Origin of the sequence: Paenibacillus chitinolyticus NBRC 15660, assembly GCF_000739915.1 — a bacterium.
Lineage (GTDB): Bacteria > Bacillota > Bacilli > Paenibacillales > NBRC-103111 > Paenibacillus_F > Paenibacillus_F chitinolyticus.
On the sequence record NZ_BBJT01000007.1, the window covers coordinates 1 to 115343 of the forward strand.

Genomic DNA, 115343 nt, shown 5'->3' on the forward strand with positions numbered 1-115343 from the left:
TGTATATGTTACTTGTTTGTATCGACCATTTTCTCTCGGCCGGAATTCCATAATAACATATCCATTTTTCGAAGTCAACCTTTTTTTAAAGATTAATTTCTCAGCTTCGCTTCCGGCCTTGTTTTTCAAGGGCTCGTCCGTGTCAGCTAAATTAATGTACCATGTCAGCAATAGCTTTGCAACAGGTTTTTTATTCCAGTTGTTTTGCATACACAAAACAATGCTATCAGCATATCCTTGCAGCGATTTTTCTATACGTATCTAAACCATTCTTTTCGAGAAGTATGGCGCATATTCTCCGGACGGCAAACCAAAGCTAACTTTATCTATCTAATGATGCAGAGAGGAGGCAACCCCATGGAAAATAGAACGCACAGCGGAAACTACAAGGGAACAACACACATGAATGCAGAGAATCAGGATATGGAGTTTGCGAATGACACCCTGGAGCTCGCTGAAGATAAACGCGCCATCCGAAATAAGGACAAGCTAAACACACAAGCACCGGATGCAAAAACGCAGGATTAAACGGTAAAACAAAAGGGCTCCTAGGGAGCCCTTTTTATAATCGAGCGGGAAGGCCTACTGCCTTCAAGCATAGATGTAAAAACGAAGTTCCGCATCTCTATACGCAAACTTCCGCCGCTGTGAAGGGAATTGTTTGATTTTATACCGCCGGTTGGGCTAGTTCCTGATTAAAGGTCATTTCATCCTCGTTTCCCGCTTACAGGGGAAGAAGCGCCGTACGTTCCGATTCACGGAGACGCGAGATCATTTCCTGCCACGTCGGCGGTTTATTTTCAAGCACGGAGTAGTATCGGGTCAGAAAATCGGCTATAAGGGAAGACGGTACGTATTCCGCATTCTCATCCGAAGGCATAAAGCACAGATCCAGTTCGCTTACGGCTTCTCCGTCGTTCTGCCAAGAAGGGTGAACGTAAGGAAAGTCCAGACGGCGGTAGCCTAAATGAGACAGAACCTCGCGGCGGACGAAAGGATCCATCGGCTTAACGCCGCCAAAAGAATGATCTTCTATCCGGTAGGGATCATAGATTTCGGCAAACATGCCGATCATAGGCTTCCCGCTTTGAGCAGCCAGATCCGCCAAGTCATGCTGACGTTTGCGGCTCAGGAATCTGCCGATGCCAAGGCCGGGTCGGCCGATAATGGTAAAGTCGGTCATCGCAATTCCCAGATCGGTGTAATAACGGTACTCGGTCGCTCCCACAACTTCCCCTTCGTGAACGGCGACGAACACACGGATGCCCGGATCTTCAAGCGGTTCTTTCCACAGGTCAAAATCAAGCACCTCTTCAGCGGGAAAAACGGTTTGCATGAGCTGGTGCATTTTCGCAAATAAAGGGTCGTTGATATCGGTAATATGTATGTATTCCATGGGCCTCATCCTCTCAAACTTGTTGTTGCTTAGACTGCCGGGCTATTCCCCGGAAAAAGGAACCGCCTTTTAGAGAAAGGGATTCCTCCACTCCATCAGCAGAGCGTGATTCAGGGACTCCTCGTCTTTCAGGTAATCCGGAAGCACGGCGACCGGCATTCGTCCGCACCGGAGCAGGAAATTCAGAACCGGATCGTGAAGCACTCCCGCTACAACCGCATCGACATATTGATCGGCGGTCATTTTGCCGGCCTGGGCCCCGTAACCGGGCATTCTCCCCCCGCCCAAAAGACGGCGAAGCCCCAGATGGACGACTGTCTCGTACATAGAGAACATGAGCCACTTGCCCAGCCCCAGCTTTCTGTACGCCGGCATCACGCAAACATCCACAACATAGAGGGAATCCCCCTCGGGATCGTGGTTGCGGATATACCCTCCGTCCGTGATTTCTTCCCAGGTATGCTCGGGATGAAGGGGATCGAACCGGATGCGGAGCGCCGTCATGGAGCCGACGATTTTGCCTCCGACCTCCACGCAGAGAGCCCCCTCGGGAAATAACCGGACATGGCTGCGGAGCTGCTCTTCGTTCCACCACAGTTCCTCGGGAAACGGAGGCGGGAAGCTTAGGCGCTGCACGTCGATCAGAGCTTCGAAATCCGCTTCCGTGTAGTTTCTGATCAGGGCGGGAACCGGTTTCTCCCCGTCGAAAACATACATTTTCTTCATATATTTGGGCGGTTCGGATTTTGGTGTCGCATTCATCTCGTTTCTGTCCCCGCTTCCGTCAAAATTGTAGGTACCGCTTCAACAATCCGCTGCCGGATTCAAACCATGCGTTTTTATTTCCAATCCGTGTACAAATCGGTTCTGCGGTCGCGCCACGTGGTAACGGAGCCCTTCTCCCGGACTTCTTCCAAAAGCGCCAAATCCAGATCGGCGGTAATGATCATATCGTCATTGATTTCTCCTTCGGCCAGTATGCCGCGCGGAGGAAAGGGCACGTCGTTAGGCGTAAGCACGGCGGCTTGTCCGAAATTTCCTCTCATAAAGTCAACGGTCGGAAGCGATCCTATCGTTCCGGTCACGACCACGTAGATCTGATTCTCGATGGTACGGGCATGGCAGGAGTAGCGAACGCGGTGGAAGCCGTGGCGATCGTCTGTGCAGGAAGGGCAGAAAATAACGTCTGCGCCGCGGGCTTTGGCCATACGGACGATTTCGGGAAACTCCATGTCGTAGCAGACGAGAATAGCAATGCGGCCCTTATCCGTATCGAATACTTGAAGAACGTCACCGGCTCCCATGTTCCACTCTTTCACTTCCGTCGGGGTGATGTGCAGCTTTCTCTGCTCCCCTACCCTGCCATCCGGGTAAAATAAAAACGCGGAGTTGTACAGGCGTCCGCCGTCTTCAATGATATGAGTGCCCCCGATGAGATGCATACCGGTCGACTTGGCGAGTCCCTTGAACAGCTCCATATATGAGTCGGTAAAGGAGGGCAGATCGTTGATCGTCAGCGCTCCCTCCCCAGGATTGCGAATGGACAACAGCTGGGTGGTAAAAAGCTCCGGAAAGAGCACGAAATCGGAATCGAATTCCTGCGCCGTTTTGACGTAATGCTCGACTTGATCCGCAAACTCCTGAAAGCTCGAAATGGTATGCAGATGATGCTGGACTGCGGAAACTCTGAATTTCAAAACGAACTCCTCCTTAGGCGGAAAAACTTGTCCGCAAACCCGTATGAACCGGATGGATTTGCCGATGATTTTATTATATGATGAATGATTGTGGAACAAAAGGAGGGAATCCCCCGTGCAAAAACAATTCAGCGAACACAATCAGACGGCCTGGAACCAGCACGCTTACGAGGCTTGGCTGAACCGGTTCGGAACCCCGGAGGAAGCAGCCGCACTTATTAGCCGGAACCCGGAGGGGACCGTGCGGTCTTTCAGCCGTTTTCTCGGGGACCTCAGCGGAATTAAAGCCGTTAATCTGCTCGGCTCCCACGGCAGTAAAGCCGCGGCTCTCGCCCTGCTGGGAGCGAGCGAAGTCACGGTTGTAGATATCGCGGCGGAAAACGCCAAATACGGAACGGAACTGGCAGAAGCCGCCGGAGCACACGTCCGTTACGTCGTCTCCGATGTACTGGAGCTTCCCGAAGAAGAGCTGACCGGCGACTATGGTCTGGCGCTTATGGAATTCGGCATTCTTCATTATTTCTTGGAGCTGAAGCCGCTATTCGACGTAGTGGTCAAACTGCTGGCTTCCGGCGGACGGCTGATCCTGCAGGACTTTCATCCCGTGACGACCAAATTGATCTCCTCACGAGGTTCAACCGCCAAGGTCCGGAAACACAAGGTAACCGGCGATTATTTCGATACTTCTATAGAAGAGACGGATGTCGCCTACTCCAAATTCCTGCCGGGACAGGATGAAGCGGCCTTAATCAAGGTCCGGCACCGCAAATGGACGCTCGGGGAAATCGTTACGGCCGCCGCTTCTTCGGGATTGTTCATCGAGGTTCTGGAGGAAGAGCCCAACAGGTCTTCGGATGTTTACGATAAAGGCATTCCTAAATCGTTCACTTTGGTGGCTAGAAAGCTCTAGCCGGTTTTAGTTCCCGCGGTGAAGACTGCATCCCTAGGTTCATAGCAGAATCGGATAGCGCACATTCGGATACCGCACCGCTATAAATCAGAACCGTCACAACAAAGGTTGTGGCGGTTTTTTAGCTGTTTCGCAAAGCCGCGCCGATTTGGTTAGAAGAGCCGGAAAACGATATACTTATAGAGAAAAGTTAATGGATATGAACCCCGGTTATTCAGAAACCGGGTTCAGAAAGTGCAACGAGCTTTCCAACTAAGGGGATAAAGTTAACGTTGACGTTAACGTTAATTAAGAGTAATCTTGATAATAGCGACTGGGAGTGGTAAACATGACACGGTTAAAAATTGATGATGTCGCCAAGGAGACGGGATTGACCAAACGTACGATCCGATATTATGAAGAGATCGGCCTTCTCGAGGCGCCTACGCGCAGCGAGGGAGGCGTCAGGCTGTACACCCAGGAAAACGTGGATCGCCTGAAGAAAGTACTGCTGGCTCGCGAAGTGCTCGGCTTTTCTTTGCAGGAGCTGCAGCATTTCCTGGCAATCGATACGCTGCTTGCTTCCTACCGCGAAGGTTCCGACGGCTACGCCGTCGAGCTGAAGAAGCAGGAGGAACTCAAGCGCGTAGCGGGCGGACTCGCCGAACAGGTGGATATGCTTGATCTCAAGATTCATAAAATGGAGGCGTTCCGAAAAGATATGGAGGAGCTGCTCTCCAAGGTACGTGAAGCGATCGGCCAGCCTCAAACGGCGGCGTCCTCCGGCAAGATCCCGTCTTCCGGACAATAGCCGTGCTCGCGATACCCATTTCCCGGCCAGACTTGTGCGAGGGGTGCATATTGGTATGGATCAGGGAATAAAAAAGCAAACACGCGCACGTTACGTCACGGTGTTTGCAACCTTTCTTGCTTTTATGGGAATCGGGGTCGTCGATCCGATTCTTCCGATTATAGCCGAGAAAATCGGCGCGAATCCGGCGCAGATCGAGCTGCTTTTTACCGCCTACATCCTCACTATGGCGATTATGATGATTCCGTCCGGGCTTGCGGCGACCCGCTTCGGCGACAAAAAAATGATGGTTGCCGGCCTCGCCGTCGTGACCGTCTTCGCCTTTCTGTGCGGCGCATCCGGCGGCATTACCGAGCTAGCCTTGTTCCGGGCGGGCTGGGGCTTCGGGAATTCGATGTTCTTCGCCACCGCCATGACCCTGCTTATTGCCTTGACGCCCTCGGCCAATACGGCCGTCGGCATGTATGAAGCGGCAATCGGCCTCGGAATGGCGGGCGGACCGCTTGTCGGCGGACTGCTCGGCGGCATTTCCTGGCGGCTGCCGTTTATCGCCACGGGCTGTTTTGTGCTTATCGCGTTCCTGCTGGTGCTGTTCATGATTCAGGAGCCGGAGAAAAAATCGGTCCGCAAAGCGGCCGGGCTCAAGGAGCTTCTGCACCTGGCGACCCACAAGCCGTTCCTGCGTGTCGCAGGTTCTTCGATGTTCTATTATTACGGCTTCTTCGTCGTGTTGGCTTATTCGCCGCTGATGCTTCATATGTCGGCCATCCAGCTCGGTCTTGTTTTCTTCGGCTGGGGCCTCATGCTGGCCTACGGTTCCGCGAAGCTGGCTCACAACCTGGAGGAGCGCTACAAACCTTCGCAAATCATTCCGTGGAGCTTGGGGGCGTTCTGCCTCATTCTGCTGCTGTTGTTCCTGGTTCACACCTTGTGGCTGCAGATTCTGCTGATCATCGTCATCGGCTTGTTCTGCGGATTGAACAATGCTTTGTTCACAAGCCACGTGATGGAGGTTTCTCCGTTCGAACGGAGCGTAACGTCCGGCGCCTACAATTTCGTGCGCTGGTTGGGTGCGGCCATCGCTCCGGTATTGTCGGGCTACATCGCCCACCATCTGTCGGCCCAGCTGCCTTTCGCCGTCGCAGCCGGCCTGGCGCTCATCGCGGTCATCGCGATGTCCGTCTGGCGCAGCCGTCCGGCCAAGGCGGGCGCAGCCGGGCCGCAGGCCGGATAGGCGCCCGCGGCGTATCGGCTCGGCCGGCGCATAAAAAAGCCTTTCGTTCTCCCCGCTGCGGGAGGACGAAAGGCTTTTTTGGCCTGCTACTCGGCATGTACGAAGCCGAGGCTGCCCAAGAAGCGGCCGAATGCCGTCTGACCGGCATCGGTCCGCTTGAATACGCCGGCATCTTCAAGCACCTGCTTGAATTTGCCGCCGATTTCCCGCTGCAGGAGTTCGTGCGCCTCCTGCAGCGAAAGGGCCGTGCCGCCGGCGGCGACAAGCTCGCCGATCCAGGCGGCATGCTTCTCCAGCGGATGGCCCGCTTCCAGGCCGTCCGCGCCGCTCCACGCGGAATCTCCGGTAAGGAACCCGGCGATTCCGCTGATCTCTTCTTGGAGACGGCCAGGAAGGACGGCCAGACCCATCACCTCGATCAAGCCGATGTTCTCCTTCTTGATGTGGTGAAGGTTGCGGTGCGGATGGAAGATGCCATCCGGGTGTTCTTCGCTCGCGCGGTTGTTGCGAAGCACGAGATCCAGTTCATACTGCCCGGACGCGTTGAACCGGGCGATCGGCGTGACGGTGTTATGGGGAACCCGTACACCGTCCGCTGTTTGCGTGAACGCCGCGATGTCCGCGGACGGATCGCTGTAGGCACGCCATGCGGCGAGCAGCATGTCCGCGGCGCGGAGGACGTCCTCGCGGCCGCTTCCCTCGAGCCGCAGGACCGACATCGGCCACCGGACGATACCGACCGTGACGCCAGGGTGCGTGTCGGAGGCGAACTTCCGCTCAACGGGAGCGAGTTCCATCGGGAATTTATGATTCCCGCCCTGAAAATGGTCGTGGCTCAGAATCGACCCTCCGACGATTGGCAGGTCCGCATTTGAGCCCACAAAATAATGCGGAATCTGTTCGATGAAATCAAACAGCCTGCGGAAAGTCCGCTCTGATATTTTCATCGGGACATGCTTTTCGTTCAAGACGATGCAGTGTTCGTTATAGTAGACGTAAGGGGAATATTGAAAAAACCAGGCTTCCCCGTCAATCGTAAGCGGAAGTACGCGCAGGTTCTGCCTGGCCGGATGATCCAGCCTGCCCGCATAGCCGACATTGTCCACACACAGGAGACACTGGGGATATCCGCTTTGTTTGAGCGTCCGAAGAAGAGCGATCTCCTTCGGATCTTTCTCCGGTTTAGACAGATTGACGGTAATTTCGAGATTCCCGTATTCCGTCGGGGCCAGCCAGTACCCGTTTTTGCGTATCCGGTCCATACGAATGTAATTGCTGTTTATGCAAAGCTCGTAAAACCAGTCCGCCGCCTTCCGCACTCCGTGTTCCCTTGTGATTTCCCCGAACTGCCGGGCGACCTCAGACGGTCTCGGCATCAGCAGCCCCATCAAACGGGCATCGAAAAGATCCCGGTAAGTGGTCGAATCCTCTTCAAGACGTCCGCGGAAATAAGCGAAGTCCAGTAAAACTTCGAGCATTTCTCCAGGCTCCGCGGCCACCGTTTCGTCTACAGCGTTTCCGTCCGCGCCTTGATACGGCTCAGGCAGACCCAGCGCGTCTAAAAGCGCGTTCCTCGCCGCACATACATCCAAGGACTCGATCATTCCCTTCGCAAGGGCAAACGACACCAGGCGTTCAACGGCAAGCGCCGCCTGATCAGCCTGATTCCGTGCTTTCTCCCGTTCCAAGTCCATACTCATCTCTTCACTCACTCCTTACGCCCGGCAGGCAGGTAATCTCCAGATGCTACTTCTTGTCCGCATATCCCTCCGGATGCGCTTGATGCCATGCCCAGGCACTGGCGATAATCGCCTGGAGATTGTCCCGCTTAGGCTTCCAGCCCAAATCTTGACGGGCGCGATCGGAAGAGGCGATAAGAACCGCGGGGTCTCCGGAACGGCGTGCTTCCAGAACGGCCGGAATCGGATGGCCCGTCACCTCGCGGGCGATATCGATCACTTCTTTTACGGAGAATCCGTTGCCGCTTCCGAGATTGTACACGCCGCTCTCCCCGCCTTGGCGGAGCTTCTCTACGGCAAGCACGTGAGCGTCGGCCAGGTCGCTGACATGGATGTAATCGCGGATACAGGTCCCGTCCGGTGTCGCATAGTCTTCTCCGAAGACGGAGATATGGCTTCGTTGTCCGAGCGCCACTTGAAGGATGAGCGGAACCAGATGCGTTTCGGGATGGTGGTCTTCGCCGATCCGGCCGCTTTCATGCGCGCCCGCCGCGTTGAAATAGCGCAGCGAAACGGATTTGATCCCGTGAGCGCGATCGAACCATTTGATCATTTTCTCCATGGACAATTTCGTTTCCCCGTAGGCGTTCGTCGGCTCGGTCCGGTCGGTTTCCAGAATCGGCGTGTTTTCGGGCTCGCCGTATGTTGCCGCCGTCGAAGAGAACACGATTCGTTTCACGTCGAATTTTTTCATTTTTTCCAGCAGGCAGAGAGTCCCGTAAACGTTATTGTGGTAATATTTCGCCGGGTCCGTCATACTTTCTCCGACTAGCGAGTTCGCTGCAAAATGGATAACCGCGTCGATCTCATTCTCCCGGAATACCGTGTCCAGAAACGCTTCGTCCCGCAGATCGCCTTCGTAAAACTTGCCGCCCAATACCGCATCGCGATGACCTTGCTGGAGATTGTCTACGATCACAACCTCTTCTCCTCTATCCAGCAGCTCCGCTACGGCGTGAGAACCGATGTATCCGGCCCCGCCTGTCACCATAATCGCCATTTTTTCCGCCTCCCGATGATTGTTTTTCCGTTTCTGTTTCTATATGAAGATTTTATTTACTGGACTCAAAGGCCCGACCACTGCCTAGTCTTGTACTCTGTTCACGCCGTCTCCGATGCTGCAAACGTAGAAATCTCCTGTGAGTCCCGTTTGTTCTTTGTAGATTGATCCGACCTTCTCACGGAATGCCTCAATGCTGTCCTCATGCACGAGAGAGACGGTGCAGCCGCCGAATCCGGCTCCCGTCATCCGTGATCCGAGGACGCCCGGCACGGACAGTGCGGCTTCTACCATCACATCGAGTTCCCGGCACGTAACTTCGTAAAGATCGCGCAAAGATTCGTGAGATCCGGTCATCAGCCGTCCGAAGGCTTCCAAGTCATTGGCTTTCAGCACATCTATGGATTTCAGCACGCGGTCGATTTCCTGCACGACATGCTGCGCTCTCCGCCGAACGATGTCGTCCTTGATGATATCTTTGTTCGCCTCGAACTGCTCCAGACTGATTTGGCCAAGAAGCGTCAAGTCCGGGAAGCGGGTCTGCAAGTCGCGAACAGCCTGCTCGCACTGGCTTCTGCGTTCGTTGTATGCCGAATCTACGAGTCCGCGGCGCTTGTTCGTATTGCCGATCACAAGCTTGTAGCTTCCGCTCTGAAAAGGTACGAGTTCGTATTCCAGAGTATCGCACATGAGCAGAATCGCGTGATCCTTGCGTCCGTTGGCAACGGCAAACTGGTCCATGATGCCGCAGTTTACGCCCATGAACTCGTTTTCCGCTTTTTGGGCAAGCAGCGCCAGCTCCACCCGGTCTGCCGGGTATCCTTCCGCTTCCAGCAATCCGTACCCCGTGACCACTTCAATAGAAGCCGAGGACGAAAGCCCCGCCCCGTTCGGGATTTCACCGTGATACAGCATATCGTAGCCGGACCGGGGGCCCTGGCCTTTCTGCTGAAGCTTGGCGACTACGCCCTTCGGGTAGTTCATCCAGTCGTCTTCTTCCCGGTAAACGATATCGTCCAGGGAACAAGACCCTTTATGGGCGAAATTGGTGGAAGCCATGCGAAGCAGGCCTTCATTATTTTTGCGCAAAAGAAGGGTAGTGCCGAAAGTCAGGGCAGCCGGAAAGACATAGCCCCCGTTGTAATCGGTATGTTCGCCAATCAGATTAACACGGCCGGGAGCATGGAAAACTGTGATATCCTTCTCAGCCCCTCCGTACAGTTCGATAAATTGTGTTTTAAGGAGATTAAGATCGGCCATCTCGGCACCGCCTTTAAGTAGATTCATATTGTACTTGAATTGTTAACGATTTCTTGTTTCGTTCTTCTACCTCCAGTATAAGCGCGAACCACTTGAAGTCCTATGGAATGATGTAAGGACCATATGGAAAAATGTGATGTCGGAAGCACGCAGGAGATGGTAGGATGAAGGAAGAGCGGAAACTGTGCAGATTCCGGCGCAGGCAAACTCCTTGTCAGAACGAGTACGGGAAAAGAACTGCTTGTCCGGCGCCGCTTTTTCTTAACTCATTATCGCAAACAGGAGGATGTGAAGTCCAATGAAGCGAGAACCCACTTACTATGTCGTGTCCAACCCGGAGCCGCCGGAAGATGCGGCTCTTCATGTACTCTTCTCCGGGGAAAGCCAGACCAAACCGCTCCACCGCCTGGGGCCTAAGGTGTACGATTATTTCCTCATCCATACGGTTATCTCCGGAAGAGGGCGGTTCACGGCAGCGGGCCGGGAGCTGCTTCTGGGCCCCGGTGACAGCTTCTGCATCGCGCCGGAGCAGCTCGTCGGCTATGAAGCCGACGAAGCCGATCCCTGGCGCTACTGCTGGCTCGCCGTCACCGGTGCGGAAGCGGCGGCCCACATGCGCAAGGCCGGCCTCACGCCGGAGCAGCCGGTTATTCACACGGCGCATGCGGGCCGCCGTGTTCCGGCGCTTTTCCGGCGCCTGCAGCGCGCGCTGAGGCATAAGAGCGGCACGGCTTCGCTTCGTGCGCTCGGCTATCTTCATCTGCTGCTGGCCGAATACGCCGACGCGGCACGGCCGCCCTTACCCGAGCCGGGTAAGGCGCATTCCCGTTCCCGGGCGGAGGTGACGGTGCAGCAGATGCTGCATTATTTGTCCACGCAGTATGCCGAGGACATCTCGATCGAGTCTATGGCGGAAGCGCTCGGCTACAACCGGGCTTACCTGTCCCGGCTGTTCAAGGAGCATACCGGCCAGACGTCGGTGTCTTTCTTGTCCAAGCTCCGGGTCGATAAAGCCCGGCAGCTTCTGCGGGAGCGGCTGGAGTTGACGATCGAGCAGATTGCTTTTTCGGTGGGATTCCGTGATCCGCTTTACTTCTCCAAGCAGTTCAGGAGATGGTACGGCCTATCCCCGACGGACTACCGCAGCGATATGAAACGTATGTAGCCGCGCGAAGTTGGTCTTCCCGCGGAAACCCGGATTGGCCCCCGCTAGGACCGGCTCCCCATCCGATCCCCTCTCTTAAATTACTTGTGGTATAATTTACCTTAACTTTATCGGGGAGGAATCCATGACTTTTCCAGTGTATATTGACCTCGGCTTTATCCGACTGCATCCTCATCTTGTTTTTGAAGCGCTTGCCTATTTTATCGGATTCCGTCTTTATCTCTATACCCGGAGCAAGGAAAAACTCCAGGCAAGTCAGGCTCTCTGGGTCCTCGTCGGTGCCACACTGGGGGCGGCTGCAGGATCGAAGGCGCTTTACTGGCTGGAAGACCCCGCCTTGACCCTGCAGCGCTGGAACGATATGACCTACCTAATGGAAGGTAAAACGATTGTCGGAGGGCTCCTCGGAGGACTAATCGGCGTGGAATGGACCAAAAAAAGAATCGGGCACACCCGTTCCACAGGCGATGATATGGCTCTGCCGCTTCTTACGGGGATGATGATCGGACGGATCGGCTGCTTTCTGACCGGTCTGGATGATCATACCTACGGAATCCCGACAGGCTGGGTAACAGGTGTCGACTTTGGCGATGGCATTCTCCGTCATCCGACTCAGCTTTACGAGATCGCTTTCCTGCTTCTTCTGGGCATCACGATCTTGGTGATGAAAAACCGTGCCAGGCACGGATCCGTTCACCTTCCGGACGGCATGTCGTTCATTATATTCATGGGAGGCTACCTTCTTTTCCGCCTGCTGGTCGACTTTATCAAACCGACTCCCCACCCGTATGCCGGACTGAACAACATTCAGCTCGCCTGCATAGCGGGCCTGATCTATTACACCCTGCTTCTGCGGCGTAAGCTTTCCGCGAAACCTACCTTAATCGGGAAAGGAACCTGACCTCCATGCCTACCAAAAACCGTCCTTATTTGTTCTACGAACTCACCAACAGCATATGTTCCCAATGTCTCCGTAAAGTGGAGGCGAAGGTCATTATCGAGGATGAGAACGTTTATCTGCTTAAATACTGCGGCCGGCACGGCCGGGAAAAGGTTCTGATCTCGGATGATGCGGAGTATTACAAACGGTGCCGCGAATTTTTGAAACCCGCTGAAATGCCCCAGCACTGGAATACGCCGATCAAGTACGGCTGTCCATACGATTGCGGGCTGTGCCCGGACCATGAGCAGCACAGCTGCCTGACGCTCCTGGAGATTACGGACAAATGCAACCTCCAGTGTCCGATCTGCTATGCCGAATCTTCTCCGAAACGGGAGACCTGGCGTTCTTTGGAGCAGATCGAAACCATGCTTAACGCTATCGTACGCAACGAAGAAGAACCGGATATCGTGCAGATCAGCGGCGGCGAGCCGACGATCCATCCCCAATTTTTCGAGATTCTCGATCTGGCCAAAACAAAACCCATTAAACACCTTATGGTGAACACCAACGGGTTGAGAATCGCCCAAGACCGGGAATTCGTGCGGAAGCTGTCCCGATATATGCCGGGATTCGAGCTGTACCTCCAGTTTGACAGTTTTGAAGAAGAGGCCCTCCGCGAACTGCGCGGGGCAGACTTGCGTGATGTGCGCCGGCGTGCGATCGAACATCTCAATGAATTTAATATCTCGACCACTCTCGTAGTCACTCTAAAAAAGGGACTCAACGACTCCGAGGTCGGCGATATTATCCGTTACGGGCTGCAGCAGCGCGCGGTCCGGGGCGTAACGTTCCAGCCGGTTCAAGTTGCCGGTCGTACCGAAGCGTTCGATCCGGCCAAAGACCGGCTGACACTCAGCGAAGTGCGCCGGATGATTATCGAACAATCCGGTATTTTTCAGCCGGAAGATATTATACCGGTTCCCTGTCATCCGGACTGCCTCGCCATGGGATATGCTTTGAAGCTGGGAGGACAGGCCTTACCGCTAACCGGGATGATCGACCCTCAAATTTTGCTGGAAGGCGGCCGCAATACGATCGTATTCGAGCAGGATCAGACGTTAAAGGATCAAGTCTTCGACCTATTCTCGACCGCTCATTCTCCCGAGTCGTCGGCGCTTTCGCTGAAAAATCTACTCTGTTGCCTGCCGTCCGTCGCCGTACCAGAGCATATCGGGTATGACAATGTGTTCCGCGTACTCATTATGCAGTTCCTGGACCCTTACAATTTCGATGTCCGTTCCGTAAAAAAATCATGTGTGCATATCGCTCATCCCGACGGAAGAATCATCCCCTTCGATACGTATAATTTATTTTACCGGGACGGCCGTGAAGCACTGTTGGAAGAGCTGCGCGCGGAGACGGGAGGGCTCGCATGAGTGATTATAAAAACGATCCGACTGAGAGCGGTACGCAGCCGGAGGCGGGAACTTCATCCGAATCCGGGAAGGAAAAAGGACCGGAACCAGCCTGGAATTCCGAACCTGGGGATCACGCAACGGAGACTGGCTCCGAACAAACTTCCTCTCCACCCTCTCATGAACATGGCGGGTCCGGCCGGACCCGTCGTCCGTGGAAAGGACTCGATGTCTCGAAAGGAATCGGCTGGGTGGCGCTTGGCCATCTCTTATGGCTCTTTGCCCTTCCGATGTACTTTGGGATCGGCATCGTACAGATGCTCTACGTATTGCCGCTTCTCCTTATTTTCAGCAAACGGACAGCCGTCGTTCAGGGAATTCTTATAGGAGCGGGAATAACGTTCCTTTTGAATGCTGCTTGTTTCGGCTATGTCATGTTTAGTTTTGGCTGATCCTCTGTCGGAAGCAAGGAATAGAGAAGCCGCCGGAATGGAGGCCGTTAGTTGAAAAATCCGTTGATTGCAGTTTTTCTTCTGGCTTTGGCCAGTTGGATCGGAAACCTATGGGTTTATGAAAAAAATCAGCTGCCGGAGCCTGTCTTTCTATCGCATTTTATTGATCTCCCTCTTGAAGAGGGAGCCAGCTTTAAACTCTCCTATCTGGAGAATCACCGAGGCCTTCACATTGTAGACGTAGAGGTTCCGGAGCTGCCCTATGCTTCCGTCAATTTTCTAAATAAAAACCGGTATGCCTATCAAAATTATCAATCGGTTCTGATCTCTCTGGAACAGCAGGGCCAGGAAACAGACCCGTCTGCAGCCCCTTTGCATATTAAGCAGGTTCGCGCCTGGCTCAGTGACGGAAGTTCCCGCATGCTGGATATCGGTGACGTTACCCTCACACCACAGGCTAAAAATACCGCCGATCGCTCCTTGTTCGAATTTTCAAGCGGCGGCACTTCCAATCAGAATGTCGGGTACACTCTTGTGACGACCAAAGAAGACCTGATATTGACAGGGGTTGAATCCCCCTACCCGGATGACAACTACCCCCGCATGAAATTGTATCTCGATGCGCTCTCTTTGGAACAGGAGCCCGGTTATCGGACCTCTCTTCAATCCGGAGATAAGGCGGAGGTGGAGGGTCTTCCCGTCGAAGAAATTTCATTTCCTGTAGCCGTAAAAAAGGGCAGCTACATGCGTTTATCTTACCGGCTCGAAGACACAGGTACAGATACACCCGAGCATAAAGCAGCCGAAAAATATAATCGAATCGAAGGAGCCGTTCGGGTCAAAGCCCAAGCTTCTGACGGCTTTAAAGACGACATGGCCGGATTTATAAGGTATGAGTCCGATCTGAGCGCTTCAGACATCCGAAAGATCGTTCAAACCAGAAGGGAGCTGCCTTAGTTGAGCCGCCTTTATTTTCGGATCTCGTGGGGATTGACCCTGGTTTTCCTCCATTTTCGTATTCAGTCCGTGGATCTGCTTCCCGATTTCATCGGATTTTGGATGGCCGCTTCCGCACTCGGCGAGCTTGGAAAGCAGGAGCAAGCATTCCGGGTTGCGCGCCGGTTTGCTACCGTGCTTATTTTTTTATCGCTGCCGAATGAAATCAACCTAGGAGGGGCCCTGGTCACAAATCAGGAATTTTCTTTCCTCTGGTTCTCGCTTGGACTGGTCAATTCGGCGCTTTTGCTGGCCTTCATCTATTATCTTTGTACCGGTGTTATTTCTGCCGCTGCCCGCAGCAGCCTTCCCGAGCTGGCACAAAGCGCCCATATCCGCAGATCCGTTTTTTTAGCGGTTACAGGCGCCACGCTTATACTAAGTCCTCTGGCATTAAATATGCCGGAAGCTTGGCAATTTCTTCTAATTGCTCTAGGTATAGTCGGATTTTTGTCGGGAATCTCCATTATTCTGCTGCTGCGCAGGGCAGGCCAACTTTTGGGACCGCTGAAGCCAGCCCCTGATAAACGAGAAAGTATAATTAGCGGCGAAGACGAAAATATGTAAACCGCGGACCTTCCCCATTAGCCCCGCCAAGTTAACTGAACACAACTGCTCCTGCTGCTCTTATCCCCCGGAAACTAAAAAAAGAGGCTGTCCCTAAGTCACTTTCGTGACTTTTGGGACAGCCTTTTTTGCTTCGTTGATTCCGTTCAGCTTAACGCTTGCCCGGATCGTAAGGCTCGCCGAGGGCGGCAGGCGGATAAGCACGGCCGACCGCACCTGCAAGAACCAGAATGGTCAAGACATACGGGAGCATAAAGATGAACTCCTGCGGGATGCTCTGAGACCATTCGAACAACTGCACGTAGTTCCGGATCGCTTGAGAAAGACCGAAGAAGACGGCGGCTCCAAGCGCTCCTACCGGATGCCATTTACCGAAGATCATCGCAGCCAGGGCGATATAACCCTGTCCGGAGATGGTGTTATGCGAGAAGTTGCTTGTCGTCGTCAGGGCGATCGTCGCTCCGCCCAGTCCGGCGAAAGCGCCGCTCAGCATAACGCCGATATACCGCATGCGGCGAACGTTGACACCGACGGTGTCAGCTGCGCTCGGGTGTTCCCCGACGGAACGGAGACGCAGACCGAACGGCGTTTTGAACAGCACATAATAGGATACGGCCACAAGAATCAGCGCGATATAGGTGGTCGGGTAGGCCGTAAAAATACCGTAACCGAGTACCGGGATTTGCGAGAGACCCGGAATCGCCCATTTGCTGAATACTTCCGTCAGCGTTTCCGTTTGTCCTGCACCCTCGAAGAGAAGCTTGACGAGGTAGACCGTTACGCCCGCCGCCAGGAAGTTGATGACCACACCGCTGATGACCTGGTCCGATTTGAACGTGATGGTCGCAACGGCATGGATAAGCGAGAACAAAACCCCGAATACGAGCGCCGCCAGAAGTCCGATCCAGGGGGACATGCTTCCCATGCCGGCTTCCTGTGCGTAAAACGTACTGACCGCCGCGGCGAACGCACCGGATACCATCAGGCCTTCCAGTCCGATGTTGGTAACCCCGGAACGCTCCGAGAAAATACCGCCAAGGGCTGCAAAAATGAGCGCCGTGGAAAATACCAGCGTTGTATTGATCAGCTGACCCAAAATATCCAAACTCATCTAGACCACCTTCTCTTTCTTACGCTTGAAATAGAGAGGGGCAATTACCCAGCGCACGATGCCTTGTGCGGCTACAAAGAAAATGATCGAACCGATAACGATCCGGATCAACTCCGGCGGCACGTCGGCGCCAAAGCTCATTCCCGCGGATCCGTAAGTCAAGATACCGAACAGAGAAGCGGCAAGAAGTACGCCGAACGGATTCGTCAGCCCCAGCAGGGCAACCGCGATTCCGTCGAAACCGTAACCCGGCGACGCCGGCATAACGGTCTGGTAGTGGAACACGCCCAGCACCTCAAACACGCCGGCCAGACCGGCAAACATTCCGCTGATAAACATGGCTTTGATGATGTTCTTGTTCACATTCATCCCCGCATATTCAGCGGCATTCGTGTTGTGGCCTACGGCACGGAGCTCATACCCCTGCTTCGTCTTCCACAGGAAGAAGTAGAAGAACACGGCGGCAAGGATGGCAAAAAGCGTTCCCCAGTGCAGACGGGCGTTATCAAACATAGCGGACAGCCAGCCTAAGCTGACCGAAGCCGTCGGCTCGATGTCAACGGAACGCTGCTGCCCTTTCAGGAGCAGGAAATGGTTGACCGTGTAGTTCGCCAAATAAAGAGCGATCCAGTTGAGCATGATCGTGGTAATAACTTCGTTTACGCCCCGCTTTGCTTTCAGATAGCCCGCAATAGCTGCCCAAAGGCCGCCGAGAAGGGCGCCTACGATAATGGCAAGCGGTGCATGAATGATCGCCGGCAGTCCGCCCAGCTTAATGCCGACGAAGGAAGCGCCTGTCATCCCGATGATAAACTGGCCCTCTCCGCCGATGTTAAACAGACCCGCGCGGAAAGCGAAAGCGACCGCAAGACCCGTCAAAATGAGCGGGGTAATCTCGCGGATTGTCTCGCCGAAATCGTACATATTCCCGAATACCCGCGAAAACAGCGAGGAGTATGCGGTTATGGGATTGTAGCCGCCCGCCAGCATAACGATGGCGCCGAATACAAACCCGAGCACGATGGCCGCGAGAGGAATGATAGCGGAATCCCGCATAAAAAACTTCATTACTTTATTCATGGGTCACACCTTCCCGCTTCATACTGCCGGCCATCATCAGGCCAAGTTCCTGATCGTTCGTTTCTTCCGGCAGAACTTCCCCGACTATTTCCCCTTCGTAAATGACCGCAATCCGGTCCGATACGTTCAAAATCTCATCCAGCTCGAAGGAGATAAGCAGTACCGCTTTACCCTGATCGCGCTGGGCGATAAGCTGTTTATGCACGAATTCGATAGCGCCTACATCGAGTCCGCGGGTCGGCTGCGCCGCGATAAGCAGATCCGGATTCCGGTCGATCTCCCGGGCAATGATCGCTTTCTGCTGATTCCCCCCGGAGAGAGAACGCGCTTTCGTGTGAATGCTCGGCGTACGGACGTCGAATGCTTCGATGAGCCGTTCCGCCTGCTTATCAATCGCTTCGTAGTTCAGGAAACCGCCGCGGTTAAAAGCGGGACGGTGGTACGTCTGGAGCACCATGTTCTCACTCATGGAAAAGTCCAGAACAAGCCCGTGTTTATGCCGATCTTCGGGAATATGGGACACGCCCGCTTCCGAAATATGACGCGGTGACCGGTTGACGATTTCTTTGTCCAGCAGCTTGATCGAACCGCTGTCCACTTTGCGCAGACCGGTCAGCGCTTCGATCAGCTCGCTCTGTCCGTTGCCGTCCACACCGGCGATTCCGAGGATTTCCCCGGCTTTCACGTCGAAGGACAATCCGTTCAGAACCGGCAGCCCGTCGTGCGACTTCGCCTTAATGTCGCGCACCTGCAGAACAGGGCCTTTCGGCTGCGCCGGCTTCTTGTCGACTTTGAAGGAGACGCTGCGCCCTACCATTTTCTCGGCCAGTTCGCGGGTCGTTGTCTCGGACGTTTTGACGGTATCGATCACTTTGCCTCTGCGGATGATCGTAACCGTATCGGAAATTTGCATAATTTCCTTAAGCTTATGCGTAATGAGGATGATGGACTTGCCTTCCGCAACGAGACGTTTCATGATATCCATCAGCTCAGTGATTTCCTGGGGAGTCAGAACCGCTGTCGGTTCATCGAAAATAAGGATGTCAGCACCACGATAAAGCGTCTTCACGATTTCGACACGCTGCTGCATGCCGACGGAAATATCCTGTATTTTAGCATGGGGATTTACTTGAAGGCCGTACTGCTCGGATAGCTTTTTGACCTGCTCGGCAGCGGATTTGTAATCAATGTTCATGCCTTTCTTCGGTTCCATCCCCAAGATGATGTTCTCGGTGACGGTAAACGGCTGAACCAGTTTAAAATGCTGATGGACCATCCCGATTCCAAGCTCGATCGCCTTATTGGGGCTGTCGATCAGAACCGGCTGGCCATTGACTTCGATACCGCCTTCATCCGGCTGGTACAAGCCGAAAACAATATTCATCAAGGTCGATTTACCCGCACCGTTCTCTCCAAGGAGGGCGTGAATCTCCCCTTTTTGCAGCTTAAGAGAGATGGAATCGTTTGCGACAATTCCGGGAAAACGCTTTGTGATTTGCTTCAACTCAACGACAGGGGTCGCTGCACTCATGAAATCACCCTTACTAAGGTTATTGGTAGAAGGTCTGGAAAGTAAGAACAAGGCCAGTTATGCAACCAGCCTTGTTGTATGCTCCATCATAAAAACGTACATAAACATGCGTCATGGTACATGGTGAAAAAGGTGCAGCCTAAACGAAATCTTATTGCTCAGGTACTTTGATTTCGCCTTTGATGATTTTCTCTTTATATTCGTCAGCAAGCTTCAGCACATCCGCAGGAACGTTCTTGCTCGAAGTGGAAGCGAGGCCTACGCCGTTGTCTTTCAGACCAAGCGTTACAGGAGCGCCCGGCTTGAAGTTGCCGTCAACAACCATTTTGGAGTACTTCGTTACCGCTTCTTCAACGCCCTTAACCATGGAAGTCAGAGTCACTTGATCGCCGAATTCCAGGGATTGGTCTTTGTCTACGCCGATAACCCATACTTTTTTGCCTTGCTTGATGCGGTCGTTCGCTTCGTTGAAAACACCGTTTCCTGTTGCTCCGGAGGAGTGGAAAATGATGTCCGCGCCGTCGTTGTACATAGTGGCTGCTGCCGCTTTGCCAAGGTCCGGCTTATCGAATGCGCCCGTGTAGTTGATCAGGACTTTAGCGTCTGGATTTACAGCCGCAACGCCCGCTTTGAATCCTGCTTCGAAACGTTTGATAACCGGAATGTCCATACCGCCGACAAAACCGATTTTGTTGGATTTCGTCATTTTCGCCGCTACTACGCCGACGAGGAAGGAACCTTCGTTTTCAGCAAAAGTGATGGATTGAACGTTCGGAGCTTCCACCACGTTATCGATGATAGCGAAGTTAGCCGTAGGGTTTTGCTGAGCTACGGTTTTCATAGCGTCCGCGATAACGAAGCCGATACCCCAAGTCAGGTTGTATTTACCTTGTACAAACTGGTTCAGGTTCGGAACATAGTCGGAATCCGCTTTACTTTGCAGATATTTCGTGGAGATGCCTGTATCTTTCTTCAGCTTCTCCAGCGCTTCCCAAGCGGATTGGTTAAAGGACTTGTCGTTTACGCCGCCAACGTCTGTTACCATGCCGATTTTCACATCGGACTTCTTCTCGCCGCCGGATGCATTGCCGCTAGGCGCTGCGCCGCCGTTGTCGGCTTTCTTGCCGCAGCCTGCGAGTACAAGCGTGAATGCCAGCATCATGACCAGCGACAGCTTGAAAAACTTCTTCATAAAAGTAAAACCCCCTGTTTGGTTTTTGTAAGCCTAATTCCTGCATCTAGTATTGGATACGAGTTGTAAAAATATGTCGAGAGGACTAGGTTAATTATACCGCGTAACCGATTATACATCTTGGGTAATCCAAAATCCACAACTAAATATACTACGGTTAATTAAATTTTTTTGTCACCGCGAAAACGCTGCCAAGCCAGGCGGCAAAAGAGTCCCGCACCCCATGGGGTGCGGCTCTTTTAGCGTTCAAATCAGTAAATTAAACAGGGTAGGATTGTTATTAATTTCGACATAATTAATATCTTTTTTGCATAATCTCGAGATGAGGCCTTCGTAATCGTCTTTGTTTTTCAGCTCGATGCCGACCAGGGCGGGAGCATTGTCCCGATTCGTTTTTTTCATATACTCAAAACGCGTGATGTCGTCGGTCGGTCCCAGCACTTCTTCCAGAAACTCGCGGAGTGCTCCCGCTCTCTGAGGAAAGTTGACCAGGAAGTAATGCTTGAGGCCTTCATAAATGAGAGACCGTTCCTTGATCTCCTGCATCCGGTCGATATCGTTGTTGCCTCCGCTGATCACACATACTACGTTTTTACCCACAATTTGACTGCGGTAAGCATCCAGCGCCGCTACGGGGAGGGCTCCGGCCGGTTCGATGACAATGGCATTATTGTTGTACAGATCCAGAATCGTCGTGCATTCCTTGCCCTCCGGCACCAGCACGATGTCATCCAGCACGCGCCGGCAGATTTCGAACGTCATTTCGCCGACCTGCTTGACCGCCGCTCCGTCGACGAACTTATCCACCGTCTCCAGAGTCACGACCCGGCCCGCCTCCATAGAGCGCTGCATGCCTGCGGCTCCTTCCGGCTCCACGCCGATCACGGCGGTCTCCGGGGACACGGCCTTGACGTAAGCGCCGACTCCTGCCGCAAGTCCTCCGCCTCCGATGGAGGTGAAGATAAAATCAGGCGACACCGGCATCTGATTCAGCACTTCAAGGCCGACTGTCCCCTGACCGGCAATCGTCCGCACATCGTCGAACGGATGAATGAAGACTTTATTCTCACGCTCGCAATAAATACGGGCTTGAGTGGACGAATCGTCGAAAGTATCGCCGATCAAGACCACTTCGACGTAAGGGCCTCCGAACATTTTGACCTGAGAGATTTTCTGGCGCGGGGTAGTGGTCGGCATAAAGATCTTACCCTCGATCCCCAGGTGGTTGCAGGAATAGGCGACTCCCTGGGCATGATTGCCTGCGCTGGCGCATACGACGCCCCGGCTCCGTTCCTCCTCCGTCAAACTTTGAATGACGTTGTAGGCACCCCGTATTTTAAAAGAACGGACGACCTGAAGGTCCTCCCTTTTCAAATAAATATTGCAGTCGTACTGCCTGGACAGAAGCTCGCTGCGCTGAAGCGGCGAAGGCTCAATAACCCGGCTTAGCGCATGGTTGGCGCGTATGATTTCTTCAACTGTGACAGTGCTCGGATTGCTCACGACAGGACTTCCTTTCCGATGTGGTAATGGTATTCCGATTATTGTAGCACAAGTCGGGCTTTTAGCGCTTGTCTCGGCCGAAAAATAAAGAAACCCGTTCCCCCGCTTAACAGGCCGGGAACAGGGTTTCTTTTGGCGGAAGGTGATGGTTGACTGCCTGCGGAAGCGTAAGTCTGGGCGTTCGAGCAGCGTTAGTCCTCCAGTTCGGAAGCCGGGCGTCTGCGCCGGAATTTAACCAGAAATTCGTACACGACAGGTACGATGATGAGCGTCAGCAGCGTCGAAGAGATCAGACCGCCGATCACGGTAACGGCCAGTCCCTTGGAGATCAGACCGCCGCTTTCGAATCCGAAAGCCAGCGGCAGAAGCGCGCCGACGGTAGCGAGAGCCGTCATCAGAATAGGCCGCAGCCGGGTAGCGGCCGCCTCGAGGAGCGCCTCGCGCGTTCTCATGCCGGCCTTTTCGTTATGAATCACTCTGTCCAGCAGGACGATGGCATTCGTGACGACAATGCCGATCAGCATGAGCGCCCCCATCATGGCCGACACGCTCAAGGTCTCCCCTGTCACAAGAAGGGCCACGATGGCGCCGATGATCGTGAAAGGCAGCGAAAACAGGATCGCAAACGGAGTCAGCGCTCCTCCGAAGAACATAACGAGCACCAGATACACAATCGCGATGGCTGCGATCATGGCGAGACCGAGCTGAGAGAAGGTCTCATTGATCTGCTCCGTTACACCTCCGAAATCGACGCGTACGGACGACGGGAGACCCAGCTTGTCAATCTCGCTCTTCAGTCCTGTGGAGGCCGCGCCCACATCCTTGGAAGTAATATCTGCCGACACTTCGGCGTACAGCTTCGTATCCCGGTGGGTAACCGCATTGGGCGACAGGCCCTCCTCTACTTTGGCCACGTCCTTAAGAGGAACCTCCACACCAAGCGGGGACGTGATCGTGCTGTTTTCGATCGCGGAAAGATCCGCGTACGTTTTTTTGTCGGCTTGTACGTAAACCTCGACCTCTTTGCCCTCGACGCCAACTTTGGCCAGAACGGGTCGCTCGCGATCCCGGCTGAAAGCCGTCGCGATCTGACCGGCCGTTAGGCCGAGCTTGCTGAGTTTGGCCGGGTCCGCGACAATCGTGTACTGGCCGTACGATTCAGACAGGCTGGAGGCTACCTTATCGAATTCCGGCCGATTCTTCATCAGAGCCTGAATTTTATCCGCAGCGGTTCGGATCTCGTCGAGCTTCTCTCCGTATACGTAGAGACTCAGCTTGCTGCCCCCTACGCCGCCGCCCATATCCATCGGTTTCCAGCTTCCATGAACGGTGTCCGTCAACCCTTGGACCAGCCTCTTTTTCTCAGCCGTGAAATCGGCGAATTCGGGATCGTATTCCACATAAAAAAGCGCGGACTTGGACGGCCCGGGCGACATCGGATTCTGACCGCCTACCGAGTATTGCAAATTACGGACACCGCTGCGCCCAAGCACATATTTCTCCGCTTCCAGCGCCTTACTCTTCACATCGTCCAGCGTCTCGCCCGGGGAAGGCGTGTAGGTCACCATGGCGTATTTCTGCTCTTCCTCCGGAAGAAAACTGACGCCGACCCGTGTAGCCAGCAGCAAGCTTCCCGCCAGCAGGAGAATAGCCGTGCCGAAAGCGATAAGTTTATGATTCAACGTCTTGTCCAGGACCCGCCTGTAAAAACGCCCCAGACGGCCGGTTTCGTCATGGCCGCGCCGGTTTTGGCCTTTGTCCCGGACGCGGCGTAACCGGACCGATTCGGCCGGGTCCATGCCAAGCGGAAGGGCAGCGGACGCGCCGCCTTCCGCAAAGGCGGGAACCGGAGCCGGGCCCATACGTTCCAGCCTGCGGCGGAACATGGAATGCCCCAGCATCGGCACGATGGTGATCGCGACGAGCAGCGAAGCAAGCAGCGCGAATACCATCGTCAGGGCGAAGGGCAGGAACAGCTGCCCGACGGGACCGCTCACGAAGCCGAGCGGGAGAAAGACCGCAATCGTCACGAGGGTCGACGAGAAGATGGGCATAAACATCTCCCGCGTCGCTTCGCGGATAAGGGCTTTGCCCCGCAGAGGCTCGGACGGACTGGACATCCGCCGGTAGATGTTCTCGATGACGACAATCGAGTCGTCCACCACGCGGCCGATGGCGACTGTCATCGCTCCCAGCGTCATGATGTTCAGCGTGATGTCCATCTGCTGCAGCAGCAGGATGCCGATGAGCAGCGACAGCGGAATCGAAACGATGGAAATCAGTGTCGTCCGCCAGTTGCGCAGGAACAGCATGATGACCAATACGGCGAATAAAGCGCCGAATACGGCTTTGCTCAGCATCGTGTTGACCGAATCCTCGATTGGCTTGCCCTGGTCAAGCATGATCACGGTCTCCACACCGCTGTTCGCCTGCCGGAATTTGTCGGCCTCCTCCTTGACGGCGTTCACGACATCAACCGTGTTTGCGTCCGGCGCCTTCACGACCTGGATGCCGATGGACTCCTTGCCGTTCGTGCGGGAGATCGAGTCGGCCCGGTCGGCCAGCTCGATTGCCGCCAGCTCGGCAAGCTTCACGGTCGGCAGACCGGCCGCCCCCGCAGGCGCCGATGCTGCGCCGCCCGTCCTGCCGGCGCCTGCGGCACTGCCCGGGGCCGCTGCCGCGCCCGCACCGGGCGCTCCGCCCGAAGCCGCTCCGCCGTGGGCACCTGGTGCTCCCCCTGCGCCCCCGGCTGCCGGACCTGCTGCACCCGCCGCACCGGCTCCGCCCGGAACGAGCGGAATCTCCAGATTCCGCAGGTCGTCCAGGCTCTTCACGTTGCCGTCGACGACGAGGGTTTTCTCGGTCCGTCCGACTTCGTAGAGGCCTAGGGGGACTTGGACAGCCGCCCCCTGAACGATCCCTTTGACCGTATCCTCGCTCAGCCCGTAAGTCTTAAGCTTGTCCCGCTCAAAGGTCAGACGGACTTCCTGCTGGTGCTGGCCCGAGATCTCCACGCTTGCCGCACCCGGAACCCCTTCGAGCGCAGGAAGCAGATCGCTTTCGATCTGCCGGGTCAGCTCGTCGAGCGACTGCTTGTCCCCCGCCACGCTCAGCGATACGACAGGAAATGCGTTTATATTGATTTTGGACACTTTCGTTTCCTGCGCCCCGCTGGGAAGCACAAAATCGGCGACGGCTTCTTTCACTTCGGAAACGGCCTTGTCCATGTCCTTCTTGTACGAATATTCCATCACGATGGAAGATACGTTTTCCATGGATGTCGAACTTACAACGTCTACACCGTCCAGGCTCCGGACCTTCTGCTCGAGAGGGCCCGTGATCCGGTCGGCCACTTCTTCCGGCGCGGCGCCGGGATATACCGTTGTAACGGTAAGAACAGGCACTTCCAGATTCGGAAGCGTCTCCTGCTTCATGCTGAGACCGGCGTAAATGCCCGCGGCCGTCACAAGAATCGTAAGCAACCAGATAACCAGCTTATTGTTCAGAGAATACCGGATAATCCCTCTCACTATTTTCACTCCTGTCTGTTCGTCAGAATGTATGCTGTAAAAACAGTGACTCCTCAAATAAGGGAATCTCCCTGAGCAACTGGCGCCCGATTCAATTCCGATCCGTTACGGAGGTCTCCTGCCTATTCTCCTTTTTTCCCAAAAAAAAGACTGCCGAACCCGGCAGTCTCTTAATTTTTTATGGAGTTGTGTGCAGCGGACTGGAAGTTAACGCTTCTGCAAATACCGATAGAAGGCTGTTGCCGCCTGGGCGCGCGTCACCTCAAGTTTCGGACTGAACTTGCCCCCGTCCGCGCTCATGATACCCATTCCGGTCACAATGGCTGCGTTTCCGATGTTTTTAAGTTCGGAAGCGTCCGTAAAATTACGGTTAAAGACGTTATCGAACTCCGTCAGCTTCTTGTAGTTCAGCGCACGGACGATCAGCGAAGCCATTTCCTCGCGGGTAATCGGCTGATCCGGATTGAACTCGTCGGACGTCCGGTCGATCCATTTGCGGTCCAGAGCCGTTTCCACGTAAGAGAAATACGCATTGCTTTTCTCCACGTCTTTGAACGAGTTTTTGCGGCCATCCATCGCTCCCGCCGGATAATATCCGCCTCCGCTGTCTGCGATGACGAGCATCTTGATAAGCTCTCCGCGCTTGATGGACTGATCCGGCTTGACCTTGCCGTCCTTCACTTCAAGGGCTTGATAATCGAGCATCAGTTGGAGCTCGTTTTGCGCCCAGTGGCCGGCGATATCGTCAACCTTCACCGGCTCCAGAGAGATCACCTCGCCGTTGTCTCGGCTGCGCCATTTGCCGCTCTCCGCATCAAGGAAATAAGCGACGTTTTCGTATTTGTTCTCCAGCGTGTAAACAAGCTGGGCTTTTTGATTTTGGTTGTCCGTCGGATATTTACCGGAAGCTGCGAGAACATTATAGCGCTCGACAGGAATTCCCGGAGGAATTTGACCTTCTAAGCCTACGCTCTGGTAAACCAGGCGAAGCTGGTATTGGGAAAGCAGCAGCTCTTTCGCTTTATCTTTATCCAGCACGGCCGGTTTCTTTGCCGGGAACGCCAGCTTGCTTATATTCACGTAGCTGTTCTGGACTTCGCCCGTACGTTTATCCACACCTACATGAATATTGTCGTTCTCTACCCGGACCCCGTCAATGAACCGGGAGAACAGGAAGGTATACGTGTAATCCTGGTCGATCCCGACAAGTTTGCTGTCCGTTTTGGGGGCTTCCGTCGTTTCCAGCACCAGCTGATGCGCATAGGAAGGGTTCGTTTTCTTTACGAAGTCAACCGCCTTCCCTTTCGCTTCCTCAAAGGAAACCTTAACTTCCTCCGGCTTGATCGTACGGTTAGAACTATAGTCATAATGGGAGAAGTTCGTCAGTTCACCGGTTTTGGCGTCGATAGCCAGAGACACGTACCCTCTGTTATCCTTCGCTCCGTCTTTACCCGGAAGCGCCCATTGGAAATTCCAGTTAGCGTCCGTCTGTTTCGTGGATTCGTTCTCGTATTCGCTGTAGTTCGCTTCTTCAAGCTTGGCATCCGCCGGGATTTTCACCAGCTGCTGGGCCCGTTTAAGCGCCGATTCCTTCGTAGTCACCGCCGTTCCCGTGCCGCTCTGAGGCTGTTCGGTCAATGTCTTGACAGCGGCGGGAGCTTTGCTCTCATACAGCGGCTTGCCTGTTTTGGCATCAAGCTGAAGAGCCGCCATACTGTATGAAATCGCCGGTTTGAGCTCCTTCGACTGGTAAGGAATGAGGTACTGAAGCACCGGTTCCGCTTGATTGCGGAATGCTTTGTCAGCCTGCTCCGGGGTGATGACGCCTTCCTTTTTATCGAAAGCCGCATCCTTATCCCAATACACGCGGTAATCGGAAAGACGGCCTTCGCTGTCTACGGCCACCGTGATATTGTTTTGAGGGAAAGGAACCCCGTCCACGACCCTATCAAAAGAAAACCGATAGTCCTCGTAAACATTCAGCGGGGTTTTGCGGGAAGATTCGCGCAGGTCGTTGTACTTCACCTGCTTTTGAAGCTCCGGACTTAATTTTGCTATGTAATCGGATGCGATGGTTTTAGCTTGATCCAAGCTGGTTTTCGGCGGGTAAACGGGCTTGCTGTCGGGATTTTTGCTGCTGAAATTGTACCCGAGCAAAGCACCGGAATCCGCGTCGAGACTATAAGACAAATAAGAATAGTAATCTTTCTTTTCTTTGTGGCTAAAATTCAGGTTCCACGTTTTTGCAGGCTTGCCCCCGAATCCCCGGGACATGCTTAAATTAGCCCCCTGCAAAGAGAAGCCTTCCGGCAGGGCAACGTATTTTTTAGCCAGCTCGACGGCCTGCTCTTTAGTTACCTTTACCTCTTCCTGGGAAATGTCGATCTGCTCTTTCCCTTGATCCGAAACCGGATTCGCAATAGTTGCGGACGCCCCCGTAACCGCCTTGCTCGCCATAACCGGCGTAACCGTGCCGAACAGCAGTGCGGAAGTAACCACTGCCGTACCTGCTTTCAGAATAATTTTCAAACGGACCTGCCTCCTTCGAATAGGTGGAATGGAACATACTGAATTCCATTTCTCACCATCTGAGACGGACAAATCCGGGCAAAGGTTGCGGAAAAATTCCCCATCTTTTAACCTGTTACTTTTTTGTCATTTCTATAAAGGTTTAGAGGCGTTTAAAAGGGCCTCTTCCACCCTCGTCACATGGACAATACGCCGCCGTCCAAGCGCCTGATTCCCCTTACGGAAGAAAGATCCTCGGCGAGCTTCAGGCAAGCGTAATCTTTCCGCTTGGCCTCCACCATCACATCCAGCCTGTCCAGCCCCTCCTCCTTGCATGCTTTCAGAAAAACAAGCAGCGGTCCCGCTTCCACATACTCGGCATGAGAGCGGAAGTCTTTGTCGTTCTTCGGCGAGGAAACATGAACTTTCATCGGACGGTCCTTCCATGTCTCCGCTATTTGCGGGAGCAGCTCGATACCCGGACGAGAAGAGGAGTTGCACCAGTCGTGGTGAAGATCGAACATCATGGGAACCCCGCTGCGCTGACATACGGACAGCGTTTCTTCGGCCGTGTAGGTTTTATCGTCATTTTCAAAAGTCAGCCTCTTCAAAATGGGTTCCGGCACCCGCGGCAGGTTCGAGAGGAGACGTTCGGCCGAAGCACGCTTGTTCCCGTAGGCTCCGCCCACATGGATATTAATGATGCCATCGCTGCCCATCCCCATGCCGCCGAGAATGTCCGCATGATAGTCCAGGTCGCGTATCGCGGCATCCACCACCGCATCCGAACCGTTGAGCAGCGTAAATTGGTTGGGATGCATCGACAGCCGGATATCGTGGCGGCGGGCAAAAGCACCCAGCTCGGCAAGCTCCTCCCTGTACACCTCTTTAACCCCGATATGGACATCGGGATGGGTGGCAAGCGGGATCAGCGAAGAACTGAGCCGGTACAGGCGGATTCCGTGCGCCGCATTATAATACAGAATTCTGCGCGTAGCTTCCAGATTGCGGCGGCCCACCTCGATCGCCTTTGCCAGCGATTCTTCATAGGGACCTTCTTTGAACCGTTTATACGTAAACGTGGAGCTCGGTGTGTTGTGATAAATAGCCAACGCCTGCGCTACATAGCCGATGCGAACTTCCAAGCTTCTCACCTCTTCTTCAGGTTTCCCGTGCCAAATTTTTTTACCCCGGCGCCTTCAGGTTGTATCTCTGAATGAAGAGGTTGTGCGAATTTGGCAGGCATACCCCTTCCGGCGGCGGCAGATATTATCCCCGTATGGTTGTCAGCCGGAATCTTTCCGGAACAGGACGCCTCAATAAACCATAAATCTACCGCACATTCTCAGGAGGGTTCCTTCATGTCCACGCTTCTCTATATTACGGCACATCCGCATGACGACCGGGCTTCTTACAGCATGGCCGTCGGCAAAGCGTTTCTCGATGCTTACCGCGAAAATTACCCCGGAGACCATATCGTGACACTGGACCTGTACAAAGCGTACATTCCGCAAATCGATACGGACGTCTTTGGCGGCTGGGGCAAGCTGCGCTCCGGCAGTTCGTTTGATCAGCTATCGGAAGAAGAAAAGAAAAAAGTGACCCGTTTCGGCGAACTGACGGATCAGTTTGTGGCGGGCGACAAATATGTTTTCGTCACTCCGATGTGGAACTTTTCCTTCCCTCCCGTTATGAAAGCCTATATCGATACGATCTGTACGGCGGGTAAAACGTTCAAGTACACGGAAAACGGCCCGGTCGGCCTGCTTACCGGCAAAAAAGCGCTGCACGTCTACGCATGCGGCGGCGTTTATTCGGAAGGCCCTGGAGCCGGGTCGGACTTCGGAAGCCCGTATCTGAAAACGATCATGTCCTTCTTCGGAATATCGTCCTTTGAAACTCTTTATGTGGAAGGAATGGCCCAGTTCCCCGACCGCGCCGAGCAGATTAAACAAGACGCCATTAAACACGCACAGGAAAAAGCGCGGACGTTTTAGCCCGAAACGACTTGAAAAAGCATGAGGGATAAACACTATCCCTTCACACAGAAAAACCCCGTAAATCCTAAGATTTACGGGGTTTCTTCCATTCGTAACGCCGCAGCGTCCGACAGGGAGCCAAGGCTTAGTATTGGTCGCGTCTGATCAGAGAAATGTTATACGCGGACACCAGCAGACCGACGATTCTCGTGACATAACCGACGAGCGGAATGTAGCTGAGGAAGGCCAGCACGATGTTGACGACAGCCGGAAGCAGCGTCCGGTTGCTGTTGATCAAGCCGATGACTGCACTCACGAATACGAGAGGCACTACCCAGCCGCCGGACCATAGGAATCCGAACGGGATAAGGCCGACTACGTAGCCGATGATAATTCCGATTTCCACAATAAGCTGAATCACATTCAAAACGCGTTTCGTTTCCGAACTCACGATAAATCCCTCTTTTCGCAAGGCGGCGCGTGTAAATGAAAACGCCCCGTCCTATTTAATTTTACACATCTCAGGGTGTAACGCTCGATCCGGACGACCTTGCATAGACGCGGGAGCAGTCCGCGAATCATACAAATCGTTTATCGGATTTTTATGCCCTTTGTTTAATTTACGTACCGAGGCGTCTTCGCGTTTCATGCGTCCGCCTTCTTTCTTCCTAATTATACCTGAAAATTTTTATAAAAAAAGACCCGGACTTCTCCGGGCTCAATAGAAAATATTAGAAAACGAAGGGAAACCATCTCCCAAAGGTCCACGGTAAGCCCCGTGGAGTCTCGAACAGTGCCGCGGCACCATTCATCCTGGTGAACCAGGACGGGCAGCAATAACAGACCGGGTTCCCTCCGAGACTTAGCGGCTTTTACGTAGAAGCTGCGACACCGGTTGTGACGCCGCCCGGCGCAGCGCCCGCAGCGGAGCCTCCCTGCTGCAGACGGTACATCTGAGAGTACCGGCCGCCCAGCTCCAGCAGCTCCTCGTGATTCCCCCGCTCCACAATTTCGCCGCGATGCAGGACCAGAATCAGATCCGCGCTGCGGATCGTAGACAGCCGGTGCGCGATGATGAAAGTGGTCCGGCCTTTCTTGACGACATCGAGCGCGGCCTGAATCACGGCTTCCGTCTCCGTATCGATGTTGGCGGTCGCTTCGTCCAGGATCAGAATCGCCGGATCGAAAGCAAGCGCACGCGCGAACGAGATCAGCTGCCGCTGGCCCGCGGAGAGCGTGCTTCCTTTTTCGAGCACGGGCTCGTCGAAGCCTCCCGGCAGGTTGGCGAATATGCGCTCGCCGCCGACATCCCGCAGCGCCGCATCCACCTTCTCCCGGGGAATCGTGCCGTCCCCAAGGCTGACGTTGCTGGCAATCGTGCCCGTGAAGAGGAACGGATCCTGCAGCACGATGCCCATATGTTGACGCAGAAGCTGCTTGGGCATGGCCGTAATATCCTGGCCGTCCACCCGGATCGTTCCTTTCTGCGGATCATAGAACCGGAACAATAGGTTCATAATGGAGCTTTTGCCTGAACCGGTATGGCCCACGAGCGCCACAGTCTGCCCCTGCTTCGCCTCGAAGGAAATGTTCTTGAGCACATAATCTTCCTTGTAAGCGAAGGACACCTGCTCGAAGCTGACATCGCCTTTGTAGCGGGGCAGCCGGCCTTCGGCAACGTCTTCGCCCCGTTCATCCATCAGCTCGAACACGCGTCCCGCCGAAATGATCGATTGATCGAGCGTCGCAAGCTGATTCACCATCCCGGTGATCGGCTGGAAGAGCCGGTTCAAGTAGTCGATGAAGGCGTACAGCACCCCGAAGGAGATCACGGATTCGGCTCCCGTTCCCATCGAGGCGCCTCCGAAATGCCAGAGCAGCAGTGCAAAAGATATGTTTCGCAGCACTCCGACCAGATTATGGGAAGTGAGGGCGTTCAAGCTTTGCAGCTTCTGCTGGTGCTTGAGGTAATCCTCGTTGAGCGTTTCGAACTCCTCCATCGTTTCTTTCTGACGGCGAAACGCACGGATGATCGTCATCCCCTGGATGGCTTCATTGATCATCCCGTTAATGTCGCTTAAGCGCGAACGGATGATTTTGTTATACCGCGAAGCGTACTTGCGGTAAATGATGACCCAGACGACCAGCAACGGGACGATCAGAAGACAGATCGCGCCGAGCTTCACGTCCAGAAGGAAAAGGGCGATAAAGATCCCCGTCATATACACGAAGCCGGTAAAAAAGTTCGCCAGCACCGTCACGAACAAGTCGCGGACGGCCTCGGTGTCATTGGTCACCCTGGATACGACCTTTCCGGCCGGAAGATTGTCGAAATAATGGATGGGCAGCCGCTGAATTTGCCTGTACACATCCAGCCGCAGCTTCTGAATAACACGGTTTGCGGAAACCTGGAGCATGTACCGCTCTCCGAAAGTGAAGACAGCCGCTACGGCCAGCAGCCCGAGATAAAGCAGGGCGAGCCGGATTAATTTGGCCAATTCCGGCCGATAGAACACATAGAGCTCGCCTTTGGTCAGCGACTTCGCTTCGTATGCGGCGCTCTGCCCGCCTCTCGTGACCGTCAGCTTGCCGTCCTGCCAGGACCGCTGGCCGTCAAAGGCGATCGGCCCGTTAACGAAGACGAATCGCGTGCCGACCTGAAGCAGCCTGGCTTCGTCACCGCGCGCTTCGCCTTCCGCGAAACGGTCTCCGCGTTTGTAAAGGTCGCCTCCGTAGGACACCGTGTCCCCGTTGTCCACAGTATTCCCGGTACTGCCGGTTTCCTGCGGGACTTTGTACCAGGGCTGCTCGATTCCGAGGATATGCGTATCGATCATCCGCTTGGCGATAAAGGGACCCGACAGCTCTGCCGCTACCGCGACCGTAAGCATAAGTAGTGCAAGAATAAACAATTTTTTATGATGAAGTGCGTACTGCACCAAACGTTTGCCTGTGTGCAAGGCCGATCACCCCGCTTCCGTCAAATTGGATTCGACCTGCTGGCGCTCGTACTGTTCTTTGTACCAGCCGCCCAGCGCCAGCAGCTCTTCATGGGTTCCCGCTTCGACAATCCGGCCCTCGTCGAGGACGAGAATCCGGTCCGCGTGCTCGATGGCGGACAGCCGATGCGTGGAGATGAGCGTCGTTTTGCCGGCACGCTCCCGCCGGATGTTCTCGATGATTCTCGCTTCGGTCCGCGCATCCACGGCCGACATCGCATCGTCGAGCAGCAGAATTTCCGGGTCGGCGATCAAGGCCCTCGCCAGCGAGACACGCTGCTTCTGCCCGCCGGACAAAGCTACGCCCTTCTCTCCGACAAGGGTGTCGAGCCCGTCTGCCAGCGTACCGATGTCCTGCGTGAAGGCGGCCCGTTCGATCGCCTGCAGCACATCGTCCTCGCTTGCGTCGGACTTGCCGAACTTAATGTTCTCCCTCACGGTCTTGGAGAACAGAATCTGCTCCTGCGGCACATAGCCGATCCACGACTGCAGCTGCTCCAGCGGAATCTGCTGGATAGGCACGCCGTCGATGGTGATCGAGCCGCTGCCCGTCGGATACTGCCGCAGCAGCTGCTTCAGCAGCGTGGATTTCCCGCTGCCGGTCCGGCCAACCACGCCGAGGGTCTCGCCCTGACGCAGCGTGAAGCCAATGTCCTCCAGATTGGGAGTCCCCGAGGAGGGGTACTTGAACGCGGCTTCCCGGAAGCCGATGGTACCCGGCTTCGCATCCGCCGCCGGCTGCGGGACGTCCTGCACATCGGGCCGGTACCCCAGCGTTTCGTTGACCCGGTCCAGAGAAGCGTTGCCCCGCTGCATGATGTTGATCAGCTCGCCGATCGCGAACATCGGCCAGATCAGCATCCCGAGATAGATGTTGAAGGACAGGAGCTGTCCCAGCGTAAGCTCGGTCTGAAACACGAGATATGCGCCGTAGCCCAGACCGATCAGATAACTCGCCCCGACAAGCAGCTTGATCGTCGGATCGAACAGGGCGTCGATTTTGGCAACCGCAATGTTCTTGTTGTACACATCCTCCGTCAGCTCCCGGAAGCGCTCCTGTTCGTTGGCTTCCTGAACGTACGCCCGCAGAACCCGGACGCCCGCCGTCGCTTCCAGCACCTGATCGTTCATCTGGCCGAACGCATCCTGGGCCGTCGTGTACCGTTCATGAATCGTTTTGCCGTAAAATTTCATGGCCAGCGCGATGAACGGAAGCGGCAGCAGGGCCGCAAACGTAAGCTTCCAGGAGATCGTGACGCCCATCGTAAAAAGAATCACGAGCATAAACGCGCTGGAATCCACCAGCGTCAAAATACCGAAGCCCGCCGTAGCGGAAACGGACCGAAGATCATTGGTGGCGCGGGCCATCAGATCGCCCGTGCGGTACTTTTCGAAAAAGGTCGGGGTCATCTTCAGCAGATGCCGCATAAATCTGGAACGCAGCACGCGTTCCACCAGAAAAGCGCCCCCGAACAACTGATACATCCAAACATAGGTCATCAAATAAATAATGACCGTAATCCCCAGCGTCCATGAGATCATGGAGATCAGCCGGCCCGCCGTAATCGAACCCATATGGATCTCGTCAACCGCGTAACCGAGAATCTTCGGAGGAATAATCTCCACGATACCGGCGACGATCAACAGCGTAATCGCTACCGTGTAGCGGATCCAGTGCTTTTTAAAAAACCAGCCGAGCTTCTGTAAAATACTGAACAAACAGGTCACCTTCTTTCTTTGTCCACGAAAAGCTTTTTTTCTTGTTTCCGTATTCGTGTCTCTCTAGAAAAATGAGGGCGGTCTCCATGCGGGACCATGAAAAAAGGACGCACCGTTCAACTAACAAACGGTACGTCCTCAAAAGCGCGGCAAAGCCTGCGCCCATTAAACCGGCTGCGGGCAGCCATGATTACGGAAATGCGGGCGTCTGAACGCCGCTATCCCGATGTGCGGTTTAACGGGTGTACCGAATATTCAGCTGTTCCCTTGTTCACTGCATACGGATGTATTCCATGGACAGGCAACATTCTAAACATCGATACCACCCTTTCTTCTCCGGTCATTTTTCTGCGCTTTCGCGTCAACTTGGTGTGATTGTATCACCCGTTGGAAAGGAATGTCAACCCGAACAAGCCGGAGAAAATAGTTATAACCAAAATGGAGCAGGGGCCCCCATAGGGTTCGAACGGGCATCGCGCAATGCTTCGATTCGTGCCCGGATTCGCTTGATTCGGAAGAGTCCCTCTGTTCTTTATTCCTTTTGCAGATAGCGCTTATCCTTGAGAAACAGCCTCCAAAACAAATAAAACACGGGAACCAGAATCGCCGAACTCACGATGTACCCGATGAAAAGCGAACGGAACATCGTCGGGTTCGTAATCCCTTCGTCGAACGTCAAATGAGGATAAACCATGTAAGGCATGTGCGCGGAAAAATACGCATAGCTCGCCAGTCCGTACTGGATGATGACCGTAATAATCGAAGCCCGCGGGTAACCGCGGCGGCCGTCCGGCCTTCTTTTTAGCAGCAAAATATAAGCGACGATGAAGGCCGCTACGGAAAGGCCGAACCAGAAGGCGTACCGCTTGAAACCCTCCACCATCCACGGCGCATGCTCGGAAAAGGTGCTGACGGTGAGCATGGCCATCAGCAGGTTGATGGGCCCCCAGATAATCGCGAGCCTGCGGTAATCGCGGTACGTCTCCTCGTCCCCCGCCTCGCGGGAGTAGTCCGCCAGGAAGAGCGCGGACATGAACAGCTCGGTCGACAGCCCGAAGCCGAGATGCGCGTACTCCGTCAAGCTGGTGAACAGTTCGCCGAGGTGAAGGACCGGCACTCCGTTTTCAACGGTGACGAAGCCTCCCAGCGTGATCGGCAGCACGCTGACCAGCAGTCCCGGGATAAGGAGACCCGTAATCCCGGAAACGACCCGCAGCAGGCGGCCGTGCTTCGACACGGAGTAAGCGTAGACCATGAATGTGCTGCGAACGAGCAGCAGCAGGAGAACGAGCGAGACCGGCACGAGCAGGGCCGCGCCGAGCATATGGGTCGCCTTCGGGAAGAAACCCGCAAGAGCCACGACGAACAGGACGAGAAACACGTTCGTCACTTCCCAGGTCGGCGACAAATACCGGTTCGCGAGGGCTCCCGCCTTCGTATGATGCTGGCCACTGAAGTACATCGACCAGAAACCGGCGCCGAAGTCGATGGAGCCGAGAATCGAGTACGTGAACAGGAATACCCAGAGTACGCTGACTGCCAAGGTTACGTCGCTCATGTACTCGCCCCCTCTGCTGCCCCGGTCTGGTCTCCGTTAGCGGCGGCAAGTCCGAGTGCTTCCGAGACGGGATGCCGCTTGAAGTAGACGTGCATGACGATCGACGTCACGACAAGAAGAAACACGTAGACGGACACGAACATAACGAACAGGGTCCCGATGCCCTGGGACTGCAGGGCCGCTTCGCTGGTCCGCTGCACGTGGTAAACCGTCCAGGGCTGCCGGCCCGTGCAGCTGAAGATCCAGCCGATCTCGATGCCCAGCATGGAGAGAGGACCCGAAGCGACAAGGATGGCCAGAAGCCAGCTCGGGTAAGGCTTTTTGAACCAGATACGGATGAGCAGGCTCAGGAAGGCCACGGCGAGCAGGAACATGCCGATGAACACCATCAGGTTAAAGAGGGTGTGAATGTACAGCGGCGGCCAGTTCTCCCGCGGGAATTCGTTCAGGCCCCGGACCACGGTGTCGAAACGGTTGCCTGCAAGCAAGCTGAGGAAGCCCGGCAGCTCGATCGCTCCCTTGATGGACTGCGTCGCTTCGTCGACTTTGCCGAAAATGGCAAGCGGGGCGTGAGACTGCGTCTCAAACAGCCCTTCGGCGGCGGCGAGCTTTTCGGGGATGTGATGATGCAGCATCTGGGCCGTCGCATGTCCGTTGACGGCCGTGAAGGCCGTCATGATGCCGCCGAAGATGAGCGCGAGAAACAGGCCCTTGCGGTGGTAATCCGCTTCGCGTGGGGCTTTGCGTGCCTTCAGCAGCTTGTAAGCCGCCACGGACGCGACGGCGAAGGCGCCTGTCATATAGGCGGTGGACAGGACGTGCAGCGCCGTCGACCAGAAGCTCGGGTTGAACACGGCCTCCCACGGGCGGATGTCGACGAAGTCTCCGTTCGCGTTGATGGAGAACCCTCTCGGCGTGTTCATAAACGCGTGTGCGTCCGTGATCATCACGGCCGAAGCGCTCGCCCCGATCGCGACGAAGATCACGCTGATGATCCGTACGACCGGAGGCAGCCGGTCGGCCGCATACAAGTAGATCGACATAAAGAGGGCCTCGAAAAAAAAGGCCCACATTTCGATCTGAAACGGCAGAGCGATCACCTGCCCGACGATCCGCATGAAGCCTGGCCAGAGCAAAGAGAGCATCACGCCGACGATCGTTCCCGACGGAATCGCGACGCCCAGCAGAATGCCGGAAGCTTTCGTCCACCTTCTGGCGAGCACCACGTAGTCGCGGTCTTTTTTGACATGATACATGATTTCCGCAAACACGATCATCATCGGAAGCCCAACCCCGAGCGTCGCAAAAATAATATGAAACGCCATTGACGTGCCGAACAAGGCCCGCGCCATCACGACGGTATCCATAGATCCACACTCCTTTTGTAGCCACCCGGCCCAATTCTTTCCTGTAATATGGGTCAAAAAGGAGGGAAGTATGCGTTTGGGTAAGGGGAGATGAAACTGCTTAAGAGAATTCATTGTCTGACAGGAGCAGACAACGATCCTCGTCCACGTCTTTTAATTCCCTAAAATAGGAAGGGCGTCCAGTGCTCATTTTGTATTCATACACCTCCCCGTTTTTTGCCCATTTTTCAATTGCTTAGGGGTATGTTTTGATACAAATCCAGGTCCGAATTGGCCTTTTGCTGTTCCTCTGACGGAACGGAAATAATCTACTGATTTTGTTTTCCTGACCAAGGCAGAATATTGTTTTCCCCTGCTAACGAGATCAGCAAACAGAAACAGCAAAAAGATTTCCAACAAAATGCTCCTTTAGAGGTTGTATAGAAAAGAATGAGGGAAAATTGATTTAGATTAGATTCAATATTTTCTATGTAAAATAAGATATATCTAAAAAAAGTCGCCCTGACCGGATGGCCAAGGCAACTGTTAAACTATAAGTGCATTATTTTCTTCTAATAACAGCTGCATTTTCGTTCACCGCTAGAACTTCAACTTTACCTGAATTAGTTATGGAATCTTTGTTTTTCAACCAGAATTGACTGGGAACAAACTCTATATTTTCAATAACGACTAGCCACTCACCATCACGCTTGACAACCGGTATTCCATAAACCGGAAGTTTGCCTAGATCACTATATGTCTTCGAAAGGTATGCTTTATACTCACCTACATTCAGCTTCTCTATCTTCTCAATTTTGAAATCAATTAATGTATTAGGATTAAGCCCTTTGTTCGCAAAAACATCTGCAGCCAACTTGTTAGCCACCGGCTGGCTGTATCTAACGTCAATCGTATGAGATAAAAAAGTATCTGCATCTTGGAAATGCTGCAGTGCTTCAAAAGTTTTAGTAACCACTTCTTTCACCCGGACATCTTCTGATTTCACCTCTTCCTCCGCTTTTGCACTAGTTAAAGATACAGCAGCTAGAAGAGCAAGAGCTAGCATCCCAACTAATGACCATTTATATGAAGCCCTTTTTTGGATAATCATTTGAATTCTCCTTTTTAAATATCTTTTATTGTCTAGCATGCTCACGGAGTGAACGGTTAAGGGGGGTTTTTGAAAATATTCCATCCATTTAATTAGCACAGCCGCATATTCTTGACTCTGTTGTTTGTTCATACTGGATACTGCTAAGTAATCACTTGCAATTTCCTGATCTTCACGCATTTTCCTAAGAGCTAGCCATAAAAGGGGATTAAACCAGTGAATAATAACCAATATATTAACTATCCAGTTTACTCCTATGTCTTTACGTTTAAGATGAGCAAGCTCATGCAGAAAAACATGCTTCCATTCCTCTGTCGAGAAACTTTCAACCCCCTTCGGTGGAATAAGAATTCTGGGCCTCCACAATCCATATAAAGACGGTACACAAACGGCACTCGTGGTCATCAGTGGAACTCTGCGATTAATGCCTATAATTTGTTTACATGTTTCTAATTGTTCCAGCAATGATGAATCCATACATGGTTTAGAATTTTTCTTCAAAGTAATAGCAAACTTTCTGTTTGCCCTATATATAGCGATACTTATCAAAAGTACTCCCGCAATCCAGATAAAAGATAACCAATTCAATAAATAGAAGTTACTCTTTCTTGAATGACTATCGAAGCTTTTTAAATAATTGACGTTTTCGCCATTAATATTTACATCCATGTTGTTATTGGAAATTGTCATTGTAGTGTTCGGCTGTAAGCTACTCGGTTGTAAGGTCACTGCCTCGTGTGGGTTTATATCCAGATAGTTAAAAATACTAAGTTGACTTCCCAAAGAGTCTGGAAGAAGCAGACGAAGTATAAGAAGGAGCCATAAGTAATAATTCCAAGAAGCTGGCAAGCGATCTTTGAAGAGGACTTTTATCGTAAGAATTAATACAACCATAACCCCGGCCTTAAAGGAAATGTTAAGAATAAATAAAAAAACAGGCTGAAAATTTAGAAGCATATTAGTCGCCGCTCCTTTTATCCAAAAGGGATTTTAGCTCTTCGATATCCTCTTTAGATAAAGACCGTTTGTTTAAAAACTCAACTATTACAGGTTTAAAAAGATTTCCTCTTACTTTGTGCAAAAACGATTGGGTTTCTGCCAATATGCAATCCTTCTCTTCATATAGGGCGTAATACTGATAAATGCGGCTGCTCATGTCCGCCTTGATTGCATTTTTTTGAACCAGTCGTGCAATTAAGGTTCTAACGGTTTTTGAACTCCACTCAGGATGACTCATCGATTCAATAATTTCACTTGCTGTGAGGGATTTTTTTGCAGACCAAAGCACCTTCATTATCTCCCACTCTGCATCGGAAATGCGTAGGTTTGGATTCATAGTTCAAATCCTTTCACTTTAATATCGACTACAAGTGTAGTCTATATACAGACTACACTTGTAGTCGATATTAGTCAACTTTTTTATGTGTTTTACCCCAAGAAAGATAAAAAACAAAGCAGGTACTTTATTAAAATAAGCGCCTGCTTTGTTTTTTAATTTAATTATATACGTTTCCTGCCAAATCTGTACTGTAACCAGTAAGGTTTTCTAAATCTAAAACAAGAGGTTTGCTAGTTGGAACGTTGTTAAAATTAACATTATACCAATCAGCAGTCTGTTTATAATCATTCCAAATAGTTATGTTGCTCACTGGGGTGTTCCCAGATGGGCTGTATTCTTTTAAATAATAACCAATCCATGCTTTAACGCTTGAGTCACGTGACAACTGCCAGCCCTTTACAAAAGTTCCACTATTATATGCAACCGAAAAAGTTGTAGTGCCGGGCTTATAACCACTTCCATTAATAGGTTTAGCCTCATAGTAAAGCACTCCGGAAGCCATCGGACTAATTACCGAATTATTACTGCTGTTTTTCACCACTTCACCTTTATGTTTTACTACTGTCACAAAATCATCTTTAGCAATAATTTCTTTTGCTGAACTATTAGCTGAAGGGGCATTTTTACTTTGTAAACCATCATTCTTAATGAAATCAATGGGTTCAATTATTACATACCATTTTCCATTTTCTTTGATAACTGGAACTTCATAAGCAGGGACTTGGCCAGTTGAACTAAATTTTTGAGAAACAAGGGCTCTATACTCACTCTCAGAAACCTTGCTTAACTTTTCAACATTATAATCAGTAAGGGTATTGGCATTTTTAGGATTCGAAAACGTGCTGCCAGCAATTTGCTTTCTTCCCTCTTCACTATAGCGCAAGTCTTTCGAAACCGCTAAATATGTATCATAATCACTGTAATTCTTTATTGATTTATAAAATTTATGAACAGTCGCCTCAACCTCTGTTAAACCATCATCTACCTTCGCTGAAGTTACAGATGAAAAAACTCCAAAAGCTAACGCTAATACTAAAACCATTGATCCGCTCTTTTTCAATTTAATCTCTCCCTTTATTTTTTTGACAAAGTTTAAATCTAATATAGATTCAATATAAACCCAAATTTTACTTTTCTTGTAATCACATATAAAATATAATTACCATTTGGAATTTACACCCATCTTTGTCTCTATATATAACGTTTTTCGAACCGTTAATGTGACATTTTTTTTAAAATATGTGGAGGAGGTTATTTTGAAAACATTAAACCATTCGATATTCCCCTTAGATTTCCGAAATCTAAATCCTGACTCTCAAAGATCAATAATTAATGCTTTTTATGAATTAGCATATCAAAATGCGATATTAATTTTAAAAGATAGATCTTTAGCGGAAGATGCCGCACATGATACGCTAATAAAAGTTCTTGAATGTGGTCCTAATTTAAAACACGATCATAATATTAAATCTTGGATCAGGCAGGTAGCCCGGAATGCAGCATACGACATAATAAGGAAAAATAAAAAATATGATTATTCACTGCGCCATGAAAAGGTGATAAATAACCTCCACAGCCAATCCACTGAAGAATTTGTGGAAATTTTATTAAGAAATGAATGCTTATTAAAGAATATAGATGAACTTCGAGACGATTATCGAGTTTTGATCAAAATGCGTTACATGGATGAAATGCCTTATAAAATAATAGCAGGAAAATTAAATATTTCAGAGTCAGTTCTGAGCAAACGTGTAGAAAGAGCAAAAAAACAACTTATTAGTTTATTTATTCATGACTGGGAGCCTCTCTAAACCTTAAATTTTATATTCATACTTCCAAAAGTCCCGCCTCGTCCGGATTGATTGATGTAGGACACATACGGAAGACTTACGATATAGATGTTAAACACCGGGCCTTCGCCATGTTCCTGGAAGCTGGACTTGGCTACAAAACGGTAGCCAAGAGATTAATGAAAGAATGGAAAGAAGATGGAGGGAACTGCAAAGGGGACAAGAGAAAAGCGGCGTCAAACATAGCCGCTGATGAATGAGCTGTGGATTGGAAGCCACAACAACCTGGAGCTTGCGCTGGAAACGGTACACGCAGCCGTACACAAACGCCGAGTAACAAATCTGTTGCTCCACAGTGACCAGGGCTTTCAATATCCCCATAAGCAGTACCATGCCTTATTGAAGCGCAAGAGGATGGAAGCAAGCATGTCACGTAATGGAGGATATTGGGATAGCGCCTGTATCGAGGTTTTTGGACACTTCAGTCGAATGTCTCCGACTCCACACTTTTTTGAACGAAGGCCAGCTGATAATTTACATCTCATTTAACGTCCGCTTGCTTCCAACTTATCCTGGCACAAAAGAACGGACGAACTAAAAATCTTACAAGAAAAACAGCCCCAAAGGTTCAACATACCCGTTTATCGCATAAAAAAAGCCCCCTTCCTCTCAGTCTGGACTGAAAGGAAAGGAGCCGCCTGAACCTGACGGGGCAGGAAAGCTTCAGGAACGCGTGCCGTTGTGCAGGTCTTCGATCTCCTGCCGCAGACCGTTTTCGACTTCCTCGAATGCGGGCTGGTTAAAGCTCAGCGAAGCGTTCTCCACAGCGCGCTCGGCACGCTGGATGGCCCGTTCCGCTTGCTCTTCAAGCTGGGCTGTCGGATGAGACAGCGCTTGGGAGACGGCGTTGTGGACCTTTTCCACCGAATTTTGCGCCTGAGAAATCGGGTTTTGCGACTGCAAACTGGAATCGCGCTCGGTCATGATGGAAGCCTCCTTCATCTCGATAGGAATTTCAGACTCCTATAGGATGGGGCAATCCGGCCGTGTTTATGCTACCAGGCTGTTTGCGGACTAAGAAATGATTCCAACCGAGTACAAGAAAATAAGGACGATCAGCGGCGGAATCACGATGCGGAGCAGGAACACCCACACCCGCAGCAGTGTGCCTTTGAGTCCGGCTTCTTCCATGGCGCGTTTCGAGGCGTACGCGATAAAGAGCGTAACGACCAGGCCGCCGATAGGAAGCAGAATGTTCGAGGTGACGAAGTCCAAGGAATCGAACACCGTTTTGCCGCCGATTTTGAAATTGCTCAGAACACCGCCGACCGACAAGGCCGAAGGCACACCGACGATAAAACAAACCGCGGTCGTCCAGGACGTCGCCTTAAGCCGCGACCATTTCCAGCGGTCCATCGCAAAGGCGACCGGCACTTCCAGCAGCGACAGAATCGACGTGAAAGCGGCGATGGCCAGCAGGATAAAGAACAGGCCGCCGAAGGCCGCGCCCAAAGGCATCGAAGAGAACGCCGCAGGCAGCACGACGAAGACAAGTCCGGGCCCTTGAGCCGGCTCCAGGCCGAACGAGAACGTAGTCGGGAATACGATGAGGCCCGCGATAAGGGCATACAGCAGATTGCCCCCCGTAACCGCAACGGTCGCTTTGCCCAGAGACTGCTCTTTCTTCACGTAGGAGCCGTACGTAATCATGACGCCCATCCCGACCGACATCGAGAAGAAAGCTTGCCCCAGGGCAACGAGCGCGGACTCGCCCGTCAGCTTGCTGAAATCCGGCTTCAGGAAAAATTCGATGCCCGCTCCGGCTCCCGGAAGCGTCAAGGCACGCGCCATCAGAATGAGCAGCACGACCGCAAGCGCGGGAATAAGCACCTTGTTGAATTTTTCGATACCACCGGATACTCCTCTCGCAATTACCCAGCCGGAAAGCCCCAGAATAAGGAACTGCCAGGCTATCGGGCTGTACCCGGAGGTAAAGGTTTGAAACTGAACGGCGTAATCCGTTCCTTTGTACAAAGCCCCCGTAAAGGAGCTAAGCGCATAATGCAGCGTCCAGCCCGCAATAACGGAATAAAAAGACGTGATCATAAAGGAACCGAACACTCCGAGAAAACCGAAGAAGCTCCAGCGTTTGGAACCTGACAAATTAAGAAAAGAGGTGGAGGCGTTCCCCCGTCCCGCGCGTCCTATGGCCATCTCGGCCAGTAAGACCGGCATGCCGACGATAATGAGACAGATAATGAACAGCAGCACAAAAGCCGCTCCGCCGTATATCCCCGTTATATAAGGAAATTTCCAAAGGTTGCCGAGGCCGATCGCACTCCCGATCGCCGACATGATGAAGCCGAGGGAAGAGAAACGTTCCCCGCTCTTTTCACCGGCTGCAGGGCCTGAAGCTCCCCCGTTTAAATCTTGTTTGCTCATGCTTTCACCTGCTTGTGTAGTCTAGGATGTTAACGGTCTGTCTAAACAGAGGTTTATTCTATCGGAAAGGCGAGTGTGTGTCCAGTTATTATTGACCTATGTTCAATAAATCACTATAAGTTCTCTAGGACTACAGCGGCGCAACAAAAAACGGCCGCCCTCAAGGGGCCGCCGCGTTACGATCGATTCAATTAAACCGGCAAAGGCGTCGGTTCGGACAACGGGGAATCCGGAGACGAGGCCGATTTGGCGTTAACGAAGTTCACCATCTCCTCGCAGCCCGGAAGTCTCCGTCCTTTACCGAAAGGCACGCACGTAGGCGTTCCGAAAATAGGATCGCGGACGAGGCGGCAGTTCAGCCCGAACACGTGGCGCACCAGTTCCTCCGTTACGATTTCCTCGGGCTTGCCCGCGGCGTAGACCTTCTTGTCGCAAATAGCGACGATGTGGTGCGCATAACGGCAGGCCAGGTTGAGGTCGTGGAGAACCATGACGATCGTCGTGTTCTCCTTCTCGTTGAGTTCCCACAGGAGATCGAGAATTTCGATCTGATGCGTCATGTCGAGATAGGTCGTCGGCTCATCGAGCAGGATCGTGTTGGTTCCCTGCGCGAGAGTCATGGCGATCCATGCCCGCTGCCTCTGTCCGCCCGACAGCGAATCCACTTGACGTTCGGCCAGCGGAGCCATCCCCGTCGCTTCCAACGCCTTGGTGACTGCATCCTCGTCTTCCCGGGTCCACTGCTTCAGCCAGTTCTGGTGCGGATAGCGTCCCTGCTTCACGAGTTCAAAGACAGTCATCCCTTCAGGAGCGGTAGGACCTTGCGGCAGAATCGCCATCTGACGGGCCACTTCCTTGGTGGACTGCTTCGCGATTTCCTGGCCGTTCAGCAGCACGGCACCGTTCTTGGGCTTCATCAGCCGGGCCATGGAGCGCAGCAGCGTCGATTTACCGCAGCCGTTGCAGCCGATCAACACGGTAATCTGACCTTTCGGAATCTCCAGATCGAGATCCTCGATAATATCCGTTTGATTGTAAGAAAGCGTCAGCGACTTGGTTTCGATCCCATACATGCGCTCAATCTCCTTTGCCAAGAAAAGTGGTGTTCATCCAGATGACGAGAGGCGGCTAATCATTCCAGGCGGCAGTCGGCGCCGCATATCCACCCGTGTGATAGGACTGTCCGCCGCCAATGCGGATGACAGCAGCCGTCTCTGGGCGCAGCGCCTTCCTATCTATATACCGGATCGCTCATTTATGTGTTCCGGGATTTGTACAAGAGGTAAATAAAATACGGGGCACCGACGCAGGCCGTAAAAATCCCGGCCGGATAATCGTGCGGCGGAAACGCCGTGCGGCCGATATAATCGGATACCAGCACGACCAGGGCGCCGAACAGCCCCGACGCCGGCAGCAAAGCGCCGTACGCGCTGCCGACAAGCCGCCGCGCCATATGCGGCGCGATCAGCCCGACGAAGGTGATGCCCCCGCCGAAGGCTACGGCCGAACCGGCTAAGGCGGTGCTGAGCAGAATCAGCACGACGCGCTGGCGGTTCACCCGGCTGCCCACGCTGGTGGCGACCGAATCGCCCAGCGCCTGCACGTTGAGGCTGCGAGCCATGTACGCGAGAATCGGAATCAGCACCGCCAGCCATAAGGCCAGCGCTCCGACATGGCTCCAATTCGAGCCGTACACGCTCCCCACCTTCCAGGTAACGGCCTGGGTAGTCAGTACCGGCGGGGCGAGCAGGATCAGCATCGTGTTCACCGCGGACAAAGAAGCCGCGATTCCGATGCCGATCAGCACGAGCCTTACCGGCGGCAGCCCGTTCTTCCAGGCCAGAGCCATGATGATCAGCGCCGTCAGCGAGGCGCCGACGAAGGCCGCAAGCGGCAGCCATTGGGCCTGGGAAAGGAACGTGCTGCCCGTGCCGGTCGTCATCACGATGAAGGCGACGACGAACACGCCTGCACCATCGGTGATGCCGATGATGTCCGGGGACGCCAGCGGATTGCGGCTGACGCCCTGCAGGATCGCTCCGGCCATAGCCAGCGCCGCCCCTACCATGACCGCCACGAGAACCCGCGGCAGCCGGAACGTGTGAATGACGAGCGCATCCTGCGGCGTGCCCATCCCAAACAGCGTGCGGAGCACCTGCAGCGGGCTGATTTTGATCTCTCCCGTGCCCGTCGAGACGAGCATGAGGAGGCAGAGCAGAACCGCGAGAATCGCGGTGACGAGCAAGGCCCGTTTATCCAGTACGAATGAAATGGACGGCCATTTTAGACGAATATGTTTGTAGCGGCTCATGAGGAAGTCTTAAACCCCCTCCGCGCGATATAGACGAAAAACGGCGTTCCGATAAAGGCCGTCATCACACCGACGGGAACTTCCTGCGGCATGATGATAAAACGCGAAAGCGTATCGGCCGCCACCAGCAGCAGCGCGCCGCAGATTCCCGCGTACGGGATGACCCAGCGGTGATCGAAGCCGACGAGTGACCGGACGAGGTGCGGCACGATAATGCCAACGAATCCGATCGGGCCCGCCACGGCGACGGAGCCTCCCGCCAGGAAGACAACGACGACGGCCGCGATCAGCTTGATGTAGACCGTGCGCTGCCCCAGACCGACGGCCACGTCCTCACCCATCATCAGGACGTTGATCTGGCTGGACAGCAGCAGAGCGACGAGCCAGGCTGCGCCCAGATAAGGCAGCACCGGTAGCAGAATATCCAGCTTACGCCCCTCGACCGATCCGGCCAGCCAGTACAGGACGTCCTGTATGCGCGTCTCGTTGGAGAGCAGCACGCCCTGCGTCAGCGAATTGGCCAAGGCGGCGACCGCCGCGCCGGCAAGCGTCAGCTTCATGGGAGTGAGCCCTTCCCGGCCGACGGAGCCGAGCATGTACACGACCGCCGAAGCGATGGCCGCGCCCAGAAAGGCGATCCACGCCAGCGTGGACAGCGAGCTGACCGACAGCAGGGACATCGCGATCACGATGAGCAGGCCCGCTCCCGCATTAATGCCGAGAAGCCCCGGCGAAGCGAGCGGATTCTTCGTAAGCGCCTGCATGAGCACGCCCGCAATAGCGAGGCTCGAACCGACGGCGGCCGCGATCAGCGCCCTCGGCATCCGCGCTTCGCGGATAATCAGATGCTCATTGGAGCCGTTGAAAGCACGGTAGGCATCCCAGGCGGTATGCCAGCTGGTGCCCGTATATCCGTAAACGATGCTGCATCCCATAGCGATTATAAGCAGAGCGGCACCGGTCAGAAGTCCTATAGTTTTGAGAGTGTTCGTTCTTAGAGGCAAATCGGCAAACCCCTTTTGCGAGTACCGGGCATACCGGACAAACCCTATACGCCCTATCCCTATTCTCCCTTTAGTGTAAGATACGCCCGGCCCATTGTCAATGAAGTTGATAATCATTATCACAGACAAACGTGACAAAATCCGGGACGTTTATACTTATTCTTATCTAAGAAAAAATACCCACCCTCCCGGGTTCGGGAGAATGGGTACGGCCCTGACGGACCCGCTATCGGATTTCCGATCCGAGCGCGCGGGCGGCCAGCGCCAGAGCGCCGCAGATTCCGGCGTTGTCGCCGAGCTGCGGGTATACGACGTAGTCGGCGATCCCCGCCATAACTTCCTCTTTCTGAACGTAGCCGTTCAGAAGCTCCTGAAGGCGGACGTGGATCAGCGGAAACAGCTGCTGCTGTTTCATCACGCCTCCGCCCATGATGATCTTCTCCGGCGACAGGATCAGGATGTAGCTCATGAGCGCCTGGGCCAGGTAATCGGCTTCGAGTTCCCAGGCTTTGTGGTCCGTGCCCAGCTCGGTTCCCTTCACTCCCCAGCGCGCCTCGATGGCGGGGCCTGCCGCCAGTCCTTCCAGGCAGTCTTTATGGTAAGGACATTTTCCCACATAAGTGTCTTCGGCATTGCGCCGCACGAAAATGTGACCCATTTCCGGATGCGTGAGCCCGTGAACGAGCTTGCCGCCTACGACCGCTCCGGCACCGATGCCGGTTCCCACCGTGATATAAAGACAGCTCTCCAGCCCTTTGGCCGCGCCCCAGGTCGCTTCCCCGAGCGCCGCCCCGTTCACGTCCGTATCGAACTCCATCGGTACGTCGAAATGCTTTTTCAATTCACCCAAAATGTTATAGTTGCCCCAATGAGGCTTGGGGGTCGTTGTAATATAGCCGTAGGTCGGGCTCTTCTTATTCGGATCTACCGGCCCGAACGAACCCACGCCGAGCGCTTCGATTCCTTTGCCCTCGAAGAAAGCGCGGACGCTGCCCATCGTTTCTTCCGGCGTGGTTGTCGGGAAGCTTGCCCGCTCCAGCACCGTTCCGTCTTCATTGCCTATCGCACAGACAAATTTGGTTCCGCCTGCTTCAATTGCTCCTAATGTACGCATCTGCTGTGTCCTCTCCTCTTCCGGTTACGAAAACAGACGGGCAGGAGAACGCGTCTCCCGGCCGTCTGTCCTGTTAAGCCCATTGTAAGAGATGCTGAATGGACATGCAATCGTTCCAGTCACACAAATCCGACTATTTTCCGAAAACCATCGACCGGACGGCCTTGTTCAACCGCTCGGCATTCGCTTCGGTATGCACCGCGTCATTCAGCCTTGTCGTAATCACGTAGACTTTGCCGTTTCTGGAAAGCACATACTCCGTTTCCTCGTAGCCGACTTTTTTTACCGAGTAATGAACGGTAAATTTGCGGACTGTCGTACCCAGTAGGCTGACGTCCTCCGCTTTGACCTTGTAATCCGCATCGGCCTCGGCGCTTTTCTCGTGACCGTCGTTCAGTTCCGCGGCTTTCTCCTGCCAATCGGTTCCTTCCTCCGCGTCTACGGCAAAGTATCCGCCGGTGAAGGTATAGAAGGAAGCGCCGCCTTTTTCGAACTGGGAATCGTCGTAATCTTCCGCATAGTCGCGGGTCCACGTTTCCGGTATTTTCACCGTATATCCGTAGTCCTCGTCGACATAGCGGATTGTCCGGTTTTTGTCCAGAATCTCCTGTTCGTCCTGAATGAAGCCTACGCCGGCGTCCATTTTTTTCACATCCAGCCGAATGGAGGAAATAACGGTTCCGAGCAGCTTGTCGGTCTCGTCGGCCTTCAGTTCTTTCGGATAATGGATCGAAAACTTGTATTTGTAGCCTTCTTTCACTAGGTAAACCCGGTGGATACTTTCCCATTTATCGCCCATTGTAGCTGAAAACGTAACTTCCCGGGACTCCATACCGTCCAGCGTTCCTTGCTTGACTTCCGAAGTTTCCCTGTAGGATGGCGCAAAGGTTTCTTCAAAATCCGTTTTGTCCCGTTTCACCCAGGCATCGAGCGTATCCCCTGTCGTTTGGGAAGTCACTTCGATGGAGATTCCCTGGCTCATGGTGTCGTTCGAATATTGGACATCGTCCCGGTAAGGCGACTCGTTCCATTTATCGGGCAGGGCAAAGGTAAGCCCATATTCGTTCGATACCTCGTCCCCACCGCCGCTTTTCTTCTTGGCAATGTCCTTGAGCTTGGCATCCTGCCGGTCGAAAACGGTCCGGAAGCTGTCCAGCAGATCCCCGTAGCTGTTCGGCCCCGCTTTCGTGCCGTTCTCTTTGTCCTGGCTGTAGGTCAAAGCCAGCGTGTACAGCTTGTCATGGTCCTGATAAAGCCGGATTTGGTAGACCATGCCTCCCAGCTTGCCGGTTACTTTGGCGTACGGCTGCGTGCCGCTCTTTACGTACTGCTTTTCCAGAATGGTGCCCATCTTCAGCTCCCCAACCGTCTTGAGCAGCAGGGCCGGAGAAAGCTCGTCGCCCTGATCTTCGACGGAGACGGACAGCGTAAAGTCGCCTTTGGCGTCGGCAAACCGCACCACCGTGCCGTCCGCGCTCTGGAACTGCTTGATCAGCCCGCTCGGATATTTCATCGACCAGCTCTGGCTGCTGTCTCCGATTTTCGTCTTGCCCCGGTCCGTATTCAGTCCCGTATTGTCGGTATTGTCTGTCTGACGGGCATCCTCGGACTTCTCTTCTCCCAGCGCGACCTCGCGGGTTACTGTCTTTCCTCCCGCCTGCACAGTAAGCTTTACGCTCTGTCCGGGCAAATACTGCTTTAATACCTCGTTGTACTGGACGGTCGTGTCCACCGCCTTGCCGCCGATAGACACCAGGGTATCTCCCTCTTCGATGCCCGCCTTCTCGGCCGGCGATCCCGGTTCCACATGCGAAACCGTCAAGCCGTCATCGGAAGGAAGGCCGACGGCCGCTTCCCAGCTTTCTTCCAGTTTCAGCCCCAGAAACGAGCGTTTCACTTTGCCGTAAGCTTCGAAATGCTTAAGCACGTAATCCACGGTATCCACGGGAATGGCAAACCCGAGATTGTCGACTCCGTACTCCGAGTATTTGAGTGTATTGATGCCGACGACTTCGCCCTTCATGTTCACGAGAGCGCCTCCGCTGTTGCCCGGGTTGATGGCGGCATCCGTCTGGATGAGCCGGTATTGATCGTTCACCGAGCGGTCGATGCCGCTCACGATCCCCACGGTAACGGAGTTTCGCAGCGCGAAGGAAACCGGCGTACCGATGGCGACGACGGTCTCGCCCACGCGGAGGCTTTTCGGATCGGCGAACGATGCCGTCTGAAGGCCGGCCGCTTCAATTTTGACCAGAGCCAGGTCGCTCTGTTCGTCCAGATTGGTCACCTTACCGGTATGAGACTTTCCGTCCGATGTCACGATGACCAGGTTGCTCATGCTTTTCACCACATGCGCGTTGGTCACGATGACCCCGTTCGATTTAATGATCACTCCCGTACCGTGCGCCAGATCGTAGCGGTCTTTATCTGTGCCTTTATCGGCTTTGCCGCCGGTCGGCTTGCCGATGATGGCGACTACGGACGGCGATGTGCGCGCGATAATCTGCGGCAGCTCGTCCGAATCGGCCGCGGCCCGCACAGGCGTGCCGAATCCGAAGCCGGAAGCGGCTGCCAGCACAATTGCCAGCACAATTCCGAACAGCCGGAAGGTATTGCGGTTTAGCATTGGTTGACCCCATTCCCCATGAAAATTTTGGTAATCTATATATTCCGCTTCAAATCTAGCACATTCCTCCCAAGGTCGGCAATGGAATTTTTTCATGTCAAAACATCTCGCGCCGGGCGTTTGCCGGGCACCAAATGCCCACCGGGCACATACAATACGCCAGCGACTATCCGAACTCCGTTTATGGGAGGAACATACATGATTACTTATGTCGTGCAGCCCGGCGACACGCTGTATCTGATCGCAAACCGCTACAATACAACGGTGGAAGCTCTGCTCCGCGCCAACAACTTGTCCACCCCTTATGTCTATGTGGGGCAGACGCTCTATATTCCCGCTCCCGGACCGGTGCCGGGGCCGGAACCTTGGCCTGGCCCGGGGCCGGGTCCTGGGCCGGGACCTGCACCGGGACCGGGACCCGGGCCAGGCTTCGGAAACCTGGAGCAGCGCGTAAACCGGCTGGAACGCGAATTCAACCAGCTTAACCGGGAACTGGACAGACTCACCCGGGAAGTCAACCGGCTCGATCAGCGGCTCGACCGCCTGGAACAGCGGGTTACCAGGCTGGAACGGTAATCCCGCTATTCCTGCAGAAAGCAAAAAAGGACCTTGGAGCCTATTCGTCTCCAAAGTCCTTTTCGTCGTTCTTACGGCGTGTGATGGCCCATAAATTGATAACTTCCTTTGGGGTACACATTCCATTCTCCGTACTTGGAGAACTGCTTCGATCCGGTAGAAACGCCGGACTTTCTAACCAGCGTTCCGCCGTTAGGCAGGAACTGCGCCGTCGAAGAAGGATCTCCGAGCACATCGACGATCTGGCCGTCTTTTTTCAGCACCAAGGCAACCGTGTTCCATTCAGCCGGATTGTAGAACCTGATCCCGTCCTCGTTATAATAGACGGCTGCGGTTAAATCAAAGAAATCGTAAAAGATCGAGTCGATGAAAATATAAGGAACAATAAGCGGTTTGCCCGGCCCCTGATCAAGAAGTGCCTTGCTGATCACGTTCATTTTCCCGGTTTTTTTCATATATTGATGCGCCTCAACGGTATAACCGGTCGGTTTCTTGCCCGGATCCATATCCCCGCTGTAATAGAGCTCAAACGCGATTCGTCCGTCCCCTCCGTCCAAATATTCCGAGAAGAAAATTTGCGGAGCGCCCTGGGCTTCGGCGACGACCCGGAATACGGCCGCTTTGCCTTGAGCCCCGATTACCCATAAATAAGACGTTTCGTTAGCCAGCGAAAGTGTTTTTCCGTTCAATACGGTAGGACCGCTGATGATAGCATCCGGCGTGCCTTTGTACATGCGGAACGAGGTTTCGCCTGGAAACAGGTCGGCCAAATCGTAAGTGAGCGGATCTTTTATGCCCTGTTTGGTTCGGATCGTAACGATTTCGTTGTTGACGAGCTGAGCCGTACGCACGTTAATCTTGAACTCGGCGGTCCCGCCTTTACCGTCGTCTGCCGTCACCGTCACCTGTCCGTCCGTACTTCCCGTGCCCGGGTTCAGCGTTAAGATACTGCCCGATACGGAAGCCGAAACGACAGCCGGAGAGAAACCCGACACCGTATACGACAGAGCATCTCCGTCCGCATCCGCGAAGTACGAAGCAAGATCGAACGTCCGCACATTCGTAACGCCCGGTGTAAGGAGCTGATCGGGGATGTTTTTCACCACCGTCGGCGCGCTGTTCAGATGCTGAACGACACGGATGGCGAATTGCGTGCTCTGATCCCCTTCGACCGGATGATAGACGCTTAGGGTAACCGTAGCCGTTCCTTCGCTTACCGGCGTCATGGTCAGCTTTCTGTCCGACAACAGAACCGTCGCAACAGAAGTGTCGTACGTATTGGCCGTTACCGTGGCAGCCGAATCAAAGCCCGCCAGAAGGGCGGTCAGATCCAGCAGTTTAGGCGCTCCGAGCTCTACCGTCTGATCCGGGATCGTACCCAGCGTATTCGGCATACGCACGTTGACGGTAAAGGTCACGGCGGCCTCGCCGCCCCGTCCGTCTTTAGCGGTAACCCGGAAAGCGGAGGTGCCCACCTGGAGGGCGTGCAGTTTCAGCTTCTGTCCGGCTACCTCCCAGGACGCCGTACCCGGAACCGATGACTGGACTTCATAGGTCAGAGGGTCCTGATCTCCATCCGCAAAAAACTGCGAGAGATCCAGTTCGCCGTCCGCTCTGCCCGTAACGAGGTAAACATCGTCCGGATTCCGGACAGCCTCCGGCGCACGGTTAACAGTTACGGTGTAGGAGGCGCTCACCTCTCCGCCCTTGCCGTCCTTGGCCGTCAGTTTAATCACCGCCTGCCCGCCTTGGAGCGCCGTCAGCAGCAGGGAGTCGCCCTGCCGGACCGCCGCAACGACGGAAGGATCGGATACGGTATATTCGTAAACAAGCGCATCCTGATCCGGATCGGCAAATATTTGCGTCAGGTCCAGAGCGGTATCCGTCTGGCCTACGGCAAGCAGCCTGTCCGTAGGCTGCAGGCTCACAACGGGAGACTGGTTGAAAGGACCGACGTGAACAGTCAGATCCGCAGTGCCTACTCCGCCTTTGCCGTCCTTCGCCCGCAGCTTGATCACGGCTGTTCCAGGCTGGTTGGCCTGGATCGTCAACAGGCCGGTCTGGACACTTCCTGTCGCAACCGACGAATCACCGGACTCGGCTTCGTAAGTGAGCGTGTCCCCATCTCCATCCGTGAACAGTTGCGAGAGATCGAGAGGCGAACTCACGGCTCCCGGAGCCAGATGTACGTCAGCCGGATTTTGCGATGCCGCCGGAGGCGTATTTACTGTGAGCTCAAATGTGACCGACGTCTCACCACGAGACCCGTCATGCGCCACGATATCGTTCTGGGCCGTCACCGTTACGGACGTGTGACCGGAGCGGAGAGGGGTCAGACTCAGCTCATCCCCGTTTACCGACACATCCGCGACGGACAGGTCTGACGAGGAAACGGAATAAGTCAAATTCCGCAGCGCTTTGTCGCTGAAATAATCGCTCAGCCGCACAACGCCGGAAGCTCCGTTCAACTGGACAAGCTGATCGGGAACGGTCTGGGCGACGGGCAGCGCATACACGGTCACCTTGATAGAAGCGCTGATTTTATTGCCGTGCTGGTCGTCAATGGACACTTTAATCGTCGCGGTTCCGCTGGCGGCCGGTGTCAAAGTTACCTTATAGCCGCTCATTGACACGCCCGCGATCCTGTTGCTGCTGGAAATGGCGGACATTTTCAGCGTGTCTCCCTCGGGATCTGTAAAGTATGCCGCCAGGTCGATCGAGGCGGGCGTTCCCCTTTCCATAAAGATATAATCGGGGAAAGGAACAGTCTGAACCGGCGCACCGTTGGAGGAACCGGAAGAGGAAGAGCTGCCGGCGCCCCCGGCAGGGGCGGAGCTCGTCGTAACGGCCGAAGGAGATACCCCCTGTCCGAGGGAAACCGACGTCACTTGCGCCGACGGCCCGATCGCCACCTGGGAAGCCGTATTCGTGACTTGCAGCTGTTCAATCGTTCCGGTGCCGTCGATGCTTACGGAAGCGGAACCCGTTACGTTCAGCTGCCGGATCGAAGCGCTTCCTGTAATCTGTGCGGGCTGCGAGCTCTGCACCGTAACCTGCCCGAGCGATCCGTGCAGATCCACCTTGGCGGAACCGTCCGAAAGGGTAAGCTCCGGCACCCGGGCTTCCACGCCGACTTCCACTTGGGCCGAAGACCGGATGTCCATCTGCTGGACGACGGTTTTACCAGAGACCACGATCCGCACATTTTCTTTAAGAACAGTCACGCCGTTCAGCTCGGAATTTTCAAAAACGACCGTATTGTCGTCGCCTCCGGCTACTCTCGTCTGCCCTTTAACTTTGATGCCTTCTGCGTAAAAGTCGTTTTCCAGCCCCTTCGCAACGGTCAAATCGCCGTTGATTTGCAGACCGGTCACGGACAAATAATCATTGGATACGATCAAATCTCCGGGCAGGATAGCCCCGTTCCCATCCAGTACCAGATTGCGGGAGAACTCCTCTTCCCCGTCCCCGGCCGGACTTCCGGATGCGCGCAGTTCAAGTGAACGGATCGCGTCGATCTTGCGGCCGTTCGCATGAAATTTCAGCTTGGCTCTGGAAAGAACCGCCTTGTTCTTCTCCGTAAAAAGGGCCGCCGTCTCTTCGGACAGCTCATATACGACACCGTTCAGTTTGATGTGGCGGGAATCTCTGATTTCCTGGAGAATCATGTCATGTTCGACGGAAAAAAAGGTGGCCAGCAGCATTTCAGCCGCCTCGCCGCGGGAGACGGTGCCTGCCGGGAGAAAAGAGCCTCCGGCAAGCTTCATGGAACCTTGTTCCAGGCTGGCCCGGACGTAAGATTGAGCCCACGGAGCGGTCCGGTCCCAGTCTCCGGGCAGAACAGACACGCTGCCGCCTTCGGGAGAAAGTTCGGCGGCGCGCATCAGCATGGCCGCCATTTCCTGGCGGGTTACGGGAGCTTGAGGGCGGTAGTTCCCCTCTCCGTCGCCTTGGACGATACCGGCCTTGCGGATCGCCTCGATATACGGACTCCCCCAGCCGCTTGCGGAAACATCCTTAAAGGACGAAGACGATGCGTCAAGCGGAAGCTCCAGTGCATGTGTAAGGAGAACCGCCATCTCCACCCTAGTCAGCGGATCTTTCGGACGGAAAGCGTCCGCGGCTCCATCGAAAAGCCCCAATTCGACCGCACGTTGAATACTTTCCAGCGGGTTTCCGGTTATGCCCGAAAGATCGGCAAAGCCGGCTTTCTGGGTTGCGGGAGCGGCGCTTACGGCCGAGCCTCCCGCCGTTCCGGCGGAAGCTGCCAAAGCGCCTGCCATCAATACGGATAAAACCTGTGGAATCTTACGTTTCTTTCTCATCTTTCATCTCCGCTTCAGTTGAATTTTTTACTTGCTGAACGTTCCGGTTCGGATAAAGACCGCTTTAAAATTATCGGCCTATTAAAGCGATAACGTTACGTGAGCTTGTCCGTCCCTTTCGAATGTCACGAATCACATTCTTTGCCGCGTTCTCTGATTCCTCCATTAAACGACAAAAAAAGCCAATTGCCTTCAAAAGACGACATGGCTTTTCGTATAGACCGTAAATCAGAATAAATCCAGCTGCCTCGGAGCGAGTCCCTGCTCGTCCTCGATGCCGAGCAGTTCCATCATTTCTTTGGCGTTGGCGGCTGCGTCCCCGCCGGAGTTGTTGTTGAAAATAACCGCGACTTCGCGGCTGCTCCGTTCCAGCACCTTGAGACGCTCCTTCCACTCCAGGAGCTCGGCCCGGCTGTAGCGGTACAGGTACCGCACGTCGCGCCAGCTCTTGCCCGGAGGCGCACCGACCCAGCCGCCGTCGTTGCGGCCGTGGAACCGGACCAGCGTCAGGTCCGGATTGGCTGCGCGGAGCACGATCGGCACCGATCCGCTGCCGACCTGGGGCTCGTCGCAGACCGTGTGAATCCAGCCCTCCTGTTCCAGGAAGCCGAGCGTGCGCTCCCGCACTTCCGGGGCATACCAGCTGCGGTGCCGGAACTCCACCGCGAGCGGCAGCCCGTCCAGGAGACTTTTCGCTTCACGGAGCGCGTCCACATTTTCGCGGATACAGTCAAACCAGGGCGGATACTGCATCAGCACCGCCGTCAGTTTGCCCGCCTCACGCATCGGCTCGATGGACTCCGCGAAAGCCCGGAACATCTGCTCCGTGCTTTCGAAAGGATTTTTCCCGCGCAGATGTCCCGTCATACCCTGGTACGCCTTGACGACGAACCCGAAACCGGGCGGCGTCTCCTTCACCCACTTCCGGGTATTGCGCAGGGGCTGGACGGCGTAAAAGGAGCTGTCCAGCTCCACAACCGGAAAATGCGAGGAATACACTTTCAGCTTATCTTTCTTGTCCGCAGGAGTTGTATAGAGATCGTCATGATCTCCCCAGCCTGCCAATCCGATTCGTATCATGCCAATCCCTCCTCTGGCAGCGTCCTTTATGCAGCTGTAATCAACCGCTTTTTTCCATCTTAACACATATGTACGATTACCCGAATTCCACCCGTTTGTCCCACTCCGTTCAGGGGTTCCGGGCCAATAATTCCCATAACGAGACTGTACAAAAAGCGCCGGAGAACAATTCCCCCGGCGCTTTAGCATCAGTTGGACCGTTAACGAATCGGAGAAGGGCAGAATTCGTCTCTCACCGTGCAGCAGTAAACGTGTTTAGGCACGGGCACACAGTGATGACGGTTGACGATTTCGATCGGATGAACGATTTCTACGATCTGCGGGTGATAAAAATCTCTGTATACTCTCGTAGGCGGATCGAACACCTGCTTCTCCGGGCAAAGACAGTGATTATGGTGGTGGTGATGATGATGACTCATATTGAACCTCTCCTCTCGAATATATCTAATTCAGCATACGGAGGGAGAGACATTTATGCCTGTTCACTTGCCTATTGCGCGGAGACTTTTTTCCGCTCTTGTCCCATGGGCATACCCGTAGGAGCCGGAGGCCCTTATCGGTCAGATGACACGGCCCCTTATCGCGCAGCAAGCACACGGCAGTGCGCTCGCCCGGCGCTGCGAGGAGACTGCCTTCCGGAGCAGGCGGCGTTATTGTCCGAAGAGCATACGCACCCCTTCGAGAGCGAGTCCGATAATAAATCCGCAGACGGCGCCGTTGACCCGAATCCACTGAAGGTCTTTGCCGACCTTGTTCTCGATGAACTCGATCAAGGTGGCATTGTCCATCTTGTCGATATTCTCGCGGACAAGAGCGCCGATTTTGGAATGGTTGCGCTCCACAAACTCGGTGATCTGCGCCTTCAGCCATTCCTCCAGCTTGCGCACGGTATTCTCATCGCCGCGCAGACGGCGGACGCCTTCTTCAAGCAGCGGCATGACGGTCTCGTCCAGCAGCGGGCCTTCCTGCAACTGCTCCAGGAGCCGGTCGCGCCAGCTTTCGATCATAGCGGTAAGCCGCTCCTCCAGCCGGAGCCGGTCCGGCAGCTGCCGCGCCAGGTTACCGACGGCTTCGTGCAGCCGCTCGTTGTCTTTAAGGCCCGCCATCTCCCGGCGGACGATGTCAAGCAGGCCGACGCGGTTGCGGTGGCCGGGAAGCCGCAGGGCGGCCAGGTTATCGAGCAGCGCATGCTGAAGCATGCCGCCAAGCTTGTCCCCGGACATAAATCCGAGGAGTGCGTTCTTGGCGAAGGCCATCAGCCCGTTCATCTCGATTCCCTGGATAACCCCCTCGGCGATCTCCCCGAGGAGGCGGCGCGTCTCGGCCCGCACGGCCCAGCGCTCGGCACGGTCGATCAGGAAATCAATTGCCGGCTCTTCGTAGCCGTGCGACAGCACCTGATCGACCGCCAGCCCGACGGCCGCCGCCGGGTCCATTTTGCCCGCCGCCTGCCGGATTTGCTGCGAGGCAAAAGCCGCGATCTGCTCAGCAGGCAGACGCTCCAGCGCGAAGCGGCAGGCGCTGCGCACCGCCTCGCGCGCACCTTCTGAGCGGAGCGCTTCCTCCGCTTTGACGAGCATCGTCTCGACGAGGCGCATCTGGCCGATCCGCAGCGCGATGCTTTCCTTGCCCAGCAAATTGTCTTCCACCGCGGAAACGACCGCCTTCGTCATTTGGGCGCGGTTGTTCGGCAGCAGGGCCGTGTGCGGGATCTTGATCCCCAGAGGGTGCCGGAAAAGAGCCGTGACCGCAAACCAGTCCGCGAGTCCCCCGACAAGGCCCGCTTCGAAGCCGCTCTGCAGAAAGGCTCCCGCGGTATGCGGAGCGAAAGGAAGCGTGGCCAGGAAGCCCGCTCCCATCACACCGAGCGAAACCGTCGCGATATGTTTGGTCTCTTTAGGTTTTTTCTCTCTCGATTGAAGTTCCTGCATAGATGAATCCCTCCGACAGGGCATAACCGGCTGTGCAAACGGACGCTGCCGGTTTCCTGGTTTTTATCGTTAACAGCATTATCGCCGATTTTTCCTATGAACTCCAGAGGGTGCGTAATCCGCCGCCCGGGATACCGAAACAGGGCTGCCTTTGTACGTATGTACGCAGACAGCCCCCTCGTTTGCGGTTCCCTTATCGCTGCCCCGGCAGGCCTAGACGTCCAAGGTCTCGCCCGGAGCGAGCCGGACGCCTTCCTGATACGCCTGCTTCAGCTTTTGAATCCATTCGCTTGCGTCCTGCTTGATCACGTCGAACGTATTGTAGTGGGTCGGAATGTATTTTTTGGCGCGCAGCCATGTGGCCGCAAGCACGGCTTCATCCGGTCCCATCGTAAAAACATCTCCGATCGGTAATGCCGCCACATCGATGTTGTACATTTCCCCGTACAGCTTCATATCTCCGAAAAGGGCCGTGTCGCCCGCGTGATAGAACGTTTTGCCGCCCATGGTCAGAAGAATGCCCCCGGGTTGTCCGCCGTCCACGAATTTGCCCGGCTCCACTTCAATACTGGAGGAATGGAAAGCCAGCGTATATTTGACGGTGCCCCATTCGAACTTGGCGCTGCCGCCGATGTTCATGGCAAAGGTTTTGAGTCCCTTGGATGCGAAATAAGAAGCAATTTCAAAATTCGCGATAATGACGCAGTCATTTTTGCGGGCAATTTCCTCGGCATCCGCGATGTGGTCGCTATGGCCGTGTGTAAGCAGGATGGCGTTCACTTTAATTTCTCCCGGATCGGCTACAGCCAGTGCATTTCCGCTTAGAAAAGGGTCCAAGAGTACCCGGTATCCTTCGTTTTCTACCAAAAAACACGAGTGTCCGTGATAAGTAATTTGCATATGAGCGCCTCCTTTAAGTTTCAACTCGTTCATTACCCGGTTGACGGGCTTCCGAAACATCCATTATTACCGGTAGGTGTATGTATAAAAATGCGGCCTGCAAACAGACCTTTCAATGGAAGTGTGCCCAGCGGAACGCCGGTTCAAACAGGATCTTTCGGTTCCCTGTCTCTATTAAACCCCAAACTGGAAGGAGAATACAACTTTTGGGGTACGCAAAAAGCCCTTTTGAACGGACAGGCGGCGGTAATCGCCAAGCATCTGTCCGCTTCAAAGGGCTTCATCTAAATTGCGGGTTCATGGTCTATTGCCGATCTCTCAGCCAAGCAGACGCAGGACATAGACCTCCGCGATGCCGAGCAGCGAGAGCAGCACCGAGCCCAGCAGCACGGCTGCGGAAGCCCAGAGTCCGTGACGCCGGAACACGGCCAGGTTCACGTTCAAGCCGAGCCCGGCCATCGCCATCGCGATAAGCAGGTAGGCGCCTTGAACGGCGGCTGCCGCGGCGGGCTGCGGTACGATCCCGATCGTGTTCAGAGCGGCGGCCGCCAGGAAGCCCACGATGAACCACGGGACCGGCACGCCCGCCTTGCGGGGAGCGGCGCTCCCGGCCGCGCCGGAAGCCGCGGAGCCGGGGGCGCCTTCGTCTGCGCCCCGGCGTTCCCGCCGCGCCGCCCAGACGCCGAGCACCAGAGCGACCGGCGCTAGAAGGGCTACGCGCGTCAGCTTCGCCAAGAGCGCGCTGTCTACCGCGGCACTGCCGCCCGGAGCGGCGGCCGCGATCACGTGGGCGATCTCGTGCAGCGTCGCGCCCGAGAAGAAGCCGTACTCGGCGGACGAGAAGCCGAGCAGCGGGTACACCAGCGTGTAGGCCACGGTGAACAGCGTGCCGAGCAGCGCGATAACCGTGACGCCGACGGCCGTTTCGTCGTCGTCCGCCTTGATTTGCGGAGAGATGCCGGCGATAGCCGCCGCCCCGCAAATCCCGGTGCCGCAGGCGCTCAGCATCGCGAGGCGCGGGCCTACGTTCATCCGCCGGGCGATGGCGTATACGACGACGGTCGCGAAGAGGATGTTGCCCGCCGACGCGGCGAACACGGCCGGCCCCGCATGCACCACATCCAGCAGGCTGAGGCGCATGCCGAGCAGGATGATGCCCGCGCGGAGCAGCTTCTTGCTGGCGAAGGCCAGCCCGGCCGGGGCGGATGCCGGCACGGGAGCGGCGGCCCGCCAGGCGATGCCGAGCAGCAGGGCGAGCACGAGCTGCCCGATGACATTCAGGCCCGGAATGAGGGCGAGCGCTTTGGCCGCGAGGGCCAGCGCAAGCGTCATTCCGAGGCCTGTGGCGAGGCGGGCGGGGCCGCTGCCGGGCCCCAGCTTTGCCGCTGCTGGGGCAGCGGAAGGGTTTGACGCTTCCGCCTCTGCGAAACCCGAGGCGGCAAACGTATCGGCACTCCCGCGCCTTCCCTCCGCTTGCGCCTCTTCCGGCCGTGTTTCTTCTTTTATAACAGAAGATTCTGCTTTATCTTGGCTTTCATTCGAATCCGTCTTTTCTTTTCCCGTTTCATGTAAAGCCGGGGTTCCTAACCGCTGCGTAAAAGTTTTCATCTGTCGACCCCTCCAGTTCGTTTCGGCTCGTGTTCACACGGCTGTCGAACGCGTTCTTTATTTTCACTATAAGAGGACGTGCAGGGGAACGGAAATACGAATACGCGATGCCAATCATTACAAAAACTTATGATACAATGGAGGCAAAGGTCAGACGCTCTTTTCGCTTTTACAAAAGGGCTGTTGAACCGCCAGGCTTTCAGACACATGAAGACGCATGCAGCCGCTTTTCGACTGTCTTCTCACACTCAATCGTTGCGGAGGGATTTACGATGATCGTCGATCATTTGCGCGTGTTTGCCGCCGTGGCGGAGCAGCGCCATTTTTCCCGGGCCGCCGAGGCACTGAATATTTCCCAGCCCGGCGTCAGCCAGCATATCCGGAATCTGGAGCAGGAGTTCGGCGCCAAGCTGATGATCCGCTCTCCCAAACAAGTCAAACTGACGGAAGCCGGGGAGCTTCTTTATGCGAGAGCTAAAAGAATTCTGCGCCTCTACGAAGAAGCCCGTCAGGAAATCGACGCTTTGCAGCACGTCGTGACGGGATCGCTTAAAATCGGCGCCAGCTTTACGATAGGCGAGTATATCCTTCCCCGCCTGTTGGCCGATTACGCCAAGCATTACCCGAAGGTAGACATCCAGTCCACGATCGCGAACACCGTCGAAGTGGTTCAAGGCGTGCGCCGCGATCATTTTCACATTGGGCTTATCGAGGGGATCGCAGACGCCCCGGACGTAGAGATCGAACCTTTTATGGAAGATGAAATGATTCTCATTGCTCCCCGCGATCATCCTCTGACCCGGGAACTGTTCAAGCTCCAGGCCTTGCAGAACCAGACGTGGGTTTGGCGGGAGCCCGGTTCGGGAACCCGCGCTTACAGCGACAGGCTGATCGCCGAATGGCAGCTGAACGTGAAGCGCTCCTTTATGTTCAGCAGCTCCCAAAGCGTGAAGGAAGCGGTGTCCGCCGGGCTCGGGATCGCTCTTTTGTCGAGATGGATCGTGCGCAAGGAGCTGGAATCGGGGGAAATCGTCCATCTGGGAGCCGGCGGCCGCCGTCTGACCCGGACTCTGACGATGGTGCGCAGGACCGCGGGTGAAAACTCGAAGGCACTGGAAGTATTCGTCCAGAAAGTTCGCGGCGCTCATGAGGCGATGCAGGTTCCGGGCCCCACCCCATCCTGACCGGTCTCTATTCCGTTTCCTTGCGCGGCACGAATGCAGCCGGCTTCGGTTCCGTTCTGCTTCCCGTTCCAAAACTCCCCTGCTTCACATGCCCCCTCCCGGCGTTAAATAGTCGGTAGCCTGTAACATCCTGCTCCTACCATACGGGAGTCTATAGACTTCCCGCACCGGCGGACAGACAGGCTCCGTTATGTCCATTATAAGTACGGGGAGAATGCGCATGGAGCCCTTAAAACGAACCGAACAAAAACCTTCACCCCCGGTCCGCTCTTCGGGAAATAAACGGAAACCAGCCGAAAAAAGTTGGCTCTCCTCGAATTGGCTGAAGGGCGGTATCCTGCTTCTCGTCTTTTTCATCTGGGCGGGCATCGTGGCCGCCGTTCATACGCACAAAGATTTGCCTCCGGGCCTGTCGTTCGAAGGAAAAGCCTACAGAGCGGAGAGCGTGGACTTTCTATATGATCTTTCTTATAAAAAAGACGGCGGCTATCATCAGGAACAGATGATTTTCGACCGGGTTAACCAAGCTATCGCGGAAGCAAAAGAATTTATCGTGGTCGACATGTTCCTGTACAGCGGGTACTACGACAACGACCAGTCCTTCCCGCCTCTGAGCGGACAACTGACGGAAAGTCTCTTGGACGCCAAGCGTAGACATCCTGCCATGCCGATTACGGTCGTTTCCGACGAGGTGAACACGACCTACGGCTCGCACCCGTCCCCGGAGCTTGAACGGCTCAAGGCGGCCGGTATCGGGGTCGTACTCACGGATACGGACCCGTTAAGAGACTCCGTCCCGTTGTACTCCGCCGTCTGGCGGATGGGGTTCCAGTGGTTCGGACAGTCGGGCAAGGGCTGGCTGCCCAATCCTCTCGCGGATTCAGCCCCCAAAGTGACGCTGCGCTCATATTTGAAGCTTTTCAATGTCAAAGCGAATCACCGCAAAGTCGTCGCCACCGAAAATACGGCGCTGGTGCTGTCCGCCAACCCGCATGACGCCAGCTTCAACAACTCGAATATCGGGTTTCAGATAACCGGCAGCAAGGACTTCATCTCCGAAGTCGTCGGAACGGAGCAGGCCGCTTCAGCTATGTCCGGCGGGCCCGCGCACCTTCAGCCGAAGGCGGCCGATAAGCAGGAGGAACCCGCACGTCCGGAAGCGGCGTCCGGAAACGGAACGCAAGAACAGGCGGCGCCCTCCCGGGACGCCGTGACCGTACGCCTGCTTACGGAAGGGAAAACCTATGCCCGCCTGCTTGACAGTATCTCGGCAGCGCCCAAGGGCAGCGAGATCCGCATGGGTATGTTCTATCTCGCCGACCGCAAGGTCATCGACGTTCTGCTGGATGCGTCCGCCCGGGGCGTATCCATCCAACTGCTGCTCGATCCGAACGAGAATGCGTTCGGTCACAGCAAGACTGGGATTCCGAACCGTCCGGTCGCCGCGGAGCTGAGAAAGAAGACGGGCGGTAAAATCGCCGTTAAATGGTACAACACCGCACAGGAACAGTTTCATACGAAGCTGATCGACATCCGTCACCCCGACGGCAGCGCCGTCATTAACGGAGGCTCCGCCAATTTCACGCCCCGCAATCTGGATGATCTCAATCTGGAAACGAACGTGGAGATAACGGCCCCGGCAGGCAGCAAAATTACACAGGACCTTGACCGTTACTGGGACCGCCTGTGGAATAACCGGGATGCCGAGTATTCCCTGGAATATCCGGCCTACGAGGATAAGCTGGTCGGCTTCAAGCGAATCGTCTATCATCTGCAGGACATGCTCGGATTTACGACTTATTGATTATCTAAAAATGCTCTAACATATGCGGCAAGTGCATCAGCGTAAAAAAGGTTGAGCAGGATTACCTGCCCAACTTTCGTTACTATCATCTATCATTCACCACAGATTTCTGACAGAAGAAAGCCATTCTTTTTCCCCGGTGACTATGGTATAGTTGCAAGTGGATTTAGAAAGGTGGGACATCACGTGAATACATCTCCAATTCCGGTTTCCACCAAAAGCAGACCGCGCTCTGCTTACTGGAAGCCTTTTTTATTTATCGCCATTCTCATAGGCGGGTTGTTTTACGTAAAGTGGGAGCCGTACTTCCACAAAGCGCTTACCGCGGCGGCCAAGCACGACATCGGGAAGTCGATTCTCGCAGGCTCCGCCGAGCCTTCGCTGGCCGCGGCTTGGGACTATTCCGTCGTTTACTTCAAAGCCGTCTGGAAAGCCGCGATTCTCGGCATCGTCCTCGGCTCCCTGCTTCAGGTGCTGATCCCGCAAGATTGGCTGAAGCGAGTGTTCGGCAAGCGCACTTTCGGCAGCACGGTAGCCGGCGGACTTAGCGCCATGCCCGGCATGATGTGCTCCTGCTGCGCCGCTCCGGTAGCGGTCGGCATGCGCAAGCAGTCGGGCTCCATCGGCTCCGCTCTCGCTTTCTGGATCGGCAACCCGGTACTGAACCCGGCGACGATCATTTTCATGGGCTTCGTGCTTGGCTGGAAATTCGCCGTTCTGAGAATCGCCGCGGGGGTCGTGCTCGTGTTCGGCGTCTCGTACTGGGCGGAACGCCTCGTCAAGAAGGACGATGCCGTGACCGGCGAGCTTCCGCAGATACCGGCTGCGCAGCACCAGTCCGGGCCGGTCGTCGTCCGCTGGCTGAAAGCGCTCTGGACGATGTTCTGGACCGTGGTTCCCGTTTATTTCATCGCCGTGTTCATTCTCGGCGCCGCACGCGCCTGGCTGTTCCCGGCCCTCGATCCCGCGATCGGCAACAGCCTCGTCGCCTTGATCGGACTCGCTTTGGCCGGAACCCTGTTCGTCATCCCGACCGCCGCGGAAATTCCGATCGCCAAAACGATGATGGCCCTGGGTCTGGGCACGGGACCGGCCGCCGCGCTTATCATGACACTGCCCGCCGTCAGCCTGCCGTCCCTCATTATGGTACGCAAGGCTTTTCCTGCGCGGGTGCTCTGGTTCACAGCCGGTATGGTTGCCCTGACAGGAATCGTAACCGGCGTGGTCGGCATTTTCGTCCTATAAAATCAAGTTCAGCGAGAGGGCCGATCCCCCTCTCGTTTTTCTTTTCCGCAAATAAAAGACAGCGATTTCAAAGGTAAGGAAAAGAGAGAGATCGAAACCGATTCCTGTAGCGTTTCCGCCTTGAAATTCAGGCCTTTTCCTCAATTGACAAGGTTTGGGACATCCTGTAGTATTATCACGGAAAACCGCATATTTGTGGAAACAGGTATTTTAGAGCCACTCTAAAATTTAAAAGGGAAGAACGGTGAAATGCCGTCGCGGTCCCGCCACTGTAAGGGGAAACACTCTCATTCACATCCGGCACGAAGCCACTGGAACTAAGACGTTCCGGGAAGGCGCCGGTATGGACGCCCCGAGCCAGGAGACCTGCCTGTTTTGACAGCACTGATACGACCTACGAGGAATAGGGAGGTGTTTGAGATCGCAAACTTTTTTTGTTGCGTGCATAAGACATCGTGTTCCCGTGCGAAGGGAAGGATGTCTTTTTTTGTGTGCGGAGAAGAGGTCGGGAACCGGGAATTACCGCATCGGAATCATCGGAAAGAGCTTGCGGAGCTGGCAGCCGGGCATCGGGTTTAACGAATCACCGTCCGAAAGCACAGCAGGGGCATGCCCCCGTTCTACCGCACTGGCCGCCGCTTACGGCGGACCCACACTCATGAAGGAGGATTACCGATGAACATCCGTAAAACCCTGGCGTCTTTTCTGCTTATAGCCGGGATCGTCTGTTTCTTTCTGGTAAACGAGCCGGAGTCGGCTTACGCTATGCATATCATGGAGGGCTTTTTGCCGCCCTTCTGGGCCTTATTCTGGTGGGTGGTCTTCCTGCCATTCTTCATCCTGGGCGTCCGCGCTCTGATCCGAATTACTAAAGAAACGCCGGAGCTCAAGCTTATGCTGGGTCTGGCCGGGGCCTTTACGTTCGTCCTGTCCGCCCTGAAAATTCCCTCGGTTACGGGAAGCAGCTCCCACCCGACGGGTACCGGACTCGGAGCCATCCTGTTCGGACCGCTTCCCATGAGCGTCCTCGGCTCCGTCGTCCTTCTCTTTCAGGCCCTCCTCCTCGCCCACGGCGGGCTTACGACACTGGGTGCCAACGCATTCTCGATGGCCGTTGCGGGACCGTTTGTCGGCTATGCCGTGTACAAACTCATGATCAAATCGACGGGCAGGCAGAAGCTCTCCGTCTTTACGGGCGCCGCGCTCGCCGATCTGACCACCTATCTGGTCACCTCCGTGCAGCTGGCGGTGGCATTTCCCGCAGCCGACGGGGGCATGCTCGCGTCTTTCGCCAAATTTGCGGGCATTTTCGCCGTCACGCAGATTCCGCTTGCGATCAGCGAAGGGCTGCTGACCGTGCTGGTTCTGGGCTGGCTGCAAGCCTATACGCCGCATGAAATTTCCGCTCTGCAGCGCAATTTGAAGGGAGCTGACCGTTCATGAAAACGTGGAAGAAGAATGTCTGGATTCTGGTCGTGGTCGTCCTGCTTGCCGTGCTGCCGCTCATTTTCGTTAAAGGAGAGTTCGGAGGAGCGGACGGAGCCGCGGAGGAAGCGATTCAGGAAATCGCTCCGACTTACGAGCCTTGGTTCGCGTCGCTGATGGAGCCTCCCGCTGAAACCGAAAGCATGCTTTTCGCGCTGCAAGCCGCGCTTGGAGCCGGTTTTATCGGGTATGTGATCGGCCTGTATAAGGGAAAGGCCTCCAAACCGAAGCCCAAAGCATGATGCTCAAGCGGATTGACACGATTTCCTATGCCAATGCTTTCCGGGGAATCTCCCCCGTCTGGAAATGCGGATTTGCCGGCTGTCTCTTTATCCTGTCCTATGCCGGTGCCCCGCCCGTTCAAGCGGCCGTTTTCGGATGGATGACGCTTTGGACCCTGCTTTACGCACGCGTCCCGGGCAAGCTTTACTGGCTCGTATACGGCGGCTCGCTGCTTTTTTTCGCGGCCAGCCTGCCTGCTCTCCTGTTGGAATTCGGAAAAAATGCGGGGACCGGGGTTCCCCTTTCTTCGGGATGGATCATCGGAACGGCCGGTCCATGGACCGTTTACGTCACGGGTGAATCTTTATCCCGCACAGCGGGGCTGTTTATGCGGGTCTCCGCCTGTCTCGCTTGTCTGCAGTTTGTGTTGTTCACGACGCCCTTGCTGGAAATTCTTCAGGTGATGAAAAAAATCCGCATGCCTCAGATCGTGATTGAGCTGACCCTGATTATGTACCGCTTTATTTTTTTGCTCGCCGATACGGCTCACGCCATGCGGACCGCCCAGCGCTGCCGGGGCGGACAGAACGGATTCGCAGGCGGACTGCGCGATACCGCTCTGCTGATCGTTCATCTGTTCGGCCGGACGATGCAGCGCTACCGTGGTCTGACCTACGGGCTGACCTCCCGCGGCTTCACGGAACGGATCGAACTTGCCCCCTATGAAGCGGCCCCCGTCCCGCCGCGCTACAAAGCCGAAGGCGTGACCGGGATCTTTATGCTGACGGCAGCACAGATTTGGCTGAAATGGAGGGGATTCGCATGAATCCGATCATGGAACTGGCGGACGTCGTCTACAGCTATCCCGGTACCGGAAAAAAGGCCCTGGCCGGACTCAGCCTCACGATTCCGGCGGGCCGGAAGATCGCGCTTTGCGGACATAACGGCTCCGGCAAATCGACGTTTTTCCTGCATGCCGTCGGCATTCACCGGCCCCAATCGGGGACCGTGCGCTGGAAGGGCGCCCCTGTGTCCTACAAGCGCACGGATCTGCAGGAGCTGCGCAGGCAGGTAGGACTCGTGTTCCAGGACCCCGAGCAGCAGCTCATTCTCGGTACGCCGTACGAGGACATCTCCTACGGCTTGCGGAACGTCGGCGTGTCCGAGCCCGAAATTCGCGCCCGGACCGAAGCGGTACTGGAGAGAATGGGCCTGGAACAGCTCGCCCATACTCCTATCCATCACCTGAGCCTCGGGCAAAAGAAGCGCGTCACCCTGGCCGGCGTTCTCGTGCTGGAGCCGAGCCTGCTGCTGCTCGACGAGCCGACGGCGTATCTCGACCGCGCGTCGGAGCGGCTTCTGCTGGATGAGCTGGCGGACATCCGGCAGAGCGGCGTCACCGTGGTCATGGCGACCCACGACATGGACCTGGCCTACACGTGGGCGGACGAAGTCCTGGTCATGGATCAGGGCGCCTGTCTGCTGCAGGGGCCACCCGGGCGGGTTTTCGCGGAGACGGACACCATCGAACGCATCGGTCTGGAGCTACCCATGCTCCTCCGGCTTTGGCGCTCCCTCCCCCGCGCGCTGCGGGAAGGCGTCGACCCTCCGAGGAACGCCGACGCCTTCGGGGAGCTGATCGCGGCCCGGCTTCAAGCTGCGGCGGCGCAGAGCTAGGCGCTTGAAGTGAAGCCCACACAAAAAAAGCAGGTCAGGAATTTCTCCTGAACCTGCTTTTTGTATTTGGCCGCGGACCGGAAGCCGGCGAGATGCGGCACGTAAGGCCGACGCGGCTTTAGGCGGGCCGCTCTTTTTACCGATCCGGCTGTGATTAAGCCTGCTTGATATCGAAAGAGCTTTTCAGCGATACGGTCAGATTGAAGACCAGATGATCTTTCGTGGACGCTTTAGGGTCCACATTGAAGTACCCGTGGCGGAAGAATTGGAACTTGTCGTTACCCTCGGCATCCTTCATGTTCTCCTCCACAAATCCGCTCAGGACCTCCAGAGAATTCGGATTGATCCGGTCGAGGAACGTGCTTCCTTCTTCCTTCTCTTCCTGCTCCGGCAGAACCAGCGGCTCGTAGAGCCGGAACTCAACCGGTACGGCGCGGGTCGCTTCCACCCAGTGGATCGTTCCCTTCACTTTGCGGCCGGTAAACCCGCTTCCGCTCTTCGTCTCCGGATCGTAGGTGCAGCGCAGCTCGATCACACGGCCCGCCTCGTCCTTGACCACTTCTTCGCACTTGATGAAGTAGGCGTGCTTCAAACGCACTTCGTTGCCGGGAAATAAGCGGAAATATTTGCTCGGCGGATTTTCCATGAAATCGTCCTGCTCGATATAAATCTCCCGTGAAAACGGAATTTGGCGGATGCCCATCTCCGGGTTCTCCGAGTTGATTTCGGCATCCAGCATCTCCACCTGGCCTTCGGGATAATTCGTAATGACCACCTTGAGCGGTTTTAGAATACCCATCGTCCGAGGAGCCTTCAATTTCAAATCTTCCCGGATAAAATGATCCAGGTATTTCACGTCGACCGTGCTGTCGCTCTTCGTCACGCCGATTTCGCGGCAGAAATTGCGGATCGATTCCGGCGTAAAGCCCCGGCGGCGCAGACCCGACACCGTCGGCATGCGGGGATCGTCCCATCCGTCCACAACCCCTTCGTCCACCATCTGCTTCAGGTAGCGTTTGCCCATGATCGTATCCGTCAGCTTCAGCTTGGCGAATTCGTATTGATGCGGCACATGTTCCGTTTCGCATTCCTGAATGATCCAGTCGTACAGCGGACGCTGATCCTCGAACTCCAGGGTACAGATGGAGTGGGTAACCGCCTCGTGGGCATCCTCCAGCGGATGCGCGAAAGCATACATCGGATAGATGCACCAGGCATCTCCCGTGCGGTGGTGGTGCGCGTGCGAAATGCGGTAAATGACCGGATCGCGCAGGTTAATGTTCGGCGAAGCCATGTTGATTTTCGCGCGGAGGACCATTTCCCCGTCCTTAAACTCGCCTTTGCGCATGCGCTCGAACAAATCCAGGCTTTCTTCCGCCGGACGGTCGCGGTACGGGCTCTCCTTGCCCGGCTCCGTAAGCGTTCCGCGGCCTTCGCGGATTTGATCCGCGTTAAGCTGGCACACGTACGCTTTTCCTTTGCGGATCAGAAGCTGCGCTTTTTCATACATATAGTCGAAATAATCGGAAGCGAAAAAGAGGCCGTCCCATTCGAAGCCCAGCCACTGCACGTCTTCCTTGATCGCTCTGACGAATTCCTCGTCTTCCTTGGCCGGATTCGTATCGTCGAAACGCAGGTTCGTCTTGCCTTTGAATTCGTCCGCGAGCTCGAAATTCAGGCAGATCGACTTGGCGTGCCCGATATGCAGATACCCGTTCGGTTCGGGCGGAAAACGCGTGACGACCGTATCTACACGGCCTTCGTTAAGATCTTCGATCACGATGTTTTTAATGAAATTGGTGTTGGTTGTATTTGTTGTGGCGCTTTTGTTCTCCATCCGGATCAACCTTTCTTTCTTATCGGAAATCGCTGCCGCAGTCCAATTCGGTATTTGTATTCCATCATACCCATAACAAACGGAGAGTTCAACCTGCAAAAGACGATCGGCGCCCCGAAAAGCCCCCAACCTTTTCCTGTCCTTCGCCTGACCGCACCTTAAATATCGCTTTCCCTTAAAAATGCCTCCGGTGCCGCCCCAGCTCCCCACAGTGTCCAAGAACCAAAAAACCGCCGCGGGCCAAAGCCCGAGACGGTTTTAAAGCGAATTTAAAGGAGGAAATCGACAGCACATTCAGCGTTCAGCACGTGAAAAATCAGTACTCGCGCGCGCTCAGCTTGTAAATCACGCTTGCGGATTCCGCCCTCGTGGCGCCGTTCAACGGCTTGAAGGTGCCGTCTTCATAGCCGTCGATCAGACCGAGCCCGGCGGCCTTCCGCATAAACGACACCGCCCAGGCCCCCGCCGTACCTTCGTCGGCAAAAGAAGCCGTCTTCGGCACGGGAAGCTCGTCCGGCGCTATGCCGCTACCGTAAGCGAAGGCGCGAACCAGCATGGCGGCCATCTGCTCACGCGTGATGGGCTCGTCCGGCATGAAGCGGTCGTCCGTGACGCCGGAGACAAGCCCCGCGCTGTAAGAGCGGGCGATGACATCGGCGTACCAAGCGCCCTTCGTGACGTCGCGGAACTGCTGCTTGCCGTCCGGAGCCGCCGGAAGCTGCAGCAGGCGGGCCAGCATCGCCGCGAACTGAGCCCGTGTCACGCCCGCCTGAGGAACGAAGCGGTTCGCGTCCATGCCGTCCACGATCTGCCGGGCGGCGAGAACTTCCACAGGCCGTTTCGCCCAGTGGGTACTCATATCGGCGAACGTGCGGTCGACCGAGAAGACAGCCGCGTACGAGGAGCCCTCGACGGCAAACGTCATGCTGCCCTCGTTTTGGGTCCCCTTCACATACTGCCACTCAGAATCGTCCTCGGAGTAAACGAAGGCGCCCATTTTCTCCGGATCGACCCCCAAATCAGATGCCGCAGCGTGACTGAGGGTCACGGTTGCGGGTCTTTGGAGATTGCCGATCATCCGGCTTCCGGCCGTTATTTTAATCTCCAGGATGGAGGACATAGGCGACGCGCCTTCAGGATAAGCGGACGTCAGACTCTCGGTGGCATGCGTCCGGCGGAGAGAAATAACCACTTCCTCGCTGCCGTCCACTTGAAGAGAACCCGCTTCCATCCTTAAGATTCCTTCACTCGTCGTAATGAGCAGCCCTTTGGACTGGCCGCTGGCGAAGAAGGATGCCGGAAGATGAACCTTCGCTCCGGCGGTGTTATTTTTTCCCGCAGAAACGGCCTGCACCCCGATCAGAGCCACATCCGGATTTTTAAGCAACGGCTGCAAATTCTCGTCGGTAACCTTTACATCCAGCATCGCGTAGCCTTTTTCCTGGATTACGGTTGAGTCCGCCTTAACGTCGGTAACAGTTTCTTCCGAGGGCTTTCCGTTGCCGTCCCCGCCTCCAGTATTTCCGCTGCTTGTCACGATTTCATAGCGGTAGGTCTGGACGTCGCTAACGGCTCCGCCTGCGGCCGAGATGACTCTCAGGGTTTGTGTCCGGGAGATCTCGATAGGGCCGGTATAAGCGGCAGACTGTACGGTAGGCGCCGCTCCGGTCAAGGTATAGTACATTTGGGCGCCAGGGTCGGATGCGGTCAGCGCGACTTTCTGTGTACCCGTGTAGCTTCCGCTCCGGAGACTGGCCTGAGGAGCTTGCGGCTTCATCTGGAACGTAAGCTCGCCGCTCACCCAAAGCGGACTTTTCTCATCGTTGTAAGCAACCAATATGTATTTACCGGCTTTATCCGGCTTGTATGTAAGAGAAGCTTTTCCCTGACTGGCTTGAAACGTTAACGTTTTAACGAACTGGGGCTCCGTGCCGTTCGACGTGTAAGTGAATAAATCCGCCTTGCCGGCACCACCGGCGTCCGCTGCGAGGGAGCCGTCTTTGTTAAGGAGCCGGATGTCCGCCCGAAGTTCGCCCGTTCCGGTCAAATTCGTGCTGCCGTTAGCCGCTTGAATACTTATACGCGGTGTTTCCATGGCTTTCTTGACATCAATAAGTCCCGACCCGAATTCATCGTCAAAGCCGGGAGGCCCCAGGTCCTTAGCGGTTTCGGAAATGATACGGCCTACACGCTCCACCTTTTCGGAAGTGGTGAGATCATCCAGACCTTCATCCCCCGCGAGAATTAGAGCGGCAAGACCGGACACCATCGGGGCCGCCATCGAAGTGCCGTTGCGTCCCGTGTAACCGTTGCCTTTGTTCGTGCTGTATATATCCACGCCCGGTGCGACTACGCTCAGGCTGCTGCCGGAATTGGAGAAATCCGCCACGATAAATTCCGTTTGGGGATACCAGTCGACGGCGCCTACCGCAAGCACTCCCGGCAGCTTGGCCGGAAAGGCCACATCCTTCACAAACCGGTGGGCCAACGGATCTTCGCTCCCTTTTACCTGATCCAGTTCGCCCGTGTCATTGCCCGTCCAGTGGTTGCTTTCGTTGCCTGCGGCGGAAACGACGATCACGCCTCTTTGCAGGGCATATTGCACCGCTTCTTCCATGACCCGGGAGGAGCTCGCCGACGTCAGGCTGAGATTTACCACATCCGCTCCGTGATCTACGGCCCAATAGATGCCTTCGGTTATCACGTCCGTTCTTCCGTAGCCTTCGCTGTCGAGAACCTTAACGGGCATAATTTTGGCTCCGCTGGCCACTCCGGCGATACCGACTCCGTTGTCTTTCAGTGCCGCCGCAATGCCCGCCACATTCGTACCGTGGCCGTTATCGTCCCGGGTGTCCGGCGTGTTGCTCACGAAATTGTACCCTTCCACGAGACTCCCTTTCAGATCGTCATGGGAAGAGTCCACGCCAGTATCGACAACGGCGATCACAACACCGGGCAGTTTGGCGTCCAACGTACTCGTATCCGCGAGATCCGACTGGATCGCCCGGTACCACCACTGCTGCTCCACATAAGGATCGTTCGGCAAGGAAGCCGCTTTTGCGGGCGAATCCGCCGCACTTGCGGAGCCGGTCGTAGTCCGTACCGCCGATCCCTGCCCGGCGCCTCCGTTCCGTATGGCAGCCTTCGTCTCGGCGGCCCATACGGGATAAACGGGTTCGACGAAATCCACGTCGGGGTCGTTTTCCAGTTCCTCAAGCACGTCCGAAACCGGCTCGGACTTGGGAAATTCCATCGTGACCAGACCCTTCGATCCTACACGCTGCTTGTATTTCGAACTCGGCGGATCGGGAAGTTCCGCTCTCTTCTCGGGACCCATCAGTCCCTGCATAACCATCGTATCCGCTTTTTCTTTGTATTTGACGATAACCTGTCCGGGCAGCGCGTCTTTCGCAGCCTGCGGCCTTTCATATCGGGGAGTCGAAACGCTCTTTTTCAAAGAAAGCGGGGACTCCGCTCCAAACGCCGGGACAGACAGACTCAAGACCAATAGGACGGCCAGCACCAGCAGACTTATTTTTCGCATACAAAAAAACCTCCAAACCTCACATCGCGATCCTTATTAGGCATTCGCTTCCGGCTCCCGAATTCCTGCCTCATACCCACTTTTGTAAATAAACGGAATATTTAAAAAAAGGAATATTTCCTTAATCCATCTCAAAGTAATGGAATATCTCTCCAGAGACGTCATTGGGAAATATTCTCCCGAAGTTACATCCTTACCTGCACAAAAAGTTCTTCCGCTTCGTCCTCTGCCTTTGATAAACGGCGGGCATGTACCGTCCAACGTCATACGGCGCCGCACCGCGCGCCGACAGCTCGCGAAGTGCGGCTAACCGGTATGCCGCGTTTCCCGGCCGTCTCATCCGGACCTCGGGCCGACGATTCGCAGCAAAGCTTCTGAAAACTCTGTGCAACGGTTAAAAGAAGCTGTCGCCTGGCTTCGGCGATTTCCCTTCCGCGCCTCCCTCATCTCCGTAAATATGCCGGAATGCCGACGGGATGCTTTCGATCACGTCGCTGGCCAGAACATCCGCAAGGGAGTGGTGTTCCTCCGTCAGCAGACTTGCAGCCAGACCATGGATGTAAACGGCATTGCTGACGGCCTGCAGAACGTCCTCGTGCTGCAGGAGAAACGCCGCCGCGATGCCTGTCAGCACGTCGCCGGAGCCGCCTTTGGCCAATGCGGCGCTGCCCGTCGTGTTGACGCGCTGCATGCCGTCCGGGGCCGCAACGATCGTATGCGGGCCCTTCAGGACGACATAGGCGCCGGTCTCGGCCGCAAAGCGGGCGGACACGCCGAACCTGTCGTCCTCTACCGCCGCGGCGGTGCTGCCCGTAAGCCGGGCCATTTCGCCCGGATGCGGCGTCAGCACCGTCGGCTTGCGGCGCTTCCGCAGCAGCGGCAGGAGCTCTGCGGCGTGGAACAAGGCGTCCGCATCAAGCAGGACGGGTACGTCCTGGCGCAGCACTTGTTCCACGACAGCCCGGCTACCCGGCGTGCGGCCCAGGCCGGGCCCTGCGGCGATCGCGCCGAAGGCGGCGTCGCCCAGAGGCAGCTCGCCCCGGAAGTGACCGGCCTCCGACGGCGAAGGCAGGTACATCGCCTCCGGGTAATGGCCTGCCGCAATCGCGTGGATGCAATCCGGCACCGCCGTCGTCACGAGCCCGGCTCCGCTTCGGAGCGCCGCACGGGATGCGAGGACGACGGCTCCCGGCATCCGCAAGGACCCTCCGGCCACCAGCAGCCTTCCGTGCGTCCCCTTGTGCGAGGACGCTTTCCGGCGCGGCAGCGTCCGCCGAACATCCGCCAGCGTCCACAGGGAGCGGCGGGGCAAGCCTGCGGCCGCGGCCGGCGGGATGCCGATGTCGGCGACGAGCAGCTCGCCGCAGTAAGAAGCGGCCGGGTGCGTGAACGCCCCGAGCTTCGGATACTGGATCGTCACGGTGACATCCGCCCGGACGGCCGCTTCCACGGGGCCCCCGTTCGCGGGAACCCCGCTCGGAAGATCTATCGCGTAAACGGCTGCATGCTGCTCGTTGATCTTCCCGATCAGGCTCCGGTACGGCTCTCGGAGAGGGCCGTTCACTCCGATGCCGAGAAGCGCATCGACAATCGCGTCCGCCCGCTCAAGCCGGCGTTCCAGCTCAGCCTCCGAACCTGTGTAATCAATGGCGGCATAGCCCGATTTTTCGTAGACGGACAAAGCGGCCGCGGCGGCTCCCCTGATTTTGTCCCGCGGCGGAATCAGCCACAGAGAAACCCGCCGGCCGTGCGCCTTCAGGACTCTGGCGATCACGATTCCGTCTCCGCCGTTGCTTCCCGCGCCGGACAGCACAACAACCTTCGCCTCCGGCGGAATCCGCTCCAGCAGAAGGGATGCGGCCGCCCGCCCCGCGCTTTCCATCAGCGTGTCGGCACTTATTCCGATGAGGTTCACGGTTTGACGGTCGATTTCGTACATGTCTTCGCCTGATACGATTCGCATCGTTTGGACCTCCTTAAACGGTGGGTTCTGTTCGGAGAAAAAATCCGCTCCTACTCTCTTATTCTATTTAACCTTCTACTAACCAGTATAAAAGGCTGACGAGCAGAATTAAACTTTTGGGGAGAGTAACGGACTTCCGGAAAAAAAGAAGGGTTTACCTTCCCGTTACGGAAAGGTTTAAGCTAGAAAGAGAAAAATGAAATTCCGGCGCGCAGCCGGTTGAAATACGGGGGAGGAAGGCCGTTATGCACATTAAAGAAGCAGCCAAACGGCTGGGAATATCGGCCCGGGCTATCCGCTTTTACGAAGAAAAAGGGCTGATCGCACCGGGTAAGGAACTCTCCAGCGGGTACCGCTCTTTTACCGAACAAGAAATCTGGAGACTGCGGACGATCGTCGCTCTGCGCGAATCCGGCATGTCCGTCAGCGGTATTCAGGCCGCCCTGGAGCAGGTGGAACGTGGCGAGCACGATGAACTGCTCCATTATCTGGAGCTGCAGCGCTCTGTCCTGTACGCCCGTATGTTGGAGACCAGGCAGACGCTGCAAACGACCGACCACATGATCGGGCTTTTGCAGGGGAGCCGCGGGCTTCCCTTGGAGGACTTTTACCGCCTTGCGCAGGATTCCAGAGAGGTTCGGGAGCTCCGCAACTGGGAGGACCGCTGGAACTTCGACGAGCTGGCTTCTTCTCACGACGAGCGGGTATGGAGCGGGGACTCGGCCTATCCCGGTTACCGCGAAGCGCTTGAACGGACCGTGGAGGAGATAAATCCGGCACCCGGAGAAACGGGACTTGATCTGGGCACCGGGACCGGCAATCTCGCCGGTTTGTTTATGGAACGCGGAGCGGTTATGAACGGAGTTGACCAGTCCAAGGAGATGCTCCGTATCTGCCGGTCCAAATTCCCGGGCATGACGGCCAAAATCGGCAACTTCCTGGCCGTTCCCTATACGGACGGGCAGTTCGATTTCGTGGTAACCAGCTTTGCGTTTCATCATTTATCCGGCAGGCAGCAGAAATTGGCGCTGAACGAAATGGCACGGGTGCTGAAACCTCAGGGCCGCATCGCGATTGCGGGTTTTATAAACCGGAATGCCGATGGAGGAGCCTCGGCTGATAAGCATCGAACGAATTCACCGACTGGCGCGTTGGATTTTTTGGACTGGTTTGGTCCAAACGGGTTTGAAAGCAAGTGCCTCAAGCTTTCGCCCGAGCTTTATCTGGCTGCCGCCCGGCGCGGGCTTCCGTAAACAGAGACTTCGCCGGAATCGCTGTACGGTCCGGCATCATTCCGGCTTGTACCGGGATACCGATATCCTGCATCCGCATACCTCCCATGGCAATTTGCGGCCTTCGGTTTGCCGAAGCGGATAAGGTTTTGCTTGGAGAGTTTTGCCTAAGATGAATTGCTGGAGAATGAAGCGGAAAAGGCATGGACCGGTTTTGCGGAACGGCGGAGAACCCATGGTTTGGACTGCGGACCGGACAGGACTGCTCGCGTGAGAACACCTGACGCCCGATGAGTTTCTCCCTTGATCAGGAAACGAAAATTCGCTTGACCTTGCCGCTGCGTTAACGCTTAGGGTGTGGAGGGAGAACCGATTTCACATTCTAATTCCCCAAAATGGAGGTACTAACCGCATGCCCGACCATACCGATATTTACCGCAACCAGACTCATCTGTACGACCGGATGATCTCCAGACAACCCGATCTGGCGGAAAGGATTGACCGCATCCGCCCCCATGAAGGGCTTGACATCGTGGACCTCGGAGCGGGGACAGGCCGCCTGACGGCCGTTTTGGCGCCGAAGGCCGCATCGGTCACCGCCCTGGACGCCTCTTCAAGCATGCTGGAGGTCACCGCTTCCAAGCTTCGGCGGACAGGGCTGACGAACTGGCGCTGCACAGCCGCCGACCACCGCAGCCTCCCTCTGGCGGACGACTCCGCCGATCTTCTCGTCTGCGGCTGGAGCCTCTGCTACCTCGCCGGCTCGGATGTCCCGGGTTGGGAAGCCCATGTGGCTCAAGCTCTTGCCGAGATGAGACGGGTTCTGCGCCCCGGCGGAACTCTCCTCCTGCTGGAAACGATGGGCACCGGCACGGAGGTTCCGGATCCTCCCGCGTTCCTGAAGCCTTACTACGCGCTGTTGACGCAAAAATACTGCTTTGCCCACGAGACGTTCCGCCTGGATTACACGTTCGAGTCGCTGAAGGAAGCCGAGGAAACGGCACGTTTCTTCTTCGGAGAAGATCTGGCGGCGAAGACAACACGGAACAACTGGGTCACCCTGCCGGAATGCGCCGGGGTCTGGTGGCTGCATATGCCGGCGGAGGCGTAACGGGAGCGTAGACCGGCGCGGCGTTCTGCGCTTGAAGCGGTCTCCCTCCGTTTATTCCCCGGGAACCGGCGGTTTTCGGCGCTGCGTCCAGTATAAGCGGCGTTGCCGGCGGCAGCCATCCCCCGACCGATAGCCCGGCAGCGGGCGTACCAAAAAGCCCTGCAGACGATATTCCGTCTGCAGGGCTTACTTCATTCACAGGAAGCTGAACAACCTAGAAAACGTACAAGCCTAGATCAGCCCCGGCTCGTGCGATTCGCGCCCCCCAAGGCAGCGGCAGTTTATCCGAGCACGATGCTTTCCGGTTGAAGCGGCCCGATTACGGCCAACTCGGCCAACCCGACCAGTTCGGCAATCTCGGTCCGCATAAAGCCCGGCTAGCCCTGAGCCCGTTCCGCTACGGCACGGGCGATCCAGACGCCCGCCGCCCCGGCCTGGGCCAGTCCACGCGTTACGCCGGCGCCGTCCCCGCCGCAGTACAGGCCTGCGATTTCGGTTTCGAGCTGCTCGGTGAGTTTCGGACGGGCCGAGTAGAACTTCGCTTCCACGCCGTAAAACAGCGTATGCTCGGACGCGATGCCCGGCGTTACTTTTTCCAGCGCCTCCACCATCTCCACCAGGCTCTTCATCGTGTTATAAGGGAGAACGAGCCCCAAATCGCCGGGAACGGCTTCTTTCAATGTAGGCTCAAGAAACCCTTCCTTGATCCGGCCTTCCGTAGAGCGGCGGCCGCGGATGATGTCGCCGTATTTCTGAACGATGACGCCACCGTTTGAGAGATCATTGGCACGTTTGCAAATCTCGCGGGCGTATTCGTTCGGTTTATCGAACGGCTCCGTAAACTGGTGCGAGACGAGCAGGGCGAAGTTCGTGTTCTGTGAACCGAGCGCCGGGTCTTTGTACGCATGACCGTTAGCCGCCATGACGCCGCTGTGATTTTCCACGACAACATGTCCCGAAGGATTGCTGCAGAAGGTGCGGACGCGGGTGCCGACCGACGTGTTGAAAATAAACTTGCCTTCGTACAGATGCTTGTTGATTTCCTGCATCACGACATCGGATGTTTCCACGCGGACGCCGACGTCGACCTGATTGTTGTACATTTTCAGGCGGCGTTTGCGCAAAACGCTCGTCAGCCAAGCGGAACCGTCGCGGCCGGGCGCCACGATTACGGAATCGGCTTCGATCTCTTCCCCGTTGCTCAGCACAATGCCCCGGATCTTATGGCCTTCGGCCGTTTTGCTCGTCAGCAGGTCGGCGACTTCCGTTTTGAACCGCATGTCCACTTTCGTCTTCAGGTAGGTATTGATCGAACGGAGAATTTCAAGATTCTGCTCCGTCCCCAGATGGCGGACCTGCGCCCTTAAGAGCTTGAGTCCCGCCGCGTAAGCGCGGTTTTCAATGGAGGACACGACGTCCGTGAGCGGATCGGTCAGCGTCTGCTGGGCACCGTGCTTCAAGTTGATGTCATCCACATACCGGATGAGATCCAGCACGCGTGAAGGCGACAGATAGTCCGTCAGCCAGCCTCCGAATTCCGTCGTGATGTTGAACTTGCCGTCACTGTAAGCTCCGGCGCCGCCGAAACCGGCAGTGATCGAACAGGCGGGCAGGCAGCCCGCAAATTCCTTGCGTCCCGCGGCAGGCGGACACAGCTTGATTTTCTCTTCCAGAATCGGACAACGGCGGCTGCCGATGTCATGCCCTTTATCTACAAGCAGCACTTTAAGGTGCGGTGATTTTAACGAAAATTCATAGGCAGCGAATATCCCGGCCGGTCCGGCCCCCACAATAATGACATCGTAACGGTTGCTCATGATCGTATCCCCCAGTCAGTTATGAAAGGTATCAGGCTTGAGCCGGGCACGCAAAAAAATCCCGGCCTTCGAATGGTACGGTAAAACCGTCCATTCGTAGCCAGGAATTTTCGGTTCCTTGTAGAGACCTCTGGCCCGTATTGCCAAAGATATACGAATAGGTAACATGCAAATTTAGTTGTTAACGGAGACGTTCGCCCCTTAAACAGGTTAACGAAAATCATGTTCGAAGTCAACCCAGATCCCATTAAATATTCGGTTTATTTTTTGTAAAAAAGGAATTTTCATAAAAACAAAGCGATTTAATCACCAAAACACGAACATTAAAAAGAAAAGACGATATAGCCCGCCGACAGCCACATCACAATCGCCGACACCTTGCCCAGAACCGCCGTAAACCGTGCGGACCCGCTTATCCGGCCCGTCAGCCAGCCCAGCGCGGCTAAACCGAAGAACCAAAACCAGGAAACAAGGATACACGCCAGGGCGAACACCCATTTATGCGTCCCGCTGTACTGCAAGGAGCTCGTGCCGATGACACCGACCGTATCCAGGATGGCATGAGGGTTCAGCAGGGAAACCGAAGCGGCGAATGTGATCTGTTTGCGTGCGGGGTACCGTGTTTCATCACCCGCTGCGGGTTGATCCGCGTCCTTGCGTGAAGCGCTCTTCCACGTTGTCCAGCCCATATAGGCCAAAAAAATGACGCCTGCACTCATGAGCACGGTTTTGATCCACCAGATTTTCAGAACGAGTACGGAGACGCCGAAAACCGCCAAACCGATCAGAAGCGTGTCGCATAACGAAGCTGTCAGAACGGCCGGAAGCGCCCGGATATATTTTTTGTGCAAAGCCCCCTGATTGAAAATAAATACGTTCTGCACCCCCAGAGGCAAAATAAGCCCCATAGCCAGAATTAGTCCGTGCAGGGCGGCCGCAGCCGTTAACATCATGCCGGTTCCTCCATCTCTCTACCGTTAGTTTCTCTTGTCTTACTTCCTCATGATATAGAAAGATAACCGTTTGTCTCCATCCATTTGGATGGATTGGGAGCCAACCAAACGTTATACTGGAACAAGCGAGCCTGGACCGGCTAAATTCAGAGGACCGTTCAGAGAGCCGGACATCCTCCCAGAAAGCAGGAACCCTTCATGCAGGACAGCAGCTGGAAACCCGACAAGACTTCCTCCATTCCCTTATCCGTTCAAATCAAACAGTATATTAAAAGCAAAATCGAAAACGGCGAGTGGCCCGTAGGCACGAAAATCCCTCCCCAGCGGGCTATGGCCGCCGTCTTCGAAGTCAACCGCAGCACCGTCGTAGCCGCCGTTGACGAGCTGATCGCCGACGGAATCCTGGAGGGCCGCAGCGGAAGCGGCACACGGGTCGTCAACAATTCCTGGACGCTGCTCACGCCGTCGGCCGTTCCGGACTGGACCTCTTACGTGCAGTCGGGCGTCCACCGGCCTAACCGGACGATGATCCGGGAGATCAACCGGGCGGAGTTCGTCCCCGGCATGATCAGGCTGGGAACCGGAGAGCTTTCTCCCGCTCTTCACCCCCATGAAATGACGAGAAAAGTGCTCGAGAGGCTGCCGGACCGCATGACTTCGCTCGGCTACGAGGAGCCGAAGGGGCTGCTCCCTCTCCGGGAGAGGATTAGCGCTTATTTGAGCACAAGCGGCATCCATGCCTCCCCTTCGTCCATTCTGATCGTCTCGGGGGCGCTGCAGGCGCTCCAGCTCATTTCCCTCGGCCTGGCGCAGCCCGGCTCCACCCTGCTGCTGGAGAAGCCGTCTTACTTGTTCTCGCTCCATATGTTCCAATCCGCCGGGGTCCGCCTGTGCGGCCTTCCGATGGATGAGCGCGGAATAATGGCGGATCGCATCCCGGAGCTGGCCAAGCGCGCCAAGGGAGCCATGCTCTACACCATCCCGTCTTTTCATAACCCGACCGGCACCCTGATGCCGGAAGACCGGAGAAAAGAGCTGCTGGAGGTGTGCGAGACCGCGCAGCTTCCCGTCATCGAGGATGACGTGTACCGCGAGCTGTGGCTCGACGAACCCCCGCCTCCGCCGCTGAAAGCGATGGACAAGAACGGGCTTGTCCTGCACCTCGGAAGCCTCTCCAAGACGTGGAGTCCCGGCCTGCGCATCGGCTGGGTGGTCGGACCCGAAGCCGTCATCGACCGGTTGGCCGACCTCAAGATGCAGACGGACTACGGCTCCAGCTCGCTGTCGCAGTGGGCGGCCGCCGAACTTCTCTCCGGCGGGTTATATCCGCGGCATCTGGAGACGGTTCGTACGGAGATGCGGAGGCGCCGCGACCGGACCCTGGAGCTGCTGGATAGCGGGTTCAAGGATATCGCCTCCTGGAAAGTCCCGTCCGGGGGCTTTTACATCTGGCTGAAGCTTACCCGTTCTCTCTCCATGAAGGAATTGTTTGAGAAAGGGCTCCAGGCAGGCATCCTTCTGAATCCGGGAAGCCTGTACGATCCTCTCTCCGCCCCTTATCTCAGACTTTCGTATTCCTACGCTTCTCTCGAAGATCTGGAAAAGGGGCTGCTGAAGCTCTCCGCTTTGATCCGCAGACTTGCCCGCTGACCCAATGCCGGGATGCCGGACTTTGGAGCCGGTTTGCCGGACCGGACGTCTAAAAACCTTTTTCCCGCAATAGGTTAAGCATGAGACGACATCCGGAAAGGAAGAAGAGCATGGCCTCCTTATTTCAGCTCCCTGTTCAGGTGGAAACCGAAACCGTCACATCTCCGGGGGTGACGATCTATACGCCGAAACTTTCGGGCCTTCGAAGCCCTGCGGTTCAGAAAAAGCTAAACGCGGCATTCTCCGGCCTTACGGCTTTGCTCTTTAACGAACAGAAGAAATACCAGACCGGCACTCTCCAGGAGATGACAGGTCATTATGAGGTGAAGACGAACGAGAGAGGACTTCTCAGCCTGATCGCCACCAACTATGCCTATTCGGCCCCCATGGCCCACGGGTATACCGTTGCGGAATCTCTTACATGCGATGTGAACTCCGGGGATTTTTTCACCCTTTCACAGCTTTTCAAGCCCGGAAGCGGCTACGTGGAACTGCTTTCGCAGCACGTAAAGGTACAGCTTCAGCGGCGCAAACTGCCCCTGCTGAACCCTCCGTTCAAATCCGTCTGGCCCGATCAAAACTTCTATCTGGCGGATAAAGCGCTGGTGCTGTATTTCGATCTTCTTGACATCACTCCTTATTACGTCGGATTTCCCATGTTTCCGATCTCGGTGTACGATCTGCTTCCCATTGCGGCAGAAGGAGGTCCCCTGGACATCCTTGCGGTAGACGTCAGCTGACAAGACCCCCGGCCGGTTATCGGACGAAGCGGCAGCCTCTCAAATGGAGGGCTGCTTTTTTGCGTTCCAGATTACGTTCAGATAAAATCGCTGATCGTCCGGCGTGTACGACTTTAATCCTTTAACCGCTACCCCCTAATTGACGGTCAGGGATTTTTTGAGATTTTAACGTTCAGAAGGGTAATATAAAAGAGCAGGACCCTATACTTAGGAGGCAGATAAACAATGGAAACTAGCTTATACGAGAAACTTGGCGGAAAAGAAGCAATCGGAAAAGTCGTAGAGGAGTTTTACAAGCGTATCACTGCGGACGAATCGGTCAATCATTTCTTCCGGGATACGGATATGGCGAAACAGCTGCGTCATCAGACGGCTTTCATCAGCTATGCGCTCGGCGGCGCCCCCTACACAGGCAAGTCGATGGCTGCGGCCCATACGGGACTGAACCTGCAGCCGGAGCATTTCGACAGCATCGTCAACCATTTGCAAGCCTCTTTGGCGCATTTCGGAGTCACCGAAGACGATATCCGTCAAATCACGGAGAAGGTAGGGTCCCTGAAGGGCGATATCCTTTATAAATAAAACGGATACGGGCCCGGCAGCTTCCCCTAAACTCCGGTCGGCAGCTCCCTTTACCCCGCCCGCTGCAGTCTGGACGAAGGTTCCCTGAATCTTTGTCCCTTTTCCCACAGGGGCCGGATGTGCTACAATTTGCAAAACGTCTTCACGTGTTAGGATTATTCACATATAGAGAAGGTAGAAGGGGGGAAACGGATGGATATGCGCAAGTACCGTTTGGATGAACCCGCACTGGGTACATTCAGCGAGGAACGGGACGAATACGAACGCGATTACGCCCGTCTTATTCAGTCTCCGGTGTTCCGCCGGCTGCAGGGCAAATCGCAGGTATTCGGTGCGGGGACGGGGGATTATTACCGGACGCGGCTTACCCATTCCCTAGAGGTTTCGCAGATTGCCCGCGAGGTTGCCCGGCGTATGAGAAAACAATACGCGTTTTGCATCGGCGGGGAGCATCCCGGCTTGATGATCGACCCGGCCGTCGTGGAATGCGCATCTCTCGCGCACGATTTGGGACATCCTCCGTTCGGCCACAAAGGCGAGGAAGTGCTCAATCATCTTCTCGGGGAAGAGCACGGCCTCTCCTACGAAGGAAACGCGCAGAATTTCAGGATTCTGACGTTTCTGGAGAAACGCGCCGGCAGCGACAGCGGCCTGGATTTGACGGCCGCCGTGCTTCTGGCCATCAACAAATACCCATACAGCCTGGAAGAGCCGGGACGGCTCAAAGGCGTGTACGGGATGGAGTGGGAGGGCATCCGGCAGCTCCGGGACATGTGGAACATGCCGGAAGGCTGTCCGACGCTGGAAGCCCAGCTCATGGATTTATGCGATGACATTGCGTACTCCACGCACGACATCGAGGACGGAATCCGCGCCGGCAAAATCCAGATGAACCGCTCCTTCTTCGAAGACGACCGGCTGATCGGGCACCTCGTTCAGGAAATCGTGAACGATCAGGGCAACCTCGAGGTCGGCTGGGAGCAGGTGGACATCACCGCGATGGTGAAGCAGGTGCTTGCCTCTTACCTCGAGCAGTGGGAGCTCATCTACGCCCAGTGCGACCGGGAAGCCTCGCGCACGCGCAGAGAGATGAAAGCCCGCTGGGTCAGCTCCTTCGCCGGAAAAGTCGGCATTATCGACGACCCGGATAAAGGCTGGAAGCGCGTCACGTTCGTGCGCGAAGGCCGCCGGGACCTTGATCTTCTCCGTACGATGGAGATAATCAAGAAATTGGCCTGGGTCACGCTCGTCAAAGACTTCCGCGTCCAGCGGCTTCAAAAGCGCAGCGAAATCATCATCCGCCGGCTGTGGGACAGCTTTAAAGTGCCGGATCACGGACAGCTCATTATTCCGCCCGACTGGATCGAGAACTACGAGCGGCATCTCTCCGTATGGTCTTGGCCCCGGCTGGTCGCCGATTATATCTCCGGCATGACCGACGCGTACGCGGAGAAAGTCGCCGCCGAGCTTTACGCGAGCAAGTCCGGCTCGATCTACGAGATGGACTAAGGCGGGATGCCCGTTTTTTTAGAAGAAAGCCTGTATATTTATGCAGTCCAAGACGGCAGGACCCTCAGCGGCTGCGGCTCCGGCTTGCCGAAGTAGTAGCCCTGAAACCATTCATAACCGAGATCCCGGAGACATTCCAGATCGTCGCGGTCTTCGATTCCTTCCGCGAGCGCACGGGAATTGAGCTCCTGGGTCATTCTTGCCACAGCGCGTGCCACGCGCTGTTTTCTTTTATCCTTGCTGACGCCCCGGCAAAATTCAAGTGCCAGTTTCACGACGTCGGGCTCCAGTTCGGAAAGGACCTGCAGGCTGTTAAAACCCGTTCCGACATCATCCAGTGCATAGCGGAAGCCATGTTTTTTGTAAAAAGCCAAGATGCTTCTCAGGTGGTCCATATTGTTGATTTCTTCGCTCTCCACCACCTCGAAAATGATCGATTCGGGGTTTACGCCCGTTCTCTCCACCATCTCAACTGTCGATTGAAGACAGTGAACGGGATTATAGATGGACGTCGGGAGGAAGTTGATGAAAATCAGCCCGTCATCCAGACCGCCGGCGTTCCGGACAGCTTCCAAGCGGCATGTGCGGTCCAGCGCGAACAGGCGGTCCCTCGCTTTAGCGGCCTGAAACAGCTGAACCGGCGGAATCAGCCCGCCGTCCCGCCCTGTTCCCCGCGACAGCAGCTCGTAACCGATAATGGAGCTTTCCACGCCGTCAAAAGAAACGATCGGCTGGTAAAAAGTCCGGATAGAGCGGTTCGTAATGACATCGTCAATCCAATTGGCATCTCGTTCTTCCTTGAAAAATTGGACGGGCTTGAGCTTGTCCAGCCCCTGCAAGGGATCATGCTTGTCCGCCCGCACGGCCCGGATATTGGCATATTCCAGATGCGCGGTCACATAATCGAGCATGGCGTTGAACAGAGATTCGTGCATCCAGTACAGCCGTGAATCGATTTTATCCCACTTATCCGCCGGGTATTCCGGCAAATAGGCATCCAGAAACGCGGAAGTTTCGCTTCCGCCAAAGTAGACCGTGTAGCCGCGCTCCCCAACGAAGCATTTCGAACAAAAGTTTTGCATGAAAAGCGCTCCCTATGTCACATAATGGATGGATTTACGTCTATCTTACTTAATAAGGGTTCTAATTTACAACCTTTAAGGATAAAATTTCATTTTAACGAGGAATCCGGGCTTGGAAACGGTTTTTACTTCCTAATTCCCCTGAAATCTCCTTAAACTATTTTCGCCGAATTCCCATTCCGGCGTTTTCAGACCGCCTCCTTCTTTAAGCGTGTACCACGGGCTTTGAGCGGGATTTGCAGGATTGACCAAAATATGCGTCTCCTGGGCGGGCGTGTAGCTTTGCGCCAGCATAAATAAGGTCTCCCCCGTCGACTTATTCACCGCTGTATCCACGACAATGACCGCATGTCCCGGCGATCCTCCGACAATGAACACATCTCCCGGCTTCACTTCGCTCTTTTTGACCGGTATCAGCTCTTTTTCCAACGATAACGTTCCCGCATAGGCGAAAACCACATCCATAAACTTGCGGAAACCCTCCTGGCTGTTATCGGACCCACCATTTTTTACCCACGATGCCTCATTTCCATTCATCTTAATTCTATATCCGTTCATCCATTTTGAATATTCGGCTTTAAACCCGTTCACAAAGTTAAAATGAATCTCCCCGTACTGCTTCCGGTCGAATAAGTATTGGGCCCGCAGCAGCATGACCGCATCGGCGCACTGATGAAGATCGCGGCTGCCGATCGGGATATCGACCACAGCCTCGTAGACCCCGGGCTTGTTTTTCTCGCGCCCGTCGAAAAGATGAACGACCGAGCCGTCCGGCTTCAGCTTCAGTCCGCGTAAAAACGCCGCAAAGCTTCCCGGCTCGGCCGGCGTGCGTTCGAACCCTTTCGGCGCTTTGAACCGCTCCTGTAAAGTAACGCCTTCGGGCGTCAAGATGGCGGCGTTTTGTGCGGCCTTCTGTCCGGCCGCGGATTTCCCGCTCCCAGCCTCCTTCCCCGCCTGCTTGGCAGTCGGCTCGGAAGAACCGGCCGAATCGCACGCGGACACCCCCAACGACAGAACCAGCAGGCTCATCAGCGCACTTTGTTTCCATTTATCGCTATATAAGAAGGACATGTTCGCGGTCTCCTTTGAACTTTTTTCTTCATTATAATGCATTCTAGAATTTATTTACAAAAAATGAAATCTAGGGGACTCGCGATAAGTTGGAAGGGGTTGCTCAGGCATACCGGACTTGACTCTCCACTTTGACGCCTTGACGCCGGGACCGCCTAAGCCGTCCTTTTGTTTTCCCTGTTCACACGTCATCGGTCTGCTTCTTTACTTGATATACCAACCTCTGTCCGAAGCCCTCCCGCAAAATATTTTCCTCCGCCCGCCACTCCGTGCCCTCTTCTATTCCGATGAACCTTTACATAGATTTGAAAAACAACTTAAAAATTGACGCTTGACGTTTTGAGGCTCCGGTAGTACGATACATATCATTAATCCCGACTAAACTTATGAGCATTAAGGGGGAACAGGCTTCATGAATAACAACTTGATCAAAGCTTTCGAGACCAACTGGATTTCCCTGGTTGTTTCTCTTGTTATTATCGGCTTTCTTTATTTCTTAGCCAAAAAACGCGTCAGCTTCGGCTACCGCGTCCTGATCGGTCTTGGTATCGGTCTTATCGTAGGGTTCATCTTCAATACCTACAAAATCGACGCGAAAAGCGTCAGCACGATCGGTACGATCTACGTCAATCTCATCAAAATGATGGTAATTCCGCTCGTAGTCGTGCTCGTCATCAACAGCATCGCCGGTCTTTCCAACCTCGGGCAGCTTCGCAAAATCGGGCTGAAAACGATCGGACTGTTCCTGGCGACTACCGGTATCGCAGCCTTGATCGGACTGCTCGTCGCGCTCGTATTCAATCCGGGCTCCGGCATTCCGCAAGGCACGCTTAAAGATTTCAAACCGAAAGAAATCCCGACGTTCTCCCAGGTTATCCTGGATCTCGTTCCGTCGAATCCTTTCAATGAAATGGCGACCGGCAAAGTCGTTCCGGTTCTGATCTTCGCAATCTTCGTGGCTGTTGCCATCGTTCATATCGGCTCCAAGAAGCCTGACGCCGTCAAGCCCGTGAAGGACCTGATCGCTTCGCTGGCTCAAGTGCTTCACCAGGTGATCAAGTACGTCATCCGCCTGACTCCATACGGCGTATACGCGCTGATCGCGGCTATGGCCGCCAAATACGGCGTGGATACCCTGAAGCCGCTAATCATGCTTATTCTGGCCACGTACACGGCGCTTCTGCTTCACTTCATCATTACGTTCGGCGGTCTGGTTACGTTCGTAGCCAAGGTCAACCCGTTCAAGTTCTTCCGCAAGGCTTACCCGACGATCGCCGTTGCTTTCACGACCCGCAGCAGCTACGCGACACTTCCGGTTAACCTGGAAGTCCTGACGAAAAAACTGCGCGTATCTCCGCGTATCGCCAGCTTCGTGGCTCCGCTCGGCGCGACGATCAACATGAACGGCTGCGGCGGCGTATGGCCCGCTGTCGTTGCGATCTTCGTCGCAGGCGTCTACCACATTCCGCTGAGCGTGTCCGATTACATTCTGATCGTGCTCGTCAGCATGATCTCCTCCGTCGGCGTTGCCGGCGTACCCGGACCGGCTGCCATCTCGACGACGGTCGTACTGACCGCTCTCGGTCTGCCGCTTGAAGGTCTGGGCCTGACCCTCGCTATCGACGCTATCGTCGACATGGGCCGTACGGCTGTGAACGCGACGGGTACTACGGTGTCCACGCTGATCGTGGCCAACTCCGAAGGCGAATTCGACCGCGCGTCCTTTGACCGCGACGAAGAGGATGAGTTGGAATTGAACCCGGCTTAAGCGGGACGTTAATAAAGGGCAGACTCCGGTCTGCTCTTTTTTTATTTGCCCCTATGCATGAAATCGAGAGAGGACGGAGGAACGCCTCTACCCGATTCTTTTCCCCCCTGTGTTCCTCTTCGCTGCTTGCAAAACCGGCCCGGTGTTGTTAACATCGTAATTCCCTGTTTAAATATACAAAAGAGGGAGCCTTCGGCCGATAATGGGTATGTCTGGGAGGCAGCTAAGCAATACTAACATCAACTCTGTATAGAGACAGGAGACACAGAAACGCTTATGAGAAAAATTGGGTCCATTTACGCCCGTGACATCCGAAACATCGCGACCAATTGGGTGGCCGCTGTCATCATTTTGGGACTTGTATTTCTGCCCTCGCTTTACGCGTGGTTTAATATCGAAGCTTCCTGGGATCCCTACGGTCAGACCGGGGGCATTGCCATCGCGGTCGCCAATAACGACGAGGGGGCTACGCTGCGCGGCAAACAGCTGAATCTGGGGAACGAAATCGTAGCCTCGCTCAAAAAGAACGAAAAGATCGGCTGGACCTTCGTCGACGAGAAAGAAGCGATGAAAGGCGTCAACCACGGGGAGTATTACGCCAGTATTATTATTCCCGCCGATTTTTCAGCCAAAATCGCTACGGTGCTGACCGATGATCCGCAAAAAGCGGACATTCTCTACTATGTGAACGAGAAAATCAACGCGGTCTCGCCGAAAATCACGTCCAAAGGGGCCACGGGCGTCATTGACGAGGTCAGCCGCAACTTTATCAAAGTGGCAAACGGAACGATTTTTCAGATCTTCAATGAGATCGGCGTCGAGCTCGAAAACGAACTGCCGACGATCGAGAAAGTGAAAACGCTCGTTTTCAAGCTAGAAACGGTGTTCCCCGAGCTTAATCAGGCTGTCGGCGTCGCACTGGACGATGTACATAAGTCGAATGACATTGTAAAAAAAGCGCAGGATAACCTGCCGATCGTTACCCAGCTTGCCAAAGACGGAGAGGAATTCACCAACAAGCTCGGCGACTTCCTCGGCAAGGGCTCTGAGGCCGTCGAAGCGCTCGGTCCGAACATCAAGCAGGACCTCCTGCTGCTTCAGCAGACGGCGACGGCCACGCAGGAGCTGACCGGCATCCTGAAGGACGCCAACTTCGACCCCGCCGTCGCCAAGGCCGCGATCGACCGGGTCTCGCAGCGTCTCACGGTTGCGGTTGATGTGACGGACCGGATGATCGGCTTGTTCGAACAGTTGAACAAGTACACGGGCGGCAAAGTGATGCCGTTTGTGATCGACCGGTTGAAGTCCGTCAAGGACCGATTCCAGCAGCAGCTGACCACGGTCGGCAAGATCAGGGACGCGATCGACAAAGGCGAGAAACCGGCGCAGGAGCTGGTCGATAACCTGAACCGCCTCTCGAAGGAAACGGCCGGCTTCATCGGCGACATCCTGGGCCGGTACGACAGCGAAATTCAGCCTCAGATTCTCCAGGGGATCGCCAAGGCGAAGAAGACGGCCCAGAACGCTCATACCGTACTGAGCGAAGCTGTCAAAAGCATCCCCGATCTGCAGAAAATTCTCGGGGATGCGGCGAAGGGCCTGGCCGTCGGGGACAAGGAGCTCAAAGAGATCCAGGCCCGCCTACCCGAAGCAGAGACGAAAATCAAGGATCTGGCCGATAAAATCCGCGCCTTCGAGAAAGAGGGCAACCTGACGGAGCTGATCGACCTTCTGAAAAACAACTTCGAGAAGGAAAGCGAGTTCTTCGCGGAGCCGGTACAGCTCAAAGAAAACAAGCTGTTCCCGATTCCGAACTACGGTTCGGCCATGTCGCCTTTCTTCACGACGCTTTCCCTGTGGGTAGGCGCTCTGCTTCTCGTCTCGCTGCTGACGGTGGAAGTGCACGAGCCGGGCTACAAGAGCTACCAGGTATTTTTCGGCCGCTATTTGACGTTCGGTACTCTGGCCGTTATGCAATCGTTGATGGTCACGCTGGGCGACATGTTCATCCTGAAAACCTATGTCGTCGACAAATTATGGTTTGTCCTGTTCGGAATGGTGCTCAGCGCGGTCTTTATGCTCATTGTGTACACGCTGGTCTCCGTATTCGGCAATGTCGGCAAAGCGATGGCCATCGTGCTTCTCGTGCTGCAGCTTGCAGGTTCCGGAGGTACGTTCCCGATTCAGGTGACCCCTCCGTTCTTCCAGGCCATCCATCCGTATCTGCCCTTCACGTACGGGATCAGCATGATGCGGGAAGCCGTTGGCGGCATCCTGTGGGACATTATCATGGAAGACTTGGTCATGATGGCTATCTACATCGGAATTACCCTGCTGATCGGACTGGCGCTTAAAAAAGTCATCAACAAATCCAGCGCCAAATTCATAAGCCGCGCCAAAGAAAGCAAACTTATTCATTAGAAGCGGGACCTGCCTTCAGGCAGGTCTTTTTTTTGTAAAATTTAGGATGGGACAGTTGATTTCCAAGGATTCTGTCCATTGACCCTTTTCGGAAATAGCCGTACACTATTCATTAGCCGACTAACTAATAAAGGAAGGAACAGAAGCCATCATGGATATTTACCAATCGGATTCCGTCATGCAGATCTTGTCTCGGGTATTCAAGCTTCACCGCCGTCACCTGCACGAGCTGCTGCAGAATTACGAGGTTTACCCAGGGCAGCCGCCTCTGCTCATCCGCTTGTCCGAGAGAGACGGCCAAAGCCAGCACGAACTGGCCGCTCAAATGCGCGTAAAGCCCGCCACGCTTACCGTCATGATTACCCGGATGGAGAAAACCGGACTTCTCCGGCGCGGAGCCGACAGCAAGGACCAGCGGGTATCGCGTGTCTATCTGACCGATAAAGGGCATCAGGCAACGACCGCCGTTAAACAAGCCCTCCGCGAAATCGAGGAAACGTGCCTGAAGGGCTTTCTGACGGAAGAGAAGCTTCTTTTCCGCCGCCTTCTGCTCCAAATGTATGAAAACTTGAAAGATATCGAAGAACAAATCGATTAGCCGGCAAATTAAAAGGAGGTGACCGCTCTGTTAACTTTGAGCCGATATTTAAAACCTTACTGGAAAGCGGCCGTTCTCGCTCCGCTTCTGATGCTTCTTGAAGTATATATGGACCTGCTTCAGCCCAAGCTGATGGCCGACATCGTAAATCAAGGCGTAGCGGCGGGGGATCTCGCCACGATAAGAAACACCGGGCTGCTTATGCTCGGTGTGGCGTTGATCGGACTGATCGGCGGGGCCGGATGCACCGTATACTCCAGCATCGCTTCGCAAAACTTCGGCGCCGATCTGCGGGACGATCTTTTCCGGAAAACCCAGACATTCTCTTTCCGGAATCTGGACAAGTTCAAATCGGGGTCGCTCATTACACGGCTGACCGGAGACATCGTGCAGGTCCAGACTCTGGTTCAGATGACCCTGCGCGTCCTCGTCAGGGCGCCTTTTCTCGCCATAGGCGGCGTCATTATGTCGTTTATGCTGAATCCGCGGCTTGCTTTGATCCTGGCCGCGGCCATTCCCGTTCTTTTTCTCGTGCTGTACTTGCTCATCCGGGTGTCCCAGCCCCTCTTCTTGAAAGTTCAAGAGAAGCTCGACCGGGTGAACACGGTCCTTCAGGAAAATCTGAGCGGAATCCGTGTGGTGAAAGCTTTCGTACGTTCCGATTTCGAGCGCAAGCGCTTCGGCGAAGCAAACCGGGATTTCACGGATATCGCCCTGAAGGCGGCGCGGACGATCGCTTTGAACGCCCCCATTATGACGTTCATCATGAACGTCAGTCTGGTAGCCGTACTCTGGTACGGCGGCGCCCAGACTTGGAATCTTTCTTTTCCCGTGGGAGACCTTATCGCTTTTCTTAACTATGTAACCCAGGTTCTCACTTCCCTGCTTACCGTAGGCATGATGATGATGTTTGTTACGAGAGCGAGAGCTTCCGCCGGGCGTATCAATGAAGTTCTCGAAGCAGAGCCGGAGATCGCGGACAAACCGGGCGCTTCCGCCGATGCCATCCGGGCGGGCCGTGTCGTCTTCGACCGCGTCTCTTTCGCTTACGACGAAGACGGCCGGGAGCTGGCGCTCAGGGACATCAGCTTCACGGTCGAGCCCGGTCAAACGCTGGCCATTCTGGGAGCGACGGGTTCCGGCAAGACTTCCCTCGTCCATCTCATTCCGCGCTTGTACGACCCTGCGGCCGGACGTGTCCTTATTGACGGAACGGACGTGAAGGACATCGCTCTGGAGCACCTGCGCAGCCGCGTAGGGATGGTCCTCCAGCAGGCTATCCTGTTCAGCGGCACCATCCGCGAGAACATTTCCTACGGCAAGCCGGACGCCACGCAGGAGGAAATCGAAGCGGCAGCCCGCGCGGCCGAGATTCATTCGTTTATCGCCGGTCTGCCGGAAGGCTACGACACCCTGCTCGGCCAGAGAGGCGTCAATCTCTCCGGGGGCCAGAAGCAGCGCATCTCGATCGCCCGCGCCCTGCTGGTCCGGCCCACGGTCCTCATCCTCGACGATTCCACGAGCGCGGTGGACCTGGCGACCGAAGCCCGCATCCAGCAGGCGCTGAAAGAGCGGATGGCGCGCAGTACGTGCCTGCTTATCGCACAGCGCATCTCGTCGGTCGTCGACGCCGATCAGATTCTCGTGCTGGAAGACGGGCGTATCGCCGCCAGGGGCACACACGCCGAGCTGCTGGCCGTCAGTCCCGTTTACCGGGACATTTACAAATCCCAACAGGGAAGGGAGGAAGTCATCCATGGCGCATAAGCCTCAAGACAACGGTTCCTCCGCGCCGGAGCCCCCGATGGGCTTAGGCGTAGGCGGTCCTGCCGGCCGGGGTCCGGGTCCCGGGGGCCCGCGCATGACGCAGAAAGTACGCGCCAAGAACACGGGCGCTACGCTCGGCAGACTGAGCCGGTATCTTGGACGCCAGCGCAAGGGACTGGCCGCGGTCGTCCTGCTGACCGTGCTCAGTGCCGGCGCCGGGCTGATCGCCCCTTACCTGCTCGGGCGGGCCGTCGATGACTACATTATGCCGCGGGATTACGGCGGCCTTCTGCAACTCTGCCTTCTTCTGCTCGGCATTTATCTGTTCAGTTCCGTAATGACCTGGTTTCAGACGTACGTTATGGCCGCCGTCTCTCAGCGCACGGTGCAGAACCTGCGCCATGACATATTCGCTCATCTGCAGAAACTGCCGCTGAATTTCTTCGACAGCCGGACGCACGGAGAGCTGATGAGCCGCACGACCAACGATATCGAGAACGTCTCGAACACGTTAAATCAAAGTGTTATTCAGCTCATGACAAGCGTGATTACGATTGCAGGCTCGCTTGTACTTATGCTGTCCATGAACATCTGGCTCACGCTGGTCACGCTTCTTTCCGTGCCGGTGACCATTTATTTAACCGGACAAATCTCCCGGCGGACCCGCACTCATTTCAAGGGCCAGCAGAAAAGCCTGGGCGAGCTGAACGGATTTATCCAGGAAACGATATCGGGCCAGAAAGTGGTTCAAGTGCTGCGCCGGGAACGCCAGACAGCCGCCCGTTTCAAGGAAATCAACGCCGAGCTGCGGGAAGCCGGAACGAAGGCGCAGATTTATTCGGGCATGGTAGGCCCCTTCAATAACGTGGTCAACAACTTCAGCTTCGCTCTTATCGCCGCAATCGGCGGATGGCTCGTAATCAGCGGCTGGACGACTCTCGGGGTCATTGTCAGCTTCCTGAATTATTCCAAACAGTTCACGCGCCCGATCAACGATCTGGCGAATCAGTACAATCTGATCCAGTCCGGGATTGCCGGCGCCGAGCGGGTATTCGAAGTACTCGATGCGAAGACGGAGTATCCGGACATCCCGCAACAGACAAAGGGCAGCTCCGCTGACGCCCGTCCTTTGAATGTGGCCGGTGAAGTTGTTTTCGAAGATGTCTCCTTCTCTTACAAGCCGGGTTCCCCGATTCTTTCGGATATCTCCTTTACCGCGAAGCCGGGGGATACGATTGCTCTTGTGGGACCGACCGGAGCCGGCAAAACGACCATCGTCAACCTCCTCACCCGGTTCTATGAGATTGACGAAGGGGAGATCCGGATCGACGGAACCGATATCCGGGAGCTCGACAAGGACAGCCTTCGCGGCCAGCTCGGCATCGTTCTCCAGGACGCCTATCTGTTCTCGGACACGCTCCGCGAGAACATCCGGTACGGGCGGCTGGACGCCACCGACGAGGAAGTGGAAGCTGCGGCCAGACTGGCGAACGCCGACGGCTTCATCCGCAAGCTTCCTCAGGGCTACGGCACGCTGATGTCTTCCGAGGGCGGCAATCTCAGCCACGGCCAGCGGCAGTTGATCACGATTGCCCGCGCCATTCTCGCCGATCCGGCCGTCCTCGTGCTGGACGAAGCTACCAGCAGCGTCGATACCCGGACGGAGATGCATATCCAGGAGGCGATGAGCCTGCTGATGAAAGGGCGGACCAGCTTCGTCATTGCGCACCGTCTCAGTACGATACGCGACGCCGATCTTATCCTCGTCCTTAACGGAGGAAAGATTCTCGAACGCGGTACGCACGAAGAACTTTTGACCGCCGGAGGGTTCTATTACGAACTGTACAGCAGCCAGTTCCGCGACGCGGTGTAACCACCGCGGGGCACGACAAAAAACCTCCGGCTCACTTATTGAAGTGAGGCCGGAGGTTTTTTCATAGAGCCAAGTCAACAAAAAAAGCCCCCACAGCCGCGGTCATCCTCGTCCCCTCAGGGGGTTACTGGAATGATGGCGGCCGTAGAGGCCGGTCTATACTTTCGTGCAGCAATCGAACTCTTTACGCAAGTCCTTAATCGGCACCCGGATGCTTTCAGTCATTTATCGGTTACGGTCTGACGTGCCGTTAATCATCTATACGCATCACTTCGAGCTTCAGGTACCGGTTCTTCTCCCGTTCCAGCACCGTAAATTTCACGTTGTCAAAGGTCAGGGATTCTCCTTCGGAGAGATCGTCGCGATGACCGTACAGCCATCCGCCGATGGTATCCCATCTTTCGGTTTCAAGCTCCACCAGCAGTCGGTCGTTTACGATAGGAACGGACACTTTACCGTCCAATACGAGGTGCCCCTCGCTTTTAACCAGAATCTCCGGCTCTTCCTTCATATCGAATTCGTCACGGATTTCGCCGACGATTTCTTCCAGAATGTCCTCGATGGTAACCATACCCGAAGTGCCGCCGTATTCATCGATAAGAATCGCGATATGCGTGCCTTCCTTCTGCATCCTTTTCAGGAGCGCATTGACGGGAATGACCTCGGAAACCGCCATGACCGGCTGAATCAGCGTGGTGACGTCAAGCTCCTCGTCATCCTCATAAGCCAGGAAGAATTTCTTCGTATTCACAATCCCGATCACGTTATCCTTGCTCTCTTCGACAACGGGAAAACGGGTATACTGCTGTTCTTTGATAATCGCCAGGTTCTCTTCCCGGCTCTTATTCGCGTACAGACAGATCATATCGGTGCGGGGCACCATAATATCTTTGGCGAGCATATTGTCAAAAGCGAAGATCCGGCTTACATAGCCGTACTCGGCCTGGTTAATTTTACCGCTTTCAAAACTTTCGTTAATAATAATCTGAAGCTCTTCTTCCGAGTGCGCTTCTTCATGCTCCGTTGCCGGCTTAATGCCGAATAGCTTGACAAGCTGGTTGGCGGAACCGTTCAGCACCCAGATAAAAGGATACATGACTTTGTTAAACCAGATGATCGGACGTGCGGTAAGCAGCGCCACAGCCTCTGTTTTGCGGATCGCGATCGTTTTCGGAGCCAATTCGCCGATTACGACGTGAAGGAAGGTGATAATAATGAATGCGATAAGAAACGAAAGCAGTCCGGTTAACGATTCGTGCAACTGCAAGGATTCGAAAACGGGATGCAAAATTTTCTCGACCGTCGGTTCACCCAACCAGCCTAAACCCAGAGACGTAATGGTAATGCCGAGCTGACACGCGGACAAATATCCGTCCAGGTTGGCAAGCACCTGCTTCACGGCTCTCGCGTTGCTTTTGCCTTCGGCGATCAATTGATCCACCCGGCTGCCCCGGAGCCGTACAACGGCGAATTCCACTGCCACGAAAAACGCGGAGAGTCCAATCAATAAGGCAATCATAAAAAGGTTTAACAAATAACTGTCACTTTCCATTTCGGTAATCTACTCCCTTAAACTAAAGATAACCATTCCTTACGTGGACTCTAGCCTTATGGTTTCATTTCTCGGTTCTAAAAAAACAACTTTTTTTGCGCCAATATATTGAAGACCGAAAACTGGACAAGACCTTCTGGAAAGTTATAGGATCAATAGGAATGACTTCAAAATAGAACGTTATTTCGAACAAAGGATTGGTTTAAAGATGAAAAAACAGGTTTTTATGCTGACTTCTACGCTCCTTCTGCTCGCGGGCTGCGATAATATGGGCACGGGAGAGAAAATTGAAGCCGCGGGAACTCCGGTTTCTACGGCCGTAACGCCCTCGTCCGGGACGGGCAAAACGTCTGCAACCGTTGCGCCGTCATCCAGTACGGCGGGTACGACTGCGCCCGTCTCCACGCCCGTCCAGCTTCCCACGGTATCTCCGGTCGCTTCCAACCCTGCGAAGCCTCCGACTCAGGAGGAAAAGAAAACTTCCGTCAGACTAGCCGACCAAAGCGGAACAGCAGCCGGGCAGGGCAGCTTTCTTTTCGACTTCGAAGCCGGGGACGGCTTTCAGTTTTATCTGGAGAACAAAGGCACCCAACGCCTGTTTTATCGCGTCAACTATCCAAACGGACAAAATCAGGTAGAGAAGACGATTCTTCAGCCCGGAGAGTCCCATTCTTTTACTTATCAAAAAAGCAGTCCCGACCTGCCGGTACACGGGGTCTATACGGTGCACATGTACAACGATGACGGATCGAGCATTGACTACGCGCTAGTCGTGCGTAATTTAAATCTATAAAAAACCTCCGGCTCGCTTCAATAAAGCGAATCCGGAGGTTTTTTGCATTCCTTGGGTTAATGCAGGCTGCTCGAAGCCGAGTCGGCGCTGTAAGAAGCGTCTTCTCCGCGCTCTTTGCGGCCCATAAACGGCCACCAGTTGGCCGGTCCGAACATCCGCACCATGACCGGGATAAACAGCGGCAGCATGATGAGCGCGTACAGGAACAGTCCGCACAGCACAATTGTGGCGATTTGCAGCAGGGACATGACGCCCGAAGGCAGCATGGCCGCAAAGGTTCCGCCCAGAATGAGGGCGGCGGACATAATGACCGTCCCCATGTTTTTCATCGCTTCCAGAATCGCCTGCTGCGGAGACAGATGGCGGTATTCTTTGAACCGGTCCATGAGGAAAATGCTGTAGTCGATTCCGAGCGCCATCAGCATCACGAAACCGAAGAACGGAACGGCCCAGGAAATTCCCGAGTATCCGAGCATCCGCACGAAAATCACTTCCGTAATCGCCATGGACGTGTAGTACGTCAGCAGCAGCGAAAGAATCAGATAGATCGGAATGACAATCGAACGGAACAGGACGATCAAGATAAGCGCAATCCCGATCAGCATGAGCATCGCGGTACGCGAGTAATCCGCTGCGGAGATGTTTTTCAAGTCGTTGTTCATGCTGGTCACACCGTCTACGGCATAAGCCGCATTCTGGAGCGGAGTGCCTTTAACAGCGCGTTCCACTGCCGCCGTAAGCTCGCCGGACTGCTCCAGCGTCTCGACTTCGTACGGATTGCCTTCGAAGATGACTTCGAACTTCGCGATCTTGCGGTCCTTGGACATGTACGCATCAAGCGAAGGCTGGAACTCCGTTCCGGAGATGACGTCCTGCGGCATAAACCAGCCGCTGATCTGCTTGTTCGGCGCGGCCGACAGCTCCTTCAGGTAGTCCTGAGCGGATTTCAGGCCGCCGGATACTTGCGACAAGCCGTTGACGCTCTTGTCGAGGCCGCCCGTCAGCTCGCCGAGCTGGCCGTTCAGTTGGGCGAAGCCCTGCTGAAGCTCTTTTTGCCCGCTGTTCAGCTTGTCGAAGCCCTTGGTCAGCTCAGGCAGCTTCGCAACGATCTGGCCCTGGCCGTCGGCCGCCTGATCAATGCCGGCCTGCAGCTTGGCGATGCCGTCGGAGAGCTGAGCCAGCCCCTGCGCGAGTGCGGCCTGCCCGGCTGCGGCTTTCTCGAAGCCCGCGTTGGCCTGCTGAAGGCCCTGGTTGGCACCGGCAAGCTGCTGGTTCAGCTGCTTCAGCCCCTCGCCGAGCTGCGCCGCCCCCGTCTGAAGCTGGGTCACCGCGCCCTGCGTCTTGAGGAAGTCGGGGTCCGACTTCAGCTCGGGGTACTTCTGCGCGAGACCGCCCAGCCCCTTGCCGACATCGCCAAGCCCTTGGGCCAGGCCGGAGGCCTGCGAGGCGACGTCGCCGTAAGCTTGGGTCAGTTGGCCGAGGCCGCCGCCGACCTGCTTATAGCCGGCAAGCAGGTCATTGCTCGCCGCGGCGAGCTGATCCGCGCTTGCCTTGGCCTGCGCGAGTCCCGCGCGGAGCTCTCCCGCACCGGCGGAACCGCTGCGCAGGCCCGCCTCCAGGCGCTCCAGCCCGTCGCCGAGCTGCACAACGCCCGTCTTGAGGGCGTTCGTGCCGTCCACGAGCTGCTTCGCGCCGTTAGCGGCCTCGTTAAGCTTAGGCGCATTGGCGCTCAGCGCGCCGCTCGCTTCGGAGAGACCTTTGCCGATCTCTCCGAGGCCGTCGCCGCTTTGGCCGATGCCGCCCTCAAGCTTGTCGACTTGGGTCGATACCTGCAGATCGTCAAGCGGCTCTCCCGTCGGACGGGTTACGCTTCGGACGTTCTTCACGCCGTCGACCTTCGCCAGCTCGCGCGTGATCTGCTCGACTGCCGCCAGCCCTTCCGAGTTGTCGAGCGGCTTATCGGTTTTCACGACGACGGTCGAAGGAAGCGTATCTCCGGGGCCGAAGCTGGAGGAGATCAGGTTAAACGCTTTGACCGAATCGTATTTCTCACCGATTTCATCCAGGGAGTTAAACGAGGTCGACCCCTTGTACGCGACCAGGAAAGGAACGATAATGACCGCGAGAATCGCTAGGGACCACAGCGGTTTTTTTAACGAAAAAGAACCTACGGCGCCCCACAGGCGGCTCGGTTTATGCTCCAGGGAGCCTTTGGCCGGCCAGAAAATCACTTTGCCCAGAACGGCCATAAAGAACGGCACGAGCGTGACCAGCGCAAGCAGCATCACGGCCACGCCGACCGCAACGGCAACCGCCGACCGGTACAGAACGAAGGTCGAGAGACCGATGGAAGCGAATCCGACCAGGACCGCGAGTCCCGAGAAAAATACGGTCCGTCCCGCCGTCCGGTACGTGGCGAGAATCGCCTCCGTTTTATCCCCAGAATGGGCAAGCTCTTCCTTGAAGCGGGAAATGAGCAGAATGCAGTAATCGGTCCCGATCCCGAATAAAACGGCGACGAGGAATATCTGTGTAAAGTTCGACAGCGGGAAATCCGCATATTTCACGAGAAAAGCCACGACGGATTGCGAGACCAGATAGCTGAAACCCACCGTCAAAAGCGGAATAAACGGCGCTACGGCCGAGCGGAATACGATGAAGAGAATGGCCAGAATGAAAATAACGGTGATATACTCCGTTTTCTTCAGCCCCTCCTGGGAGCTTGCCATCACGTCTTCCTGGATCAGCCAGTTTCCGGTGTAATAGTGCTCCACCTTAACGTCGGAAACGGTTCCGTACAGCGCGTCGCGGACTTCTTTGGCTTCCCGGCCGTCTTTGGCCGTGTTCACCAGCACGAGTACGGTTTTGCCGTCCTCGGACACCATCTGCTTTTCCAGTTCCTTGTTGTCAAAATGCGTCATCACGCTGCTAACGCCCGCGGAATCCTTGGCGTTCTTGAGCTTGTCGACCCCGCGCTTGATCTCGTCAAGCTGGGCCTGCGTCAGTTTCTCGGTTCCGTGAAAAACGAGAACCGAGGACCGCTCTCCCTCCGCCTCCGGAGAGCCTTTCTTCATTTCCTCGATCAGTTTGGCCGCCTTCGTGGAGGAATACCCTTCCGGTACGGTAATCTGCCCTTTCTCCCGGACCAGCGATTCCATGTTCGGCGCCGTCAGCATCAGACCCGCCGCTACGGCGATCCACAGCACCAATACGAGCCATCTGAGCTTTAATACGGTTCTCATCCCTTGTGTCTGCTCCCCTCATCCGGCTGCTGGACCAAAACGTCCGCCAGTTTCTCAAAGGTCTCTATAAACGTTATTGCTTCCTGCCCGTCAAAATGTTTAATCACGCCGGCCAATAATTCCTGAATGCGAAGCCGCATTTCGTTCACGGCCGCGGTTCCCTTGTCCGTCAGCGCCAAATAAGTCACTCTGCGGTCCTTGTCGTCCGGCAGCCGGGCAATAAGCTCCTTGTCGGCAAGACGGGTGATAATCGCCGTAATGGAGCTCCTTCCGACGCAAAAAATTTCCGCCAGCTCAGAGGAGGTGCATTGACCCCGGCCCTGCAAATAACGGAGGGTGGCGTACTGCTCCTGCGTCAGCTCCTCCGGCATCCGGTCCTTGATCATGGCGTTGAGCCGCCGGTTCACCGTAAAAATCGTGCTTTCGTAACGGTCGATAATCTGTGACAGTAATGTTTCGTCCATAATAACCCCTTTCGATATTCCTGCTGTGCCTTCTATATAGTTCTATTGTCATATAGTTCTACTATAGAATTATTCAATGAGAGAACTATAACAAATATTGCCTGGGCCGTCAATAAAAGCCCCGGTGAAGGAATACTGCGGTTGTCTTCATTGGGGCAGTCAAATACAAAAAAGACTCCTCGTCCCGAAAGACCGCTGTCTGTCCGACAGGCTCTTCCGGCAAGGAGTCTCTACCTTATTTCATCCTTTAATCTCATCTGCCGCTATCAGCGGACAAGCTCGGGAGTTTTTTCGTCAATCGGCACAGTCGCGTCATGCAGATCCCGCTCCAGCTCTGCGGTATAAGCGGCACGCTGCTCTTCCGTCCAGTTGAACCGGGATGCCATGTAATGGATCACCGGATCTTTCCAGGCTCTCACCCACTTGATATTGAAGAACACTGCGCCCGTCCGGCGGACGAAGAAATCCGAAGGCTTCACGGTCATTTCCTGCTCGATGGAATACACGAGCGCACCAAACAGCGCGTCCGGCATCCGGAACGTCTCCGCTTCTGCCCGTTTCGTATCGATCAGACGATACACTTTGTCGATGTTGGAGCCGTAGCGCTGGGCAAGCAGACGGGCTTCCATCACCGTCAGCCCGATCTTCTGCCCGTCCGCGACCTTCTGCTCCACGAACTGCGGGTAGCGGGCGGACCCGCCTACGTCGCCGCCCGCAATGGGGAGCGTTCTCGTCTGGCATTCGGACACCTGAATGCCGCCCTCTTCCTGAAGCTGGCGGACGACCAGGTCCACGACCGTTTCGGCCATCTTCCGGTATCCGGTCAATTTGCCCCCTGCAATGGAGATCAGGCCGGAGTCCGAAACGAAGATTTCGTCCTTGCGCGAGATCTCCGACGGGTCCTTGCCCTCCTGGTGAATGAGCGGACGGAGACCGGCCCAACTGGATTCGACGTCCCCCTCGGTCAGCCGGAGGCTCGGGAACATCTCGTTGGCCGCACGGATGATATACGTCCGGTCTTCCGTGGTCATGACCGGATGAGCGATATCCTCCTTATAGTTCGTATCGGTCGTGCCGATGTAGGTTTTGCCGTCTCTCGGAATGGCGAACAGCATCCGGCCGTCGGGCGTATCGAAGTAAATCGCCTGCCGCAGCGGGAACCGCTCCCCGTCGAAGACAAGGTGGACGCCTTTCGTCAGACGGAGCGTCTTCCCTTTCTTCGAGCCGTCGCGCTCGCGGAGAGTGTCCACCCACGGTCCGGCCGCATTGACGATCCGCTTCGCCCGGATCAGGTGCGTTTCGCCGGACAACTGGTCGGCCACGCGGACGCCGGTCACCCGTCCGTTCTCATACTCGAAAGCCTCCACTTTCGCATAGGACACGGCCTGCACGCCGAACTCGACGGCTTTCTTCATCACTTCGATCGTCAGACGCGCATCGTCCGTACGGTATTCGACGTAGTAGCCGCCGCCTTTCAGATGCTTCTCCTTGAGCAGCGGCTCTTTATCCAGCGTTTCCTGCGGGCTCAGCATGCTGCGGCGCTCGCTCTTCTTCACGCCGGCCAGGAAATCGTACACCCGCAGGCCGATGGACGTTGAGAAAGCCCCGAACGTTCCGCCCTGATAGAAGGGCAGCAGCATCCATTCGGGCGTCGTTACATGCGGGCCGTTCTCGTATACGATGGCCCTCTCCTTGCCGACTTCCGCCACAACCTTGACTTCCAGCTGCTTCAGGTAGCGCAGCCCTCCGTGGACAAGCTTGGTCGAGCGGCTCGACGTGCCCTGCGCGAAGTCCTGCATATCGACCAGCGCCGTTTTCAGTCCCCGGGACTGGGCATCGAGTGCAATCCCCGCGCCCGTAATGCCTCCGCCGATCACGAGCACGTCAAATATCCGGTCTTCCATTCTCCATAGGTTTTCTTTTCTTGTATCTCCCGAAAAAGCTGTTTCCATGTTGCTCTCCCCTCTGAGATAAACAAAAAAACCACAAACATGCCGGCTACGTCCTGGACGTAACGGCTGTCGTGGTTTCTCCTGATCTCCAACCAAATGTATGAACTTATATGATCATTTTACCATATTCCATCCGAACTTGAAAGCAATACGGCCAAAACGGGCTCACGCCTGGTAGTGTTTCCAGAGCGAGCTGTCCGAGGTCGTCACGGCCGTGGCGCCCGCCTCCAGCGCGTTCTCGACATCGCTTACGGTCCGGATCAAGCCTCCGGCAACGATAGGGATGCCGGTAGCTTCGCCGACCTCCTTGATGATGTGGGGCATGACTCCCGGGAGGACCTCGATGTAATCCGGCTTCGTCCTCTCCAGAAGCGTGTAGCTTTTGCGAAGAGCGCTGGAATCGAGGAGAAAGAGCCGCTGGATTGCCAGCAATCCGTTCTCCTTCGTCTTCATGATGACGCTCGCACGCGTCGAAATCAGCCCGGTGGGCTTGATATATTGGCAGAGGTACTCCGTCGCGTACTCGTCGTTCTTCAGCCCCTCCACAAGATCCACATGCAGAAGCGGCTTTTTCCCGTGAGATTTCGCCAGGTCCACAAGGCTTTTCAGCATGCCGATATGGCAGTCGAGCAGCACGATGTACTGGAACGGAGACGTCAGCAGCTTCTCCAGATCCTTGATTTTGCGAACAGCGGGCAGGACCCTCTGGTTGTTAAACGACATGGGCTTAACTCCTTTACTGCGGACTTACGAGCTGATCGTTTCGACCTCAACGGCCACCACGTCCGTGATGTGCTTGATCTTGGAATAAATGACCGTGGTCCGGTGCTTCTCCGGCGCGGAGACGACCAGTTGGATTTGCCTCAGTTCGTCCTTCAAGTCCTTGATCTTGATGTGCTTCACTTTCAAGAACTCCTGGTGAAGCTCGTCGATGACGTAGGACAGGTCGGCACTGGGGCTTACAATGATGAGAATGGCCAGGTTCCGCTCGCTCAATTTGCGGGGCCCGAACCATTTGAAGAAGAGCGGAATCAGGTTGATCGCCATGATGATCAGCACGACCGCCGTAGCCGCTTCCTTGTAAAAGCCCGCGCCCGCGGCGATTCCGAGCGCCGAAGCCGCCCATACCATCGCCGCGGTAGTCAGGCCGGAGATGATCTCGTTGCTGCGCCGCAGAATAACTCCGGCGCCGATAAAACCGACGCCGCTGATAATCTGCGCGGCCAGACGCATCGGGTCCATAGTCGTCGTCCCGGGAATGGCATACTTATGGACGGATTCGATGGACACGATAGTGATGAGGCAGCTGGCCACCGAGATGACCATACTTGTCTTGAGGCCAAGCGGTTTATGCTTGAGCTGGCGGTCGATCCCGATAAAGGCTCCTAGGATGAGCGCCATAAAAAGCTTTTGAAGAAAAATGTAACTCATGCTGTACTCACTCCGCCGCTCCGTCTTGGAGCAAATCTTTCAGTCGACCGGGATAATTGGTGATGATCCCGGACACCCCTTTGTCCGTCAATTCCTTTAAATCTTGGATTTCGTTCGCCGTGTACGGATACACTTGCAGTCCGTTCTCCACTGCCTTCACGACGTCTTCCGCATCAATCGCCTTGTAATGGGGATGCAGGGAATAGACTTCCACATCGAAGCTGCGCGCGTATGCGGTCGGGTCCAGCAGGTTGTTGGCATACAGCAGACCGATTTTCGCCTTGGGCTCGATCAGCTTTAGGCGTCTGAGACATTTGTGATCGAAAGAGGAAGTCACCACGTTGTCGATCCGCCCGCGTTCGTTCAGAAAATCCGCCAGCTTCTGTTCCATGCCGTTACCGGGCGCCTTGATCTCGACATTGATCATGATCGAGTCGGGCACCAGATCGAAAACTTCCCCCAGCGTAGGCACTTTCTCCCCTTTGTAGGCTTCCGAGTACCAGGAGCCGGCATCGGCTTCTTTAATCTCGGCCAGCGTTTTCTCCGCGATAGCTCCCTGTCTGTCCGTGGTCCGGTCCAGCGTATGGTCATGGATCACGACCAATTCACCGTCTGCGGACAGATGGACGTCAAGCTCAATGCCCTCGCAGCCCTGCTCGAGTCCCAGCTTGAAAGCGCCGAGCGTATTTTCGGGTGCCATGCCTTTGGCCCCGCGATGCGCGATAATCATCGGTTTGTTTGCTGTCATGATAATTCCCTACTCCCTCCGAAGCGTCGTTGTGATGGAAGCTGTGGACGTAATCCGCCGTCTTCCTAAGTGTACTTCTCTTTCCGGGATAAAATATCCTCTCGCGGGCAATTCCATACGGCTTTACCAAATCGTTACATTACCTATTGTGGCGAATAGAAAAAACACATAAGCCACCTGTCGCTAGACAAGCAACTTATGTGAGTCTCCTATTCTCCGTCACATAGTATTAACTTGTACCCTATCATAGTTCGGTCCGCTTCATCTGTCAACGGATTTCCGGCCTATTTTTAACAAATAAATGGAAACTCGCCAAGCTCTATCCCGTCTTTTATTTGACGGTTTTGTTGTACTTCTCGATCTTCGACGAGATGTCCTTCGCGGCCGCATCCAAGGCGTCCTTCGGAGATTTCTTGTTGTTTAGCACTTCCTCGATCGCCCCTTCGACAATTTGTCTGGCTTCCGGGAATACGCCCATGACGGCGCCCTGAGTAGCCGTATTCAGCTTCGTCTGGTGCAGCTGGTCGACAGCAGTCTGGAACTGCGGGAAGTTTTTCATGTTGTCTTTGACGCTCTGCTCGTCGTACGCCTTCTTCGTGATCGGGAAGTAGCCGGTGTTGATGTGCCAGTACGCCTGCTCTTTAGGCGAAGTCAGGAACTTGATGAAGTCCCAGGTCGCTTTCTGCTCGTCGTCCGCACGGTCGTTCATGATCCACAGGCTCGCTCCGCCCACAACGACGCCTCCGTCTTTGGCGTTGGCCGGTTTCGGCAGAAAGCCGGTTCCGACTTCGAACTTGCCTTTGGAGCTGTCCACAAGACCCTTCAGGGCTGCCGTGGAATCGAGAATCATGCCGACTTGGCCGGCGGAGAAAGCTTTCTTGGAGTCGTCCGTTTTACGGCCCAGGTTGTTCATCGCTTTGCTGTCCACCATGTTCTTCCACCAGGTGAGCGTCTGGACGCCCGCTTCGGAATTGACGAGCGATTGGGTCGCCAGCTCTTTGCGGCCGTTGCCGTTGTTGATGTATTCAGCACCTTGATTAGCGAAAAACTGCTCCATAAACCAGCCGTAAATCGCAAAGTTGCCGCCGGTCGCCTTGCCCGTTTTCGAAATGGCTTCGGCCGCTTTCTGAAACTCTTCATATGTGGCCGGCGGCTTTTCCGGGTCGAGTCCGGCCGCTTTAAACAAGTCCTTATTATAGTAGAGAACCGGATTGGACGTGTTGAACGGCATGGAGAACAGCTTGTCGTTAAACGTGTAGTAGCCGGTAATGTTCGGCTCCAGCTGCGTCAGATCGTATTTGTCCGCATCTATGAAATTTTGCATAGGGGTAACCATCTTGGAGTCGATCATGAACCGGCTTCCGATTTCGTACATTTGGACGACGGAAGGGCCTTCTTTCGTCCCCATCGAAGCTTTCAGCTTACTGAGCAGGTCGTCATAGGAGCCCTGGAATACCGCTTCCACTTTAATTTTGTCTTGGGAAGCGTTGTAATCGGCCACGAGCTGATCGACGACCTTCGTGTTGGCTCCGCCCATGGCGTGCCAGAAAACGACTTTCTTCGGTCCGCTGGCGGAGCCGCTGTCCGCGCCTCCTTTGTCGCCCGTACCGGCGGTGTCCGATCCGCCGCAGCCGGCGGAGACGAGCATAACAGCCGTCAATAAAGAAGCAGCCATCCCTTTTTTATTCATAGCTATTTCTTCCCCCTAGTTAAACAAGATTAGTTTGGTTTATTTATGAATCATCCGCCGCCGGAAAACCGGCGGCAGATCAGACATCGGAGTAATACGGAATCAGCCTTTGACCGCCCCCGCCGTAATGCCTCTTACGAGCTGCTTGACGCCCAGCGCGAGCAGCAGGAAGGACGGAAGCAGGACAATGGTGATTCCCGCGAGAATCATGTTCCACGACATGACTTCCGCATGCTGGAGCATGGCGACGCCGATCTGAACGGTCCGCATGGACACCTTGTTCGTGATGAGCAAAGGCCAGAGGTAGCTGTTCCAGTGCGTCAGGAACTCATAGACGGCAAGCGTGGACAAGGCCGGCTTGGAGAGCGGCAGCACGATGGAGAAGAAGTTCCGCCAGTGCCCGCATCCGTCGATCTTCGCCGCATCGAACAATTCGTGCGGCAGCTGGAGGAAAAACTGGCGGAGCAGGAACACGCCGAAGGCCGCCGCCATAAAAGGCACGATCAGGCCCGGATAGCTGTCCATCCATCCCCATGACTTGATCGTCAGGTAGTTCGGAATGATGGTGACTTCCCACGGGATCATCATGGTCGCCAAGAAAACCATGAACAGGGCATTTTTTCCCGTAAAATTCAGAAAAGAGAACGCATAGGCCGCCATGGCGGACGTAATGACCTGGCTGACCATAATCGCCGACGACACGATAAAGCTGTTCAGAATGAACTGAAAGACCGGGACGTTGTCGATTGCGGCTTTAAAATTCCCCCAGTAAAGCTGGCTCGGCACAAGCGCCGGCGGGAATTTGGAAACCTCCTGCTCCGTCATGAACGAAGAGAAAACCGTGAACAGAAGCGGGTACAGAACCACCAGGGCCAGCACGATAAGAAGCAGGTAGAGCAGCGTGTTGTTCAGTCTCCGTGCGATCATTGATAATGCACCTTCTTTTCCAGAACCGTAAATTGCAGAACGGTCAATATCAGAATGATAAAGAAGAGAATGAGCGCCTCGGCGCTGCCCGTTCCGAAACGGAAGTTGACGAAGGCTTCCTGGTAGATGGAGTAAACGACCACATTCGTCGAATCCATCGGGCCGCCTTTAGTCAGAATGTTGATTTGTCCGAACGCCTGGAACGCTCCGATCACCGATACGATTAGAGCGAAGAACAGCGTCGGGGACAACAGCGGCAGAACGATCTGGAGGAAGGTGCGCACCGGACCGGAACCGTCGATTTTGGCGCTCTCGTAAATTTCTTCCGGCACCCCCTGCATGCCGCTGGACAGCACGATAAAGAGGAAGCCCATGTTCATCCAGACAGTCATGAGGGAAACGGAGATCAGCGCCCACGCGGGATCGGTCAGCCACGGAATGGCTTGGATGTGAATCAGGCTCAGGAAGTAGTTGAGCATGCCGGCCGTAGGATGAAACAGCAGCAGCCAGATGATCGAGCCCGTACCTACCGAAATGACGAGGGGCAGGGAAAACACGAACTGGAAGATCTTCATCCCTTTCAGCTTATTGTGTGTAAAGGCCGCCAGGAGCAAGGCCCAGATGATACTAGTCGGCACGGTATATAAAATAAAGAGCAGCGTCACTTTCAGATCCGAATAAAACTGACCCGACTGGAACAATTCGACGAAGTTATCAAACCATACAAATTCGGCTACACGCCCCCTCGGATCGGTGAGCGTCATACTCAGGTAAACCGATCTCAGCATCGGGTAGAACAAAAAGGTGGCGAAAATAATCAGGGACGGCGCCAGAAAGAAATACGCAAGCGCGTTTTCCCGCCATCTTTTCTTTTTTGATAAAACGCTTTCATGACTTGGCAAGCGGCATACCCCTCTCTCTCAATCGTGCTTTACACCCTACCCGTCCGGAGGTTCATCTGCAGCTTGAACCGGGTCCCGGCTTCACCGGAGGAAGTCCTCTTTAGGGGGAACACACCCGGTAAAACGGCGGATAGCCGTTATAATCCGACAGAAAAAAGATTCACATAAATTGCAAGGCCGCTTGGACCTTGCAACTTACGTGAATCTCCACATCTCCGTCACAAATTATTAACTTATTTCATATCATAAGCGGTAAAATCGGGTATGTCAACGCTTACAGACCATTTTTTTACTAAGAAAAAAACGGAATCATCCTTTAGATAGATGACTCTGTTATGGTTTATTTCAGACTTTGAACGAAATTTATCCCGCAGCCCCCGCTCCTCCCCGTTTTCCCCTGCCCCCAAACATCACTTTCTGTCCGGCATATCCTCCCGCAAAAATCAGCAAAGAAATCCAGGGCGATACGGTAAAGACAGGCAGGTAAGGCTTTAACAGTATCCCGGCAGCAGTCACCGCTCCGATACTTACGATGTACAGCAGCAGGAAAAACAGACGAAATTTACGCTCGCTCCCGTTAAAGGCGGTTTTATTCATCAGAGCAAGAACAAGCTTCACCACAAGGATGGAGTCAACGGCGACAATAAGCAGAAAAGCCGGGCTGACTTCGTTCATTCGTCCGATCTCAGCACCCGCCATTATCGTTAGAAAGCCGGTAACGGCGTAGGCCAGGAACATCCAGGTAAGGGTGATCCACGGGATCATAACAACCATGCGGAGCCGCTCCGCCCGGCCCCGAGAAGGCAGTTGGGAAACAAGATCTTTACAGTATGCGAGAGGATCGGTTCCGAATACGACGCGGGCGCTGCGTCCTTCCTTCTGCGCCTGCAGCAAGTGCTGAAGCATTTCAAGGAGCAGTTCTTCCCCCTGTCTCTCATCGATATCGCTCGTGCGGATATAAACAAGCATGCCTCCGTAGTACTTTTTATTTTCCTCATTGAGCTGCTGCTGCAGCTTGGCATTTTCAGCACTCATTTGACTTGTATTCATCGGGATTGCCCTCCTTCTAAAATGTGATCCACACTCCGCTTCATTGCGCTCCAGTTGTCATGGAACTGCACCAGCACCTCCCCGCCCGCCTCCGTAAGCCGGTAATATTTCCTTGGAGGGCCTCCGGAGCGTGAGTCGGCCTTCATATAGCCCTCAATCCATTTCTCCTTCTGCATGCGGAGCAGCAGCGGATAAATGCTTCCCTCGCTGACATAGTCGAATCCGCTTTCCTGAAGCTTTCGGGACAGTTCGTACCCGTAGACTTCATTCTGCGAGATGATGGCGAGAATACACCCCTCGAGGATCCCCTTTAACATCTGTGTGTACGTAGAAATGTAAATGACCCCCTCAATCCGCACTTATTCATCTGCGCGTCTAACTTGCATTACAATGTAGTTGCTCAGAAAGAAAACAAGGAGTCTTAATCTGAAGACTACCTTGTTATATAAGTTAGTCTAGCTGACTTTAGTTTTCCTGTCAAGCCTCGACCTGATTACCCGCAGCCTCCGTCGCAATCTGCCATCGGACGCCGTAAGCATCCTCGATTCTGCCGAACATCGTGCCCCAGAACATCCGCTGCAGAGGCATCAGGACTTTGCCGCCCTCCGAAAGTGCGCCGAAGACCTGCTCCGCTTCGGCATCCGTGCCGAATTCGAGCGTAAGGTCCAGCCCGCTGCCCCTCTCTACCCGATCGCTGTCCGCCATGTAGAACGTTAACCCGCACGCCTTCAGCACCAGATGCATCACCCGGTCGCGATCCTGCCCGTATTGGGCGGGCGCATCGCCGAAAGTTTGAATGCTCACAATTTCTCCCCGCAGGGCCCGGGCATAAAACGCCCCCTGCTCCCTTGCGTTTTCACTGTACAAATACGGTCGTAAAACAGCCATCGGAATTTCTCCTTCGCGTTTTATTCAAGCCTGACATTTGCAAATTTTACTGTTTCAACTTTTCTAGAAAAGGGTATGGCAATTCAGGAGTCTAAACATCGGAATATTTTTCCTTTTAAACTACCTAAAATCCTTTCTCGTAATAAAACTTTTACATGATTTCATTCCATCCCTGCAATCGAGGAGGTCTTTTATCGGGTGGGTGCTCATCGGAGCTGTCATGCCTCTGACGGACACCGGGGCGGGAGAAGAATTTTACAGCACGGCCATCGGCGCGACCATTTTGCAGCCTCTGACAGTATGGATTCCTTTCGGGATGGTCTGGTGGATCCGCAGACAATTCGGCCTGAACGAAGGAGAGGAGATCACGCTATGAGCCTGTATGCCGATATGTTTATTTCGAAGTGGCATCTGATTACGCTCGGTCTTATTCTCATCGCCTGGATTGCCCTTATCGCGGGCGGTTACGACAAGCGGACGATCCTCCGCAGCGGCGGCGGAGCCGTGCTTCTTTTGTACATCGTTTCGACCATTCCGATCGCCACCATCACCCACGGAGCCCATAAAATCGACGAGTCGATGCGTTCGGAGCTCGATCGGCATTACCAGGAGCGGATGAGCAAGTCCGAGGTCCGGGAAGATATCGACCGTCTGGCCGTTGCCGCGGGCGCTTTCTCCGATGACGACTCTTACGATATCCGGGTATATGCCGGAAATTACAGCTCCGCGTATACATTCCGGGGCAGCCTGACCTTCACTACCTATGATGCCCAAGGACAAGTCGTTCATGAAAAATCGTATGACAACGTCATAATCGCACCCGGCGAGAAAAAAAGCTCGACAACTACTACACGTCGAACACATTCGTTACATACCGGTATACCTTTACCGCCCGGTAGGCGGCCCGGCAGTCCGGACAGCCGCGTAATATTTTGGCGTGAGGGCTTGCTGCCCGCCTCCTGCTTTACTGGCTGGCGCAAGGGAAAGCAGCGGCAAAAGAAAAACAAAGCATGCCCCGGTTTTAAGACCCGGGCATGCTTTGTTTAGTTGGACGCGGCTCCCGATTCCTCGAGCCACTGCCCGTCCGCCGGAACGTCGGTGCGTTCCGACAGACCCTCCTGCTCCAGGCGCGCGCGAAGATCCTCCCGCGTCAGGAGGCAGTGATTGATCGCCTCCATGTGCACGGCGATCACCCGCGTTTGCGGCGCTTTGCGGCAAACGGCGACCACATCGTCGGCCGTCATCGTGATCGGATCGCCGGCCTTGAAAACGGCACCGCCTGCGTTCACAACCGTTACCGCAGGCTGATGCCTCTCCAGCGCCTCCGCCACTTCGGCACAGTAGATCGTATCGCCGGCGATATAGACCGCCGGCTCTCCTTCCGCGCGGAGCACGAAGCCCGACACCGGGCCCATCGCTGCGCCGATGTCGCCGGTTCCGTGCCGGCCGGATGTCCGCGCGATGAGCAGACCGCGCCAAGCCGTCTCCTCCTCTACGGGCGATACGTCCGTGAAGCCCTGTTCCGCAAGCGGCTCTGCGTCCCCCGGCTGGCACAGGACGGGCGTTCCCTTGGGCAACCTTCCGGCGGCCTCCGCGTCCCAGTGATCGGGGTGCAGGTGCGTGATCAGCACCAGGTCCGGCTTCAGCAGGTCTTCCGCAGGTACCGGAAGCGGCACGAGCGGGTTGCGCCGGTCGTTGGCCGTGTTCGGGATCGGCGGGTTGGCCCCGGCTCCGCTCAACATCGGATCCACGAGAATGCACCGACCTCCGTATTCCAGCCACAGCGTTGCGTTGCGTATCAAACGGATTTTCATAGAATCGCCTCCATAAGTGCCAATATCTTTTTAAAAAAGGATTTGATACAATTTTATAAAAAGAGGAGCGGCTCCGGAAAGGACCCCATGAAAGATCTGAGGTTGTCCCTTTTTCACCATGAAAGTATTCGGAAGGCGGATGGACATGTTCAGCATTGATGATACGGATCACAAGATTTTGCAGTGCCTTCTGGAGGATGCGACCCGCTCAAACAAAGAGATCGGCCTCAAGGTTCATTTGACCGGCCAGGCGGTAGGAGCAAGAATCCGGAAGCTGGAGGATTGGGGCATTATCGAGGGTCGGACCCTCAAGTGGAATCCGGAAAAGCTTGGCCTTACGGTGCACGCGATGGTCACGGTATTTCTGAAATCCCAAAATGCCCACGGTGATCTGCAAACGTTCGCCTCCAGCGACTCCCGCGTTCTGGAAGCCCATCGCGTCAGCGGAGAGGGCTGTTACTGGCTGCGTGTACAGGTCGGAGACAACGAGGAGCTCAATGCCTTCCTCGACGATTTACTCAAGTACGGCAATTATAAAGTCAGTTTATCCATCGGCAAAATCAAATAAGGTCCCCATCATTTCCCGGAATAAAACAAAGAAGCTGTCCACAACATAAAGTTGTGAACAGCTTCTCTCGTTTAGCTGAAATTACAGCTTAACAACGTTCTCAGCTTGTGGTCCGCGGTTGCCTTGAACTACGTTGAACTCAACGCGTTGGCCTTCGTCCAGGGACTTGAAGCCTTCGCCTTGGATTGCGGAGAAGTGTACGAATACATCGTTGCCGCCTTCAACTTCGATAAAACCAAAGCCTTTTTCAGCGTTGAACCATTTAACTGTACCAGTTTGCATGTGTGGTACCTCCTAGAAATTAAATTAACATGTTCTTTTTACTCTTGAAGCAAATAAAAATTCACATATTATAAAAGGCTCCATCTCACAAATGATAACCCTTTATAATAAGTGAATTCCAGGTTTCAAATACTCGATTGATTTCATCTTACCATAGGCAATTTCCAAGTGCAAGTTATTTTCCAATT

The 115343-nt window shown here is 55.1% G+C and carries 93 protein-coding genes and 2 riboswitches; of the genes, 35 read left to right on the forward strand and 58 right to left on the reverse strand.

The window, feature by feature from the left end; translation table 11 throughout:
- On the reverse strand, window positions 1-210 hold a 210-nt coding region (locus PCH01S_RS31115; protein ID WP_042231212.1), incomplete at its 3' end, for a hypothetical protein.
- Between the two features lie 147 nt (window positions 211-357).
- On the opposite strand from PCH01S_RS31115, the gene PCH01S_RS30920 reads away from it, so the two are divergent.
- Window positions 358-528: a hypothetical protein gene (locus tag PCH01S_RS30920; protein ID WP_164977106.1), complete on the forward strand. Its 171-nt coding sequence runs from the start codon at window positions 358-360 to the stop codon at window positions 526-528.
- Between the two features lie 196 nt (window positions 529-724).
- Here PCH01S_RS30920 and PCH01S_RS17280 read toward each other — a convergent pair whose 3' ends face one another.
- The 3 genes from PCH01S_RS17280 to PCH01S_RS17290 all read right to left on the reverse strand — a co-directional run bounded on the left by PCH01S_RS17280 (window position 725) and on the right by PCH01S_RS17290 (window position 3093).
- The gene (locus PCH01S_RS17280; RefSeq protein ID WP_042231213.1) at window positions 725-1396 is read right to left on the reverse strand and encodes a hypothetical protein; all 672 of its coding nucleotides are present in this window, start codon (window positions 1394-1396) and stop codon (window positions 725-727) included.
- Window positions 1397-1465: 69 nt separating this feature from the next.
- Complete coding sequence (locus PCH01S_RS17285) at window positions 1466-2158, reverse strand: GNAT family N-acetyltransferase (RefSeq protein ID WP_042231214.1); 693 nt, start codon at window positions 2156-2158, stop codon at window positions 1466-1468.
- Between the two features lie 77 nt (window positions 2159-2235).
- Window positions 2236-3093: a carbon-nitrogen hydrolase family protein gene (locus PCH01S_RS17290; RefSeq protein WP_042231216.1), complete on the reverse strand. Its 858-nt coding sequence runs from the start codon at window positions 3091-3093 to the stop codon at window positions 2236-2238.
- Between the two features lie 115 nt (window positions 3094-3208).
- Here PCH01S_RS17290 and PCH01S_RS17295 point away from each other — a divergent pair, with 115 nt between their 5' ends.
- The 3 genes from PCH01S_RS17295 (at window position 3209) to PCH01S_RS17305 (ending at window position 6027) form a co-directional block, all read left to right on the forward strand.
- Window positions 3209-4003 (forward strand): class I SAM-dependent methyltransferase, encoded by a 795-nt coding sequence (locus PCH01S_RS17295; RefSeq protein WP_042231217.1) that lies wholly within the window; start codon window positions 3209-3211, stop codon window positions 4001-4003.
- A 328-nt stretch (window positions 4004-4331) separates the two neighbouring features.
- Entirely contained in the window at window positions 4332-4793 is a 462-nt protein-coding gene (locus tag PCH01S_RS17300; RefSeq protein ID WP_042231219.1) for a MerR family transcriptional regulator, read from the forward strand.
- A 55-nt stretch (window positions 4794-4848) separates the two neighbouring features.
- Complete coding sequence (locus PCH01S_RS17305) at window positions 4849-6027, forward strand: MFS transporter (RefSeq protein WP_042231220.1); 1179 nt, start codon at window positions 4849-4851, stop codon at window positions 6025-6027.
- An 86-nt stretch (window positions 6028-6113) separates the two neighbouring features.
- Here PCH01S_RS17305 and PCH01S_RS17310 read toward each other — a convergent pair whose 3' ends face one another.
- From PCH01S_RS17310 to PCH01S_RS17320, 3 genes are all read right to left on the reverse strand, one after another.
- On the reverse strand, window positions 6114-7727 hold the full coding sequence (locus PCH01S_RS17310) for a UDP-glucose--hexose-1-phosphate uridylyltransferase (protein ID WP_042231221.1): 1614 nt from the start codon (window positions 7725-7727) through the stop codon (window positions 6114-6116).
- Between the two features lie 46 nt (window positions 7728-7773).
- A complete protein-coding gene (gene galE / locus PCH01S_RS17315) occupies window positions 7774-8766 on the reverse strand; it encodes a UDP-glucose 4-epimerase GalE (protein WP_042231222.1) in 993 nt (330 codons plus the stop codon).
- Between the two features lie 84 nt (window positions 8767-8850).
- On the reverse strand, window positions 8851-10026 hold the full coding sequence (locus tag PCH01S_RS17320) for a galactokinase (RefSeq protein WP_042231223.1): 1176 nt from the start codon (window positions 10024-10026) through the stop codon (window positions 8851-8853).
- Window positions 10027-10324: 298 nt separating this feature from the next.
- Here PCH01S_RS17320 and PCH01S_RS17325 point away from each other — a divergent pair, with 298 nt between their 5' ends.
- The 6 genes from PCH01S_RS17325 (at window position 10325) to PCH01S_RS17350 (ending at window position 15504) form a co-directional block, all read left to right on the forward strand.
- A complete protein-coding gene (locus PCH01S_RS17325) occupies window positions 10325-11191 on the forward strand; it encodes an AraC family transcriptional regulator (protein ID WP_042231224.1) in 867 nt (288 codons plus the stop codon).
- A gap of 124 nt (window positions 11192-11315) precedes the next feature.
- Complete coding sequence (locus PCH01S_RS17330; RefSeq protein WP_042231225.1) at window positions 11316-12092, forward strand: prolipoprotein diacylglyceryl transferase; 777 nt, start codon at window positions 11316-11318, stop codon at window positions 12090-12092.
- A 5-nt stretch (window positions 12093-12097) separates the two neighbouring features.
- The gene (locus PCH01S_RS17335; RefSeq protein WP_042231226.1) at window positions 12098-13510 is read left to right on the forward strand and encodes a radical SAM protein; all 1413 of its coding nucleotides are present in this window, start codon (window positions 12098-12100) and stop codon (window positions 13508-13510) included.
- On the forward strand, window positions 13507-13941 hold the full coding sequence (locus PCH01S_RS17340; protein ID WP_042231227.1) for a hypothetical protein: 435 nt from the start codon (window positions 13507-13509) through the stop codon (window positions 13939-13941). The genes PCH01S_RS17335 and PCH01S_RS17340 overlap by 4 nt, the downstream gene beginning before the upstream one ends.
- A 51-nt stretch (window positions 13942-13992) precedes the next feature.
- Window positions 13993-14898 (forward strand): hypothetical protein, encoded by a 906-nt coding sequence (locus PCH01S_RS17345; protein WP_042231229.1) that lies wholly within the window; start codon window positions 13993-13995, stop codon window positions 14896-14898.
- Window positions 14899-14967: 69 nt separating this feature from the next.
- Window positions 14968-15504 carry a hypothetical protein gene (locus PCH01S_RS17350; protein WP_255246849.1) on the forward strand — a complete coding sequence of 179 codons (537 nt, stop codon included), beginning with the start codon at window positions 14968-14970 and terminating at the stop codon, window positions 15502-15504.
- A gap of 151 nt (window positions 15505-15655) precedes the next feature.
- Here the strand turns inward: PCH01S_RS17350 and PCH01S_RS17355 are convergent, their stop codons facing one another.
- The 8 genes from PCH01S_RS17355 to uvsE form a co-directional block, all read right to left on the reverse strand.
- Window positions 15656-16615, reverse strand: a complete 960-nt coding sequence (locus tag PCH01S_RS17355) for an ABC transporter permease (RefSeq protein ID WP_009675785.1) — start codon at window positions 16613-16615, stop codon at window positions 15656-15658.
- Window positions 16616-17695: an ABC transporter permease gene (locus PCH01S_RS17360; protein ID WP_042231231.1), complete on the reverse strand. Its 1080-nt coding sequence runs from the start codon at window positions 17693-17695 to the stop codon at window positions 16616-16618.
- Window positions 17688-19226, reverse strand: coding sequence for an ABC transporter ATP-binding protein (locus tag PCH01S_RS17365; protein ID WP_042231232.1), 1539 nt, complete (start codon window positions 19224-19226; stop codon window positions 17688-17690). Before PCH01S_RS17365 ends, PCH01S_RS17360 begins: the two co-directional genes overlap by 8 nt.
- A 151-nt stretch (window positions 19227-19377) precedes the next feature.
- Entirely contained in the window at window positions 19378-20418 is a 1041-nt protein-coding gene (locus PCH01S_RS17370) for a BMP family lipoprotein (protein ID WP_042231233.1), read from the reverse strand.
- Between the two features lie 246 nt (window positions 20419-20664).
- Window positions 20665-21921 (reverse strand): threonine ammonia-lyase IlvA, encoded by a 1257-nt coding sequence (gene ilvA, locus PCH01S_RS17375; RefSeq protein WP_042231234.1) that lies wholly within the window; start codon window positions 21919-21921, stop codon window positions 20665-20667.
- Between the two features lie 191 nt (window positions 21922-22112).
- Window positions 22113-25451 (reverse strand): efflux RND transporter permease subunit, encoded by a 3339-nt coding sequence (locus tag PCH01S_RS17380; RefSeq protein WP_042231235.1) that lies wholly within the window; start codon window positions 25449-25451, stop codon window positions 22113-22115.
- 207 nt (window positions 25452-25658) lie between these two features.
- Window positions 25659-27980: an S-layer homology domain-containing protein gene (locus PCH01S_RS17385; protein WP_042231236.1), complete on the reverse strand. Its 2322-nt coding sequence runs from the start codon at window positions 27978-27980 to the stop codon at window positions 25659-25661.
- 176 nt (window positions 27981-28156) lie between these two features.
- Window positions 28157-29104 (reverse strand): UV DNA damage repair endonuclease UvsE, encoded by a 948-nt coding sequence (gene uvsE, locus PCH01S_RS17390; protein WP_042231237.1) that lies wholly within the window; start codon window positions 29102-29104, stop codon window positions 28157-28159.
- A gap of 216 nt (window positions 29105-29320) precedes the next feature.
- On the opposite strand from uvsE, the gene PCH01S_RS17395 reads away from it, so the two are divergent.
- Window positions 29321-29956 (forward strand): FMN-dependent NADH-azoreductase, encoded by a 636-nt coding sequence (locus tag PCH01S_RS17395; protein ID WP_042231238.1) that lies wholly within the window; start codon window positions 29321-29323, stop codon window positions 29954-29956.
- 127 nt (window positions 29957-30083) lie between these two features.
- Here PCH01S_RS17395 and PCH01S_RS17400 read toward each other — a convergent pair whose 3' ends face one another.
- From PCH01S_RS17400 to PCH01S_RS17435, 8 genes are all read right to left on the reverse strand, one after another.
- A complete protein-coding gene (locus PCH01S_RS17400) occupies window positions 30084-30389 on the reverse strand; it encodes a hypothetical protein (RefSeq protein WP_009675810.1) in 306 nt (101 codons plus the stop codon).
- A 421-nt stretch (window positions 30390-30810) separates the two neighbouring features.
- Window positions 30811-32898, reverse strand: a complete 2088-nt coding sequence (locus PCH01S_RS17405) for an ABC transporter ATP-binding protein (protein WP_042231239.1) — start codon at window positions 32896-32898, stop codon at window positions 30811-30813.
- Window positions 32899-32904: 6 nt separating this feature from the next.
- Window positions 32905-34656 (reverse strand): ABC transporter ATP-binding protein, encoded by a 1752-nt coding sequence (locus tag PCH01S_RS17410; protein WP_042231240.1) that lies wholly within the window; start codon window positions 34654-34656, stop codon window positions 32905-32907.
- Window positions 34657-35188: 532 nt separating this feature from the next.
- Entirely contained in the window at window positions 35189-36214 is a 1026-nt protein-coding gene (locus tag PCH01S_RS17415; RefSeq protein ID WP_042231241.1) for a cytochrome d ubiquinol oxidase subunit II, read from the reverse strand.
- The gene (locus tag PCH01S_RS17420; RefSeq protein WP_042231242.1) at window positions 36211-37581 is read right to left on the reverse strand and encodes a cytochrome ubiquinol oxidase subunit I; all 1371 of its coding nucleotides are present in this window, start codon (window positions 37579-37581) and stop codon (window positions 36211-36213) included. The genes PCH01S_RS17415 and PCH01S_RS17420 overlap by 4 nt, the downstream gene beginning before the upstream one ends.
- Window positions 37582-38122: 541 nt before the next feature.
- The gene (locus PCH01S_RS17425) at window positions 38123-39628 is read right to left on the reverse strand and encodes a M56 family metallopeptidase (protein WP_042231243.1); all 1506 of its coding nucleotides are present in this window, start codon (window positions 39626-39628) and stop codon (window positions 38123-38125) included.
- 1 nt (window position 39629) lies between these two features.
- The gene (locus PCH01S_RS17430; RefSeq protein WP_042231244.1) at window positions 39630-40007 is read right to left on the reverse strand and encodes a BlaI/MecI/CopY family transcriptional regulator; all 378 of its coding nucleotides are present in this window, start codon (window positions 40005-40007) and stop codon (window positions 39630-39632) included.
- Window positions 40008-40167: 160 nt separating this feature from the next.
- Complete coding sequence (locus tag PCH01S_RS17435; RefSeq protein ID WP_042231246.1) at window positions 40168-41070, reverse strand: hypothetical protein; 903 nt, start codon at window positions 41068-41070, stop codon at window positions 40168-40170.
- A 196-nt stretch (window positions 41071-41266) separates the two neighbouring features.
- Between PCH01S_RS17435 and PCH01S_RS17440 the strand changes: the two genes are divergently transcribed.
- Entirely contained in the window at window positions 41267-41821 is a 555-nt protein-coding gene (locus PCH01S_RS17440; protein ID WP_042231247.1) for an RNA polymerase sigma factor, read from the forward strand.
- Between the two features lie 702 nt (window positions 41822-42523).
- On the opposite strand, the gene PCH01S_RS17455 is transcribed toward PCH01S_RS17440, so the two are convergent.
- From PCH01S_RS17455 to PCH01S_RS17485, 7 genes are all read right to left on the reverse strand, one after another.
- On the reverse strand, window positions 42524-42784 hold the full coding sequence (locus tag PCH01S_RS17455; RefSeq protein WP_042231250.1) for a hypothetical protein: 261 nt from the start codon (window positions 42782-42784) through the stop codon (window positions 42524-42526).
- Window positions 42785-42874: 90 nt separating this feature from the next.
- Window positions 42875-44242 (reverse strand): sodium-dependent transporter, encoded by a 1368-nt coding sequence (locus PCH01S_RS17460; protein ID WP_042231251.1) that lies wholly within the window; start codon window positions 44240-44242, stop codon window positions 42875-42877.
- 191 nt (window positions 44243-44433) lie between these two features.
- Window positions 44434-45315 carry an ABC transporter ATP-binding protein gene (locus tag PCH01S_RS17465; protein WP_042231252.1) on the reverse strand — a complete coding sequence of 294 codons (882 nt, stop codon included), beginning with the start codon at window positions 45313-45315 and terminating at the stop codon, window positions 44434-44436.
- Window positions 45316-45497: 182 nt separating this feature from the next.
- The gene (locus PCH01S_RS17470) at window positions 45498-46553 is read right to left on the reverse strand and encodes a FecCD family ABC transporter permease (RefSeq protein ID WP_042231253.1); all 1056 of its coding nucleotides are present in this window, start codon (window positions 46551-46553) and stop codon (window positions 45498-45500) included.
- A complete protein-coding gene (locus PCH01S_RS17475; protein ID WP_042231254.1) occupies window positions 46550-47557 on the reverse strand; it encodes a FecCD family ABC transporter permease in 1008 nt (335 codons plus the stop codon). Before PCH01S_RS17475 ends, PCH01S_RS17470 begins: the two co-directional genes overlap by 4 nt.
- 226 nt (window positions 47558-47783) lie before the next feature.
- Entirely contained in the window at window positions 47784-48671 is an 888-nt protein-coding gene (locus PCH01S_RS17480) for an ROK family protein (protein ID WP_042231257.1), read from the reverse strand.
- A 133-nt stretch (window positions 48672-48804) separates the two neighbouring features.
- The gene (locus PCH01S_RS17485) at window positions 48805-51297 is read right to left on the reverse strand and encodes a S1C family serine protease (protein WP_042231258.1); all 2493 of its coding nucleotides are present in this window, start codon (window positions 51295-51297) and stop codon (window positions 48805-48807) included.
- A gap of 198 nt (window positions 51298-51495) precedes the next feature.
- Between PCH01S_RS17485 and PCH01S_RS17490 the strand changes: the two genes are divergently transcribed.
- Window positions 51496-51873: a LysM peptidoglycan-binding domain-containing protein gene (locus tag PCH01S_RS17490; RefSeq protein ID WP_042231259.1), complete on the forward strand. Its 378-nt coding sequence runs from the start codon at window positions 51496-51498 to the stop codon at window positions 51871-51873.
- Window positions 51874-51944: 71 nt separating this feature from the next.
- Here the strand turns inward: PCH01S_RS17490 and PCH01S_RS17495 are convergent, their stop codons facing one another.
- The 6 genes from PCH01S_RS17495 to PCH01S_RS17520 all read right to left on the reverse strand — a co-directional run bounded on the left by PCH01S_RS17495 (window position 51945) and on the right by PCH01S_RS17520 (window position 61717).
- Window positions 51945-56198 (reverse strand): S-layer homology domain-containing protein, encoded by a 4254-nt coding sequence (locus PCH01S_RS17495; RefSeq protein WP_042231260.1) that lies wholly within the window; start codon window positions 56196-56198, stop codon window positions 51945-51947.
- A gap of 228 nt (window positions 56199-56426) precedes the next feature.
- Window positions 56427-57278 carry a DUF72 domain-containing protein gene (locus tag PCH01S_RS17500; RefSeq protein ID WP_042231262.1) on the reverse strand — a complete coding sequence of 284 codons (852 nt, stop codon included), beginning with the start codon at window positions 57276-57278 and terminating at the stop codon, window positions 56427-56429.
- A gap of 200 nt (window positions 57279-57478) precedes the next feature.
- Window positions 57479-57697: a hypothetical protein gene (locus PCH01S_RS29880; protein WP_084706632.1), complete on the reverse strand. Its 219-nt coding sequence runs from the start codon at window positions 57695-57697 to the stop codon at window positions 57479-57481.
- Between the two features lie 231 nt (window positions 57698-57928).
- The gene (locus PCH01S_RS17505; RefSeq protein WP_042231263.1) at window positions 57929-59209 is read right to left on the reverse strand and encodes a DUF445 domain-containing protein; all 1281 of its coding nucleotides are present in this window, start codon (window positions 59207-59209) and stop codon (window positions 57929-57931) included.
- A gap of 213 nt (window positions 59210-59422) precedes the next feature.
- Window positions 59423-60109: a metal-dependent hydrolase gene (locus tag PCH01S_RS17510; protein ID WP_042231264.1), complete on the reverse strand. Its 687-nt coding sequence runs from the start codon at window positions 60107-60109 to the stop codon at window positions 59423-59425.
- Between the two features lie 318 nt (window positions 60110-60427).
- On the reverse strand, window positions 60428-61717 hold the full coding sequence (locus PCH01S_RS17520; protein WP_042231266.1) for a YeiH family protein: 1290 nt from the start codon (window positions 61715-61717) through the stop codon (window positions 60428-60430).
- A gap of 272 nt (window positions 61718-61989) precedes the next feature.
- Here PCH01S_RS17520 and PCH01S_RS17525 point away from each other — a divergent pair, with 272 nt between their 5' ends.
- The 7 genes from PCH01S_RS17525 to PCH01S_RS17560 all read left to right on the forward strand — a co-directional run bounded on the left by PCH01S_RS17525 (window position 61990) and on the right by PCH01S_RS17560 (window position 69334).
- A complete protein-coding gene (locus PCH01S_RS17525; protein ID WP_042231267.1) occupies window positions 61990-62901 on the forward strand; it encodes a LysR family transcriptional regulator in 912 nt (303 codons plus the stop codon).
- A gap of 220 nt (window positions 62902-63121) precedes the next feature.
- Window positions 63122-64705 (forward strand): phospholipase D family protein, encoded by a 1584-nt coding sequence (locus tag PCH01S_RS17530; protein ID WP_042231268.1) that lies wholly within the window; start codon window positions 63122-63124, stop codon window positions 64703-64705.
- 186 nt (window positions 64706-64891) lie between these two features.
- Window positions 64892-65950, forward strand: a complete 1059-nt coding sequence (locus PCH01S_RS17535) for a permease (RefSeq protein ID WP_042231269.1) — start codon at window positions 64892-64894, stop codon at window positions 65948-65950.
- Between the two features lie 186 nt (window positions 65951-66136).
- Window positions 66137-66338: riboswitch (cobalamin riboswitch) on the forward strand.
- Between the two features lie 287 nt (window positions 66339-66625).
- Window positions 66626-67393: an energy-coupling factor ABC transporter permease gene (locus PCH01S_RS17545; RefSeq protein WP_042231271.1), complete on the forward strand. Its 768-nt coding sequence runs from the start codon at window positions 66626-66628 to the stop codon at window positions 67391-67393.
- A complete protein-coding gene (locus tag PCH01S_RS17550) occupies window positions 67390-67677 on the forward strand; it encodes an energy-coupling factor ABC transporter substrate-binding protein (protein ID WP_009675911.1) in 288 nt (95 codons plus the stop codon). The genes PCH01S_RS17545 and PCH01S_RS17550 overlap by 4 nt, the downstream gene beginning before the upstream one ends.
- On the forward strand, window positions 67674-68483 hold the full coding sequence (gene cbiQ / locus PCH01S_RS17555) for a cobalt ECF transporter T component CbiQ (RefSeq protein WP_042231272.1): 810 nt from the start codon (window positions 67674-67676) through the stop codon (window positions 68481-68483). Before PCH01S_RS17550 ends, cbiQ begins: the two co-directional genes overlap by 4 nt.
- On the forward strand, window positions 68480-69334 hold the full coding sequence (locus PCH01S_RS17560) for an energy-coupling factor ABC transporter ATP-binding protein (RefSeq protein WP_042231274.1): 855 nt from the start codon (window positions 68480-68482) through the stop codon (window positions 69332-69334). Before cbiQ ends, PCH01S_RS17560 begins: the two co-directional genes overlap by 4 nt.
- A gap of 154 nt (window positions 69335-69488) precedes the next feature.
- Here PCH01S_RS17560 and PCH01S_RS17565 read toward each other — a convergent pair whose 3' ends face one another.
- From PCH01S_RS17565 to PCH01S_RS17575, 3 genes are all read right to left on the reverse strand, one after another.
- The gene (locus tag PCH01S_RS17565; protein WP_042231275.1) at window positions 69489-71171 is read right to left on the reverse strand and encodes a glutamine--tRNA ligase/YqeY domain fusion protein; all 1683 of its coding nucleotides are present in this window, start codon (window positions 71169-71171) and stop codon (window positions 69489-69491) included.
- 316 nt (window positions 71172-71487) lie between these two features.
- Complete coding sequence (locus PCH01S_RS17570) at window positions 71488-74715, reverse strand: S8 family serine peptidase (RefSeq protein WP_042231276.1); 3228 nt, start codon at window positions 74713-74715, stop codon at window positions 71488-71490.
- A gap of 394 nt (window positions 74716-75109) precedes the next feature.
- Window positions 75110-76678, reverse strand: coding sequence for a bifunctional ADP-dependent NAD(P)H-hydrate dehydratase/NAD(P)H-hydrate epimerase (locus PCH01S_RS17575; RefSeq protein WP_042231277.1), 1569 nt, complete (start codon window positions 76676-76678; stop codon window positions 75110-75112).
- Window positions 76679-76923: 245 nt separating this feature from the next.
- Here PCH01S_RS17575 and PCH01S_RS17580 point away from each other — a divergent pair, with 245 nt between their 5' ends.
- Window positions 76924-77931, forward strand: a complete 1008-nt coding sequence (locus PCH01S_RS17580; RefSeq protein ID WP_042231278.1) for a MerR family transcriptional regulator — start codon at window positions 76924-76926, stop codon at window positions 77929-77931.
- Window positions 77932-78322: 391 nt separating this feature from the next.
- Window positions 78323-79021: a class I SAM-dependent methyltransferase gene (locus PCH01S_RS17585; protein ID WP_042231279.1), complete on the forward strand. Its 699-nt coding sequence runs from the start codon at window positions 78323-78325 to the stop codon at window positions 79019-79021.
- 377 nt (window positions 79022-79398) lie between these two features.
- On the opposite strand, the gene PCH01S_RS17590 is transcribed toward PCH01S_RS17585, so the two are convergent.
- Both PCH01S_RS17590 and PCH01S_RS17595 read right to left on the reverse strand, forming a co-directional pair.
- Window positions 79399-80838, reverse strand: a complete 1440-nt coding sequence (locus tag PCH01S_RS17590) for an NAD(P)/FAD-dependent oxidoreductase (protein ID WP_042231282.1) — start codon at window positions 80836-80838, stop codon at window positions 79399-79401.
- A 77-nt stretch (window positions 80839-80915) separates the two neighbouring features.
- Window positions 80916-81015, reverse strand: a riboswitch (purine riboswitch).
- A gap of 146 nt (window positions 81016-81161) precedes the next feature.
- Window positions 81162-81791 (reverse strand): LysE/ArgO family amino acid transporter, encoded by a 630-nt coding sequence (locus PCH01S_RS17595; protein ID WP_042231284.1) that lies wholly within the window; start codon window positions 81789-81791, stop codon window positions 81162-81164.
- A 198-nt stretch (window positions 81792-81989) separates the two neighbouring features.
- Here PCH01S_RS17595 and PCH01S_RS17600 point away from each other — a divergent pair, with 198 nt between their 5' ends.
- The 4 genes from PCH01S_RS17600 (at window position 81990) to PCH01S_RS17615 (ending at window position 86272) form a co-directional block, all read left to right on the forward strand.
- Window positions 81990-83441, forward strand: coding sequence for an aminotransferase-like domain-containing protein (locus PCH01S_RS17600; RefSeq protein ID WP_042231287.1), 1452 nt, complete (start codon window positions 81990-81992; stop codon window positions 83439-83441).
- Between the two features lie 110 nt (window positions 83442-83551).
- Window positions 83552-84181, forward strand: coding sequence for a DUF3298 and DUF4163 domain-containing protein (locus PCH01S_RS17605; RefSeq protein ID WP_042231290.1), 630 nt, complete (start codon window positions 83552-83554; stop codon window positions 84179-84181).
- 225 nt (window positions 84182-84406) lie between these two features.
- A complete protein-coding gene (locus tag PCH01S_RS17610) occupies window positions 84407-84763 on the forward strand; it encodes a group I truncated hemoglobin (RefSeq protein WP_042231291.1) in 357 nt (118 codons plus the stop codon).
- A 192-nt stretch (window positions 84764-84955) separates the two neighbouring features.
- The gene (locus PCH01S_RS17615) at window positions 84956-86272 is read left to right on the forward strand and encodes a deoxyguanosinetriphosphate triphosphohydrolase family protein (protein ID WP_042231294.1); all 1317 of its coding nucleotides are present in this window, start codon (window positions 84956-84958) and stop codon (window positions 86270-86272) included.
- Between the two features lie 38 nt (window positions 86273-86310).
- On the opposite strand, the gene PCH01S_RS17620 is transcribed toward PCH01S_RS17615, so the two are convergent.
- Both PCH01S_RS17620 and PCH01S_RS17625 read right to left on the reverse strand, forming a co-directional pair.
- Window positions 86311-87354 (reverse strand): EAL domain-containing protein, encoded by a 1044-nt coding sequence (locus PCH01S_RS17620; RefSeq protein ID WP_042231296.1) that lies wholly within the window; start codon window positions 87352-87354, stop codon window positions 86311-86313.
- Between the two features lie 132 nt (window positions 87355-87486).
- Complete coding sequence (locus PCH01S_RS17625) at window positions 87487-88425, reverse strand: DUF4846 domain-containing protein (RefSeq protein ID WP_042231299.1); 939 nt, start codon at window positions 88423-88425, stop codon at window positions 87487-87489.
- 412 nt (window positions 88426-88837) lie between these two features.
- Here PCH01S_RS17625 and PCH01S_RS17630 point away from each other — a divergent pair, with 412 nt between their 5' ends.
- From PCH01S_RS17630 to PCH01S_RS17650, 5 genes are all read left to right on the forward strand, one after another.
- Window positions 88838-90193 (forward strand): dicarboxylate/amino acid:cation symporter, encoded by a 1356-nt coding sequence (locus PCH01S_RS17630; RefSeq protein ID WP_042231301.1) that lies wholly within the window; start codon window positions 88838-88840, stop codon window positions 90191-90193.
- Window positions 90194-90469: 276 nt separating this feature from the next.
- Window positions 90470-92614, forward strand: coding sequence for a YhgE/Pip domain-containing protein (locus tag PCH01S_RS17635; protein ID WP_042231303.1), 2145 nt, complete (start codon window positions 90470-90472; stop codon window positions 92612-92614).
- Between the two features lie 151 nt (window positions 92615-92765).
- The gene (locus tag PCH01S_RS17640) at window positions 92766-93212 is read left to right on the forward strand and encodes a MarR family winged helix-turn-helix transcriptional regulator (protein WP_042231305.1); all 447 of its coding nucleotides are present in this window, start codon (window positions 92766-92768) and stop codon (window positions 93210-93212) included.
- Between the two features lie 27 nt (window positions 93213-93239).
- The gene (locus PCH01S_RS17645) at window positions 93240-94979 is read left to right on the forward strand and encodes an ABC transporter ATP-binding protein (RefSeq protein WP_042231846.1); all 1740 of its coding nucleotides are present in this window, start codon (window positions 93240-93242) and stop codon (window positions 94977-94979) included.
- Entirely contained in the window at window positions 94969-96852 is a 1884-nt protein-coding gene (locus tag PCH01S_RS17650) for an ABC transporter ATP-binding protein (protein ID WP_053228744.1), read from the forward strand. Before PCH01S_RS17645 ends, PCH01S_RS17650 begins: the two co-directional genes overlap by 11 nt.
- Before the next feature lie 250 nt (window positions 96853-97102).
- On the opposite strand, the gene PCH01S_RS17655 is transcribed toward PCH01S_RS17650, so the two are convergent.
- A complete protein-coding gene (locus PCH01S_RS17655) occupies window positions 97103-98404 on the reverse strand; it encodes a hemolysin family protein (RefSeq protein WP_042231307.1) in 1302 nt (433 codons plus the stop codon).
- A 208-nt stretch (window positions 98405-98612) separates the two neighbouring features.
- On the opposite strand from PCH01S_RS17655, the gene PCH01S_RS17660 reads away from it, so the two are divergent.
- Window positions 98613-99197, forward strand: a complete 585-nt coding sequence (locus PCH01S_RS17660) for a hypothetical protein (protein WP_042231309.1) — start codon at window positions 98613-98615, stop codon at window positions 99195-99197.
- Window positions 99198-99253: 56 nt separating this feature from the next.
- On the opposite strand, the gene PCH01S_RS17665 is transcribed toward PCH01S_RS17660, so the two are convergent.
- From PCH01S_RS17665 to PCH01S_RS17720, 12 genes are all read right to left on the reverse strand, one after another.
- Window positions 99254-102439, reverse strand: a complete 3186-nt coding sequence (locus PCH01S_RS17665) for an MMPL family transporter (RefSeq protein WP_042231310.1) — start codon at window positions 102437-102439, stop codon at window positions 99254-99256.
- Window positions 102436-102903 carry a MarR family winged helix-turn-helix transcriptional regulator gene (locus tag PCH01S_RS17670; protein ID WP_042231314.1) on the reverse strand — a complete coding sequence of 156 codons (468 nt, stop codon included), beginning with the start codon at window positions 102901-102903 and terminating at the stop codon, window positions 102436-102438. The genes PCH01S_RS17665 and PCH01S_RS17670 overlap by 4 nt, the downstream gene beginning before the upstream one ends.
- Before the next feature lie 266 nt (window positions 102904-103169).
- Window positions 103170-104855 (reverse strand): glycerol-3-phosphate dehydrogenase/oxidase, encoded by a 1686-nt coding sequence (locus PCH01S_RS17675; RefSeq protein ID WP_042231315.1) that lies wholly within the window; start codon window positions 104853-104855, stop codon window positions 103170-103172.
- 165 nt (window positions 104856-105020) lie between these two features.
- Window positions 105021-105578: a glycerol-3-phosphate responsive antiterminator gene (locus PCH01S_RS17680; protein WP_009675896.1), complete on the reverse strand. Its 558-nt coding sequence runs from the start codon at window positions 105576-105578 to the stop codon at window positions 105021-105023.
- 24 nt (window positions 105579-105602) lie between these two features.
- Window positions 105603-106286, reverse strand: a complete 684-nt coding sequence (locus PCH01S_RS17685) for an MgtC/SapB family protein (RefSeq protein WP_042231320.1) — start codon at window positions 106284-106286, stop codon at window positions 105603-105605.
- Window positions 106287-106293: 7 nt separating this feature from the next.
- Window positions 106294-107034: a glycerophosphodiester phosphodiesterase gene (locus tag PCH01S_RS17690; RefSeq protein ID WP_042231322.1), complete on the reverse strand. Its 741-nt coding sequence runs from the start codon at window positions 107032-107034 to the stop codon at window positions 106294-106296.
- Between the two features lie 331 nt (window positions 107035-107365).
- Window positions 107366-108724: an ABC transporter substrate-binding protein gene (locus PCH01S_RS17695; protein ID WP_042231325.1), complete on the reverse strand. Its 1359-nt coding sequence runs from the start codon at window positions 108722-108724 to the stop codon at window positions 107366-107368.
- Between the two features lie 102 nt (window positions 108725-108826).
- On the reverse strand, window positions 108827-109651 hold the full coding sequence (locus tag PCH01S_RS17700; protein ID WP_042231327.1) for a carbohydrate ABC transporter permease: 825 nt from the start codon (window positions 109649-109651) through the stop codon (window positions 108827-108829).
- Window positions 109648-110553, reverse strand: a complete 906-nt coding sequence (locus PCH01S_RS17705; RefSeq protein ID WP_042231329.1) for a carbohydrate ABC transporter permease — start codon at window positions 110551-110553, stop codon at window positions 109648-109650. The genes PCH01S_RS17700 and PCH01S_RS17705 overlap by 4 nt, the downstream gene beginning before the upstream one ends.
- 363 nt (window positions 110554-110916) lie before the next feature.
- Window positions 110917-111603, reverse strand: a complete 687-nt coding sequence (locus tag PCH01S_RS17710; RefSeq protein WP_042231333.1) for a DUF1129 family protein — start codon at window positions 111601-111603, stop codon at window positions 110917-110919.
- A complete protein-coding gene (locus tag PCH01S_RS17715; protein WP_042231336.1) occupies window positions 111600-111920 on the reverse strand; it encodes a PadR family transcriptional regulator in 321 nt (106 codons plus the stop codon). Before PCH01S_RS17715 ends, PCH01S_RS17710 begins: the two co-directional genes overlap by 4 nt.
- 160 nt (window positions 111921-112080) lie before the next feature.
- Window positions 112081-112491, reverse strand: coding sequence for a VOC family protein (locus tag PCH01S_RS17720; RefSeq protein WP_042231338.1), 411 nt, complete (start codon window positions 112489-112491; stop codon window positions 112081-112083).
- 220 nt (window positions 112492-112711) lie between these two features.
- Between PCH01S_RS17720 and PCH01S_RS30530 the strand changes: the two genes are divergently transcribed.
- Window positions 112712-112867, forward strand: coding sequence for a hypothetical protein (locus PCH01S_RS30530; RefSeq protein WP_156972836.1), 156 nt, complete (start codon window positions 112712-112714; stop codon window positions 112865-112867).
- Window positions 112864-113538, forward strand: a complete 675-nt coding sequence (locus tag PCH01S_RS31440; RefSeq protein ID WP_241688761.1) for a hypothetical protein — start codon at window positions 112864-112866, stop codon at window positions 113536-113538. Before PCH01S_RS30530 ends, PCH01S_RS31440 begins: the two co-directional genes overlap by 4 nt.
- On the opposite strand, the gene PCH01S_RS17730 is transcribed toward PCH01S_RS31440, so the two are convergent.
- Entirely contained in the window at window positions 113535-114305 is a 771-nt protein-coding gene (locus tag PCH01S_RS17730; RefSeq protein ID WP_042231340.1) for an MBL fold metallo-hydrolase, read from the reverse strand. The two genes, PCH01S_RS31440 and PCH01S_RS17730, sit on opposite strands and share 4 nt — an antisense overlap.
- Before the next feature lie 145 nt (window positions 114306-114450).
- Between PCH01S_RS17730 and PCH01S_RS17735 the strand changes: the two genes are divergently transcribed.
- Window positions 114451-114873: an Lrp/AsnC family transcriptional regulator gene (locus tag PCH01S_RS17735; protein ID WP_042231343.1), complete on the forward strand. Its 423-nt coding sequence runs from the start codon at window positions 114451-114453 to the stop codon at window positions 114871-114873.
- 81 nt (window positions 114874-114954) lie between these two features.
- Here PCH01S_RS17735 and PCH01S_RS17740 read toward each other — a convergent pair whose 3' ends face one another.
- Window positions 114955-115155 carry a cold-shock protein gene (locus PCH01S_RS17740; RefSeq protein WP_016423690.1) on the reverse strand — a complete coding sequence of 67 codons (201 nt, stop codon included), beginning with the start codon at window positions 115153-115155 and terminating at the stop codon, window positions 114955-114957.
- Between the last annotated feature and the right edge of the window lie 188 nt (window positions 115156-115343).

What these genes read in the sequence shown, in the direction of transcription:
- PCH01S_RS30920 (WP_164977106.1), top strand. Translation starts at nt 358, where the DNA reads ATGGAAAATAGAACGCACAGCGGAAACTACAAGGGAACAACACACATG.
- PCH01S_RS17280 (WP_042231213.1), bottom strand. Translation starts at nt 1,396, where the DNA reads ATGGAATACATACATATTACCGATATCAACGACCCTTTATTTGCGAAA.
- PCH01S_RS17285 (WP_042231214.1), bottom strand. Translation starts at nt 2,158, where the DNA reads ATGAATGCGACACCAAAATCCGAACCGCCCAAATATATGAAGAAAATG.
- PCH01S_RS17300 (WP_042231219.1), top strand. Translation starts at nt 4,332, where the DNA reads ATGACACGGTTAAAAATTGATGATGTCGCCAAGGAGACGGGATTGACC.
- PCH01S_RS17305 (WP_042231220.1), top strand. Translation starts at nt 4,849, where the DNA reads ATGGATCAGGGAATAAAAAAGCAAACACGCGCACGTTACGTCACGGTG.
- PCH01S_RS17310 (WP_042231221.1), bottom strand. Translation starts at nt 7,727, where the DNA reads ATGAGTATGGACTTGGAACGGGAGAAAGCACGGAATCAGGCTGATCAG.
- galE (WP_042231222.1), bottom strand. Translation starts at nt 8,766, where the DNA reads ATGGCGATTATGGTGACAGGCGGGGCCGGATACATCGGTTCTCACGCC.
- PCH01S_RS17320 (WP_042231223.1), bottom strand. Translation starts at nt 10,026, where the DNA reads ATGGCCGATCTTAATCTCCTTAAAACACAATTTATCGAACTGTACGGA.
- PCH01S_RS17325 (WP_042231224.1), top strand. Translation starts at nt 10,325, where the DNA reads ATGAAGCGAGAACCCACTTACTATGTCGTGTCCAACCCGGAGCCGCCG.
- PCH01S_RS17330 (WP_042231225.1), top strand. Translation starts at nt 11,316, where the DNA reads ATGACTTTTCCAGTGTATATTGACCTCGGCTTTATCCGACTGCATCCT.
- PCH01S_RS17335 (WP_042231226.1), top strand. Translation starts at nt 12,098, where the DNA reads ATGCCTACCAAAAACCGTCCTTATTTGTTCTACGAACTCACCAACAGC.
- PCH01S_RS17340 (WP_042231227.1), top strand. Translation starts at nt 13,507, where the DNA reads ATGAGTGATTATAAAAACGATCCGACTGAGAGCGGTACGCAGCCGGAG.
- PCH01S_RS17355 (WP_009675785.1), bottom strand. Translation starts at nt 16,615, where the DNA reads ATGAGTTTGGATATTTTGGGTCAGCTGATCAATACAACGCTGGTATTT.
- PCH01S_RS17360 (WP_042231231.1), bottom strand. Translation starts at nt 17,695, where the DNA reads ATGAATAAAGTAATGAAGTTTTTTATGCGGGATTCCGCTATCATTCCT.
- PCH01S_RS17365 (WP_042231232.1), bottom strand. Translation starts at nt 19,226, where the DNA reads ATGAGTGCAGCGACCCCTGTCGTTGAGTTGAAGCAAATCACAAAGCGT.
- PCH01S_RS17370 (WP_042231233.1), bottom strand. Translation starts at nt 20,418, where the DNA reads ATGAAGAAGTTTTTCAAGCTGTCGCTGGTCATGATGCTGGCATTCACG.
- PCH01S_RS17395 (WP_042231238.1), top strand. Translation starts at nt 29,321, where the DNA reads ATGTCCACGCTTCTCTATATTACGGCACATCCGCATGACGACCGGGCT.
- PCH01S_RS17415 (WP_042231241.1), bottom strand. Translation starts at nt 36,214, where the DNA reads ATGAGCGACGTAACCTTGGCAGTCAGCGTACTCTGGGTATTCCTGTTC.
- PCH01S_RS17420 (WP_042231242.1), bottom strand. Translation starts at nt 37,581, where the DNA reads ATGGATACCGTCGTGATGGCGCGGGCCTTGTTCGGCACGTCAATGGCG.
- PCH01S_RS17425 (WP_042231243.1), bottom strand. Translation starts at nt 39,628, where the DNA reads ATGCTTCTAAATTTTCAGCCTGTTTTTTTATTTATTCTTAACATTTCC.
- PCH01S_RS17430 (WP_042231244.1), bottom strand. Translation starts at nt 40,007, where the DNA reads ATGAATCCAAACCTACGCATTTCCGATGCAGAGTGGGAGATAATGAAG.
- PCH01S_RS17455 (WP_042231250.1), bottom strand. Translation starts at nt 42,784, where the DNA reads ATGACCGAGCGCGATTCCAGTTTGCAGTCGCAAAACCCGATTTCTCAG.
- PCH01S_RS17460 (WP_042231251.1), bottom strand. Translation starts at nt 44,242, where the DNA reads ATGAGCAAACAAGATTTAAACGGGGGAGCTTCAGGCCCTGCAGCCGGT.
- PCH01S_RS17465 (WP_042231252.1), bottom strand. Translation starts at nt 45,315, where the DNA reads ATGTATGGGATCGAAACCAAGTCGCTGACGCTTTCTTACAATCAAACG.
- PCH01S_RS17470 (WP_042231253.1), bottom strand. Translation starts at nt 46,553, where the DNA reads ATGAGCCGCTACAAACATATTCGTCTAAAATGGCCGTCCATTTCATTC.
- PCH01S_RS17480 (WP_042231257.1), bottom strand. Translation starts at nt 48,671, where the DNA reads ATGCGTACATTAGGAGCAATTGAAGCAGGCGGAACCAAATTTGTCTGT.
- PCH01S_RS17485 (WP_042231258.1), bottom strand. Translation starts at nt 51,297, where the DNA reads ATGCTAAACCGCAATACCTTCCGGCTGTTCGGAATTGTGCTGGCAATT.
- PCH01S_RS17490 (WP_042231259.1), top strand. Translation starts at nt 51,496, where the DNA reads ATGATTACTTATGTCGTGCAGCCCGGCGACACGCTGTATCTGATCGCA.
- PCH01S_RS17495 (WP_042231260.1), bottom strand. Translation starts at nt 56,198, where the DNA reads ATGAGAAAGAAACGTAAGATTCCACAGGTTTTATCCGTATTGATGGCA.
- PCH01S_RS17500 (WP_042231262.1), bottom strand. Translation starts at nt 57,278, where the DNA reads ATGATACGAATCGGATTGGCAGGCTGGGGAGATCATGACGATCTCTAT.
- PCH01S_RS29880 (WP_084706632.1), bottom strand. Translation starts at nt 57,697, where the DNA reads ATGAGTCATCATCATCACCACCACCATAATCACTGTCTTTGCCCGGAG.
- PCH01S_RS17505 (WP_042231263.1), bottom strand. Translation starts at nt 59,209, where the DNA reads ATGCAGGAACTTCAATCGAGAGAGAAAAAACCTAAAGAGACCAAACAT.
- PCH01S_RS17510 (WP_042231264.1), bottom strand. Translation starts at nt 60,109, where the DNA reads ATGCAAATTACTTATCACGGACACTCGTGTTTTTTGGTAGAAAACGAA.
- PCH01S_RS17520 (WP_042231266.1), bottom strand. Translation starts at nt 61,717, where the DNA reads ATGAAAACTTTTACGCAGCGGTTAGGAACCCCGGCTTTACATGAAACG.
- PCH01S_RS17525 (WP_042231267.1), top strand. Translation starts at nt 61,990, where the DNA reads ATGATCGTCGATCATTTGCGCGTGTTTGCCGCCGTGGCGGAGCAGCGC.
- PCH01S_RS17530 (WP_042231268.1), top strand. Translation starts at nt 63,122, where the DNA reads ATGGAGCCCTTAAAACGAACCGAACAAAAACCTTCACCCCCGGTCCGC.
- PCH01S_RS17545 (WP_042231271.1), top strand. Translation starts at nt 66,626, where the DNA reads ATGAACATCCGTAAAACCCTGGCGTCTTTTCTGCTTATAGCCGGGATC.
- PCH01S_RS17550 (WP_009675911.1), top strand. Translation starts at nt 67,390, where the DNA reads ATGAAAACGTGGAAGAAGAATGTCTGGATTCTGGTCGTGGTCGTCCTG.
- cbiQ (WP_042231272.1), top strand. Translation starts at nt 67,674, where the DNA reads ATGATGCTCAAGCGGATTGACACGATTTCCTATGCCAATGCTTTCCGG.
- PCH01S_RS17560 (WP_042231274.1), top strand. Translation starts at nt 68,480, where the DNA reads ATGAATCCGATCATGGAACTGGCGGACGTCGTCTACAGCTATCCCGGT.
- PCH01S_RS17565 (WP_042231275.1), bottom strand. Translation starts at nt 71,171, where the DNA reads ATGGAGAACAAAAGCGCCACAACAAATACAACCAACACCAATTTCATT.
- PCH01S_RS17570 (WP_042231276.1), bottom strand. Translation starts at nt 74,715, where the DNA reads ATGCGAAAAATAAGTCTGCTGGTGCTGGCCGTCCTATTGGTCTTGAGT.
- PCH01S_RS17575 (WP_042231277.1), bottom strand. Translation starts at nt 76,678, where the DNA reads ATGCGAATCGTATCAGGCGAAGACATGTACGAAATCGACCGTCAAACC.
- PCH01S_RS17580 (WP_042231278.1), top strand. Translation starts at nt 76,924, where the DNA reads ATGCACATTAAAGAAGCAGCCAAACGGCTGGGAATATCGGCCCGGGCT.
- PCH01S_RS17585 (WP_042231279.1), top strand. Translation starts at nt 78,323, where the DNA reads ATGCCCGACCATACCGATATTTACCGCAACCAGACTCATCTGTACGAC.
- PCH01S_RS17590 (WP_042231282.1), bottom strand. Translation starts at nt 80,838, where the DNA reads ATGAGCAACCGTTACGATGTCATTATTGTGGGGGCCGGACCGGCCGGG.
- PCH01S_RS17595 (WP_042231284.1), bottom strand. Translation starts at nt 81,791, where the DNA reads ATGATGTTAACGGCTGCGGCCGCCCTGCACGGACTAATTCTGGCTATG.
- PCH01S_RS17600 (WP_042231287.1), top strand. Translation starts at nt 81,990, where the DNA reads ATGCAGGACAGCAGCTGGAAACCCGACAAGACTTCCTCCATTCCCTTA.
- PCH01S_RS17605 (WP_042231290.1), top strand. Translation starts at nt 83,552, where the DNA reads ATGGCCTCCTTATTTCAGCTCCCTGTTCAGGTGGAAACCGAAACCGTC.
- PCH01S_RS17610 (WP_042231291.1), top strand. Translation starts at nt 84,407, where the DNA reads ATGGAAACTAGCTTATACGAGAAACTTGGCGGAAAAGAAGCAATCGGA.
- PCH01S_RS17615 (WP_042231294.1), top strand. Translation starts at nt 84,956, where the DNA reads ATGGATATGCGCAAGTACCGTTTGGATGAACCCGCACTGGGTACATTC.
- PCH01S_RS17620 (WP_042231296.1), bottom strand. Translation starts at nt 87,354, where the DNA reads ATGCAAAACTTTTGTTCGAAATGCTTCGTTGGGGAGCGCGGCTACACG.
- PCH01S_RS17625 (WP_042231299.1), bottom strand. Translation starts at nt 88,425, where the DNA reads ATGTCCTTCTTATATAGCGATAAATGGAAACAAAGTGCGCTGATGAGC.
- PCH01S_RS17630 (WP_042231301.1), top strand. Translation starts at nt 88,838, where the DNA reads ATGAATAACAACTTGATCAAAGCTTTCGAGACCAACTGGATTTCCCTG.
- PCH01S_RS17635 (WP_042231303.1), top strand. Translation starts at nt 90,470, where the DNA reads ATGAGAAAAATTGGGTCCATTTACGCCCGTGACATCCGAAACATCGCG.
- PCH01S_RS17640 (WP_042231305.1), top strand. Translation starts at nt 92,766, where the DNA reads ATGGATATTTACCAATCGGATTCCGTCATGCAGATCTTGTCTCGGGTA.
- PCH01S_RS17650 (WP_053228744.1), top strand. Translation starts at nt 94,969, where the DNA reads ATGGCGCATAAGCCTCAAGACAACGGTTCCTCCGCGCCGGAGCCCCCG.
- PCH01S_RS17655 (WP_042231307.1), bottom strand. Translation starts at nt 98,404, where the DNA reads ATGGAAAGTGACAGTTATTTGTTAAACCTTTTTATGATTGCCTTATTG.
- PCH01S_RS17660 (WP_042231309.1), top strand. Translation starts at nt 98,613, where the DNA reads ATGAAAAAACAGGTTTTTATGCTGACTTCTACGCTCCTTCTGCTCGCG.
- PCH01S_RS17665 (WP_042231310.1), bottom strand. Translation starts at nt 102,439, where the DNA reads ATGAGAACCGTATTAAAGCTCAGATGGCTCGTATTGGTGCTGTGGATC.
- PCH01S_RS17670 (WP_042231314.1), bottom strand. Translation starts at nt 102,903, where the DNA reads ATGGACGAAACATTACTGTCACAGATTATCGACCGTTACGAAAGCACG.
- PCH01S_RS17675 (WP_042231315.1), bottom strand. Translation starts at nt 104,855, where the DNA reads ATGGAAACAGCTTTTTCGGGAGATACAAGAAAAGAAAACCTATGGAGA.
- PCH01S_RS17680 (WP_009675896.1), bottom strand. Translation starts at nt 105,578, where the DNA reads ATGTCGTTTAACAACCAGAGGGTCCTGCCCGCTGTTCGCAAAATCAAG.
- PCH01S_RS17685 (WP_042231320.1), bottom strand. Translation starts at nt 106,286, where the DNA reads ATGAGTTACATTTTTCTTCAAAAGCTTTTTATGGCGCTCATCCTAGGA.
- PCH01S_RS17690 (WP_042231322.1), bottom strand. Translation starts at nt 107,034, where the DNA reads ATGACAGCAAACAAACCGATGATTATCGCGCATCGCGGGGCCAAAGGC.
- PCH01S_RS17695 (WP_042231325.1), bottom strand. Translation starts at nt 108,724, where the DNA reads ATGAATAAAAAAGGGATGGCTGCTTCTTTATTGACGGCTGTTATGCTC.
- PCH01S_RS17700 (WP_042231327.1), bottom strand. Translation starts at nt 109,651, where the DNA reads ATGATCGCACGGAGACTGAACAACACGCTGCTCTACCTGCTTCTTATC.
- PCH01S_RS17710 (WP_042231333.1), bottom strand. Translation starts at nt 111,603, where the DNA reads ATGAATACAAGTCAAATGAGTGCTGAAAATGCCAAGCTGCAGCAGCAG.
- PCH01S_RS17715 (WP_042231336.1), bottom strand. Translation starts at nt 111,920, where the DNA reads ATGTTAAAGGGGATCCTCGAGGGGTGTATTCTCGCCATCATCTCGCAG.
- PCH01S_RS17720 (WP_042231338.1), bottom strand. Translation starts at nt 112,491, where the DNA reads ATGGCTGTTTTACGACCGTATTTGTACAGTGAAAACGCAAGGGAGCAG.
- PCH01S_RS30530 (WP_156972836.1), top strand. Translation starts at nt 112,712, where the DNA reads ATGCCTCTGACGGACACCGGGGCGGGAGAAGAATTTTACAGCACGGCC.
- PCH01S_RS31440 (WP_241688761.1), top strand. Translation starts at nt 112,864, where the DNA reads ATGAGCCTGTATGCCGATATGTTTATTTCGAAGTGGCATCTGATTACG.
- PCH01S_RS17730 (WP_042231340.1), bottom strand. Translation starts at nt 114,305, where the DNA reads ATGAAAATCCGTTTGATACGCAACGCAACGCTGTGGCTGGAATACGGA.
- PCH01S_RS17735 (WP_042231343.1), top strand. Translation starts at nt 114,451, where the DNA reads ATGTTCAGCATTGATGATACGGATCACAAGATTTTGCAGTGCCTTCTG.
- PCH01S_RS17740 (WP_016423690.1), bottom strand. Translation starts at nt 115,155, where the DNA reads ATGCAAACTGGTACAGTTAAATGGTTCAACGCTGAAAAAGGCTTTGGT.